We start from the raw sequence: 115,343 nt of genomic DNA on the forward strand, positions 1-115,343 counted from the left end.
AGAAATTATGGAAGCTTTTAATTTAAAACCTTGTAGAGAAATTGGACAAATTAAAGAAGCGATTAAAGAAGCTATTTTAGATGGTAAAATTCCTAATGAGCACAAAGCTTCTTACGATTTTATGATAGAAAAAGGGAAATCTTTAGGTTTAACAACCTTTCAATAAAAGCTTATGAAATTATTATCAGAACTTAGAACAGTAGTATTAGAATTGCGATTGCTGTTCTTTAAAAGTGAACAAGAGTTGGTAATTGTTACAGGTTCTGATAGTTCACATTTTAAAAGCTTATACCAACTTTTAGTTAGTTTAAATCGATACGAAAAAAACACTAAAGTTTTAATTTACGATTTGGGGATTACTGCTCAAGAAAGTGAAATTTTAAAAAACGACTTTTCTAATTTTGAACTAAGAAAATTTGACTATTCTAAATATCCTTCTTATTTTAATATTAAAATAAATGCAGGAGAATATGCTTGGAAACCTGTTATTATAAATGATGTTTTAAATGAATTTAAAACGTCTGTTTGTTGGTTAGATGGAGGTAATAAAGTAACAAAACCGTTAACTTTACTTAGAAAAGTGATTGAATTCTATGGATTTTATTCTCCTTTTTCTAAAGGAAAAATTTCTGATTGGACACACCCAAAATCATTAGAATATTTAGATGTTTTAAACAATAAGAATTTATTAAAACAGAAGAATTTAAATGGTGCTTGTGTTTCTGTTGATTATAATAATATAAAAGCAAGACAGGTAATTAAAAATTGGAGCGATTCTGCAAAAACAAAAGATTGTATTGCTCCACAAGGAAGCAACAGACAGAACCACAGACAAGATCAGGCAATTTTATCTGTTCTAATTTATAAACATATGTTTGATATTGGCAAAAAAATGACCTACAGAAAATTTGGTTTTAAAACACATCAAGATATAGATTAGTTATAATCTATATTTTAGCTCAAACTTTGCATAGATACCAACTTATAATACTCACCTTTTTTGGTTAACAAATCATCGTGTTTACCTTGCTCTACAATTTTACCTTTTTTCATAACCACAATTGTATCTGCTTTTTGAATGGTAGATAATCTGTGAGCAATAACCAAAGAAGTTCTGTTTTGCATCATTTTTTCTAAAGCAACTTGAACCAATTGTTCAGATTCAGTATCTAAAGCAGAAGTAGCTTCGTCTAAAATCATTATTGGCGGATTCTTTAAAACAGCTCTTGCAATAGATAAACGTTGTTTTTGTCCTCCAGAAAGTGAATTCCCACTATCACCAATGTTTGTTTTAAATTTTTCTGGTAAATCTTTTATAAATTCCATTGCATTTGCAATTTCTGCAGCTTCATTTATTTCGGATTCAGTGGCATTTTCTGTACCTAATTTTATATTATTTTCTATAGAATCATTAAACAAAATAGATTCTTGAGTAACAATACCCATTAAATTTCTTAAAGATTTTTTTGTAACGTCTTTAATGCTAATTCCATCTACTAAAACATCACCTTTATTTACATCGTAAAAACGAGTAATTAAATTGGCTAAAGTAGATTTACCACTACCAGACTGCCCAACTAAAGCCACGGTTTCTCCTTTTTTGATGGTTAAAGAAAAGTCTTTTAAAACATAGTCTTTTTTGTATTTAAAAGAGATGTTTTTAAACTCAATTTTACTCTCAAAATTTTGCTTGACTAAAGCATTTGGTTTGTCTTTAATACTGTTTTCAGTATTTAAAACTTGCATTATTCTTTCTGCAGAAGCTTCTCCTTTTTTTATTTTATAAAATGTAGTTGTGATTAGTTTTATCGGATTTAAAACCGTGTAAAATAACACAATATACCCCATAAACTTACCAGCTTCTAGAGGGCTTGTTTTTTCTAAAACATCTGTACCTCCATACCAAAGAATGGTAATTATGGTTGCAGATCCTAAAAACTCACTCATAGGCGATGCTAAAGTTTGTCTATGAAAAACACTAGTCATTAACTTTCTAAAAGTAGAAGTGGAGTTATTGAATTTTCTTTCAATAATTTTTTCTGAATTAAAACCTTTAATAACTCTCAATCCAGTTAATGTTTCTTCTATAAAAGATAAAAATGTACCTGTTTCTTTTTGAGCTTTAACAGATTGCGATTTTAATTTTTTACTAATTGATGAAATAATAAATCCAGATACGGGTAATAAAATAAATACAAAAAGCGTTAATTTTAAACTAATGAACAGCATAATTCCTATTGAAATTATTACTGTTAAAGGCTCTCTCACCAAAGTTTCAATTGATGTTAAAATAGAGTTTTCTACTTCTTGTACATCAGAAGTCATCCTTGCAATGATATCTCCTTTCCTTTTTTCTGTGAAATAAGAAATAGGTAGTTCTACAATTTTACGATATAAATTATCTCTTAAATCTTTTACAATTCCTGTACGTAAAAAAGTAATTACATAAGATGCTAAATACCTAAAAAGGTTTTTAAAAAAGAATAAAGATAAAGATAAGAGACATATAAATAATAAAACATTAACCTCACCTTCTTGAGCTATTTTATTAGATATAAAATAATTAAAATTACCTTCTAAATAAGAGCCTAAATTTGATAGACCTTCGTAATTAGGTTTTTTATAAACAGCTTTATCAACACCAAATAATATATTTAAAACTGGTATAAATGCTAAAACTGATAAAACATTAAATATTGCATAAAAAATATTAAAGAGAATATTTAAAAGCGTAAACTTTCTATATTCTCTTTCATATTTAAGAATGTCCTTAAAGTGGCTCATTAATTTAATTTCATCTCTTTTATAATACGTTGAATTTTTGCATCTAATTCTGCTTCAACTTGATCTGCATTTTCAGTTGCGTCTAATTCGCTATTTACACTAAAGTAAAATTTAATTTTTGGTTCTGTACCACTTGGTCTAGCAGCAATTCTTGTACCAGAAGCTGTTTGATAAATTAAAACATTAGATTTTGGTAAATCAATAGCTGTAACTTCTCCTGTAATTAAATTCTTTTTTGTAGAAGCGTCATAATCAGAAAGTGATTCTATTTTTTCTCCATCAATTTCAGTTAATGGGTTGTTACGCATATCACTTAAAATTTGCTGAATTTCTGCTGCACCATCCATCCCTTTTTTAACGATAGAAATTAAATGCTCTTTGTAGTATTTATTTTCTACATAAATATTTAATAATTCTTCGTAAAAAGAGCTTCCATTTTGTTTTGCATAAGCAGCAACTTCACAAGCTAAAAGAGTTGCTGTTACAGCATCTTTATCGCGTACAAAACCACCAACCATATAACCAAAACTTTCTTCTCCACCACCAATAAAGTCTAACTCTGGGAAATCTTTTACCATTTTGGCAATCCATTTAAAACCAGTTAAACCAACTTTAGTTTCTACTCCTTTTTTAGCAGCTACATCATTTACTAACTCTGTAGAAACAATAGTAGAACCTACAAATTGTTTACCATTTAATTTGCCTTCTTCTTTCCATTTACGTAATAAAAAATCTGTCATAACAACCATAGTTTGGTTACCATTCATTAACTTCATATTACCTTCTAAATCTCTAACAGCAACTCCTAAACGATCACAATCTGGGTCTGTACCAATTACAATATCCGCTCCAATTTTATCAGCTAAATCAGTAGCCATTTTTAATGCTTCTGGTTCTTCTGGATTTGGTGATTTTACTGTTGGGAAATCTCCATCAGGTTTTCTTTGTTCTTCAACAATATGTATATCATTATAACCAGCACCAGCCAAAGCATCTGGCACAGACATAATTGATGTTCCGTGTAAAGAAGTAAAAACAATTTTTAAATCGTCTCTTTTAATATTTTCTGATAAAGAACCATTTTTTACAGATGCTTTAATAAAAACATCATCTACATCTTTACCAATAACTTCAATTAAATCTTCGTTTGCATCAAACTTAATTTCAGAAAAATCTAAAGAATTTACTTCATTGATAATTCCTCCATCATTTGGCGGAACAATTTGACCACCATCTGCCCAATACACTTTATAGCCATTGTATTCTGGCGGATTGTGAGAAGCTGTTAATACAATACCTGCATCACAACCTAAATGACGAACTGCAAAAGATAATTCTGGAGTTGGTCTTAAATCTTCGAAAAGAAAAACTTTAATATTATTTGCTGATAAAACATCTGCAACAACCTTTGCGAATTTTTTACTGTTATGTCTACAATCATAAGCAATTACAACACTTAATTGCTCTTTTTCTACATTTTCTATTAAGTAATTAGATAAACCTTGTGTAGCTCTACCTAATGTATATTTATTAATTCTATTAGTACCAGCACCCATTAATCCTCTCATTCCTCCAGTTCCGAAAGCCATATCTTTATAGAATCTGTCTGCTAAATCATCAGGATTATTTGCAATTAATTCTTGAATTTCTGTCTGAGTTTCTACATCAAAAATTGGAGTTAACCATTGTTTAGCTTTGTCTAAAATTTCGTTCATTTTTATAGGTTTTTTTCTGAGTTGATGATATTTTTATTTATACAAATATACTATTTAGAAATTGAGTTTTTCTTTAATTGTGTAGTGTTTTTCGTCGGTTTTCGTTTTTATAATAAGCTCGCCAATAAAACCTGCTAAAAATAATAAAGTTCCTATTATCATAGAAGTTAATGCAATATAAAACCAAGGATTGTCTGTTACTAATATTGTTTTAATTCCGTTAAAAACTTTATAAAGTTTGTATGCGCCAATGTAAAATGCTGATGTTGTACCAAATATAAACATTAAAGTACCCCAAAGCCCAAAGAAATGCATTGGTCTTTTTCCGAATTTTGATAAAAAGGAAATGGTGATTAAATCAAGAAAACCATTAATAAAACGATCTATACCAAATTTGGTTTCGCCATATTTTCTAGCTTGATGTTGCACTACTTTTTCACCTATTTTATTAAAACCTTCGTTTTTTGCCAAAACAGGGATGTATCTGTGCATTTCTCCACTAACTTTTACGGTTTTTATTACTTCGTTTTTATAAGCTTTTAATCCGCAGTTAAAGTCGTTTAATTTTAATCCTGATGTTTTTCTGGCAGCAGCATTAAAGAGTTTAGAAGGTATATTTTTGGTGATGACATTATCGTATCTTTTCTTTTTCCATCCAGAAATTAAATCGAAATTTTCTTCAATAATTAAATTGTATAATTCTGGTATTTCTTCTGGATTGTCTTGCAAATCAGCATCCATAGTAATTACAACTTTACCTTTTGCCAATTCAAAACCAGCATCTAATGCTTGACTTTTTCCATAATTTTTTTGAAAACGAATTCCTTTTACCTCTTTAAATTTTTCTGATAATTGCTCAATTACGCTCCAAGAAGTATCTGTGCTACCATCATCAATAAAAATAATTTCATATAAATAACGATTGGATTGCATAACTTTTGCAATCCAATCGTGTAATTCTTGTAAGGATTCTTCTTCATTAAGAAGTGGTATTACTACCGAAATTTCCATATAGTGAGTTCAAAATATTAATTTCTAAAAATCAAAGTTACGATTTTATGAATTATTGAACGCTAAAGTTTAAGTTTTAGTAATCTTGCTCTTCCGATTTTTTCATAATTGCAGCAGTAATTGCAGAAATTACAAAACCAACAAATGCAGCAAAAACAAATATTATACCAGATATTATAAATGGGCTTTGAAATTTTTCTGTCATTTCTTTAGCAGAATCTATTTGATCTGAGCTTAATCCTTGGTCTATCCAAGCCTGTTCTTGAATTGCCATTCCTTCTGCTTGAAGATTAGGGTCAATAACATTTGTTAATAAAAGAGTATATATTACTGTAATTACAGCGCTAACCATAACAATACCCATTCCAATTTTTAATCCCTGACCCCAAGTCATAAACCCACCATTCTCACTTTTGAATTTTTTTATTCCAATGATTATAAAAAATACAGTAGCTAAAAATCCTGCAAGATTTCCAACCCATTGTAATTCAAAGTATTGTCCAGATGCCCATAAACATAGTCCAACAATTGCTCCAAGGACACCTAAATATAGTCCATTATTTAAAATAATACTTTTACTGTTTACTTGATTTTCCATTAGTTTATTAAGTTTAGTTAGTTATACAAATATATTAATTCGGTTTGATAGATTTTTTAAAAAATATTCAAAACATCTAATTAGTAGACAATACTTTACAAATGTTACAATAAATTTATATTAATTTTTAATTGCTAGTATAAAAATCTGTTGTAAATTTGCAGTGGCAAGTCCTACACAACTAGCTCCCTTTGAATCCCCCAGGGTGGGAACACAGCAAGGGTATTAGGTTGTAGCAGTGTGATGTAGATAGCTTGCCATTTTTTGTACCCTAAATTTACGTTTCTTACTTTATCTTTTTAGATATTTGCTTAATAATTTAATTTTTTTATAATTTATGTCTAAAGTTGTCTTAGTTACTGGTGCATCTTCTGGAATAGGAAAATCGATTGCTACTTTTTTAAAAGAAAAAGGCTATACAGTTTATGGTACAAGTAGAAACCCCAAAAACTTAGAAAATTTTTCTTTTCAATTAATTACTTTGGATGTTTTAAAAGTTGAAACCATTAATAAAGCAGTAGATTTAATTATAGAAAAAGAAGGTAAATTAGATGTTTTGGTAAATAATGCAGGAATGGGAATTACAGGGCCTGTAGAAGATACGCCAACAGATGAAATGCGTGCAGTTTTTAACACCAATCTTTTTGGTGCTATTGATGTAATGAAAGCAGTTTTACCACAAATGCGTAAACAAAAATCAGGAACAATTATTAATGTTACTTCTATTGCAGGTTATATGGGGTTGCCATTTAGAGCTGTATATTCTGCTTCTAAAGGTGCTTTAGAATTAGTTACAGAAGCCACAAGTATGGAGGTTAAAAACTTCGGGATTAAAGTTGTAAACGTTGCACCTGGAGATTTTGCAACCAATATTGCTGCTGGTAGATATCATACACCAGTTTTTGAAAATTCCGCTTATAAAGAGAATTACCAAGCAAGTTTAGATTTAATGGATGCTCATGTAGATCATGGAATGGATCCTATAGAAATGGCAAAAAAGGTTTATGAAATTATCAACTATAAGAATCCTAAAATTCATTATAAAGTTGGAGATTTTATGCAGAAATTCTCTATTGTTTTAAAACGTATTTTACCAGATAAAATGTATCAAAAATTATTAATGAACCACTATAAGCTTTAGTTTTCTATAGTAATGTGTTCTTCTGCATTCGGACTTAAATAAGTGTCTAAAATAGCTATTTCGCAATTTAAAGCGTCAAATTCTATTTTTATCCATCCGTAGAAGTTCTCATCATTTCTAATTAATCTTACTGCGTAATAATCATCAAGATTATTTGCGAATTCTTTTTTGTAAGTTAAATTATTTTGTAAAAAGAAGTTGTAGCTTTCGTAAGGTGCACTAAATTCGTAAAAAACATCTAATGAGTTTCTAATATCAACAGAATTGAACTTATTAGCATCATAACTTCTTGTGTTATCGGTAGAAAAAGGAGGTTCAAATATTACAGGAAAAGGTATACTTACACCTCTAGGAGACAAAATTTCATTAATACTTTCATCCGTAGAAACTAGTTTAATTTTATACGCTACAAAATTAGGACTGTTAGCAAAATCTACTACATCATCAGCCAATATGGTATAATCTGTAGTGCCATCGTTGTCTAAATCTAGGTCTATAGGTAGTTTATCTGCAAAACAATCTGCAAAAAGAATGTTATTAGTATTTTCTGCTACATAATCATCCGCAGTAAATTCTACCCAAAAGTTATGGGTCTTAATCAATTTATCATGATGATCTCTATAAATAATCTGTCCTGAAAATTTTTCGTCAACTTCCCAATCTTGAATGGTAACTTCTAAAACATAAACTTGAGTTATGGCACTAATATCTGCAGTGCTACCATCATAAAATTCGAAACCACGATCTATTTGTAAGCAATCTTCTATTTTGTTAAAAACAAAATTTAAGGTTTCTGTAGTGTTGTTATCATTTAAATCTTTTGTAAAACTAATATTTACAGTACTATCAGAATAATTACCTTGCCATAAAACGGATTCAGAATTATCAAGAAATACCACATTGTCTGATGCAGAAATACCAATTTCGGAAGTGTCACATAAAATGGTGCCTTCAATACCTTCTTCTGTATTTGGAGAATCGCAAGAATATAAAATTGATATAAAGAAAAGTACTGCTAGGTAATTATAAATTTTCATTTAAGATTTTAATTTTTTAAACTTTAAAAAATGTATTTCTTAAAGTTAGACACATAAAAATTGTTAAAGTTTAATTTAAAACTAAAAAAGATCATATTTGGTATATTTTTAACCAATTCTTTATAAAACTTATAATTATTTCTTCTGTTAAAGAAATGATTGTAACTATCTTTGCTACAAATTAATCATAAATTTTCAAAAAAAATGAAATTTTTTATAGATACTGCAAATTTAGAACAAATAAAAGAAGCACAAGCTTTAGGTATTTTAGATGGTGTAACTACAAATCCGTCTTTAATGGCTAAAGAAGGGATTACTGGTCAAGACAATATTATAAATCATTACAAAGAAATTTGTGATTTAGTTGATGGTGATGTTTCTGCAGAAGTTATCTCTACAGATTTTGATGGAATGGTAAAAGAAGGTGAAGCTTTAGCTGCCTTAAATCCGCAGATTGTGGTAAAATTACCAATGATAAAAGACGGTGTAAAAGCGTGTAAATATTTTTCTTCTAAAGGTATTAAAACGAATGTAACTTTAGTGTTTTCTGTAGGGCAAGCATTATTAGCTGCTAAAGCCGGTGCAACTTATGTTTCTCCGTTTTTAGGACGTTTAGACGATATTTCTACAGACGGAATGAACTTAATTTCTGAAATTAGATTGGTTTTTGATAACTATAATTTCGAAACTCAAATTCTAGCAGCATCTGTGCGTAATACAATGCACGTTGTTAATTGTGCAAAATTAGGTTCTGATGTAATGACAGGTCCATTAAGCGCAATCGAAGGTTTATTAAAACACCCTTTAACAGATAGTGGTTTGGCTAAATTTTTAGCAGATTACCAAAAAGGAAACTAATTCCGAAAAGTTAGTCGCAAAGTCGCAAAGTTTCAAAGTTAATCTTGAGAGTTTGCGACTTTGCTTTTAAAATTTACTCACTTAGATAGCTTAACTTTGCAACTTGTTAAGCTTTGTAACTTTGTTACTAATAAATGTACCCAAAAAAAGAACTCGCACAACTTGTAATTTCTGCTTGTCATCAATTTAATATTGATACAATTGTTATTTCTCCTGGTTCTAGGAATGCACCTTTAACTATAGGTTTTTCAAATCATACAGAAATAGAAACTTTAAGTGTTGTAGATGAAAGATGTGCAGCTTTTTTTGCACTAGGTATTGCACAACAAAAGCAAAAACCTGTAGCTATTTTATGTACTTCTGGTTCGGCATTATTAAATTATTATCCTGCAATTGCAGAGGCTTTTTACAGTAATATTCCACTTGTGGTAATCTCTGCAGACAGACCAAAACATTTAATAGATATTGGTGATGGACAAACCATTCGTCAAGAAAATGTGTTTGAAAATCATATACTGTTTTCTGCAAATTTGATAGAAAACCCAAAATTTATTGCTAGAAATTCGCAATTAATAGGTGAAGCTTTACAAATTGCAACATCACAAAAAGGACCTGTGCATATTAATGTTCCTTTTGATGAACCTTTGTATGAAACTGTTAGTGAATTAAAAACGTTTCATTTCCCTAATATTTCTATGAGTTCTCTAGATAATTCAAATATCAATTATCAAAATTTAGCAGAAATTTGGAATACGGCTGATAAAAAAATGTTGGTAATTGGCGTTAATTATCCAGATGAGGAATTGCACAGCTTAATGGATTTATATTCTGATGATGAATCTGTGATGATTTTTACAGAAACTACATCAAACTTATATTATAAAAAGGCAGTAAATGCTATAGATCAATTAATTTTTTCTTTAGATGATGCTCAGTTTCAAGAATTACAACCAGATATTCTTATCACTTTTGGTGGTATGATTGTTTCTAAGAGAATCAAAAAGTTTTTAAGAGAATATCAACCGAAACATCACTGGAATATTGATGAGCATAAAGCAACCAATACTTTTTTCTGTTTAACTGAATTTATACAAACAAAACCAGTTGATTTTTTCTCAAATTTCAACAAAATTATCACCAAGAAAAAAAGTGATTACCAATCGAATTGGTTAGAAATTAGAGATTATAGAAGAGAAAAACATACTGAATATTTATCGCAAATACAACATTCAGATTTTAAGGTTTTTGAGCAAGTTTTAGAGAGTATTCCCAACAATTCAGATTTGCAAATTAGCAATAGTGCAATTATTAGATATGCGCAGTTGTTTCAATTAAAAAACTCGTTACGTGTTTTCTGTAATAGAGGTACAAGCGGAATTGATGGAAGCACATCAACAGCAATTGGAGCTGCTTTTGCAAGTAAAAATCAAACGGTTTTTATTACAGGAGATTTAAGTTTTTTCTACGATTCGAATGCTTTATGGAATAAAAATATTCCTAATAATTTTAGAATTGTTTTGATTAATAATTCTGGTGGAGGAATTTTTAAAATTATTCCTGGCCCATCAACTACAAATGCTGCTAAGTATTTTGAAACACCACATTGTTTAACCGCAGAACATTTGTGCAAAATGTATGATTTCGATTATTTGCAAGCATCATCAACAGAAACAGTAACAGAAGCATTAAATGGTTTTTATGAGTCAGATACTGAAATAAATTCAGAAGAAATGAAAAAACCAAAAATTTTAGAAATTTTTACGCCAAGTGCAGAAAATGATTTAATTTTAAAAGAATATTTTAAATATATAAAATAATGGATTTACAAGACGAATATCAAGAAGGAGATATCAATTTAAAGGAAGGAGAAAAAGTTCAGTTAGTAATTGAAAAAGAAACTGGATTAGGATATTCTGTACTAATTAATGAAGAATACGAAGGTTTACTTTTTAGAAGTGAAGTTTTTCAGGATTTAGAAGTAGATATGGAAGTTGTTGGATACATCAAACAAATTCGAGAAGATGGTAAAATAGATGTTTCTCTTAGGCCACAAGGTTTTAGAAATGTAATTGATGCAGATGTAGAAAAAGTACTAGAAAAACTAAAAAATAGCAGAGAAGGGTTTTTGTTATTAACAGACAAAAGTTCACCAGATTCTATTCGTTTTCATATGAAAATGAGTAAAAAAGCCTTTAAAAAAGCAGTTGGTAATCTGTACAGAAACAAATTAATTGTAATTAAAGAAGATAGAATTGAGCTTTTAAATGAGTAAGCATTTTTAAGTCTACAGTCTACAGTTGGCAGTCATTGTTATTTAATAAATCTTGACTGCCAACTGCAAACTAAAATACTGCATACTGAACTACTGTCCTCCTAATCTTAAAATATTTTCATAATAAGCATCAGAATTTGGGTCTGCAGGATCCATTTTACCATAGCCAATTTTGTAATATTTTAATGCTTTTTTAGTCATTTTTGCAGATTCGTAATAACGACCAATATAATATTCTCCTAAAGGTGAAGTTGGAAATATCTTTAGAATCATATCACCAAAATCTCTTAATCTTTTTCCATTTTCTTTTTCAATGATGATGTTTTCTATTGCGTAAATATCTCTTTCTCTAATTCCTAAATTTGTACCGAATAAAAATTCAATTTCTAAATATTTATTTTCTAAATAATAAATAGCGTCTTTAGGCGCCAAGTCTTTAATTTTTTCATCATACTCTTCTTTCGAAATTGCAGAATACACTTCAAATATTTTTGTCATTGCTCTTGGTATTGCTTCGTGAATTGCAGAAACAGCACTAGAAGTAGTAATTACATCATTTATAACATTAAAATTTTTGATTTCTAATTCAGATAATGCTTGCTGTACTTTGCCAATTTTCTCTGATTTACTTTTAGAAAAAGAATCAGAATTGTTAGTGTAAAAATAAAATGTATTGTCTTCTTTTGCGAATTTCGGTAAATTATAAGTTTGTAATTCACCAATTATAAAATCAGAAAAACTAGGATTTATACAAATAAAAGAGTTTATAAAAGCTGTGTTTTCTTTTAAAAAATGAGAAACCATATTTGCAGAATAACCTTGCCCAATTAAAGAAATGTAAGGTGATGTTCTGTAATTACTTTCCATATGAAAAATGACTTCATCTCTAATAAAATCATAAAAATAACGAGCAGTAGTTGTAAAAGTTCCATTAGATCTATTAAAAGAAATATCTTCTTGTTTGGTTTCTTCCATAGAAATACCAACTACAATTTGTTTTGGTGCTTTATCTCTTTTTGCAAATAAAATTGAAGTACCAACATAAGAATCAAACATATATTCCTCATCTAAAACAATGGTTAAAGGATAATTTTTTATGCTGTCTCTTTCATATCCTTCAGGTAAATAAATTTTAATATTTCTAGTGGTTTCTAAAATATCAGATTTTAATGGGGTAACAATTGTTTTTTGAGAAAAACCTACAAAAGAAAAAAGAATAAATAATAATGTGAGTGTTTTCTTAATCATAAGTTAGATTGTTTATTTTTGCTGATGATGATTTTTGTTCTCTTTAAGAACGTACAAAATACAAAAATATGATACAACCTGAATGGGAAACTGCCAAAGTTTACGAAGATATAACTTATAAGAAATGCAATGGAGTAGCCAGAATAGCGTTTAACAGACCAAATGTTAGAAATGCTTTTAGACCAAAAACAACCAAAGAATTGTATGATGCTTTTTATGATGCAGGCGAAGATACTTCAATTGGTGTCGTTTTACTTTCTGCAGAAGGGCCAAGTACAAAAGATGGTGTGTATTCTTTTTGCTCTGGAGGAGATCAAAAAGCAAGAGGTCATCAAGGTTATGTAGGTGATGATGGTTATCATAGATTAAATATTTTAGAAGTACAAAGATTAATACGTTTTATGCCAAAAGCTGTAATTGCTGTTGTTCCTGGTTGGGCAGTTGGTGGTGGCCATAGTTTGCACGTAGTTTGCGATTTAACCTTAGCTTCTAAAGAGCACGCAATTTTTAAACAAACAGATGCAGATGTAACTTCTTTTGATGGTGGATATGGATCTGCATATTTGGCAAAAATGGTAGGTCAGAAAAAAGCAAGAGAAATTTTCTTTTTAGGTAGAAATTATTCTGCACAAGAAGCTTATGAAATGGGAATGGTAAATGCTGTAATTCCTCACGAAGAATTAGAAAGTACAGCTTATGAGTGGGCACAAGAAATTTTAGCAAAAAGTCCGACTTCTATTAAAATGTTAAAATTTGCAATGAATTTAACTGATGATGGAATGGTTGGTCAGCAAGTTTTTGCAGGTGAAGCTACACGTTTAGCTTATATGACAGACGAAGCAAAAGAAGGAAGAGACGCTTTTCTTGAAAAAAGAAAACCAAATTTCCCTAAAAAATGGATACCATAAATCAGTAGGCAGTTTACAGTAAGCAGTTGTCAGTTCGAGTGAATTTATGAAGGATGAATAAATTTGTATCGAGAACATTATTATAATCGATTAAAAAATGAAATCACAAATAGTAACTTTTTTAATAAAATGTCCAGATCAAAAAGGGTTAGTGGCAAAAATTACTAGTTTTTTTTATAAAAAAGGATTCAATATTTTAAGTTGTCAGCAATATGTAAACTCAGTAGAAGATATGTATTTTATGCGTATTCGTTTAAATGCTGAGGGTACAAATATTTCTAAAGAACAATTAGAAGAAAGTTTTTTAGAATTAGCCAAACCTTTGCAGTTTAAGTGGTCTGTAAATTACGGTGATGAAAAGAAGAATGTGGCAATTATGGTTTCGCATACAAGTCATAATTTATACGATTTATTAGAACGTTCTAATGAAGGTAGATTAAATTGTAATGTTAAAATGGTTATTAGTAATCATAATAAATTAAGACATATTGCAGAAATGTTTAATGTGCCTTATTATCATTTACCTGTAACTAAAGAAACGAAATCAGAACAAGAAGAACAAGTTAAACAATTGTTAGATGCTAATGAAATTGATTTAGTTGTTATGGCAAGATATATGCAAATTTTGTCATCAGATTTCATCAATTATTATAAAGATAGAATTATAAATATTCATCATTCATTTTTACCCGCTTTTCAAGGAGCAAATCCATACAAAAGAGCATACGAAAGAGGAGTGAAGTTAATTGGAGCAACAGCACATTATGCTACAGAAGATTTAGATGAAGGGCCAATTATTGAACAAGATGTTAAACCAGTAACTCACGAAAGTACCACTCAGACATTAAAAAGGATTGGTGCAGATATTGAAAAACTAGTTTTAGCAAGAGCCGTAAAATGTCATTTAAATAATCAAATAATTGTATCAGGAAATAGAGCAATTGTTTTTCCAGAATCTGGGGAATAATAGCCCCTTTTAATTTCCCAAAATTGGTGAGAAACATTCTGAAAATAAAATATTAACGTAACAATTTCTTCCCTTTGGGAAGATTAAGATGGGATGAAAATAATCTGTATTGGGCGCAATTACGCAAAACATATAGAAGAATTAGCAAATGAAAGACCAGAGAATCCTGTTGTTTTTCTAAAGCCAGACTCTGCAATTTTACCTAGAAAAAATCCTTTTTTTATTCCTCCTTTTTCTGAAGATGTTCATTATGAAGTTGAGGTTTTGGTAAAAATTAATAAAGTTGGTAAACATATAGATGCCAAGTTTGCACATAAATATTATGATGAAATAGGATTAGGTATCGATTTTACAGCAAGAGATGTACAAGCTAAATGCAAAGAAAAAGGTTTGCCATGGGAAAAAGCAAAAGCTTTTGATGGTAGTGCAGTTGTAGGTGAGTTTTATCCAAAAGAAGAATTCGATTTAGAGAATTTAAAATTCCAATTGTATAAAAATGAAGAAATTGTACAAGATGGAAACACAAATGCAATGTTGTGGAAAACAGACGAATTAATCGCCTACGTTTCTCAGTATTTTACTCTAAAAAAAGGAGATATTATTTTTACAGGAACTCCTGCAGGAGTAGGTAAAGTTGTAGAAAACGATACCTTAAAAGGTGTAATAGAAGGTAAAGAAGCTTTTAATATTAGAGTAAAGTAAATTAAAATTGGCAATAAAACTACTTAGTTATATTTTTTTATTTTATGTAGGTTTTTATTTCTATAGACTTGCAGAGAATCATAATAAATATAAATGGCTATGTGGTTTTTTAGGAATTGCTTCATTTTACTTAGGTAGTATTATGTATATATTATACATCAGGTTTTTTACTGAAACAATTATTAATGAGTTTGAAATAACCAATTTATCTTTTAAATCTTCTATTGCAGGTTTTGTTTTTGTTGTAATTTTATTTAAAACTTTAAATTTTATTTGGAGTAAGAAAAAGAAACTAAAAAACGAAGTTGATAAAATTGGTAAAGATTAAAGTTGGATAAATCTAGCTTTCAATTTAAAAAAAAAATAAAAATATGTTAGGATTAATTTTAATTTATTGGCTAGGAAAAAAGTTTTACAAATTAGCAGAAGAATATAATAAAAGTCAGTGGGGTTATGCAATTTTAGGAATTGTAGTTTACTACGCAGTTAGTATTGTGTTTGCAACAGTTACATTAATTATAATCGAAAGTTTTTCTAATACCTTAAACGATTATATTTTAGGGTTAGTTGCAATGCCATTTGGTCTTTTAGGATGTTATTTATTGTATAAATATTTAGAAAAAAATTGGGATTATAAAAATCCTAAAAATGATATTTTAATAGATCAAATAGGAAAAAGCGAAGAAGAACTTGAAACTAAATAAGTAGAATAGTAAAACTTTACTACTTTTTTACATTCATATATTACAACTATAAATCAATAATGAAAGCAGAAATCATAACTATAGGAGATGAGATTTTAATCGGTCAGATTGTAGATACAAACTCACAATGGATAGGAACTGAATTAAATAAAATCGGTGTTTCTGTATATCAAATCTCGTCAATTCAAGATGATAAACAACATATTCTAAATGCTTTAAAAGAAGCACAAGAAAGAGTAGATATTGTAATTATTACAGGAGGTTTAGGGCCAACAAAAGACGATATTACGAAACATACAATTGTAGAATATTTTAATGATACCTTAGCATTAAATGAAAAAGTTGTACATCATATTAAAGCTTTGTTTCAAAAATATAATATTCCCTTTGGCGAGTTAAATCGTTTACAAGGTTTAGTACCAACAAAAGCAACAGTTTTAGAAAATAAGTTAGGCACTGCACCTGGAATGTGGTTTTACGAAAATGAAACCGTTTTTGTGTCTTTACCAGGTGTACCTCACGAAATGAAAGGTCTAATGGAATTTGAAGTTTTACCAAAAATTCAAAAACAATTCAAATTACCTTATATTATACATAAAACAGTTATTACTTATGGTTTAGGAGAAAGTTCTTTGGCAGAAAGAATTGAAGATTTCGAAAATAACTTACCATTATATATAAAGTTAGCTTACTTACCCAATTATGGTAAAGTTCGTTTGCGATTATCAGCCAAAGGCGATGATAGCATTTTGTTAGAAGAAACTTTACATAAATTAATAGAAGAACTGTATCAATTAATACCAGATATTATTACAGGTATTGATGAAGATGGAGAAATAGAAAAAACAGTCGGAGATTTATTAAAGACTAAAGGTAAAACTGTAACTGTTGCAGAAAGTGTAACAGGAGGTAAAATTGCATCAACCTTAGTTTCAATAGCAGGTTCATCAGCCTATTTTAAAGGAGGTTTTGTAACTTATTCAGAAGACACTAAAATTAATTTATTAGGTGTATCAGCAGAAACTATAAAAAAACACACAGTAGTTAGTGCAGCAGTAGCCAAAGAAATGGCAAAATGTGCCAAAGAAAAGTTACAAAGTAATTATGCAATAGCTGTAACAGGTAATGCTGGGCCAACTTCAGATAAAACCGACAAAAGTGTAGGTGTAGTTTTTATAGCTTTAGCAACAGATTCAGAAATTTTTGTAGAAGAATTTAATTTTGGAAAACCAAGAGGTAGAGTTATCGATAAAACCGTAAATATGGCCTTACAAATGCTTCAAAAAGAAATATTAAAAAATTAGTAAATTTCTTTTGTTCAGATATATAATTATTTGTAGATTTGCACCTCGTTTAGAGATAACACTATAAAACTGTCGAGAAGATGTCTAGAGTTTGTGAATTAACAGGAAAAAAAGCAATGGTTGGGAACAATGTTTCTCACGCAATGAATAGAACCAAAAGAAAGTTTGACGCTAATTTAATGACGAAGCGTTTTTACATTCCAGAGGAAGATAAATGGATTACTTTAAAAGTATCTGCATCTGCTTTAAAAAATATTAACAAGAAAGGAATTTCTGCAGTTATAAAAGAAGCTAGAGCTAACGGTTTTTTAACTAAATAAGCTGAGGCTAACTAAAATTTTATATAGAGATGGCAAAAAAAGGAAACAGAGTTCAGGTAATTTTAGAGTGCACAGAGCACAAAGCAACTGGTAAACCAGGTACTTCTAGATACATTACAACTAAGAACAAGAAGAACACTCCAGATAGAATGGAAATTAAAAAATTCAATCCTATCTTAAAGAAAATGACTGTTCACAAAGAAATTAAATAATACAACTATCTAGAACTCAGAATAGAGCACATAGATTTAAAACATTTACAAAATGGCAAAAAAATCAGTAGCATCGTTACAAACAGGATCAAAAAGATTAAGTAAAGCAATCAAAATGGTTAAATCTCCAAAAACAGGAGCTTATATGTTTGTAGAAGCAATTATGGACCCATCTAAAGTAGACGCTTTTTTATCAAAAAAGTAATAAACTACTAAACAATATTTTAAAGCTACTTTCTTTTAGAGAGTAGCTTTTTTTATATCTTTACATTTGTGTCATTTAAAGCTTATTTTTTAATATGGGCGTTACCTAAAGGTCGGGCTTTACGCTAAATCTTTTTTTAATAAGAAACTGCTAACGCTGTTACTTATTAAAAAAAGGATATCGCTGCAATCCCTAACGCAACTTGTCTGCCATCATAAATAATAATCAGCCATTTTGACAAATATTTAATTTGGTATAATTTTAGACAACCAAATAGTAAGAACTAAAAACTAACAACTCAAAAATATGAGTTTTTTTAAAAAGATTTTTTCGAAAGAAAAAAAGGAAACACTAGACAAAGGTTTAGAGAAAACAAAAGAAAGTTTTTTTGGTAAACTATCTAAAGCAGTTGCAGGTAAATCTAAAGTAGATGATGATGTTTTAGATAATTTAGAAGAAGTTTTAGTAGCTTCTGATGTTGGTGTAAATACCACATTAAAAATTATCGAAAGAATAGAAGAACGTGTTGCCAAAGATAAATATGTAGGTACAGATGAGCTAAACAGAATTCTTAGAGAAGAAATAGCAGGTCTTTTATCAGAAACAAATATTGGTAACGAAAGCGAATTTATAATACCAGAAATACCAAAAAAGGATGGCAATAAAATGCCTTATGTTTTAATGGTAGTTGGTGTAAATGGAGTTGGTAAAACTACTACAATAGGTAAATTAGCAAGTCAATTTAAAAAACAAGGCTTAAAAGTGGTTTTAGGTGCAGCAGATACGTTTAGAGCAGCAGCCATAGATCAATTACAAGTTTGGGCAGATAGAACAGATGTGCCAATAATTCGTCAAGAAATGGGATCTGATCCTGCATCAGTAGCATTTGATACTTTAAAATCTGCAGTAAATCAAGATGCAGATGTTGTAATTATAGATACTGCTGGTCGTTTACATAATAAGGTAAATTTAATGAACGAGTTAACCAAAATAAAACGTGTAATGCAAAAAGTGGTAGATAATTCACCTCACGATGTTTTATTAGTTTTAGATGGTTCTACAGGTCAAAATGCATTTGAGCAAGCCAAACAATTTACAAAAGCAACAGAAGTAACCTCTTTAGCAGTAACAAAATTAGATGGTACAGCAAAAGGCGGAGTTGTAATTGGTATTTCTGATCAGTTTAAAATACCTGTAAAATACATTGGTGTAGGTGAAGGAATAGATGATTTACAAGTCTTTAATAAAGTAGAATTTGTAGATTCTTTTTTTAAGTAAAAATTAGTTGCTTAAAAATTATCAGATTTTTTTATGTTATTTAGTTAAGGGGTTGTTTTAACGTCTTCAAGTAATTCATTGTTCAGTTTACAATTTTCATCAGAAGAATGTAAAACAGAAATATCTCCTGTAGATTCTAAAACAACAGCTTTTACTTTACTCATATCAACAACATTTGCTTCTCTAAGTTTTGCAATTAATTGACTTTTTTGAATTCTGGCAGATTTAAGGTTTTCGTATAAAATTTCGCTACCATCCATTAATAATAAAGGTTTGTTAGAGATTAGTGCATCTAATTTTGGGAAAATTCTTTGTAAAAAAGAGAATATAAAAGTTAAGCTTAGTAAACTCGCAATTGCTACAGAACCGTGAACAACACTTGTACTAGATGTTAGAATAGAAGAAAGAATACTACCAATGGCAATTGTAAAAGCAAAATCGTAAGCTGTAAATTTCGCAAAACTTCTAAGACCAATAATTCTCGTCAATAAAATAATAACAAAGAAAATAAGTACACTTCCTATTATTGTTTCCCAAAGAGGGTCTTTAATATCATAAATCCATTCCATATTTTTATTTTTTTTGTATTTAATAATGTGTCTTAAAGATACAATCTTTTTAAATGTATAAAAAGCATAAATCCATTTAAACGTTCAATTAAAAAAGTAATTATTTAGAACTTATCACCTTATTAAATTTAGATAGAGTAACTCTTCAAATCCCAGTAGGTAGAAAAAATTAAATATTATATTTGAGTATCAAATCAAATACAATGAAAAACTTTTCTATTTTAATGGTTTTTATGCTCCTTATTTATGCGTGTAAAGAAAAACAACCAGATGTAATTTTTGCAAAATATGATGAAACTGATGCATTAATCTCACAACAAAATCATAAACGTAAAAGAATGCAGTTTAAACTTTTTCAATCTAAAGTTTTAGATATGAATGATGTATTTAAACCTTTTCAAGAAGATTTAGCGTATTTTTCTGAAGAAGATTATCAATCTTTAAAACCTTTAATTTTAGAACAAGATATTCCAACACTTCAAAAAAGCATAAAAGAAGGTAAATTGAGTTACGAAAAATTGACACTTTTTTATTTGTACAGAATAAGAAAATTTGAAAGTGATTCTACAAAATCTTTAAATTCAATTATCGCTCTAAATCCGAATGTAATAGAAGAAGCAAGAAAAAAAGATAAAGCGAAAAAACGTATTTCTGATTTTTCTATTTACGGAATGCCAATTTTATTAAAAGACAATATCAATACTAAAGAGATGCCAACTACAGCTGGGGCAATTGCTTTACAAAGAAATTATACCAAAAACGATGCTTTTATAGTAGAGAAACTCAAAGAAAAAGGTGCTTTAATTTTAGGAAAAGTAAACCTAAGTGAATGGGCTTATTACTTTTGTTCAGGTTGTCCTTTAGGATACTCAGCAATTGGTGGTCAAACTTTAAATCCTTATGGAAGAGGAAATTTTGAAACAGGAGGAAGTTCTTCTGGAAGTGGAGTAGCAGTTGCAACAAATTTTGCTGTGGCTGCAGTAGGTACAGAAACATCTGGGTCTATCACTTCTCCATCAAGTTTAAATTCTGTTGTAGGCTTAAAACCAACTATTGGTGTTTTAAGTAGAACAGGTATTGTACCAATTTCATCAACTTTAGATACTCCTGGCCCAATGACAAAATCTGTAATAGATAATGCTATTTTTCTGGAGGCAATGTTGGGTTATGATAAAAATGATACTGCATCAAAAGAAATAAAAGAATCATCGTTTAAAAATGAATTTAAAAGTGATTTTAAAGGTGTAAAATTGGGGGTTTTAAAAACACTTTTATCAGATTCAATTTATGCTTTAAATATAGAAAAATTAAGAAAGGCAGGAGCCGAAATTGTAGAAATAACACCTCCAGAAATTTCTTTTAACGGTTTTAGAACGTTATTAAATATTGATATGAAACACGATTTACCTAAATATTTGTCAGAACAAGCTGACAAATCTATTTTTGTAAAAAATGTGAACAGTGTAGTTGCGTTTAATAAAAAGGATTCTTTGCTAAGAGCTCCTTATGGGCAACAATTGTTTGATGGTATAGTAAATGATTCGACTACTTTAAAAGAGCTAGAAGTTATAAAAAATAATTTAAAACTAGAAGGAGAAAAATATTTACAAGCTTTAAAACAAAATAATTTAGATGCTATTTTATCTATCAATAATTATCATTCTGGTATTGCAGCTGTTGCTTTACATCCTACATTAACAGTGCCAATGGGTTACAAAGCATCTGGAGAGCCAATAAGTTTAACATTTGTAGGCAAACCTTTTTCCGAAAGAAAGTTATTAGAAATTGGTTATGCTTTCGAAGCGTTAACAAAAGCAAGAAAGATACCAGAAAACTATCAATAGAAAGATTACCAATCATTTAAAAAGTACTATTTTTGCCCTCGCTTTAATAAATTAATGATATGCGTACAAAATCCATCAAACAAAATAAGATAAACGTTGTTACTTTAGGTTGCTCTAAAAACATTTACGACAGTGAGGTTTTAATGGGACAGTTAAAAGCCAATGGTAAAAACGTGGTACACGAAGATGAAAACGATGATGGAAATATTGTGGTTATTAATACTTGCGGATTTATAGGAAAAGCTAAAGAAGAATCTATTGATACTATTTTGCACTATGCACAAAGAAAAGAAGCTGGTGAAATTGATAAAGTTTTTGTGTCTGGATGTTTAAGCGAGCGTTATAAACCAGATTTAGAAAAAGAAATTACGAATGTAGATCAGTATTTTGGTACACACGATTTACCAAATTTACTACAAGCTTTAGAAGCAGATTATAAGCACGAATTAATAGGAGAACGTTTAACAACAACTCCAAAACATTATGCTTATTTAAAAATTGCAGAAGGTTGTGATAGACCTTGTTCATTTTGTGCAATTCCTTTGATGCGTGGTAAACATAGATCTACGCCTATAGAAGATATTGTTATAGAAGCAACAAAATTAGCAGAAAAAGGAATTAAAGAAATTATGCTAATTGCGCAAGATTTAACTTATTATGGATTAGATATTTACAAAAAAAGAGCTCTAGCACAATTATTAGAAGCACTTACAAAAGTAGAGGGAATAGAATGGATTAGAATGCATTATGCTTTCCCTACAGGTTTTCCTATGGATGTTTTAGAGGTGATGAAACGTGAGCCAAAAGTGTGTAATTATTTAGATATTCCTTTACAACACATTAATTCTGAGTTGTTAAAATCGATGAAAAGAGGAACAACGCACGAAAAAACTACGGCTTTAATTCATAAATTTAGAGAAGTTGTACCAGAAATGGCAATAAGAACTACTTTAATTGTTGGTTATCCAGGAGAAACAGAAGAAATGTTTAAAGAATTAAAAGATTGGGTAGAAGAAATGCGTTTTGAAAGATTAGGTGCTTTTGAATATTCGCATGAAGAAAATACGGGTGCTTATGTTTTAGAAGATGATGTACCTGCTGATGTGAAGTTTAAAAGAGTTAACGAAATAATGGAAGTTCAGTCTCAGATTTCTTGGGAACTGAATCAACAAAAAATAGGTAAAACTTTTCGTTGTTTGTTTGATAGAAAAGATGGTGAGTATTTCTACGGACGTACAGAATTCGATTCGCCAGATGTAGATAATGATGTTTTAGTTGATGCTAGAGAACATTATATTAAAATCGGTGAATTTATCGATATAGAAATTCATGAAGCAGGAGATTACGATTTATATGGAACGCCTGTTAAGAAATTAGAAAAACCTACTTCTTTAAATCAGAAAAGAAAGTAAGAAATTTATACAATCAAAAAAAAATACCTCAGTAATATAAAATTGCTGAGGTATTTTTTTTGTCTTTTAATTTATTAAAAATGACTCGAATTTCTCAAGAAAATAGCATTCGCAAAAAATAGTTTACCATTTTCCCAAAATGCTCTAAATAAAGGGTTATCAACCATATAAATAATACTTCCTCTACCCATTTCATCTTCACCAAAAAGTAAAGATTCAGGTACATTTTGTAAAGCTTTTACACCAGCAAAACCAGCAACGTTTTTAGCATCTTTAGTAAAGTAAGCTACATTACCACCATTTTTTAAGTATTCGTAACTTCTGCTACTAGATTTTAAAGAAAAATAACTATCAGGATAACCAAAAGCTAAAGGATGAGTATTATCTACTTTACTATTAAAAATAGCACCAATAATAATGTTGTTTGTTCTTTCTCTTTCTAAGTCTTCGTAAGGAGTAAGATCAGCTTCATCCGATTTTTCTTTATCATCGCTCTTTTTTTCTTTCAAAGAAAATCCTTCTTTATCAGCAAAACTTCTTAATGCATTTTTAAGAGCAATTAATGTTCCTCCAGATCTAACCCAACCTTTTAATTTATCTAAAGTGCTTTTGTTTAAAACACTGTTGTAATATCCGTCAGGTAAAATAATTACATCATAATTAGAAAAATCTACTCTATTAAAATAATCAGTATCTAAAATAGAAACTGGGTATTTTAATTCAGTTTCAAAGAAATGCCAAATTTGTCCAAAAGAAAGAGAAGACGTTCCAGAACCAGAAAGTAATGCAACTCTTTGTTTAAAAATTGGTTTTACACTACCAGAACCAAAATCTTTACCAGAATCTACAAATCCTGTAGAAACAGGTGTAATTTTTCTACCCAATTTATTAGCAATATCAACTAGGTTTGTATCAAATTTTTGATTTTTTACATTATCGTGTCTTAAAATAATTAAAGAACCTTTGTCATAATTATTACCTTCTAAAGAAAAAGCTTGTTCAGAAAAACGAACTTTAATATCTGTGTTTAATAATTGTGCTAAAAATGTAGCATCATCTAAACTATTCCATTTAGAAATGTAAGCGTAAGAAGAAGTATTTACCGAGTTTAAAACGCTGTTGTTCATTTCTTTTTTTGATGAACTTATTTTACTTTCAGAAGCAACTGCACTAAAGCCATGAGCATAAGGTAAAGCCCAAGCAGTACTATCGTAAGTTAAAGAATCTAGAATTTTAGTTTGCGGTTCAAACAAAACTTTAACCATTTTTCCTTTTGGTTGGTTTGTATGAATTACCAAATCATTAGCAGAAACATTTATACTTTCTTCTTTTAAAGAACTATAATTAAAACCTTTTACTTTACCAGATTTTGCAAATTCATAAGCAATTTCATGTTTGTTTAGTAAATTAATTAAACGTTGTGTTTTATCAGAATTTTCATTCTTTAAAACATAACTTTTATATTTAAAATCTTTATTTTCAAAAAATTTTTTGAATTCAGTATTTAATTTTTCAGCATTTTTAGATGATATTTCTACAGTAGATAAACCAGTTGTCATATGATGTTGTGCTCTATCTATTAAAGTTAATTCAATACCTTCATCATTATCTATACCTAAACCAGCTCTTCCATGCCCTGCTTGTTCGTATGTCATACCAATAGCTCCCATAAAAGTTGGATAAGTATCACCATAACTTGGGTATAATAAATCGAAAGATTCTTTGGTAAAATACATCCAATTGTTTTTATCGAAATAAGAGGCGTGGTTTTTACCAATTTGTGTTTGAAAATCTCGTTGCCAATTGGTAATATCTTCGTGAAAAGGTTCTGCAGCAGGTGCAAAATAATAAGGACTATTTATACCTTGTTCATGGAAATCTACGTGAACGTGAGGCAACCATTTATTGTAAACTTTTAAACGTTGCTGAGTTTCTACTTGTGTAGCCCAAGCCCAATCTCTATTTAAATCGAATAAATAATGATTTGGTCTTCCTCCAGGCCAAGGTTCATGATGCTCTCTAGAATCTTGTGAGCTATTATAAGGTGTATTTTGAACTTGATTGTACCAGTTTACATATCGATCTCTTCCATCAGGATTTATACAAGGGTCTATAATAACCACTGTGTTTTCTAACCAAGATTTTTTAGTAGTAACTAATTCGTAAAGAGTTAACATAGAAGCTTCTGTGCTAGAGGCTTCATTTCCATGAACGTTATAACTTAACCAAACAATGGCTTTTTTGTTATCTGTTGTACCCGTTAAAATACCTGTTTGAGAAAGGTTTGCTTTTCTAATTGTTTCTAAATTATCTATATTTTCTTGAGATGAAATATAAGTAACATATAAAGGTCTGTGTTCGTTGGTTTCTCCATATTTTTCTAGTTGAACATTTTTTAAGGTGTTACTCACATATTTAAAATATTCAACAACTTTGTGATGTCTTGTAAAACGTGAGCCAATTTCATAACCTAAATACTCTTGTGGAGATTGAATTTCTTGAGAAAAAAGGGAACAAAATGAGAAAATGGAAATAATGAGAAGTGCTTTAATTTTCATTGATAAGAATTTGAATTTTATCAAAAGTAAGGAATAAAACCCACTATTTAAAGTGGTTTTCTTTTAGACACGTTAAAAATTTGTTAGTATGATTTTCTAAGCTTTACAGAATTTAAAATAGTTGTATTTTTATCGAAATTTAGTAAATTTTATGAATTCTACGTCAGATACTGATTGTTGTTTAAAACGTGTACTTTAATTATGAAAGTAACACAAATTCCTTTTAAAAAAACAGGTTTTTTCTCTAAAACAATGCTAGATTATTTAGAGCAAAAAGACACCATAAATCCATTTTATAACAATTTTCCAGATATAAATGGTTTTCAAAAGCAAATAGAAGAAAAGCAAAACTCTTTTGCTTTAAAAACAAGATTGGTTTTGGCTGATGCTTTAAAAAAGCAATATAGTTTTTTTGATATATCAGAAAAAACAGCAGCTAATATTGAGTTGTTAAAGCAAGAAAATACATTTACAATAACTACAGGTCATCAATTAAACCTATTTACAGGGCCTCTTTATTTTTTATATAAAATAATTTCTACGATTAATTTATCAGAAGAATTAATAGAGAAATTTCCAGATCAGAATTTTGTTCCAATTTATTGGATGGCAACAGAAGATCATGATTTTGATGAAATCAATTACTTTAATTTTGATGGTAAAAAAGTAACTTGGAACAGCAATGATGGTGGAGCAGTAGGTCGTTTTTCTACAGAAGGATTGGATGAGGTTTTCGAAGTTTTTTCTGAACATTTAGGGAATTCTAAGAATGCAGCCTACTTAAAAAAACTTTTTTCAGAAGGATATATTAAACATCATAATTTAGCAGATGCCACTCGTTTTATTGCCAATGAATTGTTTAAAGATTATGGTTTGGTAATTGTTGAAGGTGATGATAAAAGCTTAAAACAACTTTTTACACCATTTGTAAAAGATGAATTGGAAAATGAAACTTCTTTTCATGTTGTTTCTAAAACGATTGCTGAATTAGAGAAAAACTATAAAATTCAAGTTAATCCAAGAGAAATTAATCTTTTTTATTTGGGTGATGATTTTAGAGAACGCATCATTTTTGAAGATAATTGTTACAAAGTAAATAATACAGAGATTCGTTTTTCTAAGGATGAAATTCTGACTGAAGTTGATCATAATCCTTTGGCATTTTCACCAAACGTAATTATGAGACCTTTGTACCAAGAAGTAATTTTGCCAAATCTTTGTTATATTGGTGGAGGAGGAGAAATGGCTTATTGGTTGGAGTTACAAGATTATTTTAATAAAGTAAATGTTACTTTTCCTATTTTGTTATTGCGTAATTCTGTGCAAGTTATATCAGAAAAACAAGCAAAAAAATTATCGAAGTTACAGATTTCTTTAGAAGAAATATTTTTAAATCAGTTTGATTTAATTAGTAAAAAAGTAATCGAAAACACAGCCATTGAAACTGATTTTTCTGATAAAATTCAATTTTTAAAAATTCAATTTTTAGAATTAAAAGAAGTTGCTGTAAAAACGGATGTTTCTTTTTTAAATGCTGTAAATGCACAAGAAAGAAAACAAATTATGGGTTTAGAAAATTTAGAGAAACGTTTGTTAAAAGCAGAAAAAAAGAGACAAAAAGATTTAGTAGATCGAATTACTTTATTGCAAAATGAGATTTTACCAAATCAATCTTTAGAAGAGCGACATCGTAATTTTTCTGAGTATTATTTAGAGTACGGATCTGCTTTTATAACTGCTTTAAAACAAACATTAAAACCTTTAGCACTAGAATTTACAATACTAGAATTATAATGAAAGAGAAAGGTCTTCATCAGAAAAATAAATTCAATAAAGGGTATAATTTTGATGACTTAGTTCAGCAAAACCCAGAGTTAGCAAAATTTGTAACAAAAAATAGATTTGGTAAAATCACGATTGATTTTTCGAATCCGAAAGCAGTAAAAGAGCTTAATAAATCTTTGTTATTTACTTATGATAAAATTTCTGTTTGGGATTTTCCTGATGAAAATTTATGTCCGCCAATTCCTGGACGATTAGATTATATTCATCATTTATCAGACTTAAATTCATCCGAAGAAAATAGAACAGTTTTAGATATTGGTACAGGAGCAACTTGTATTTATCCGCTTTTGGGTGTTGCAGAATACAACTGGAATTTTGTTGCCACAGATATTGATTTAGATTCGTTGGATACTGCACAAGATATTATTGATGATAATAATTTAGATACTAAAATTGAGTTAAGACAACAATTTAACGAACAACATATTTTAAAGGATATTTTAGAAGAAGACGATTCTTTTTTTGCTACCATGTGCAATCCGCCATTTTATAAATCTGCAGAAGAGGCTAGAGGTGCAAATAGAAGAAAGTCTAGAAATTTAGGTAATAATGCAGTTCGTAATTTTTCTGGTAACAATAATGAATTATGGTATATAGGAGGAGAAAAAGCCTTTTTGCACAATTATTTATACGAAAGTTCGCTTTATAAAGAGAAAAGTGAATGGTTTACAAGTTTGGTTTCTAAAAAAGAAAATGTAGAAAGCTTGCAAAAATCATCAGAAAAACTAGGTGTAAAAGCGTTTAAAATTATTCCTTTAAGTCAAGGAAATAAAGTTACCAGAATTGTTTGTTGGCAATGGCCCCTTTAATTCCGCAAAGGGGAAAACTCTCTTGAAAATATCAATCTAATTTTAGTTGATTTAAGTTTCTTATGAAAAAGTTATTTTATTAAGATGTAACTATTTGTAAAGTTCACACCTCTTTTAAAAATTTAAAAATTCCTTTTTAATGATTTCTTTTAATTGTAGACAATATCATTAATTTTATATTTTTTACACGCATAATGTAAAATGGTATAGACTAACATATGTACAAACAGCAAACATAAAAAAGCATATAAAGGCACACCAAATAGTTGATAAGGCCAATAATAGGTCCAAACTCCTAAAAGAATTGTAATTACTTCACCAAAAGCCGGTAGAATTAATGCCAAAATAATTGCTAAAACAATCTTATTTTTTTGCGTTTGATTTTTTAAATATGGTATTATATTTCTTTCTAATTTGTAGAGGTAATGGAAAGCCAACATCCAAGCAAAAGGCACCCATAAAGGGATGTCTCTGCTAACTTCATGATATTCCCAATAACCATTAGCAACTCCCCAAGTTTCACCAACTACGCCTCCAAAACCAGTTAATAGCATTCCTGCTAGTAATAACCAGTTTTTATCGGTTTTTGGTTGTATAATTTCTTTATAAATATTATGTATAATCTTTAAAATTAAGAGTATAGCAATAATTAAATCGTATTGTTTTAAAACACCAATTAAAACACCTGCAATTATTAATTTTAGCAATGCTTTTAAAATTTCGGTGTAGAATTTCTTTTTATTTGTAATCAATTTTTTAAAGCTCTTTTTTTAATTTTTGATATTTTTTTTCGTGTAAATTGAACTCAATAAAATAAACGTAAAGTCCGTAAACTACAGAAATCATCAGAAAACAAATAGGAAAAACTTTTAGAGATTCTGTACTGAAACCATATTTTATAACACAATAAAGTGCACTAAAAATAAAACTAAAAACAGCGCTATTTTTAATGGTGTATTCTTTTTTGTTTTTTCTCTTTTCTTCCCAATATTTAAGAAATTTTTGATTTCTTTTATCGATAAAATTATTTGGCTCCATTCTTTTTTTTCAAATATAAAAAAACTGAATCAGTTAAAGATTAATCTATATGGTTTAATAAAAATTAAATTTGGAACTTAAATTTGTTCATAAGATTTAAGTTTATGAATAAGAAATTATATGTTAAAATTGCAATTATATTTGTATCGATTATACTACTCTACAAAGTTGCAGATATTTACGGAACAAATAAAATTGACAGCTTTTTAAAATCTAAAAATTTTGCTTACAAAGAGGTTTCTGTAAATTTTTTATGGGGTAATCTATCTCTCAAAGATGTAAATTACCAAAAAGATAGTTTGTATTTTAAAGCAGATAATATTGCTTTAGAAGGATTTTCTTATTTAAAATATTTCCAAAATAAGGAATTTATATTTTCTGATTTAGAAACAGATCAGTTAAAAATCTCTGGAAATTTTTTACATCAATCTAAAACAAAGGATACAATTTATGATGATAAAAATACAAAGACTAAAAATTTACCAAAAATTAAAATAAAGGAAATTGATTTAAATAATATCGAAATTGATGTTTTAAAAAAAGATAAGTTTCCTTTAACTGTAAAAAATGTGGCTATTGAAATTGATGATTTTGAACTAGATACTATTTTAAAGAATTCAATTCCTTTTAAATACTCAGCTATTAAAACTTCTATAATTGGTTTTGAATCTCAGTTTTCTAAAGTTCAGAAAATACAGTTTAAAAAACTACTTTTTGAAACTGATGAAATAACTGTAGATAGTTTAGAAATTGTTCCGCTAAAATCAAGAGACGAATATATTTATCATCTTAAAAAAGAAAAAGAATTATTAACGCTAGTTGCAAAAGAAATTAAAGTTGATAATATTCAGCTTGCTCAAAATGAAAAAATGAGTTTTTCTATAGATAATATTTTATTAGATGGTGTTTTCTTTAATTTATACTTAGATGCTACACACCTAAAAGAAAGAACCAAAATTAAAAATTTATACAGTAAAAGTTTAAGAGAACTACCTTTTGATATTGATGTAAAAAATATTGATATTATAAATTCTGAGATTGTTTATGAAGAATACACCAAAAAAGGAAATGATTCTGGTATTTTAGTGTTTGATGATTTGAAAGCACAAATCAAGAATATTAATAATAAAATAAATAAAATAGAAAAAATAACAACGGTTAATATTCAATCTAAATTTATGGAAACGTCTGCTTTAAATATTACTTGGACGTTTGATATCAATAATAAAAATGATGATTTTAGAATAACTGGAAGTTTAATGAATGTAAGTTCTAAAAATATGAGTGCGTTTATTCAGCCAACAACAAATGTAAAAGTTAAAGGACAAATTAATAAAATGTATTTTGATTTTGAAGGGAACAACAATTTTTCTAACGGAAAAATGGAAATGGATTTCAAAAATTTTGATATTCAAATTTTAGATGATAAAAAAAAGAAGAAAACAATTATAAGTTGGGTTGTTAACCTTTTTGTAAAAGATTCTTCAAAAAATGGAATGGTAAAAGTAGACGTAAAAGAAGTAGAAAGAAATAAAACAAAATCTTTTTGGAATTATTTATGGATAAGTATAGAGAGTGGTTTGCAAAAATCGCTGTTATAGTTTTTGATAGAAAAAAGTAAAGCCGAAGTTTTTAAACTTCGGCTTTTTTATTTTATTAGTTAAGGATTCTTACAAATTAGGTATTACTAATTCTTGACCAGGGTGTATTACATCTGGGTTATTTAAAATATCTTTATTTGCTTCAAAAATAGCAACATATTTCATTGGTTTTCCATAATAATGTTTTGCTATTTTTCCTAAAGTTTCACCTTTTTCTACAGTATGCGTTGCATAAATTGTTGTGTCAGCAACTTTAATATCTGCCATGATATCTGTTGGATTATCGCCACCAACCTTTTTAATTTCATCCCAAAGAAGATTTTTTTCATATTGGTTTTTGGCAGTTCCTTTAACAATTAATTTTCCATTTTCTTCTTTAACATCACCATCTTGAATGTTTAATTGTTGTCCTAAATCTAATACACTTTGATATTTTGCTTTCATTTTATTTTTGATTTTAATTGTTATTATTATCTAATTGTTCTTTCTTCATCTACATAATAACCTTGTTGTGTAAGGTCTCCATCTACTTCCCCAGCTAGTTTTTCTTTTCTTCTTTGTAAGTAAATCTCTTCATAATCTTGTGTGTAATGAGGAGAAGTTACAACATTTAAATCGAATTTAATGGTTGTAAAAATGTCTTTTTCTGTATTAGCAACTATTGTGATATAAAACTCTACATAGCCAATATTTTTAGCACTATCGTAATCTAAAGTAATAAAGCCAAAATCATCTTTACCAATCGATGTTGATGGGAAATCTATTTCTATACAACCACATGAAGCTTGTACATCATAAATAATTAAAGGTTCATTACCTCTATTGTAAAACTTGTATTCAGCAGATAATTCTGATCCTCTTAAAATAGGGTAGTAGTGTCTATCTGGATTTTCGATTTCCATCTTTGTTTTTCTAACATTAGCAATATCTGGCTTTCTAAAGTCGCAAGCACTTATTGTTATTGTTAAGATAAAAAGTAATACTAATTTTTTCATTGTTGTAAATTTAATCATTTTTAATTAAATATAATCTCATCACAAGCTAAAGCATTTTTACCACCAATATTACGTTTTTTAACTTTAACTATAAAACTATCAGGTAGTTGCTTATCGTCGAATTTTGTAGGAAGTTCTATAGAAACTTCTTTTGTATCTAAATTAGAATCGTCTGATTTTAATTTTATTTTTTTAATGATTTGTTTATTATTATCTAAAATTTCTATAGAACCTGGATAATAAATATGGTGTTTTACATCTTGTAAAAATGAAAAAGTAATTTTCTTTGATTCAGAAACTCCTGCTTTATCAATTTTTAATTCTAAATCATCTACAGAAGAAATGTGCCAATTTGTATTGTAATCATTTAAGCCAAAAGCACCGTCATTTAGTATTTTTGTGTTTGTGTAATCTTCATCTAATTTAGATAAAACCTCAAATTTCTTTTTATAAAAGTAATGTTTTCTTTTATGATATTTATAAATGGTTTTACGCCAGTTATTTATGTAGTCGCTAATCTTGTAATTTCTTTCGTTGTACGTTTTAAGATCTGCAGATCTGCTATAAGATGCTAAATTATCTAACAAAATACCTGCATCATTTTTTACAATTATTTCTCTTTTATTGTTTAAAGTACCAAAACCATAAATACCAAGTCCGTAATCTCTCATAATTTCTAATTTTAGAAAGGTTAGGGCTGTAGCGAGTTTTAAATATTCTTTATCGTATTTGTTGCTTTGAGTATGCGTATTAAACTCATCATAGAAATCAAAAAAGACTTTAGGATCTAAATACTTTTTTACAGTTTTATCAATACCGCTATATATGCTTAACTCTTTGTTACTAGTAAAAAAAGAATTGTCTATATGTGTGTAGTAGTTGGTTAAAATACTTGCTAGTCTTTTTGAGTATTTATCGTTAAAATAACGTTCTATTTCTTGATCTACATTAATATCTGTATTCCATAAAAGTTTTGCAAATACCGTAGATTTTAAATCTTGAAATGTGCTGTAATCATACTCGCTACCATGTAAGAAAACACCATTAATACCGAGTTTCTTATATAATTTTAGATTCTGTTGTGTTACTTTTAAAATAGGATAAATATCAAAATAATTGTCATAATTTACTGTATAATCCCAGATATAGACATTTTTTAGATAGTCGCTCCATTTCTTTATGCGCTTTTCAAAATCTTTAAATTTCTTGGTATTTTCTAAAGGAATTCCTTTTTGCTCATTAATGGTGCTGTAAAAAATACCTGTATTGTCTTCAGCCTTAAACTTAGGCACATTTTTAACAGTAATATAGGCTGTAGTAAAAAATGTAGCTCTTTTATTGTCTTTTGCCAATTTATTTAAAAATGTAAATACTGCAGGAGCTGCATCTTGAGATGTATTACCAACAGCTTTACATGTACTACAAGTACATACAATTTCATTATCGTTTGGTAAAATCATGTATTTATTAAATGTATGATCGCTATCAAAAATTCTTTTTACATTTTCATTTACATATTTGTATAAACTATCGCTTGTAAAACAGAATTGTTTTTTAGTTCTAACACTACCAAATTTTGCGTAAACGGATTCTGGTAAATTATAATTTTTAAAAAGTTTTGGTAAATTATGTCCCCAAATTCCCCATTCTAATTCAAGAGAACTTGTCTTGTTCCAAGCTCTAAATTCTGGATTATTATTTGGCTTATAGTAAGGTTCTCTATATATAAATTCTGGCGATGAACAAATACTAAACTGCTCAGGAATATCTATTTCTGACGTAAAAACTTCTTTTGATGTATTTAATTCTTGATATTTTAGATTGGTGTATCTTTTAAAAAAATCGCTAATTGCAAACATTAAATTTTGGGCATTAGAACCTTGTAATGTAATATTACCTCCCTTTCTGTAAATACAAAAATTATCTTTTTGAGTAGGATTTACTCTTAGTAAAATATAATTGTAATTTTTATTTAAACTATTACTTCGTTCTATTTTTAAAGTTGTGCCTGTAACAGTTTTAAATTTTTTATTAAAATCTTCTGCGGCATTACTCACTAAAATATCTGCTGTTAAAGGGATACTTATTTTTGGTGATATTTTATTTGCTTTAGAAAACAGTGTTACTTTATTTTGAGCACAAGATGTTAAGCTTAAAAAAAATATAGAAATTAATATGTATTTTTTAAACATAGTATTTGGGGAATAAAAGTTTTTTAGAATCTTGTTATTATAGATACCGATAAATTATATTGATTAATATATGCCAATGCAGTACTATCTGTTACCGGACTTTTAAAGTTAATCCAAGATCCGTTAACCAATAACATTGTTTTGGGTGATATATTATAACCATAACCCGCACCTACTAAAACATTAGAGAAATCTAGGAAAGCGGTTTCACCTTCTGCTAATTGATCGTTAAATGGTGCACTACCAAAAGAGACTATAAAACTAACATAATCTTTCCTTGTATTTACATTTATTCGTGTTTGTGCAGCAAAATTAAAATAATTGAATTGATCATCTCTCATTAATATTGCCTTGGCACTTACCCAAATGTCTTCCCAAGTTCTAGAAGCTCCTAGATTTAGGGTTAAAAAGTTGACATCGTTTTGCAATCTAGAAAAACGAAGACCAGCTTGTACATCATAACCATTATTAAGCCCTTTGTAGGCATTACCATATAAGATAAATTTCGGAAAGAATTTAGAACCAAATAATACACCAACATCAGCATATAAAGTAGGCGTAAAAATTCTAGAATAATTTAAACCTCCTTGTACACCAACTCCAGATCTTCTGGCTGCATAATTTAAATCTGCACCAAATGTGTTTTTTTCGTCATATCTATGGCTATAACCTAAACTTGCTAAAGAAGTACTAAACGCAGTAGAATCTGAAGAAGCTTGCGTATAAGTTGCCGCTAATTTATTTTTAAGCTTAGCTGCTTTTAAAACTTCTAAAGCATTATTCCATTCATTTCTTTCAAAAGGATCATCGATTTGTCTAAAACTTTGATAATAATATGCAGAATCATATTGTTCCATTAACTCATAAACAATACCTTTTTTATATTTTAAGAAATTATCATTAGGGTATTGTTCTAACTTTTCATTTACAATTTCTAATGCATCTTCATTTGGTTTTTCTTGAATGTATAAATTAATCATTCTTTGTAAAGCATAATCTTCTGTAGAATTTAAAGAATCTGATATTCTATAATCTTCTATAGCTTCATCGATTAAACCTTCTTCCTCTTTATTTTTACCTCTAAACCACAACACTTCAGCTAAAGAGTTCTTAATTTTTCTATCGTATTTATAGACTATTTTTAAAGAGTCTAAAACATTTATAGCATCATCATATTGCTTATTTTGAGCAAGTAAGTTAGATAGTTTTAATTTAAAGTTTTTGTTATTAGGATAAAAGCTTAAAGCACTTTTACTGTAATTTACACCTCTTTCATAATCAGGAATTGCAGAAGAAGCATTAATAGCAATTTCTAACAATCTTTTGTTATTATTTTCTCTTGTAAGTCCGTCTTCTATAACAGGTAAAACTGCACGAAACCTTTGCTCTCTCATTAAATAAGTAGCATAAGCTTCTGTTTGCGAAACGTAAATTCTTGGGTATTTATCCTCTAAGGGATATTGTTGTTCTAAACCTCTAGTAATTTCTAAAGCATCTTCAAATAACTCCATTTCTTGATATAAAGTAGATTTTTTTACTAAATAATCAGGATTATCTGGCTCTAAACCAATTAGTTTGTCAATTTGATCTGTAGCTTCGTCATACTTTTGTAAGGCTAAATAAATTCCGAAAATTTGTTGTTCAGCCTCTTTTTGAAAATCTGGTGATGATACCAAGTCTTCAAAAATTGGTAAAGCTGCATCAAACTGTCTATTTTCTACTAACGTTTTAGCTCTACCATACATTACTAAATTATAATCGTAAGTAATATCAGTATCATTTGGGAATTTTTCATGAAGTATTAATACTTCTCTTTCAAAACGATCTTTATCTTTTATAGGTCTGTATAATTCTTTTAATTGTACTTGAAGCTTTTTGTTATTCGGACTTCTTTTTATTCCTTTTTTAAGAAAGTATTCAGCATCTACATCATAACCTTTACCTAATGCATTATTAATTACATATGTTTGTGATTCTGAATTACCATTAAGGTCTAATAATTTTTTCTGTATTTCATAAGAATCATTATACTCATTAAAATTAGCAGATTGCTGCATTAAATAAGGTAATGTTTCAGAATGAATGGTTGGGAATTTACCTTTATCAACTTCTGTTTTTATGTAAACAATAGCTTCTTCGTGTCTTCCTAATTGTTCTAATAAACCAATTTTCTTTTCAATTAATTCTGAATCTTCTCTTAGTTCTAATAAAGCTCTGTTGGTATATTGTAAGGCAATTTCTGGATCTCCTTTTAATAATTCATTTCTAATAATACCTATATAAGCTTGCTTGTTTGATGGATCATTGTCAATAACAGTTTTATATACTTGATTTGCATCGTCATATCTTCTGTTTTCTACAGCACTATTACCATCATTAAGCATAATGTAGTTGTAGTCATCTTGAATTTCGGTATCATCAGGATAAATTTGGTATAACCTTTTTAAAGCTCTTTCAGCTTCTTCATAGTTACCCATTTCTTTGTAGATTAATATTTTTCTTCTCCACCAACCTCTACTATAAGGTGTAATTTCTAATAATTCATTTACAAAACAAATAGCATCAGAATATCTTTTTGTGGTGTGCTCTATAGTTACTAAAAATCCTAAAACATCTATATCTTTTCTTCTTCTTTCGTAAACTTGTTTTAATACATATCTTGCCGTATCGTATCTACCTAACTGTAAGTTCGCTTTACCTAGAAGTGTTTTTAAATCTAAATCTTCAGGAGCTAATTGTAACCCTCTCCAACTCATTTTAGCAGCTCTTGTAAAGTTTTGTTCTGCAATATCTCTTTTAGCTTCTTCAAAATATAAATCCGAAGAATCATATACATCTTGAGCGTATGTATTAAATTGTGATATAATTGTCACAATTAATATTAGAATATACTTATTAATTTTCATAATAATTATGTGGTAATTTATGTTTTTATAGGCTCAAAATCTGAGTCTGTGCTTTTTCCTTTCTTTAATTTGTCAAAAATACTTTGTTTTTTACCTCCAGAGTTACCAGAGTTATCTCCACTATCATTACCACCACTATTACTATCAGATTTTTTCTTTTTGTCGTCTTCATTATCAAACCCTTTTCTTGTCATAGTTCCCCATGCAAGTTCTCGAGAAGTAACGTAACTGAAATAACCCTTTAAAGAGAAAAACATAATCATTGGGTGATAAATAATTGGCTCAATGAAAGCTGTAAGAAATAGCGTTAGTACTTCTCTTGTGGTGTTATAATATTTAAACGTCATTTGATCCCAAATAATTACAATTGATGAAATCATTATGGCAAATGTGTAAGAATATAATAGAATTAATGGTGCAAAGTTCCAGTTTACATAACCATAGAATAATAAAAATATTGAAAATAGTATTCCAAATGCTTCTATTATTGGTGCTAAAAACTCAAAAATAAAAATATAAGGAAATGTAATTAAACCAAGTCTTTTATAATTCGGGTTAAAGAGAATTTTTCTATGTTCACTAAACATTTGAAATAATCCACTGGCCCATCTTGTACGTTGTCTTCCTAAAATTTGAAGGTTTGGTGGTCCTTCTGTCCAACAACAAGAAAGTGGTATATAACCAATTTTGTAATCAAGTCTATTGTTCATCATATGAGCAGCCATCCTTGTCATCATATCCATATCTTCTGCGTGAGAATCTGCTCCATAACCACCGGCTTTAATGGCAATATCTTTATCGAACATACCTAAACCACCAGAAACGTTAGGTACAGAGTTTATTAATTCCCAACCCATTTTACCTAATAAATAAGATCTAATATATTCTAGTTCTTGAAAACGAGGTATAAGTGCTTTTGGAGGTCTTACTCTTGTAATAATTCCTTCTTCAATTTCGCAATTGTTAGACATTCTTAAGGTAGCACCAACTGCAATTACAGTAGTTTTAGAACTTAAAATTGGCTTAATCATTTTTGTAAGTGTATTTCTTGCCAAAATACAATCGACATCAGTATTTAAATAATATGGAAAAACAGATGCATTTAAACCTGCGTTAAATGCATCTGCTTTTGTACCACCATTTTCTTTATCAATAATTGTTAAAATATCGTACTTAGGGTTTTGAGATTTAAAAGTTCTTTTGTAAGGTTTTGTTTTAATTTTTTCTACGTATGCAAAAGGAGCTTCAATTAAATCGAATTCTTCAATTAATAGTTTTAATGTATCATCTTTACTACCATCATTTACAATAATTACTTCGAAAAGTGGGTAGTTTAATGTAAGTAGAGATTTTACATTTACAATAATTGTTTTTTCTTCATTGTAGGCTGGTGCAATTACGGATATACCTGGTGCTAGATGAGAAGCTAATAATTCTTCATCATCAATATCAGTATTATAACTCTTATATTTATTAATAGCTATAAAAGAAAATATGGCTAGTACTATGTAACTTAAAATTAATGAAGTTGCATAGAAAAATATAAAGTACTCATATATTTTTACAAAAATTTCAAACATTTATTTGTATTTTATTAAGGGTGTTTCTACATGTTGTAAAATGATAAGATCAAACCCTTTTAATGTGTTTTTTAAATTTTGAAAAGCAATCTTTCCTTCGTAACTATAGTTTAGTATAGCTTCTGCGATAATCTTTTTAGTATCTGTATTGTTAGAGTCAGAAAAAATTTCTTGTAAAAATTTAAGTGATTTTCCAGTATTAAATTTTCTAATTGTTCTTACAATTGCCACCTGACAAATTTCTGGCTCTGTATAATATCGATCAATTAATTCTTGTTCAGTTTCAGAGATATTTAATTCTCCTAAAGTTTTAATTGCTTCTGCTCTTACTAATTCGTTATCGTCTTCTAATTTTTCTATTAAAATTTCGTTTATCCCTTTTTGTTTAAAGAAACCTACCATTTTAATTAAGAAAACTACTAAAGAATCATTTTTAGAATAGTTAATCCATTTACCTAATCCTTCTAGATTTCCTCTTTCTTTTTGAAGTTCTAAATATTGCATTAGTTCAATCTGATCCCATTTACTTAAATCACGATCAAATTCATCAAAAAATCGATAAGGATCATTGGTACTTAATGCTAGATAAGAATTTCTAGCTTCACTACGAATCAGTTTGTTTTTACTGTAGGCGTATCTTAATACCTTAGAGTCAAATTTATTTAAATCTAATACAAAAGCTTCTTGAAAAGCATCTATCTTTTCACTATTAGAACGAGAATCAAATTTAGATTCTAAATGCTCTACAATACCTAATGCACTAATTATTAAAGGGTATTTTTCAGAATCTCTATTATCATTTTTAAAATCTACTAAAACACCAACTCCAATATCTAGAGATTCTCTATTAACCTCTTCTACAATATCTTCAAATTTGGTGAAAATTTCTTGTTCATTAAAATTCTTTTCTGTGAATAAAATATCTTCAAATAACTTAACGATTTCAGGTACACTATTTTTTAGTGTTTTCTGTAATCTATTATGTCTTCTTCTAATTGTATAGATAGTTATCATAAGAGCTAACGTAGCAACTATAAATGCCATTGTTAATACAATAGTTATCTGTATAATTAGAGGAAAAGTTTTTATCTTATAGATAAAAGAAAGTAGCCACTCAACGAAACCCATTTTATGTTATATTTTATTAGTCGTATAAGTGGGGGATATTTATTTAATGTAACAGGTACAAAGGTAGCTAAAATTATACCTTTGTACTTTTTATTCTATGAATTAACATATTTTATAGGTGAATAACTTCATCATAAGCGTCTGCAACTGCTTCCATTACAGCTTCACTCATTGTTGGGTGTGGGTGTATGGTTTTTAATACTTCATGACCTGTTGTTTCTAGCTTACGTCCTAAAACTGCTTCTGCAATCATATCTGTAACTCCGGCACCAATCATATGGCAACCTAACCACTCACCATATTTAGCATCAAAAATAACTTTTACAAAACCATCTGGGTTACCAGCAGCTTTTGCTTTACCAGAGGCAGAGAAAGGGAATTTACCAACTTTTAATTCGTAACCAGCTTCTTTAGCTTTAGCTTCTGTTAAGCCAACAGAAGCAATTTCTGGTGTTGCATAAGTACAACCAGGTACATTACCATAGTCAATTTTTTCTGTGTGTAAACCAGCTAATTTTTCTACACAAGTAATACCTTCTGCAGAAGCAACGTGTGCTAAAGCTTGTCCAGGAACAACATCACCAATAGCATAATAACCAGGTATGTTTGTTTGGTAATAATCGTTTACTAAGATTTTATCTCTATCAACAATAATACCGACATCTTCTAAACCAATATTTTCGATATTAGATTTAATACCAACAGCAGATAATAAAATATCAGCTTTAAGAGTTTCTTCTCCTTTTTTAGTTTTTACAGTAGCTACAACACCATCTCCAGAAGTATCAACAGATTCTACAGAAGAATTTGTCATTACTTTAACTCCAGATTTTTTTACTGAACGTTCAAATTGTTTAGAAATATCGATATCTTCTACAGGAACTAAATTTGGCATATATTCTACAATAGTTACTTCTGTACCCATTGAGTTATAAAAGTGAGCAAACTCAACACCAATTGCACCAGAACCTACAACAATCATTGATTTAGGTTGTGAAGGTAAGTTCATAGCTTGTCTGTAGCCAATCACTTTTTTACCATCTTGTGGTAAATTTGGTAACTCTCTTGAACGAGCACCTGTAGCAATTATAATATTATCAGCAGAATATTCTGTAACTGTACCATCTTCTGCAGTAACATCTACTTTTTTACCAGTTTTAATTTTACCAAAACCGTTAATTACATCTATTTTATTTTTCTTCATTAAGAACTGAACACCTTTGCTCATTCCTTCTGCAACACCTCTACTACGTTTAACTACAGCATCAAAATCCTTATCAAAAGCTTCTACTTTTAAACCATATTGATCTACATGTTTTAAATAATCATATACTTGAGCAGATTTTAACAATGCTTTTGTAGGGATACATCCCCAGTTTAAACAAATACCACCTAAAGATTCTTTTTCTACGATTGCAACTTTAAAGCCTAATTGTGATGCTCTAATTCCTGCTACATATCCTCCAGGTCCACTTCCAATAATAATGATGTCGTATTTCATAAATGTATTTATTATAATTTTTTGATAAAAAATTAAATTTAATGCTAATATAAATTAAAAAACAGCCCAAATTTAATTATAATTCGAAATCTGTTCAAATATTTAGTTCATATATTTTAAAAATAATGAATTTAATTTATTTGACAGTTATTTTTAACATTTTACATTCTTTCAGGTACTTTTATTCCTAATAATGAAAATGCATGTTTTATAGTGTCTGCAACTTTATTTGCTAACTGTACTCTAAATATTTTTTTGTTCTGATCTTCTTCTCCTAAAATTGATACATTTTGATAAAAAGAATTAAACTCTTTTACCAAATCGTAAGTGTAATTTGCAATAATTGCGGGTGAATAATTTGCAGCAGCTTGCTGAACAGTTTCAGGAAATAACGCTAATTGTTTTAATAATTCTTTTTCTTTTTCGTGTAAATTAATACTTACAGGATTAGAATAATCAAAATTAGCTTTTCTGATGATAGATTGAATTCTAGCATACGTATATTGAATGAAAGGACCTGTATTCCCTTGGAAATCTACAGAAGATTTTGGGTCGAACAAAATTCTTTTTTTAGGATCAACTTTTAAAATAAAATATTTTAATGCACCTAAACCAATCGTTTTATAAAGTTCATTTTTTTCATCATTAGAATACCCATCTAATTTGCCTAATTCTTCTGAAATATCTTTGGCAGTTGTTGTCATTTCTACCATTAAATCATCTGCATCTACAACTGTACCTTCTCTAGATTTCATTTTTCCTGAAGGCAAATCTACCATTCCATAACTTAAATGATGCAATTGTTTAGCCCAATCAAAACCTAATTTTTTAAGAATTAAAAACAATACTTGAAAATGGTAATCTTGTTCATTACCAACTGTGTAAACCATACCACCAACATCTTCATAATCTTTTACACGTTGTATAGCTGTACCAATATCTTGGGTCATATAAACTGCTGTACCATCAGAACGTAAAACAATTTTTTCGTCTAAACCATCATCCGTTAAATCGCACCAAACAGAACCATCTTCTTTTTTATAAAAAACACCTTTTTCTAAGCCTTGTGCAACTACATCTTTACCTAATAGATAAGTGTCACTTTCATAATAAAGGTTATCAAAATTAACACCTAAGTTTTTATAAGTAATGTCAAAACCACTGTACACCCAAGCATTCATAGTTTCCCAAAGTTTTACAACTTCTTCATCACCAGCTTCCCATTTTAAAAGCATTTGTTGTGCTTCTAGTAAAAGCGGAGCTTGTTTTTTAGCATCATCTTCAGAAATACCAGTAGCTACTAAATTTGCAATTTCTTTTTTGTATTCTTGGTCAAATTTCACGTAATAATTACCTACTAATTTATCACCTTTTAAATCTGTAGATTCAGGAGTTTCTCCTTCTCCGAATTTTTGCCAAGCCAACATCGATTTACAAATATGTATTCCTCTATCGTTTATAATTTGAGTTTTATAAACTTTTTTACCTGCAGCTTTTATGATTTCTGCAACAGAATAACCTAATAAATTATTACGAATATGTCCTAAATGTAGTGGTTTGTTGGTGTTTGGTGATGAATATTCTACCATTACTGCTTTTTCATCCGCCTTTGGCGATAAAAAACCATAAGTTGAATTGTTGTAAATTGTATTGAAAAATTTTGTGTAATAAGCATCATCAATAACTAGGTTTAAAAAACCTTTTACCACATTGTAACTTGTAATTTCTGATACATTTTCTACTACATATTTTCCTAATTCTTCACCAATTTGAACAGGATTTCCTTTTTTGTATCTTAACATAGGAAAAACAACAACTGTAATATCGCCATCAAACTCTTTACGAGTGGCTTGGAATTCTACTGTTGGTATTTCTGTATTATATAAAGCTAAAAAACCTTCTTTTACTTTGGTTTCTATAGTGTTTTGTATGTTCATTTTGGTCGAAAAATTGAAATGCAAATTTACATAATTTTAGCGTATACTTTTGTAGAATTAATTGTATTTTTCGAGGATGCAAAAACGGTTAGAACAATTGCCTAAATTGGCTCAAGAAGCTTTAAAGGAAAACAAGAAATATTTTACAAATTTAAGAAAAAGAACACCTAGAAATTTAGATGTTGTAGTGCAAGATTTGCACAATAAAGAGTTTGAAAAAACAGATTGTTTAGACTGTGGAAATTGTTGTAAAACAACAAGTCCTATTTTTACTGATAAAGATATAGAGCGTATTTCTAAGCATTTAAAGATGAGGGTTGCTGATTTTATTAAGACCTATTTAGAAAGAGATTCTGATGATTTTATGGTGTTAAAAACAGCACCTTGTTCTTTTTTAGACGAGTCTGATAATACTTGTTTTATTTATGATGTTAGACCAAAAGCGTGTGCAGAATATCCGCATACAGATAGACGTAAATTTATACAAATTACAGATTTAACTATTGCAAACACTTTTATTTGTCCTGCAACTTATAATATTGTAGAAGCTTTAAAACAGCGTTTGCCTTATGAATATAATGAGAAAAAGAGAAGAAAATAGTTTGTAAAATGTTTTAATAAGTTAGCAATGTCTGATAAAATTAAAGAGTTAGAAAGAGAAAATTTAATCTTAAAAGAACGTTTAGCAACACTTGAAAATTCAACACCATCAAAAAAGAAAAGATGGCAATTTTTTATAAAGTTTACAGCTACTTTTATCGCTGGGAAAAAATTGAAAACGAGTATTTATAACTCTATACAAGAATTTAACGAGCAAAAAAGAATTTCTCTACAAACTACATCAGATTTAATTGCGAGTATTGTTAAAAGACTAACTAGAATAGGAGTAGTAGCGTTACTTTTTGCATTGTTGCCAACAACTTTAATGATTTACCAAAATAGCTTATTAAAAAAGCAAAACAAAAAAATTCAAGAGCAAACACATTTGGCAGAAGCTTCTAGAAGATCTGCCCAGATGTTTATTATGGGTGATATTTTAAGTGATATTAATACTGAACTCGAAACTAAAAAAGACAAAAAATTATCAAAAACTTTAGTGAGTAGAATTGTTGGTTTAAGTAGAGCAATGAAACCTTATAGATATTTGGTAGATGATAAATTAATTGAAAAATCCATTAGCCCAGAAAGAGGTCAGTTATTAATTACGTTGTTTAAAAGTGACTTAAATCCTGCTTTTTTTGAAGATCAAATATTACAAGAAAGTGATTTTACGCAAGCTGAATTAAAAGGAGCAAACTTGTATAAAGTTATTTTAAGAGCTATTAATTTAAAAAACGCTGATTTATCTGATGCAACTCTAGTAAATATTGATGCAAGAAGAGCAATTTTTGAAAATGCCAACTTAAAAAATGCAGATTTAGGTTATGCAAACCTAAGTGATGCTGTTTTAAGAAATGCAAATCTAACGAAAGCTATTTTATTAAAAACAAAATTAACCAAAGCCGATTTTACAAATGCAATTCTTGATAGTGCTGTAGTCGATAATTTAAATTGGATAAACTATATTAAAGACGACTTACATTTAAAAGGAGCTGAACAGCTTTATAAAAACTACAAAGTAGATAGCGTTTATTCTAAGGTTTTTGATAAAAAAGTGCCAACAGTTTTGAGGAGGTAAGTTTTATTGTAAGTTGATAAATTCCGTTCTAATTTTTTTAGGGTATTTAATCTTAATCTGAAAAACCTTTTCTTTCAAAGAAATGTATTCTTCTATACTCATTTCAGAATTAATTTGAATTAAATAGTTAGTAATTGTTTTAATATCAGATAATTTTTCAAAATCATTTTTGGAGTTTATTATGATGATTTTTGGATTATAATTTTGAATATATTTTTTTCTAGATAATTCATCAGAATATACTGGTTCAATTTTTTCTTTTAAAAATAAATTGATTTGACTTCTCCAAATTTCAAAATCATCTAAAAATCCATTATAATTGTTTTCTTTAAAGTTATGTCCAGTTAAAAGAAAAGCTTTCTTTATGTTAACTGTTGATAGTTTAACGTAACATTTTAAAATATCTTTTAGCTTAATTTTTTCGCCTATATAAATTACAACAACTTCATTAGGTTTATGTCTTTGAAATGCAAATCTTGGAATTAATTCAAAATCGTTCGTCTCTTTATCATTTAACTTTAATTTTAGAGAATCTTTAGAATCTTTAAATAAATGAAAACCACAATTATATTTTGATAGAGAATCTGATGAAATTATATTTTTTGTATAAATGTTTGCTAATTGGTAATCAATAAATTTAGAATCGTAAGAAAAACCATCTAAAAAAAAATATTCATTTGAATCAATTGTAATTGTTGAGTCTTTTGAACTGAAATTAAATTCATAATTAAGAGTGTCTTTTTTAAAATAATAAAATATTTTGCTTCTTGTAATTTTGAATTTTCCCAATGTAGTATAAGTAAACATATCTTCAAAAAAAACGGAATCATTTCTGAAAGTTATATAAGGTAGATTTGAAATGCTTTGATCTTTATCGAGAATAAACCAAGTTCCTTTAAACTCATTAGGATTGAATTTTTCTTTACAAGAAATTAACATAATAATGAAAGTGGAAAATAAAATGAACTTCTTCATAGAGAATAATTTCTAATCATATATCAAATATTGTTCCCTAATTAATTTAAAACCTTCCAAATCTTTTTTCCAAGTTTCTTGAATTTCTTTAGCAGATAATCCTTCTTCTATTTGTTGTTGTAATTTTGTGTTTCCTGCGTGAATGGTAAAAGTATTGCCAAAAAATTTTTCGGTTTTAGGTGTTTTTTGATAAGCATCAATTAGCCATTCTAAATTTATGGAACTTAGTTTTTTAGCATTACTTAAATCTACACCATAACATAATTTACCTTTTTCTTTCGGATATTTTGCTCCAAAGTTAGCTTTAGGAGTATAGTTAAAATCACTTTTTGGAAAAAATGATGCTCCATATCTCTGAAACTGAAACTCTGTTCCTCTACCAGCATTTATAATTGTGCCTTCAAAAAAACCTAAACTTGGGTAGAGGTTTATAGATTTATCATTAGGTAAATTAGGTGAAGGTCTAATAGCTAAACTATATTCGGAATTATGAGTATAATTTTTTAAAGGAATCACTTTTAAATCACATTGAATTCCGTTTTTTAACCATTTTTCGCCATTTATCATTTGTCCATATTCGCCAATTGTCATTCCATAAACTACAGGTACAGGATGTTTACCAACAAAACTAGAATGTTCCATTTCTAAAACAGGACCATCAACATACTGTCCATTTGGGTTGGGTCTGTCTAAAACAATTACAGGAATTCCGGCTTCAGCACAAGCTTCCATAACATAATGTAAAGTAGAAATATACGTGTAAAAACGAGCACCCACATCTTGAATATCAAAAACAACAATATCAATACCACTTAATTGTTGTTGACTCGGTTTTTTACTTTTTCCATGTAAAGAAAGTATTGGTAAACCTGTTTTGTTATCAATTCCGTCTTTTATATGTTCTGCAGCATCTGCTTTGCCACGAAAACCATGTTCAGGAGCAAATACTTTTTTTACATTAATATTATTGTAACTGAATAAATAATCTACTAAATGATGCGTAACTTTTTTAGAACCCATAATATCTGGGGCAACTTCTGTTCTTTGTAAAACAGATAAAACAGAGGTTTGATTGGCAACAATAGCCACATTTTTTCCTTTTAAAAGATCGAGATATAGCCCAGTGTTTTCTGCTCCTGTTTTAATTTCTAATTGTTGTTTTGATTCGGTTTTAATTGCTAATTCAGAATTTTGAACACGTTTAGCGCAAGAAATCAGCTGAAAATTCATCAACAAAAACAAAAATAAATAGGTACTTTTACGAAGTATAAAAAGAATCATCAGTTTGAATTACGAGTTATTTATTGCAAAACGCATTATTGCTGGCAAAAAGTATAAAAATAGTATATCATCACCAATAATAAAAATTGCAATTACAGCAATTGCATTGGGTATAATTATTATGTTGATTGCTGTTGCAACTGGTTTGGGCTTGCAATATAAAATTCGTGATAAAATGGCCGGTTTTAAAGGTCATATTCAAATCGTAAATTACGATAACAATAATTCTGAAGTTTCTACAACTCCTGTTAAAAAAGATGAAGAATTTTATCCAAAGTTTAAAAACATTTCGGGTATAAAAAATATTCAAGTATTTGCCAATAAAGGCGGTATTTTAAGAACTAAAACCGATTTTGAAGGCATTATTTTTAAAGGAGTTTCTACAGATTACGATTGGTCTTTTTTTAAAGAATATTTGGTAGAAGGTGTTGTGCCTAATTTTAATAAGTCAAGAACTAGAGAAGTTTTATTATCAGAAACTGTTGCAAATCGTTTACAATTAAAATTGAACGATACTATTTTAGCTACTTTTTTAAAAACATCAACCAGTAAATTACCAAGTAATAAAAAATATATTATTTCTGGAATTTATAATTCTGGCTTTGCACAATTTGATAAAAGTGTAATGATTGGTGATATTAGAGAGGTGCAAAAAATAAACAAATGGACAGAAAATGAAGTTGGTGGTTTTGAAGTTTTAATTGATGATTTTAATACTATTGATGCAATTGGTGAAGAAATTTACAGAGAAATAGGAGTAACTTTAAATAAGAAAACCATTGTAGAAACTTATCAAAATGTATTTGAATGGATTAAACTTTTTGATAATAATGTTTGGTTTATCATTGCAATTATGATTGTAATTGCAGGTATAAATATGATAACAGCCTTGTTAGTTTTAATTCTAGAACGTGTACAAATGATTGGTATTCTTAAAGCATTAGGTAGTTACGATACTAGTATTAGAAAAATATTTTTATACAATGCATCTTATTTAATTTTAAAAGGACTTTTTTGGGGTAATATTATTGGGTTGTCTATTATTTTTATTCAACATTATTTTAAGGTAATTACACTTAATCCTGAAACATACTATGTAACAACAATGCCAGTTTATATTTCTTTTTCTGCAATTATTTTGCTAAATATTGGTACGTTACTTTTGTGTTTTTTAATGTTGATAATTCCTTCTTTTATCATAACTAAAATTCAACCTTCAAAATCTATTAAATTTGCTTAATTCATAATTTAGGCAAATTTTAAGTTTTAATTTTAAAGAATTAATGTTAATCTCATCTTAAGGATACATAATTCATAAATATTTATTTTAATTTCGCTTTTAGAATTTTATCAAATGAAATACGCCAAAAATATATTAGAAACCATTGGTAATACACCTTTGGTTCAGTTAAATTCAGTTACAAAAGAAATAGATGCTTTGGTTTTAGCTAAAGTAGAAACCTTTAATCCTGGTAATTCTGTAAAAGACAGAATGGCCTTAAAAATGATTGAAGATGCAGAAGCTGATGGACGCTTAAAACCAGGAGGAACAATTATTGAAGGGACTTCTGGAAATACAGGAATGGGTTTAGCGCTAGCTGCAATTGTAAAAGGGTACAAGTGTATTTTTGTAATTTCTGATAAACAATCTAAAGAAAAAATGGATATTTTGCGTGCAGTTGGTGCAGAAGTAATTGTATGTCCAACAAATGTAGAGCCAGAAGACCCACGTTCTTATTACTCAGTTTCTAAACGTTTAGGAGCAGAAACACCTAATTCTTGGTATGTAAATCAATATGATAATCCAAGTAACGCAATTGCCCATTATGAACAAACAGGGCCAGAAATTTGGGAACAAACCGAAGGTAAAATTACTCATTTTGTTGTTGGTGTAGGTACAGGAGGTACAGTTTCTGGAACTGCAAAGTTTTTAAAAGAGCAAAATCCAGACATTAAAATTTGGGGTGTAGATACTTATGGTTCTGTGTTTAAAAAGTATCACGAAACTGGTGTTTTTGATGAAAATGAAATCTACCCATATATTACAGAAGGCATAGGAGAAGATATTTTACCAAAAAATGTAGATTTTTCTTTAATTGATGGTTTTACAAAAGTTACTGATAAAGATGCAGCAGTTTACACTAGAAAAATTGCCAAAGAAGAAGGAATTTTTGTTGGTAATTCTGCTGGTTCTGCTATAAAAGGATTATTACAATTAAAAGAACATTTTACAAAAGATGATGTTGTGGTGGTTTTATTTCACGATCATGGTAGTAGATATGTAGGTAAAATGTTTAATGATGATTGGATGCGTGATCGAGGTTTTTTAGAAGAAGAAATTAAAACTGCAGCAGATTTAATAAACAATCACAAAGAAAGAGTTCTAGTTAGTGCGCAGACAGAAGAGTTGATTTCTCACGCAATAGAAAGAATGAAAGAGTATAAAATATCTCAACTTCCTGTTAAAGATGTAAATGGTTTTGTAGGTTCTGTAGATGAAACAGATTTGCTACATCATTATATTTCTGATAAAAATATTGCAAATAAACCTATAAAAGAAATTATGGGGAAACCTTATCCTATTGTAAAAAAAACGGCTAAGATTGATGAAATATCAAAATTGATATCCAAAGAAAATGAGGCTGTTTTAGTTGATTTAGAAAACGGAAATCATCATATAATTACAAAGTATGATATTATAAGTGCTATATAACTTGGTCTAAAGCTTAAACAGGTGTTTTTTACCACTTGTCGTAATTTATTTGCAAATCGACGAAAAACGAATTTTTAAACTCAATAGCTTTTGTTTATTTGTAGCGGATTTATATAATAGTGCGTTATTAAAAGTTAAGGGGTTTGATAATGCGATTCAATAAAAATCGTTCAAGTTAATCTTGAACGATTTTTTTATTTAATTAACTTTTCTATTTCAGATGTAATATAAAACCTAATTACAACTATTTTAATTTTAGTAAAATTTAAAGAGGTTAAAACTACATTTCATCGAGCAAGTTTGTGTGCTTATCGAAAATGCTTATCTAATACAAATATCATTCGTTTCTTTATGCTGTATTTATTTAAATACAACTAATTATAAGTTGGGGAATTTATAATATGTAACTATCGGAAATCGTCTAAAATTTATTTTAGGCGATTCCTTTTTTAAAGAATTTTATTCAATTGCTGCTAAGTTTGTATATTTATAAGCAAAAAAATGAAACTTTTAAAACTACTACCAATTTTACTACTTGTTATTTCGTGTAAACAAGAAAAAACCAAAACAAATTTATTAGAAAAAGCGCAAGACATTCACAAGCGTGTAATGACTTTAGATACACACGTAGATATTAACGTGTCTAACTTCACAGACTCCATTAATTATACACAAAAATTAAAAAATCAAGTGAATCTTCCTAATATGGAAAAAGGAGGCTTAGATGTTGCTTTTTTTATTGTTTATACTGGTCAAGGAGAGTTAAACGAAGAAGGTTATGCAAAAGCTTATAACAATGCAATTAGTAAATTTACAGCGATTCATAAACTTACCAACGATATTGCTCCAGAAAGAATTTCTTTAGCAGTAAATTCTAATGAAGCTAAAAAGATTTATGCATCTGGTAAAAAAGTTGCTATGATTGGTGTAGAAAATGCATATCCTTTAGGTACAGATATAAAAAGGGTAAAAGAATTTTACGATTTAGGTGCCAGATATATGAGTCTTTCTCACAATGGTCATAGTCAATTATGCGATTCTAATACAGGAGAAGTAGATGATGTATGGCTGCATAATGGAGTTAGTGATTTTGGTAAAGAAGTAATTAAAGAAATGAACAAATGGGGTATTATGATTGATGTGTCTCATCCTTCTAAAAAATCGATGAAAGATATGATTGAATTATCAAAAGCTCCAATTATAGCTTCACATTCATCTGCAAGAGCATTGTGTAATCATAGTAGAAATTTAGATGATGAACAATTAGAATGGTTAAAAAATAATGGAGGAGTTGTGCAAGCTGTTGCCTTTAAGAGTTATGTAAATACCGAAAAAAATGATGCATATTCTGCTGCTATTAAAGATGTAATTACTGCTTTAGGAAAAGAAATTAATTTTGAAATGAAATCTTGGGGAGAGGTTCGAAAAATGGAGACAAAAGATAGACAAGAATATATTGAAAGTTATAGAGAATTATCAAAAAAAGCGAAATCAAAAATTGATATAGAAAATTTTCCACCTGTTGATGTAGCTGATTTTGTAGATCATATTGATTATTTAGTTGATAAAATTGGAATTAATCATGTAGGAATTAGTTCAGATTTTGATGGTGGAGGAGGAGTTGAGGGATGGAATGATGCATCTGAAACATTAAATGTAACCATAGAATTAGTAAAAAGAGGATATTCAGAAAGCCAAATAGAACAACTTTGGAATGGTAATTTGCTAAGAGTTTTAGATGAGGTTGCAGAAGTAGCTAAAAAAATACAAGCTGAAGAGTTGTAAAAATTCACAGATTATAAAACTAAAAACCATCTCTAAGACTAAGAGATGGTTTTTTTTATCAACTAATTCAAATAATTTACACAATGAAAACAATTAACTACTTTGCTTCCATTACCTGTTAATCAAGTTTTATGCCAAAAAATATTTATTGATTTTTTTTGTTAAAACTTTAACCCTTTTGTGTTAAAACTCTAATTAACGATTGTTAAAATTTAAAATCTTGGTTATTTTAATTTTGAATTGGTCTACTTTTAAAAAATGGATAAAAGAAATCTATTCATTTTTCTATTTATTTTGGCTTTACAAGCTAATACAAACAATGTCTTTGCTCAAATAGATATAGGTGCAAAAGACTATTATGTTTGGTTTGATGCTGCAATAGGAAATGGAAATTCAGGTATTTATAATGGAACTATATTTTCAGAAATATATAAGACCAAACCAGATAATCATCGTTTTTTTTTAGATAACACCTACCAATTGGGAAATTTGATTTATGATAATCAAACCTATTACAATATTTATTTAAAATATGATATTCACGATGACCAACTAATCGCAAAATTACCTTATTTAGATAACTTTCTGTTTTTAAGATTGATAAAAGAAAAAATTGATTTTTTCGAATTAAATATTGATGATAAAAATGCGACTTCTAAAAAATATTCATTTTTGAGTAGTAAAGCTAATCCTCTAGTTAATGATGAATCTTTTAAAGGGTTTTATCAAATTTTACTAAAAACAACAACATCAACATTATTAAAAAAGAATTTTAAAGAACGTTCAGAATTTATTGATGAAAATTTAGTGTATACTAAGTTTTCTGATAGAAGTTATTTTGTATTGTTAAAAGACTACAAATATTATTCTATAAATTCTAAGAAAGATATAATTAGAATTTTTCCAGAACAAAAAAGATATATTTCAATTTTTTATAGAAGAAACAGAAAGCTTTTCAAAAAAAATGAAAATGATTTTTACACAAATTTGTTTCAAGATATTCAATTATCAATACATAAAACAGAAATTAAATAAGATGAAAAAATATATATTCTTAATTTTATTTTTCTGGGTTTACCTACTTAATGCACAGCAAAAAAAACAAGAACTTACTTTAAGTTACAAAGATATAACTAGAATAGAAGTAATTAAAAAGATAGAAGAAAAAACATCGTATCGTTTTTATTTTGTAGATGATTGGCTTAAAGACAATACATTAGTTTCAGGAAATTATGTAAATGCTCAATTGTCCGAGATTTTAGATAATCTATTTACAAGCACCCTAATTAATTATTACATACATTCAGAAACTAAGGTAATTTTATCTCTAAACAGTGTTATTCACAATACATTTCCTAATCTTGTTTGGGAAAATAATGAGAAAGAAGAAATTAAAAACAACCCAAAAAGTACACCAATTTTTTACAGTGCAGTTGCAGAGGGTAATTCTTTAAAAACTCAAGTTATTAGAATTGGTAAAGAGTCTAAAAATGCAACTCAAAAAAGATATACATTAAAAGGTTTTGCTAAAAATGTTAGTACAGGTGAGGTTATTCCGAACTTAGTGTTAATGGTTCAAAACTCTAAAATATCTGCTGTTACAAATGATACTGGTTTTTATTCAATTCAATTACCTGTTGGCGTAAATGTTATAGAAGCAACATCTTTAGGATTTTCTAATTTAGAAAAAACGATTATTATTTATAATAATGGAAATTATAATTTTTTGATGAAAGAAAGTTCAGTTCTTTTAGATGAATTAATAATAGAGGCAGGTAGAGATAAAAATGTAAATCAAGCTGTAACTGGTGTTACAAGTATAAAAATACAAAATATAAAAAACATTCCTTTAATTTTAGGCGAAAGAGATATTTTAAAAGTTGCAACAGCTTTACCAGGTATTAAAAAAACAGGAGAAGGCTCTGCAGGTTTTAGTGTAAGAGGAGGTAAAGAAGATCAAAACTTAATTCTTTTAGACAATGCTGTATTATATAATCCATCACATTTTTTCGGAATTTTCTCAGGGATAAACCCTTTTACATCTGGTGATGTAGATATATATAAAGGTTCTATCCCCCCAGAATATGGTGGTAGATTATCTTCTGTGTTTGATATTAAAACAAAAGAAGCAAGTTTTGAAGAATTTAAAGGAGAAGCAGCAATTGGTCCAGTAACAAGTAATTTGGCATTACAAATACCAATTGTAAAAGAAAAATCAAATTTAATAATTGGTGGTAGAGGTACTTATTCTAATTGGCTTTTAAAATCGATAAAAGATGAAAACCTTAGTAAAAGTAGTGCCTCTTTTTTTGATACGAATTTAAAATACACTCATAAAATTAGTAAAAATGACAGATTAGATATTTCTGGTTATTATAGCAATGATTCTTTTAGTATAACTTCAGATTCTCTACAAACTTATTCAAATAGGCTATTCTCTGTTAAATGGAATCATAAATTTGATGAGAAAAATAGTGGTGATTTAATTTTAGCAAATAGTGATTATAAATTCAACTTAGAGTTCGATGAAAATTCTATAAATGATTTTGAACTTGATTATAGAATTAATGAAACTGAGTTAAAGCTTAAGATGAAATATTTGGCTAATGAACAGCATAAATTTGAGTATGGAATCTCTAATAAACTATTTAATGTTTCACCAGGAAATATAAAACCAAAAGGAAACCAATCTATAGTTGCAGTTTTTGATACTCCAAAAGAAAGAGGGGTAGAATCTGCTATTTTTATTTCTGATAATTATAAAATCAATAAAAAACTACAAGCAAACATTGGTTTTAGGTATTCTTTTTTTACAGCTTTAGGGCCATCTACCCAAAATGTATATGATTCAAATTCACCAAAAAATGAGAGTTCTATAATAGATGTTAAAACGTTTGGTAATAATGAGGTTGTAAAAACGTATGGTGGACCAGAAATAAGATCATCTATAAGGTATTCTTTAACACCAAGTTTTTCGGTAAAAGCAGGTTTTAATAATACATATCAATACATCCATACATTATCGAATAATACAACGGCTTCTCCGACTGATACTTGGAGGCTTTCGAATTATAATATAAAACCTCAACAAGCGAATCAATTTTCTTTTGGTTTGTTTAAAAACATCAACGGAAATGAGTATGAAATCAGTTTAGAAAGTTATTATAAAACCAGTAAAAATATTTTAGATTACAAAGTGGGTGCAAGCTTAATGTTGAATCAAAATATTGAATCAGATATTTTACAAGGTAAAGGTAAGGCCTATGGAATTGAGTTTTTGGCAAAGAAAAATAAAGGAAGGTTAAATGGTTGGTTTGGTTATAGTTATTCTAGATCTTATATACAGTTAGATAGCCAATTTAGAGAAGAAAGAGTAAATAATGGAAACTATTTTCCAGCGAATTTCGATAAACCACATGATTTAAATATCGTCGCAAATTATAAGATTACGAAAAGGTATAGTTTTTCTGCAAATTTTGCATATCAAACAGGTAGACCAGTAACGTATCCCATAGGTAGTTTTATGTTAAATGGAGAAGAAAGAGTTTTATATAGTGATAGAAACAAATTTAGAATTCCAGATTATTTTAGATTAGATATTGGTTTTAATGTAGAAGGAAATCATAAAATTAAAAAACCAGGTCATGGTTTCTGGAACGTTTCTGTATATAATGTATTAGGAAGAAATAATCCTTATTCAGTATTTTTTGTAACTGAAGCAGGAGAAATTAAAGCTTATAAGAGTTCGATATTTGCGTTTCCTATTCCAACAATTACGTATAATATTAGTTTCTAAATTAGTGTTAATTATGAAGAAAATAGTTTATTTTATTTCCATAGGTATTCTTCTTGCTATTACAAATAGTTGTATTGAAGAATTTGATGCTGCTACTGAAGAATTTGAAGATGCTTTAGTGGTTGAAGCTACAATTACAAACGAGTTAAAATACCATGAAATATTACTTAGCAGAACTTATAAATTTGAAGATTATGAACCAAATTTAGAGCCTGGAGCAGTAATTAAAATTGAAACCAGCAATAACGAAACTTATAGTTTTAGAGAATCTGGCCTTGGTGTTTATACATCTACACAAATGTTTAAAGCAGAGCCAAATGTTGAGTATACTTTATCTATAAATACTAAGGATGGTAATGAGTATGTTTCTCAAAGTACACAACTTACAAATGTAACTTCTATAGATAATGTTTATGCTTCTAAAACTATTGATGAAGATGGTGTAGAAGGAGTTGGTTTGTATGTAGATAGTTATGATCCATCTAATAACTCTAAATATTATGGTTATGCATTTGAAGAAACTTACAAAGTTGTTGTACCTTATTGGTCTCCAGATGATTTAATTTTAAATTCATCAGGAGGATTTTCTGTGGTGCCAAGATCTCAAGAAGAGCAAACTTGTTATAACACCATAGCATCTAAAGGTAGAATGTTAGTCAATACAAATCTTTTAGAAGAAGATAGAATTTCTGAATTTTTATTAAAATTTATTCCAAGTGATAATATTAGATTAAATACTAGGTATAGTATTTTAGTAAAGCAATACACACAATCGAGAGAATCTTATAATTATCTTAAGGTTTTAGATGAGTTTTCTAGCTCACAAAGTTTGTTATCACAAATTCAACCAGGTTTTTTATCAAGTAATATTTATGAAGTAAATAATTCAAATGAAAAAGTTTTAGGTTTTTTCGAAGTTTCTTCTATTTCAGAAAAAAGAATATTTTTTAATAGAGAAGATGTCTTAGATTCTTTTTATGCTTGGCCATGCACAATTATAGATCCACCAGCTAATGAATTAACAACTATGGTTAGGTTAGATAGAGTAACTCTTGTTTATGAAAAACCAATGGGAGAAGATGGTGGCCCATATGATGTTGTTGCAAGAATTTGCGGAGATTGTACAATGTCAGGCTCTAATATAAAACCAGATTTTTGGGAAGATTAAATTTATAAAATGAAAAAAATAGCACTCTTATTATTCTTAACTTGCTTTTTTTCTAAGAGCTATGCACAACAAAAACCGAAGACTTTTGATATGTTTAAAAACATACCACAAGAAAACATTTTTGTGCATTATAATACTACTTTTTTGCTTTCAGGAGAGCAATTGTTGTATAAAGTATATTGTTTAAATGCCAAAACTAATCAACTGACTAACCTAAGTAAAGTTGCTTATGTAGCTTTAATTGACCAAAATTATAAAATACATTTTAAGCATAAAATTTTATTAAACTCAGGCATAGGGCAAGGAGATTTTTTTATACCAGCTTCTATAAATTCTGGTAATTATAAAATTATAGCTTACACCAAATGGATGAAAAATGGAGGAGAAGATAATTTTTTTCAAGGAGATATTGCTATTCTAAATCCATTTGCAGACAATTCTAAATTTTTAAATAAAGAAAAAGAAGTAGCACAAACTGTAGATAAAAATGAAATAATTAATAATAAGACAAATGCTATAAATCTTAAGATAAATAAAACCATATTTACAAACAGAGAAAAAGTTACATTAAATGTAAATGCAGATAATCTAAATCAAATTGCAGGTAATTACTCAATTTCTGTACGCAAAGTAAATCAATTTAATGTTCCTAAAAAAAAGAGTAGTAGTACTTATTTATCTTTATATCAAAAGAAAAAATTAGGTAATAAAACAGCACAACTAGTACAATTTCCAGAATTTAGAGGAGAGTTAATATCTGGTAAAGTAATTCACAAAGATTCAAAAAAAGCAATACCTTCTGTAAATGTTTCTATTGCAATACCTGGAAAAGAATATGTTTTTAAAGTTTCTAAAACAGACGATAAAGGGATTTTTTATTTCATTATTGATAAAACTTACAACTCATCAAAAGCTACAATAGAAATTGATGATGAAAACCGAGAAGATTATCAAATTATAATGAATAAAGATGATGTTGTAAACTTTAAAACTTTAAAATTTAAAGATTTTAGCTTATCAGAAGAAGTAAAGAAAAATATAGAACAAAGAAGTATTTATAATCAAATTGAAAATGCTTACAACGTAAAAAAACAAGATTCAATAAAGAAGTATGTAAATAAAGAAAAGTTTTTTGGTTCAAATGTGTACACTTATTATTTAGATGATTATACTAGATTCCCTACTTTAAAAGAAACTTTAACTGAAATTACAGAGCATCTATATTATTCAAAAAAAGGAGATCAATATTCTATAAAAGTATTGGGTGTAGATTTTTTCTATAGAAATAACAAGCCATTATTACTTATAGAAGGTTTACAAATTTTAAATCATAATGATATTATTGATTTAAAAACCAGGCAAGTAGAGAAAATAATTGTTTTAAAAGACAATTATGTTTATGGTACTAAACTTTATAATGGTGTAATTATTCTTGAAACCTTTAAAGGAGATTATACAAATTTAGTGAGTAAAGACTATCAAAAAAATATAGAATTATTTAAGCCTTTGGTGCCTAAAAAGTATTTTACTCAAAAATATGATACTAATAAACAAGAAAGAATTCCAGATTTTAGAGCACAATTATTTTGGCAACTAGATTGTAAATTATCAAAAGAATCAAATACTTTTGATTTTTATACCTCTGATAATTTAGGCGTTTACGAAATTAATTTAGAAGGTTTTACCAATGACGGCAAACCTATATCAATTAAGACAACTTTTGAGGTTAAATAGCGTGTTTGTGTGCTTTATAAGAAGATCTTACTAAAGCACCACTTTCTACATACATAAAACCCATTTCTAAACCAATAGTTTCGTATTTTTTAAACTGTTCTGGAGTAATAAAATTATTTACAGGTAAATGTTTTTTTGTAGGTTGTAAATATTGACCAATGGTTATAATATCACAATTTACATCACGTAAATCTTTCATTGTTTGTATTACTTCTTCTTCAGTTTCACCTAAACCTAACATTAAGCCAGTTTTGGTACGCATTCCGTTTTCTTTTAAGTATTTTAAAACACCTAAACTTCTATCGTATTTTGCCTGAATTCTAACTTCACGAGTTAATCTTCTAACAGTTTCCATGTTATGAGAAACTACTTCAGGAGCAACTTCTATAATTCTATCTATTTGTTTAGTGTTACCTTGAAAATCAGGAATTAAAGTTTCTAAAGTTGTGTTAGGGTTTGCTCTACGAATTGCATCTACAGTTTCTGCCCAAATAATAGAACCACCATCTTTTAAATCGTCTCTATCTACAGATGTAATTACCGCGTGTTTAATGCTCATAATTTTTATAGAACGAGCCACTTTTTCTGGTTCATCCCATTCTACAGTTTCTGGTCTACCTGTTTTTACACCACAAAAACCACAAGAACGTGTACAAATATTACCTAAAATCATAAATGTAGCAGTACCTTCTCCCCAACATTCACCCATATTTGGGCAACTACCACTTGTACAAATTGTATTTAATTTATACTTATCAACTAAACCTCTTAATTCAGTATATTTTTTACCCACAGGTAATTTTACACGTAACCATTTTGGTTTTTTAGGTCTTTCAGGAAGTACTACAGATTCTACAGCCATTATCAATCTTATTTAAAGTGCAAATTTACGAAGAAAAGATTAAGAAGGTAATACAACTCTTAAGAATTAATTAAGGCGTTTTTTTCTTTTTGATAAAATGCTTAAAATGAATGACAAAAAAAGAATAGGAAATAATACTAATGGTATTTTTTTAAGAATAGTGTTTGTTTTATTCGGATATTGTTTTAATCCGTTTGTATCATCAAAATGAATATTATTAAAGAATTCGTCTTTATCTACTTCTTTTAATCCACTAATATCAGTATAAGAAAAAATATAAAAATTTTTATTTACATAAATTAAGATCATTTGCTGAACCAGAACATTATTCTTATCAGTAAAATTAACTTTATAGCCAGTAAGATTTTGAAGTTTAAAAGCATTAAAATCATCCATTTTGTATTCAGAAACTTCTTCAAAAGTCCAAATGAGATCTAAATAAAAAGTTTTTAGACTTTCGTAATTATAAGGTAAAGTTGGCATTTCTTCATCAGCATAAGTTGCATCAAAATAAAATTTTTGAGCTACAAAACTTGATGAATCATTACTTGAATATATTTCATAATATCGTTTATTATCAATAATGGAATCAATTTCATAAACATCAAAAGGTAAGTCTAAATAAACAATAGAATCTAAATCATAGGTCTGCCACTCTTTAGTTTGAGAGTTAGATTTTAGGAATAAAAAAAGTAGAAAAAAAGTAAGTAATATAACTTTCATAAACTTTGAAGCAATTAAATACTTGTTAAAAACCAAATGCTAAATCCGATTAAAAAAACAATACCAACAATACTTAAAATTCTAATAAATATTTTTGGTTGATGTTCTTTAGGAGTGTGTTTTCCTGTAATCAATAAAAAATTCATAATTGCATAAAAGGGAGCTGTTAAAAACGATAAAATTGTGGCTATTTTTATCAAGCTTCCCATATTTGCTAAAAAGTATTGTAAGATGATTATAGTACCAATAAAAAGAAAGAAAATCCAAAACCAATACCCAAATTTAAATTTTTTATCAAACAATAATTTAGAGCTTCTGTTCATTGCTCTTGGTGATGCATCTAAAGTAGTTAATGTTGTGCTAAACATTGTTGTAAATGCAGCTAAAGCAATAAAAACATAAGAAAAATCACCTAAATTTTTAGTGTATAAATTTATTAACTGACTTGCAAATTCTACACCTTTGTTAGAAAAAGTTTCGCCAGATTTATACATAACAAGTGTTCCTAAAAGTACAAAGCAAACCCCTAAAATAAGTGTGCCAATATAACCTACATTAAAATCGAAAATGGCGTCTTTAGGTTTTATTTTGGTTAGGGTGTTTTTACTTTTTTCTACAGACCAAATGGAGTGCCAGATAGAAATATCTAAAGAAGTTGGCATCCAACCTAAAAAAGCAATCATAAAAGTAATTTCTACAGATCCAGAGGGTAAAATTTGAATAACATCAAAAGCTTCTGTAGAGCTAAATAATGCCACAGCAACTGCAGCAACAGTACTTATGGTTAGCGTAATAATAATGTATTTCATTAAATTATCTAACAACTTATACTTTCCAATTAGTAAAATTACAATGCTAATAGCCATTAAAATTGCAGACCAAATGACTAAGTTATTGGTAAAACCGAAAATTTTAGAAGCCAAACCTGCTGTAACAATTGTAACTGCTGCTTGAATGGTAAACATAGTAGCAAAATTCAAAATATAATAGATGGCTAAAACACCTTTACCTAATTTACGGTAACCATCTAATAAAGTTTCACCAGTTGCTGCTGCATAACGTGGACCAAATTGAAAAAATGGATATTTTATAATATGAATTAATAATAAAGCCCAAAGTAAACCAAAACCAAATTCTGCACCTGCTTTAGTAGATTGTACCAAATGAGATACTCCAATTGCTGCACCAGCAAATAATAAACCTGGTCCTAAAGATTGTAAGAATGATTTTTTCATTTTTATTTTCTTTCAATAATCTCTGCCAATAATTTTTTTGCACGTAATAATTTTACTTTTACGTTGTTCATTGGTTCGTTAATTTGAGTAGATATTTCTTTATAACTCAGCTCTTGAAAATAACGTAACTGTATTACTTGTTGGTATTTTGGCTTTAGTTGTTTTATATCTCTTAAAAGCTTTGCTAAATTCTGTTCTCTTATTATTTTGTCTTCTGGAGTAGGATTTTCATCAACCACCAAATACACTTTTTCTTCTTGTTCTATAGTAGTTTCTGTATAGATAGATGATTTTTTCTTACGAAGTAAATCAATATGAACATTTTTAGAAATGGCAATTAACCAAGTTTTAAAAACATATTTGTCATCAAAAGTATGTATTTTATCGAAAGCTTTAGAAAAAGTTTGTATGGCAATATCTTCTGCATCATTTTCGCTTTTTGTTCTTTTTAGTTGATAACTATATACATCTCCCCAAAAAGAATCTAGCAAAAAACGAAATGCAGATTGATTTCCTTCTTTTGCTTTTAAAATATTTAATGAAATTTTATTGTCGTTTATTTCCAATGATTTGGTTTTGAAATCAAATTAGCACTAAATATACTAATTTGAATCAATAATAAACCGATTTCTAAAAATGGTAATAGAAAAATGATGTAAGGTTCTTTTAATTTTTTAGCTGATACACCAATTACAATAAATTGTACTATAAAATAAGTAAGTACAATTGGTAACATTATTTGCCAAGAATAGTAGAAAAATAAGATTGTTCCTAAAACATAAAATATAAGCTTAGAAAAATTAAAAAAGTTCAATAAAAAACGATTTTTAAATTTATACTGTTTTTGAATTGTATTTTTAATTCTTAATTTTTGAAACCATTTACCAAACGAATAAGTAACATTAGATTCTATAAAACAATTTTGAGAAATCGTAAAAGCAGTATTATTTGGTGTAGATGCATCCTTTATAAATAGATCGCCATTATCATTTTTTATTTTTAAGTGATTTATAAAACCTTTTACTTTAAAGAACTCACTTTTTTTGTAGGCTAAATTATCACCAAAAGCCATAAAAGGAGCACCTAATTTGGTAAAAGAAAAACACTGAATAGCACTTAATAAGTTTTCGAAACGGATAAAGAAATTTAGTAAAGAACTTTTATTGGCGTATTTACTGTATCCTAAAACTATAGATTTCTTAGGCGTAAATTCTTTACTCATTTCTGCAATCCAAGTATCAGAAGTTGGTTTACAATTGGCTTCAGAAAATAATAAATGCTCGTATTTGGCAGCTTTAATACCTAAAGTTAAGGCATATTTTTTGTTGCCCCAAAACGCCTCATTATTTTCAATATCTAAAATTTTAATGTTTTCATTTTCTTTTTTAAAAGTTTCAATTACTTCAGCAGTATTGTCTGATGATGCATTATTTAATAAAAGAATTTCTAACTTCGAATATTTTTGAGAAAGAATAAAAGGTAAATTTTCTTGTAACTCTTTGGCACAATTTTTTGCAAAAATAATTACAGAAACAGGATCTTGTTCCGTAAGTTTTTTTCTATTTTTTTTAGCAGAAAGAAAGTTAGAAAAAACGAGGTAGTAAATGACTTGTATAGCTGTAAAAACTACAAATGTGTAGAAAACTACAGATATAATCATTGTAATATTAGTAATTAATTATGCTGTGGTTCTGCACAAGAATCAAACTGGTCTGGTGTTTTACCACAAAACCCACAAGCTTCACCACTTTCATTTAACATAGGGTTTTGACTAGCACAAGTACCAGCAAATTCACCATCTTTTTTTGCCCAAATTTTAATAGCAATTCCTGCAACACCAAGAGCCAATAATCCTAAAGTAAGCAATAGTAATTTCATAAATAATAATTCTTATGCAAAGATACATATTCTAATTTTTATGCTAAAAATTCTATTGCAAAAATATTACGTTCGTGACTTTTTAAATTTTATAGTGTCGAAAAAGTATAACTAATTAAAATCAAAAAAAATGGAAACATTCACAGAATCATTAAAAAACTTTTACAATACAATTTCGGCAGGTTTAGGAAACTGGGGTTTACAATTAATTGGTGCAGTTGCAGCTTTAATAATTGGACTTTGGGTTATTAGAATGATAATGAATGGAATTTCCAAAATTTTTGAAAAAAGAACAATAGACGAAACTTTACAACCATTTTTATTAACCACTTTAGGTTTTATTTTAAAATTATTATTAATTATTTCAATAGCAGGTATTGTAGGTTTACCAATGGCTTCTTTTGCAGCATTATTGGCAGGTGTAGGTTTAGCAATTGGAGCTGCATTTAATGGTTCTTTAGGTCATATTGCATCTGGTGTAATGCTTTTAATTTTTAGACCTTTTAAAGTAGGCGATTTAATAAAAACCAATGGTGCTTTTGGTTTTGTAAAAGAAATATCAGTTTTTGTAACTGTAATAGAAACCTTTCAGAACGAAACAGAAATAATTCCGAATTCAGCAATTACAGCAAATAAAATTACAAACCTTACTAAAATTGGTAATTTAAGAATAGATATGCCTTTTGCAATTCGTTATGGTGCAGATATTTCAAAAGCCAAAGAAATTGTAATGAATATTCTTAAAAACGATGCTAATGTTTTAAACGATGGCAATGTAGCACCAAGAGTTGCCGTTAATAATTTAGGAGAAAACAGTGTAGAACTTTTGGCTTTACCTTATGTAGATTGTAATAATTATTGGGATGTTTTTTGGGACACAAGACAAAAAATTGTTGAGGCTTTAAGTAATGCAGGCTATGAGGCTCCTTTACCACAAAGAGTTGTTACAATGACTAAATAATTCGAAACAAAAATAAATTTAAAAAGACTGTTCTATTGAGCAGTCTTTTTTTGTATGTTTACTTTTTTTGACAATAAAATTTGAACGAACAAAACTTTATAAATAATTTAAAACAAGGAAAACAATCTGCTTTTAGTCAGCTTTTAGATGATTATCAACAGAAAGTTTTTAGCACTTGTATTTCTTTTATACCTAATAAAGAAGATGCAGAAGATGTTGCACAAGAAGTCTTTTTAGAAGTTTTTAAATCGATAAATAAGTTTAAAGGCGATTCTAAACTCTCTACTTGGATTTATAGAATTGCAACCAATAAATGTCTGGAATTCATCAGAAAAAAAAATACCAAAAAACGATTTGCTTTTATGCAATCTATTATGGGTAATGAAATGCCATTAGATAAAACAAGTTATTTTACTGAGTTTAATCACCCAGGAATTTTATTAGAAAATAAAGAAAAATCTGCCACAATTTTTAAGGCGATAAATACCTTGCCAGATTCGCAAAAAGTGGTATTTACTTTAGCTAAGATTGATGGTAAAAGTTATCAAGAAATAGTAGAAATTACAGGTAAAAGTTTATCATCTGTAGAATCTATAATGTTTAGAGCAAAAAAAGCATTAAAAGAAAAATTAGCAATTGTTTATAAAAATGAATCATATTAAGTTGTTAAAAATTAAATAAATAGAATATTTTTATAAAGAGCGCAAGTTTTTATAAGATAAAGCATCTAAATAATTGTAAAATTATTTTATCAAAAAGAATAAAGATGAAATCTAAGAAAGAAATAGAAAATAATATTGATGATACTTTTAAGATATTAGACAATATAGAAGAGGTGAAAGTAAATCACTTTTTTAAACATAAGGTTTTGCAACAATTAGAAAACATAAAAGAAGAAAAATCAAAAATATTGGGTTGGTTTTCTCCTCAGTTACAAATGGCAACTTTAGGTTTGGTTTTATTATTAAATGTTGGTGCATTATTTTATGCATATTCATCTCAAGAAGTAAGTAATACTGTAACTTTAGAGAGTTTTGCACAAGAATATTCTTTGCAATCTGAAACGAATTCCATTTTAAATTAAGACAAAAATGAAATCAAAATTACTTCCAATATTATTAGTGGTACTCATTCTTTTAAATGGTGTTTTAATTTTTATGTTGATAAAAAAGCCACATTTAAACAGAAAAAATAATGCAGAAAGAGGTTTTTTAATAGAACAATTACAGTTTTCTGAAGAGCAACAAGAAAAGTTTAAAAGCCTAGATAACATCCACAGAAAAAAAATGTTAAATTTTGATCAAAGAATTAGAAAACAAAAAGATATTTTATTCAATTCTTTTGCTGATGAAACTAAAAATATTGATTCTCTAGCGACTGTTGCAGGTAATCTAGAAATAAAAAAAGAGTTAGAAGTATTTCATTTCTTTAAATCTGTCAGAAAAATTTGTACATCAGAACAACAAAAAAAGTTTGACGTAATTATAAATAATGCCATAAAAGGAAATAATTCTAGACCACCTGTAAACGGTGAAAATCATCTACCAAGAAGAGAAGGTATGCCTCCAAGAGGAGAAGGAATGCCTCCTCCTCCAGGATAATTAGTTTGTGATCTGTTATAAATTTAGTTTCATATAAAATTTTATAATCATATAAACTCATTTCTTTCTATAAACTCATTTAACCTATATCATTTTAAATATGATGTAGGTTTTTTTTTTTTTTTTTGTTTCAAACAATTGTCAATTAGTGTTTTGTGTTGTTTTTGTGGGTGTTTTTATCATTCTATAAATCATCATTAATTTTTTATTTTGTTAAACTTAAGTTAATGACAACAAGTTTTATAAAGCAACAGCATCTTAATACACATAACATTTAAAAATATAAAAATGAAAAAATCAATTTTAACAGTAGCAGTAATTTTATTAAGTTTTACAGCAGTATCTGCACAAGAAAATAATGATGAAAAAAGAAGAGAAGGACCACCATCTGTAGAACAATTAATTAAAGAATTAGATAAAGATGAAGATGGAAAAATTTCTAAAAAAGAAGCAAAGGGACCAATAAAAAAAGATTTTAAAAAGATCGATACAGACGAAGATGGTTTTTTAACTAAAGAAGAGTTAGAAAAAGCACCAAAACCAAAAAGAAGAGAAAGACCAGAAAATAAATAATTTTAGCACAAGTTTTTTAGAATTAACGCATCTAATTATTTAAATACTAATTAAATCAATCAAAATGAAAACCAAAATTATTAAAACCACTTTACTTTTAGCAATGTATTTTACAGCTTTTGTTTCTTGTAATTCTAGCGAAGATGCAGAAGTAGAAACAGAACCAGAAGTAACAGATGATGTTGTAACAGAATTGCACCCAGCCTTTGCAGCTTTTAACACAGATGCTACAGATATTTATTTATCTGGTAATGGAACAACAGTTACTATAGAAACAACAGGTTTACCAAATCACGAAACCATTTACTGGGGAGAAGGTAATACTTTGTACAGAGATGAGCCAGGTGTAGCAACTACCCCATCTATTATGTCTAGTAATAACAATTCAGCAACAATTACTGTAGATGCAACACCAGAATTAACAGGTAATAGTAGATCTACAGATTTTGATACAATTGGTATAGCAGTTAGTGGAGCATCTATTTTTAACGATCAAGAAGGTGGTGGAGCTTTAGATGCAGCAGCAGCAAGTTTAGATTGGACTGGTGCTCATATTGGTCCTGGGGTTTACCACTATCATTTAGAACCAAAAGCTTTTTCTGATGATGATGAAAACTTAGTTGGTGTACTTTTAGATGGTGTTTTTCTTTATGGTAGAAAATGTAACTCAACTGGTACATATCCTGTAGATTTAGATACTTCTGGTGGACATACATCAGCAACTCAATATACTGCTGGCGAGCAAGAATATCATTATCATATTATTAATGAATTATATTCTACAACAGGCTCTTATATAGCCTTTGCAGGTCCTTATCAAGGTTATTAAAATGAAAAATATCATCTTATCTTTATGTGTAGTAACTTTTTATTGTCTGGGATGCAATTCTGTATCTGATACTAAAAAAGAAGAATTAAAACCTATAGAAAAAGTAGTAATTAATTCTTTTACTATTCATAAAGATAGTTTAGTTTTAAATGGTAATCAGGGCAATTGGTATTATAAAAACAAACTTTTTTCTGGTTATGCTGTAAAATATTATCCAAATAATTCTTTAAAAGAAAAAATAGGATTTTTTAACGGAAAAAAGCAAAACGAATACAGACAATGGTTTGCAAATGGAGTTTTAAAATTAGAATCACATTATAATCAGAATGTGTTAGTTGGTAGTTATAAAACTTGGTGGAATAATGATGTTTTAGCCTCTGAAGTCAATTACTTAAAAGGTAAAAAGCAAGGTGTTGAACTAAAATGGTTTAAAGACGGAACATTATCAAGAAAAAGAAATTTGGTAGATGGTAGAGAAGAAGGTTTGCAAAAAGCTTGGCTAGAAAACGGAAAGTTGTATGTAAATTATGAAGCTAAAAACGGAAGAGTTTTCGGAATGAAAAGAGCAAACTCTTGTTATCAACTTAAAAACGAAAAGATTGAAGAAAGTAAAAAAATATAGTTTTTTAATGATTGCTTTTCTTTTTTTTATAGGATGTAAAAAGCAAAATAACAAAACATTTACAAGTAGAGTTAGTGAGTTACCTTATTATAATGAAGCTTCATTTACACCAAAATGGATTGCTTCAAATTCTGATGAATTAAAGAAATTTCATAAAATTCCTGATTTTGAATTTATCAACCAAAATGGAGAAACTATCACCCAAAAAATTTTCGAAAATAAGATTTATGTCACAGATTTTTTCTTTACAACTTGCCCTGGCATTTGCCCAATGATGACAAAAAATATGCATCTAGTTCAAGAAGCTTTTAAAAATGATGATACAGTTTTAATGCTTTCTCATTCAGTTACACCAACAATAGATTCTGTGCCACAATTAAAAAAATATGCAATAGATAAAAATATTGGTAAGAATTGGCATTTAGTTACAGGTAATAAAAAAGAAATTTACGATTTAGGTAGAACTGCTTATTTTGTAGAAAATGATTTAGGAGAGCCAAAAGGAATAAACGATTTTTTGCACACCGAAAATTTTATTTTAGTTGATAAAAATAAACACATAAGAGGTATTTACAACGGATTAAATAAAAACTCAGTAAAACAATTAATTGCAGATATAAAAGCATTAAAAAAAGAATAAACATTTAAATTTGGTTGATTTGAATAAAAGGCTTCTAACTTCGGTTTGAAGCCTTTTTTTATTTTTTATTAAAGAAGAACAAGTTTTTAAAATGGATTGCATCTAAAAAACAAAACAATATAAAATTAAAACTAAGAATACAGTTTAAAACTATTTTACATTAAAGCTGTACTCTATAAAAACATTTAAAAATGATAAAAAAAGTAGTTTTAGCAATAACTTCAGTAATCACCTTAGCAAGTTGTAAAAGTCAGCATTCACATTCGCATTCACATGCAGATCAAGAGCACACACATCAGCAGCAAGATTATTTTAAATCGTACAGTTTAGAAGATGAGAATTACGGAACTAAAACTGTAGTTACCGTAAAAAATGGTAAAAGAATTATGACCACAAATGCATTACCAAATCACAAAACTGGTAATTTTCCAAGAAAAGGAAATCCGAATACAATTTCTGCACAAAACAGAATATATACATTTTCTACAAATCCTAAATTTATAGGAAAGCCAACTTGGGTTAGAGAACCAGGTGTTGCTTTAAATGGAGTAAAATTTGAGCCAGGTACAGCAGAAGTTGTAGAATGTGAAACCGGAGAAAACTATAGAGTAGAAGCACTGCAAGATGTTATTAATTTAGGTTTAGATTTTAATCACGCACATGTGCAACCTACAGGCGCTTATCATTATCACGGAACTCCAACTTCTGTAATCGAAAAATTTGATACAGGTAATGATTTAGTTCATGTAGGTTTTGCTCAAGATGGTTTTGCTATGTATTATTCAAAAAGTGGTAAATACAAACCAAGTTACAAATTGTTAGATGGCAAAAGAGAAGGCGAAGATTGTGTATATGAAAATCCGAAGCAAAAAATAGATATTTCTGTTGGAGGTCATCATGACGGAACTTACGGTTCTGATTTTGAATATGTAGCTGGTTCTGGTGATTTAGATGAATGCAATGGAATTACAATTAATGGTGAATATATCTATTTAGTTACCAACGAGTTTCCTTATGTAAGTCGTTGTTTAATGGGGCAAGTAGAACAGCAAGAAATAAGAGGTTCAGAAAATAGGCAACAACCAGAATCAAGACCCAGAAATAACCAACGTTTAAGTCCGGCAGAATTGTTTTCGAGAATGGATAAAAATAGAGATAATAAACTCTCTAAACAAGAATTTAAAGGATCTTTAGCGAGTCAATTTACAAAATTAGATACAAATAAGGATCGTTTTTTATCTAAAGAAGAATTAGAAAAAGGTATTCAGAAAATAGAGCAAAGAAAGTAACAAATTCAATTCAGTAATTTTTTAAGAACTTTTTTCTCCTACGAAAAATATTTGTTTTTTGTTAAAATTAAGTTAATGAGCACAAGTAATTAAAAAAACAATCATCTAAAATTCTATAAATAAAACTAAAAATTAGTCAGAGATTAAATTTATAAATTATGAAAATTATGAAAACAAAATTGTTATCAGCATTAATAATACTTGTCATTTTTTCTTGTTCTAGTGATGAGGTTACAGATGTAAATGGTGATACAACAACAGAAGATACTCTAGAAGTTGAGGTAGATGATACAGATTTTGAACCAATTGATTGGACAACAGAAACACACAGTAAAGATGTTGATCCCAATATAGAAGAAGTATTTGAAGATAATACTGTAAAAAGATTAGACTTTGTAATATCTGAAAACAATTGGCAAAGTATGTTAGCAGATATGACTTCTTTATATGGAACTTTTGGTACAGGAAGAGGTTCTTTTTCTGATGATGATGATGATCCAATTTTTGTACCAGGTCAAGTGTTTTACGAAGGTATAGAATGGTATAAAGTTGGTTTACGTTTTAAAGGAAATTCAAGTTTAGCATCTTCATGGTCTAATGGAATTTTAAAATTATCTTTTAAACTAGATTTTGATGAATTTGAAGATGATTATCCTCAAATTAAAAATCAACGTTTCTACGGATTTAAAAAATTAAGCCTTAAAAATAATTATGATGATGAATCTTTAGTAAGAGAAAAAGTTGCAACAGATGTATTTAGAAATGCAGGTTTAGCAGCTTCACATACTGCTTTTTATACGCTTTATGTAGATTATGGTGATGGACCCCAATATTTTGGATTATACACTTTGGTAGAAGAAGTAGACGATACTGTTTTAGAAACACAATTTACATCTGATGAAGAAGGGAACCTATACAAACCAGATGGAGATGCAGCAACTTTTGCTAGTGGAACTTATGATGAAGATGAGTATGTTAAGAAAAATAACGAAGACGAAGCAGACTTTACAGATGTAACTAATCTATTAACAGTTTTACATGATGAATCAAGAACAACAGACCCAGAAACTTGGAGAACAAGTTTAGATGCAGTTTTTGATACAGATGTTTTTCTTAAATATTTAGCTGTAAATACTGTAATTCAGAATTGGGATACTTATGGTAGAATGACGCATAATTATTATTTATACAATTACCCAGAAACCAGTAAATTAACTTGGATTCCTTGGGATAATAATGAAGCATTAAAAACGGGTAATCAACAAGGGGCTTTACCATTAAATTTTTCAGGCCTAAGTTCTACCAGTTGGCCATTAATTGGCTATTTATATCAAGATGAAGTATATAAAGCAAAATATGATGATTATGTACAAGAAACTATAGATGGCCCATTTAATGAAACTACAATGCAAGATTTATACACAAATTATCAAACTTTATTAGAAGAATATGCAACATCAGAAGTTTCTGGCTATTCATTTTTAAATAGTAGCTCAAGTTTTTACTCTGCAATAAGTACATTAAAAGCACACGTAACTTCAAGAAAATCTGCAGTAGAAGCTTATTTAAATTAAAATTCTAAATACTTATAAAAAAAACTAATTAGAGTTTATAATTTTGTGAAAAAGGTATTACAAATATTTTAAATTTTAAAAGTTGTACTATAATGTTTTGGGGAATATTATAATACAAATACAATGTCTTATCATTAATGATGAGGCATTTTTTTTGATTTTTTAACAAATTAAGTAGAAGTTTAATTCGATGTTGGCATCTAAATATTTGTAACAATTGTATAACTCAAATCTAATTTTAAAGCGATTTATTATGTTGAAAGATGTCGAAAAAATAATTGAAAATTTTAAGCCAATTACTTTAAAAGAAATGAATAGTGTTGTTTTAATGAAAAGAACAGATACAAAGTTTGTGGTGAATAAAAGTCAATTAATTTCCATTTTAGATTTCAGTTTGATGCAAAGTACAAACATGAAATAAATAACTTTACAATAGGGTATAGGTTACGCTATCAAAATAAAAATGAATTAGGTGTTTCTTATGATGAAGGAGATTATAGCAAAACAAACATTCGTTTTAAAACTTCTTTAGCCTATAATTTTTCTAATTGGAAACTAGATCCAAAATTTTCTGCAGAAATATTTAATAAATTTCAAGAAGATGAAGAAAACGGATTTAGTAAGTACAGACTAACTTTAGGCACAGATTATAAAATTAAAAATTTCGGAGAATTATGCATATTTTATAGATATGAAAGGGAATTAAACGAAGATTATCCTGATTTGAAAAATATTCTTGGTTTAAAATATACGTATAGTTTTAAACGCAAAAAGAAATAAAAATTTGAATTTGGTTGATTTGATTAAAAGGTTTCTTACTTCGGTTTGAGGTCATATTTTTATTTAATAATATTTACCTCTATTTCTAAACTAATTTTAAATTGTTCTAAAATTGTTTGCTGAATTTTTTTAGCAAGCTGATAAATTTCTTTCCCAGAAGCATTACCATAATTTACCAAAACCAAAGCTTGTTTTTCGTGAACTCCAAAATTACCAAAACGTTTTCCTTTAAAACCAGCTTTTTCTATTAACCAACCTGCAGGAACTTTTATTTCATTTTCAGAAATTGTATAACTAGGTATTTTTGGATATTTTTTTTGAAGTTCTAAAAAAGCACTTTTATCTATTACTGGATTTTTAAAAAAACTACCACTATTTCCTATTTCTTTTGGATCAGGAAGTTTCGATTTTCTGATAGCAATAACAGCATCAGAAATATTTTTTAAACTAGGTTTTTCTATTTTTTTTGATGCCAATTCAGTTTCAATAGCACCATAAGAAGTATTAAGTTGATGCTCGTTTTTCGTTAATTTAAAACTTACAGAAGTAATAATATATTTCCCTTTTACTTCATTTTTAAAAATTGAATTTCGATAACCAAAATTGCATTCATCATTTGCAAAAGAAACTAGTTTTTGAGTTTCTATTTCTAAGGCTTCAACTTTGGTAATTGTATCTTTAACTTCAACACCATAAGCGCCAATATTTTGAATTGGACAAGTACCTACATTACCTGGAATTAAAGATAAATTCTCAATTCCGCCATAATTTTGGCCCACACACCATAAAACAAATTCGTGCCAATTTTCGCCAGCATTTACAGTAATGTACGCATTATTATCATCTTCATTATCAATAGAAATTCCATTAATATCTATATGTATAACTAATTTTTCAATGTCTTTGGTTAACAACATATTAGAACCACCAGAAATTAAAAAAATGTCTTTTTCTGTTTTTAACAATTGCTGTAATTGATACACAGAATCTACAGAAATAAAACGTTTTGCAGTAACATCAATACCAAAAGTATTGTAGTTTTTTAAAGATATATTATGTTGAATTTTCATAAATAATAGAGAATAAAAAATTGAGTGTAGTTAAAAAACAGCAACTACACTGAACATAAATATTTATGAATTATATTGTTTTAAAGCTTCGCCTAAAATTTTTACAGATGTAATTAAATCTTCATTTTTTAAAACATAAGCCATTCTAATTTGATTTTTTCCTTCGCCTTCAGTAGAATAAAATCCACTTGCAGGTGCAACCATTACAGTTTCGTTATTCAAATTAAATTTTTCTAACAACCATTGTGCAAAATCATCAGTATCTGTAACAGGTAATTCTGCAACACAATAAAATGCACCTTTTGGATTGGCAACTTTTACACCATCAATTTTTTTAAGTTCAGTAACTAAAGTATTTCTTCTTTCTACATATTCTGCTTTTACATCATCAAAATATTGCTGAGGTGTATCTAAAGCAGCTTCACTTGCAATTAAAGCATAAGTTGGCGGACTCAATCTTGCTTGTGCAAACTTAATGGCAGTTTTTATAAAGGCATCATTTTTAGAAACAATACAACCAATTCTTGCACCACACATACTATAACGTTTAGAAACAGAGTCTATTACAATAGCGTTTTGTTCTATGCCATCTAAAGATAAAACTGATGTATGTTGTAAGCCATCATAAGCAAACTCTCTATAAACTTCATCAGCAATTAAAAATAAATCGTGTTTTAATACAATTTTTTTTAGTTTTTCAATTTCTTCTTGAGAGTATAAATAACCTGTTGGGTTCCCAGGATTACAAATTAAAATAGCTTTGGTTTTTTTAGTAATTAGCTTTTCAAAATCTTCAATTTTTGGCAAAGCAAAATTATCTTCAATTTTAGAAATTACAGGTACAACTGTAACTCCAGAAGCTTTAGAAAAACCATTATAATTAGCATAAAAAGGCTCAGGAATTATAATTTCATCACCAGGATCTGTAATGCTCCCCATTGTAAATAATAACGCTTCAGAACCACCAGTAGTAACCACAATATTATTTTCTGTTACATTTATTTGATGTTGTGCATAGTAATTTGCAAGTTTAGTTCTATAGATTTCTGAACCTTCAGAACGTGCATAAGATAATGTTTCTATATCGTTATTTTTAACAGCATCTAAAGCTACTTGAGGTGTTTTAATATCTGGCTGTCCAATATTTAAATGATAAACTTTTGTTCCTCTTTTTTTTGCATCTTCAGCATAAGGTACCAATTTACGAATTGGCGATTCTGGCATTTGTAAACCTTTTTCAGAAATTAATGGCATAATAAGTGTTACTTTAATTTAGATACAAAGTTGCAAAATATATTTTATATCTCCATTTTAATTTAAGATTCTTTAATTGAATAAATAATTATTAAATATTATTTAAAATTTGATCATAAAATTGTATATTCATTATTATTCTAATTTGTTTTTTTTGAAAAAAATATTCTTCATTTTATTTATTCTATTTCAATGCTTTTCTTCGGATATTAATGCGCAAGATGAATTTCGTTTTATAAATAATTACCAAAAAAAACAGCAAATATCTTTTAAATTAATCAATAATTTAATTGTGATTCCTTTAGAAATTAATGGTAAAAAGTTGTCTTTTATTTTAGATTCAGGTGTAAGTAAAACCATACTTTTTAACATTACTAAAAATGATAGTATTGGTTTAAATAATGTAGAAAAAGTTGAATTACTTGGTCTTGGAAATGGTGAATCTGTAAATGCGTTATTGTCTAAAAATAACAAAGTAAGTGTTAAGAATTTGGTGAATTATAATGAAACATTATACGTAATTTTAAAAGATTATTTTGATTTATCGAGTAAAATGGGAATTACAATTCACGGAATTTTAGGTTATGATTTATTGAAAAATTTTATTGTAAAAATTAATTACAAGCATAAAAAAATTGAGTTTTATAATCCGAAGAAATACAAGTATAGGAAATGTAAAAAGTGCGAAGTTTTTCCGCTTCAATTTTATCGAAAAAAACCATACATAAATGTACAGCTTCAATTAGATACTGATAACAAAGAGCTTGTTGATGTTAAACTTTTAATTGATTCTGGTGGTAGTGATGCCATTTGGTTATTTGAAGATACAAATGAGAAAATTAAAACACCCAAACTTTTTTTTAATGATATTTTAGGTGAAGGTTTAAGCGGACCTATTTTGGGTAAACGAAGTAGAATTTCTAAAATAAAATTAAAATCTTTTGAATTAGAAAACCCAACAGTATCTTTCTTAGATTCTCTTTCTACAAGCAATGCAAGGAAATTTAAAGGTAGAAATGGTAGTATAGGTGCAGGTATACTAAAAAGGTTTGTTGTTTGGTTCGATTATCCTAATAAACAAATAACTCTCAAAAAAAATGGTTCGTTTACTAAAGACTTTAACTATAATATGAGCGGATTAGATATAGTTTATAGTGGCAAACAATTAGTAAGGCAAGAAAAGTTAACGCGTAATATAGATGGTTATAATCAAAATGTGAGAACAAATAATTCTGTAAGCTTTATTACAAGTTTTTCTTACAGATTTAGGCCATCATTTAAAATAAAGCACGTGGTTCCAGAATCTCCTGCAGCAAAAGCAGGTTTATTAAAAGATGATGTTATTTTAAAAATTAATGGTATACCATCACATAGTTTTACATTAAGTAAAATTAATCAAATCTTTCAAGAAAGAGATCAGAAAAAAATAAGAATTCTGGTAGATAGAAATGGTCAAAAAATAAAATTTGAATTTCGATTAGAAAAGAAAGTTTAGCTATCAGAAAGTAAACTTTTCTCTTTTTCTAAAGAAATTTCTTTATTTACACTTCCTTTAATTCGAATTATTTTTCTTGGGTTTTTAGCGTTAGAAAAAATAGTAATAGATTTAGAGAAACCACCAACTCTTCTAGTATCATAAGAAACTTTAATTTCTCCTTTTTCACCAGGCATAATAGGCTTTTCTGGCTTTTTCGGTACTGTACAACCACAAGAAGATTTAATATCTTTAATAATTAATGGTTTATTACCAACGTTCGTAAATTCAAAAACTCTTTCTCCATTAGAACCTTTATCAATTTTACCATAATTAATACTTTCTGTCTCAAATTTAAACTCTTGAGCAGATGTTGCAAAACTGATAAATCCTATAAATAATAATGTAAAAAATGCTTTCATAATATTTTTATTTACTGATGAAACCTTTTATTTTAATTCGTTTTATTGCTTCTTTTGCATTAGAAAAAATAATAATTTCTTTAGAAAAACCTCCCAATTTAGAAGTGTCATATTCTACTGTTAAGGTCATTTTTTCTCCAGGCATAATTGGTTTTTCTGGTTTTTTAGGAACTGCGCAATCACAAGATGTTTTAATATCTTTTATAATTAAAGGAGCATCACCAATATTGGTGAACTCAAAAATGCGTTTTCCATCATCACCTTTTTTAATTTTTCCGTAATTAATAATCTCTTTTTTAAACTCAAATTCCTGTGCAGAAACTTTTAAGCTTAAGAAGAATATCAATAAAAAAAATAAACCTTTATGCATATTACAAATTTACAATTTTTAAAAACATAAAATAATCAATCACTAATTTTCTCTAGAAAAAAGAGAATTGTATTTTTGCCAACTATATATCAAAAAGGATACCAAAGTATGACAATTCCATCTAAATATGATGCAAGTAAAGTAGAAGATAAATGGTATGATTACTGGATGAAAAATAACTATTTTCATTCAACACCAGATGAAAGAGAGCCTTACACAATTGTAATTCCACCACCAAATGTAACAGGGGTTTTACACATGGGGCATATGCTAAATAATACCATACAAGATGTCTTAATAAGACGTGCACGTTTGTTGGGTAAAAATGCTTGTTGGGTTCCTGGAACAGATCACGCATCTATTGCAACAGAAGCAAAAGTTGTTGCCAAATTAAAAGAACAAGGAATTAGCAAAAGCGATTTAACTCGTGAAGAATTTTTGCAACACGCTTTCGATTGGAAAGATGAATATGGAGGAATTATTCTAGAACAATTAAAAAAGTTAGGTGCTTCTTGTGATTGGGAAAGAACAGCGTTTACAATGGATCCAGAAATGTCTGAATCTGTAATTAAAGTTTTTGTTGATTTATATAACAAAGGTTTAATTTACAGAGGTTTTAGAATGGTAAACTGGGATCCTGAAGCAAAAACTACACTTTCTGATGAAGAAGTAATTCACGAAGAAAGACAAGGAAACTTATACTATTTAGAATATAAAATAGAAGGTTCTGATGATACTTTAACCATTGCAACAACAAGACCAGAAACTATTTTTGGTGATACTGCAATTTGTATCAACCCAAATGATGAACGTTTCACGCATTTAAAAGGGAAGAAAGCAATAGTGCCTTTATGTGGAAGAATTATTCCTATTATAGAAGATGAATATGTAGATCTTGAATTTGGTACGGGTTGTTTAAAAGTAACTCCTGCTCACGATGAAAATGATAAAAATTTAGGAGACAAACACAATTTAGAAGTTATCGATATTTTTAATGATGATGCTTCTTTAAATGCTTTCGGATTACATTATCAAGGAAAAGACAGATTTGTAGTTCGTGCAGAAATTGCCAAAGAACTAGAAGAAAAAGGAATTTTAGTAAAAACTGAAGTTCACACCAACAAAGTGGGTACTTCAGAAAGAACAAAAGCAGTTATAGAACCAAGATTATCTGATCAATGGTTTTTAAAAATGACAGATTTGGCTAAACCTGCAATTAAAGCGGTTTTAGGTGATGATACTGACATTAATTTATATCCAAAGAAATTCGAAAATACCTATCGTCATTGGATGGAAAATGTGCGTGATTGGAACATTTCTCGTCAACTTTGGTGGGGGCAGCAAATTCCTGCTTACTACTATATTTCTGCCAATTCTAATGGTCAGAAAGAATTTGTAGTTGCAGAAAGTAAAGAAAAAGCATTAAAATTGGCTTGGAAACAATCTAATGATTATGAGTTAACTGTAGATGATTTAACGCAAGATGAAGATGCTTTAGATACTTGGTTTTCTTCTTGGTTATGGCCAATGTCTGTTTTTGATGGAATTAGAAATCCAGAAAACGAAGAAATTAAATATTATTACCCAACAAACGACTTAGTTACTGGGCCAGATATTTTATTTTTCTGGGTAGCTAGAATGATTGTTGCTGGTTACGAATATAAAGGAGAAAGACCTTTTAATAATGTTTATTTAACGGGTTTAGTTAGAGATAAACAAAGACGTAAAATGTCTAAATCTTTAGGGAATTCGCCAGATGCATTAAAATTAATTGATGATTATGGAGCAGATGGAGTAAGAGTTGGTCTTTTGTTAAGTTCTGCTGCTGGTAACGATTTAATGTTCGATGAAGATCTTTGTCAGCAAGGAAAAGGTTTTGCCAATAAAATTTGGAATGCTTTTCGTTTGATAAAAGGATGGGAAGTTGCTGCTAGTTTACCACAACCAGAAACCGCTAAAATTGGATTGGCTTGGTACGAAGCGAAGTTTCAAAAAACGTTGACAGAGATAGAAGATCATTTTTCTAAATATCGTTTATCTGATGCTTTAATGGCAATTTATAAATTAATAAATGACGATTTTTCGTCTTGGTTATTAGAGATTGTAAAACCTGCATATCAACAACCAATAGATAAAATTACTTATGATGCAATTATAAAAGTTTTAGAAGATAATCTAAAAGTTTTACATCCTTTTATGCCATTTTTAACGGAAGAAATCTGGCAATTTATTTCAAAAAGAACATCAGAAGAAGCTTTAATTATTGCTAAATATCCAGAACAAAAAGAATTCAATTCAGCAATTATTACTGATTTTGAATTTGCAACAGGTGTAGTTTCTGGAATTAGAACCATCAGAAAAGAAAAAAATATTTCTTTTAAAGATGCAATTGAATTATTTGTGGTTGATGCAGAAAAGAATTCAAAAGAGTTTGATGTAGTTATCCAAAAATTAACAAATACAGCAACAATTAATTATGCTTCAGAAAAAGTAGCAGGAGCATCTTTTAGAGTAAAATCTAATGAATATTTTGTGCCAATTTCTGCTGCTAATATTGATGTTGAAGCTGAAATTAAAAAATTAGAAGCCGAATTGAAAAGGGCAGAAGGTTTCTTATTTGGTATTTCTAAAAAATTATCAAACGAACGTTTTGTAGCTAATGCACCAGAAAAGGTTATTGCTTTAGAACGTAAAAAAGAAGCTGATACTTTAGCTAAAATTGAAACAATAAAAAGTAGTTTAGGTTCGCTTAAATAAATTTTTATCAAATTTATATAAATTATAAGTCTATGAAAACTAGTTTTTTATAGGCTTTTTTTTGTGCTTTTAAAATATATTAAATTTTTTAGGTAGGGTAAATTAAAAGTGGGTTGTTATACCTATAGAGAACTATTAAATAACCCAATAGCCTTTTTGGCTATATAACTTAAATTAATAAATTATGAGAAAATTAATTATTCCTGTTGTAGCAATTTCTTTATTAGCAACATCTTGTGTATCTAAAAAAAAGTATGTTGAATTAGAGAATCAGTTGATAGATACAAAAGGGAATCTTCAAAAAACAACGATTGAAAAAGAGGCATTAGAAAATAAATTTGCTACTATAGAAAAAAGAGTAGCAAAATATAATGAGAAAATTAATTCTTTAACAAGCGATAATGCTTCATTACAAAACGAAAATGATGTAAAATTAGATATGGTTGGTAATACAGCTGTAATTTCTAATAATACAAAAGAATTAATGATGAAAACTTTAGCAAAAGTAGATCCATCAGAATTAGCAAAAGCAAAAACATTAAAAGATTCTTTAAATTTAGCTATTTCTTATAATTTAAAAAATAAGATTAATACTGCAGATTTATATGGTTCTAATGATGTAAATATAGATATAGATCAAACTGTGGTTATGATTTCTGTTTCTGATAAATTATTATTTAATACTGCAAGTTATAGAGTTAAAAATCAGGCTTATGATTTAATCGAAAAATTAGCAACCATTATTAAATCTGAGCCAAGTATGGATGTAATGATAGAAGGCCACACAGATTCTAGAACAATTAGCAACGCAACTGTCCAAGATAATTGGGATTTAAGTGTAAAAAGAGCAACTTCTATTGTTAGGCTTTTAGAAAATAAATACAACATTGATGGTAGTAGACTAATTGCAGCAGGTAGAGGTTCTACAATGCCTTTAGTAGAAAATAATAGTAATGAAAATAGAGCAAAAAACAGAAGAACTAGAATTGTAATTTTACCAAATCTAGACAAATTCTTTGCTTTACTTGCAGAAGAAGAGGTTTTAGATTAGAAAGCGAAAATTTTATGTACAAAAAAAGAGAAGCAATCGCTTCTCTTTTTTTGTTTTTTTTAATTTATGCTTTTTTTTTAAGTGAACTATCATTTTTTATATTGTTGATGTTTGAGCTGTTGCAATAACTTTATCGTGATTTTTATAAAACATCATTACAACAAAAGAACCTACAAATGTTGATGCCATACCTTCTATTAATAAAGTGATAAAAATTTCTGGTACAGATAAATTACCACCTATTAAAAATGAATTTTCCATTACTAATAAAAATTCTGGATTTATAAATTCGATATAAGTAACAACACCTATAACTGAAAATATTACAGCTAAAGCAGAGGTTTGTAAACCCAAACCTAAATTGGTAATATAGTTTGTTTCTTTATTCACCTCAATGTTGGTTTTTACGGCTTGTCTAATTCCGTAAACTACAAACAATAAATTTAAAAATCTCAAATAAGGATTTTCTTGAAGGCCAAAGAGTTTAGATAAAAAGAATAAACCAGCAATAAGCGCTGTAATTAAAATTGCGTTTCTTAAAATAATATTTGTTTGTTTCATTTTGTTTATCTTTTTTAATTAAATATTAAACAAATATAAGAAAAAATATATTAACTTTTATTATAATTGTCTTAAAATTAGTTAATTATGTTTATGATTTAATTAAGATTAAAAAATAACATATAACTTCTTTAGTCAGTATCTTTTCTAAAGCTTAAATTTTTATTTTAATTGATCTGATATTTGGAATTAGATTTGTACATCAGTAATTAGAAATTCATTTTATAAAACAGCATTAATCTTAGTTAGTTCTTCATCAGAAAAAGTGGTGTTTTCAGTGGCTTTTAAACTATCTAATATTTGTGATGTTTTACTAGCACCAATTAAAACAGAAGTAATTCTATCATCTTTTAAAATCCAAGAAATTGCCATTTGTGCCAAATTTTGCTTTCTACTTTCTGCAATTTCATTTAATGCTTTAATTTTTGGCAACATTTCTAAAACTTTATCCGTTTTTAGATAACGACCATCTTTTACAGCTCTAGAATCTTTTGGCAAACCGTTAATGTATTTATTGGTTAACATACCCTGTGCTAATGGCGAAAAACAAATGGTACCAACTCCAGAATTGCCTAATAAATCTAACAAACCATCTTCTATCCATCTATCAAATAAACTATATCTAGGTTGATGTATTAAACAAGGTGTACCTAAATCTTCTAAAATTGTAAACGCTTCTGCAGCTCTGTCTGGTCTGTAATTGGATAAGCCAATATACAAAGCTTTACCTTGTCTTACAATTAAGTCTAGAGCGCCCATAGTTTCTTCTAAAGGTGTATTTTCATCTGGTCTATGATGATAAAAAATATCTACATAATCCAATTTCATTCTTTTTAAACTTTGATCTAAACTAGAGATTAAGTATTTTTTTGAACCGTAATTTCCATAAGGACCAGGCCACATATCATAACCTGCTTTAGATGATATTATTAATTCATCTCTATAACCACTAAAATCTTTCTTTAAAATTTTACCAAAAGTAGTTTCTGCAGAACCATAAGGTGGACCGTAATTATTTGCCAAATCAAAATGTGTAATTCCATTATCGAAAGCACATTTTAAAAGGTTTCTGGCATTTTTAAAATCGTCATTTTCTCCGAAATTATGCCATAATCCTAAAGAGAGTTCAGGCAATAACAATCCACTATTTCCTGTTCTTCTGTAATTCATTTTTTTATAGCGATTTTCATCAGCTACATATTTACTTTTTTTACTCATTTTTTATATATTTTTTTAATCGTAAAACAGCTAATAAGCTAATTATAGATTTAATTGTAAGTAAAATTTAGATTTTAACATTTGAGTTTTTTTAGCTACACTTGCCAAACTAAAATAGTTACTAAATAGACAATAAAAGTAATGTTATCAATATTATATTGTAAAGTTTTACTTTATCATCGGTAACGATTTTTACTAATTTTTTATGTAAAAAAATCGATTTCAAATCCTAACTTAACTTGTTTAGGTTAAATCTAAAAAGGATTAAAGTTTAAAAATACAAAACAAAAATTAATAGATTACGATACAATCTAAATTGCCAAAATTCACCAATCAATTTTTTTTTCATAATATAAGAATAGCAAAAAAAACTGAATAATTTTTTGTATTTATAGAAGTGCTTCTTTTAATAAGGTAATTGGGTGTTTTGCTATACGTTTTGTTCCATCAAAAATTTGATGTCTACAACTTGTACCAGCAGCAGCAATTTCTGTGTCTTCGCTACAATTTCTAACTTTAGGAAATAAAGTATCTTCACCTACTTGCATAGAAACTTTGTAGTGCTCTTTTTCGTAACCAAAAGAACCAGCCATTCCACAACAACCTGTATTTAAAACAGTAACTGAATAATTTTCTGGTAAACTCAGCATTTTAAAACTAGAAAAAGTACCAGACAATGCTTTTTGATGACAATGACCGTGAATTTTTAATGTCTTTTTTTCTGATGTAAAAAGGCTTTTATCAATATTTTCTTTTTCAATTTCTTTGGCTAAAAACTCTTCGAAAGTAAATGCGTTTTTTGCAATTTTTTCTGCGGATGTTTTATCGTCAGCTAACCTTAAATATTCGTCTCTAAAACTTAAAATTGCAGAAGGTTCAATACCAACCAGAGGAATATCATCAGAAATTAAATCTTTAAAAATGGCTACATTATTGTTGCAAATTGCTTTGGCCTCTCTTAAAAATCCTTTAGAAATATGGCTTCTTCCACTTTCATTGTGAGCAACAGTTTTTACTTCATAACCTAATTTTTCTAACAAGATTACAGCATCTTTCCCTATTTCTGCATCGTAATAATTAGTGAATTCATCATTGAATAAATACACCGCTTTTTTAGCAGATTTTGGTTGATATTTCTTTAACCAACTTTCTAAAGTCTGATTTGCTAATTTAGGCACAGAACGTTCTACTGCAACACCTAATACTTTTTTAGCAATTGTAGTATTAGTAAAAAAGTTAGTAATAGCAGGGAATTTGCTGCCTAATTTATTGTATTTTACATTATTCGCAAACATTTTACTTCGAAAAGAATAACCATTTGTTTCTTGGTATTGGTAAAGAAATTCGGCTTTCATACTAGCAATATCTACATTACTTGGGCATTCTGTAGCACAAGCTTTGCAACTTAAACAAAGATCTAAAACTTGTTTTAACTCTTTAGAATCGAATTTATTTATGGCTGTATTATTTGTTAAAACTTCTCGCAAAGTATTTGCTCTTGCTCTTGTAGTATCTTTTTCGTTTTTTGTAGCTCTATAACTTGGGCATAATGTTCCACCAGCTTCTACTGGTTTTCTACAATCTCCAGAACCATTACACTTTTCAGCTAATTTTAAAATACCTTCATCTTTAGAAAAATCTTGTAGCGTTTTAATTACAGGTTCTTCTCTGTCAATTTCATAACGTAGACTTTCATCCATTGCAAATGCGTCTGTAATTTTTCCTTGGTTAAAAACATTATTGGGGTCAAAAGCTTTTTTTATTCTTCTTAAAAGTTGATAATTATTATCGCCAATCATTAACGGAATAAATTCTGCTCTAACAATTCCATCTCCATGTTCGCCAGAAAAAGAACCCTTATATTTTTTTACTAATTCTGCGGTTTCTGTTGTAATTTTTCTGAAAAGAACAACATCTTCTGACTTTTTTAAATTTAAAATAGGACGTAAATGTAATTCTCCTGCACCTGCATGCGCATAATACACAGCATTTTGCTGGTATTTATCCATTATTTTGGTAAATTCTTCAATATAATTTGGCAAATCTTCTAAAGCAACAGCAGTATCTTCAATACAAGCAACCGCTTTTTTGTCGCCAACAATATTTGCCAAAGCACCTAAACCGGCTTTACGTAAATAATGCACTTTTGCAATATCTTTTCCATATACTTTTGGATGATGATAACCAAAGTTATTTTTCTTGAAATCTGCAATTAAATTATCAGCATAAATTTCTGCTTGTTCTATGGTATTTGCAGAAACTTCTAGCATTAAAACTGCTTCAGGATCTCCTTGTAAAAAGAAGCGATTTTCGGCTAATTTTCGGTTATCTTTTGTACAATCTAAAATGGTTTTATCCATTAATTCACAATTGTACAAGTTATGATTCATAGAAATTAAAGTAGCTTTTAAACTTTCGTTTATACTTGTAAAATGGCTACAAACCATAATGCTTTCTTTAGGAGCAATAGCATCTAGTTGTAGTGTAATTGATGTTGAAAAAGCCAATGTACCTTCGCTACCTGTTAAGAATTTGGCAACATTTATGGTAGCTTCATTACCACCAAATAAATCTGATTTTAAAAATTCATCTACAGCATAACCCGTACATCTTCTATGTATTTCTGGTTTCGGAAATTCGTTTTTAATTTCTTGCTGATTTTCTAAGGCTGATAACTCATCAAAAATAGCTTTGTATATTTTGCCTTCTTGAGTGTTTTCTTTTGTTTTTTTAATGAATTCTGCTGATGAAATTTCGTTAAAAGTAGCTGTGCTACCATCGCTTAAAATGGCATCAATAGATAAAACTTTGTCACGAGTTACTCCATATTTTATAGAAGTACTTCCAGAGGAATTGTTACCAACCATACCACCAATCATACATCTATTAGATGTTGAGGTGTTTGGTCCAAAAAATAATCCAAAAGGTTTTAAATATACATTTAAAGAATCTCTAACAACACCTGGTTGTAACGTAATGGTTTTTGCTTTTTCATCAAAAGAAATAATTTTTGTAAAATGTTTAGACACATCTACAACAATACCTTCTCCAACACATTGACCAGCAAGAGAGGTTCCTGCAGTTCTTGGTATTAATGTGATATTGTTTTTAGTAGCAAAATCGATTAAGATTTTAATGTCTTTTTCATTTTTAGGAAAAGCAACAGCTAACGGAATTTTTCTGTACACAGAAGCATCAGTTGCATATAAGGTTTTGTGTAAATTATCGAAAAGAACATCACCAGAAAGTGCGTTGTGTAAATCTTTTAAAACAGTATTATTAATCATCAAAAAAATAGTAAAAGAATCTAATTTACAAATATCAGCATAATAAATCTTTTAAAATAAAAATAAGAAAAACGATTCATTAATTTTATCAATTTGCTAAAAAACACTTTCATTTAATAACGATATTTATAAAGTTTTTGTATTTAGCTTAACTCAGATGTTTTTTATGAAAAGATACTTTAAGAAAATATGTAATTTTTATAGAATTAGATTGAAAAAATAACCAGATATGATAATACAAAGAGTTACCACACCAAAAAAGATGGCAATTAGTTTTAAAGACATTACTTTTTTTAATAGCATAGCTTCTGGCAAAGACAAGCCAACAACACCCATCATAAAAGCAATTGCTGTACCAATTGGTATTCCCTTTGCGACTAATACTTGTACAACTGGTAAAATTCCTGATGCGTTAGCATACATTGGCACAGCTAAAATAGTTGCAATGGGTACAGCAAACAGATTATCTTTGGCCATATATTGTTCAAAAAATCCTTCAGGAATATAGCCGTGCATTAATCCGCCAATGGCAATACCAATAATTACAAAAGGAATAATTCCTTTAAGAATTTTAATTACTTCTGCCCAGATTATTGGTAATCTTTGCGAAAAGCTTAATTGTTCTGCTTCGAATTTATCTTGTTCTCTTTGTGCATTTGCTAAAACTTCTTTGACCCAAGGAGTTAAAAAAGGTTCTAGTTTTAATTTTTGAAGAATTACACCAGAAATTGTACCCAGTAAAATTCCACTTAAAACATAAATAATTGTCATTTTAAATCCGAATAAACCTACAAACAAACCAATGGCAACCTCATTAACTAAAGGAGATGTAATTAAAAAAGCAAAGGTTACGCCTAATGGAATTCCTCCTCTTACAAAACCAATAAATAATGGAACTGAGGAACAAGAACAAAAAGGTGTTACCACACCAAAAAGACTTGCCATTAAATACTCTAAACCATACAATTTATTTCTAGAAAGATAATTTTTAACTTTGTCTATAGGGAAATAGCTATTTACAATTCCCATAAAAAAGATAACCACAAAAAGTAGTATTAAAATCTTTACTGTGTCGTAAATAAAGAAATTTAAAGCCTCTACTAAATGTTGTTCTTTTTCTAAATTTAGAACATCATAAACAAACCAATCTGCTATGTTTTGTATCCAATTAAACATAATTTAATCTGAGGTTGCTATTTTAAAAGTTCTAAAACCTCTGTTTTAGAAGGTATTCTACCTTTAATTGTAATTACATCATCAATTACTAAAGCAGGTGTACTCATTACGTTGTATTTCATAATCTCCATAATATCTTCTACTTTTTCAATGTTTGCATCAATATTGTTTTCAGAAACGACATCTTTAACAACTCCTGTCATAGTTTGACATTTAAGACAACCTGTTCCTAGAATTTTAATTATTTTACTCATAATATTTAAATTTGTTTATCGTAAATAGGCGATAATGTTTATAAAAAATATCAATCAAAAAATTGTTGAAATAATGATTTTGCTTTTTTCCAATTTTCTTGATGAATACAGTATTTTATTTTTGGTGGTTTTAATTCTCCTTGAATTAATCCCGCATTTTTTAATTCTTTTAAGTGCTGCGAAACTGTAGATTGTGCTAATGGAAAAATAGTAACCAAATCGCCTGTAAAACAACAAGATTGATTTTCTAAATGTTTTAAAATTGCAATGCGTGTAGGGTGTGCCAATGCTTTTGCAAATTTTGCTAAATCTGCTGTGTTTTGCTGATATTCTATTTGTTCTAAAGTTCGTTTCATATTTCTTATCGCAAATTTACGATGGGTGATTTAGCAGAAATCTGACTTTTATCAGTTATTATAGATTTTTTACGAGGATTGTTTTTTATTAGAATTCAAATCAAAATTCCCGAAATTATATTAAAAGCAAACTCTTAATATATTCTTAATACTTTGTTAAAGCAACGTTTATAAATTTAATGAATTCCTATATTTGGTTACTTATCAATTCAAATTCTAATCAACATGAAAAAATTTTTGCTTTTATTTTTCTTGAGTTCGCTTTCTATAGCTGCTCAAAAAGTAGATTTATCTTACTATTTACCCAAAAACACAACTTACAATACCAATATTCCTACTCCAGAATCTGTAATTGGTCATGAAGTAGGTGAGTGGCATATTACCCATGATAAATTAGTGGAGTATATGAAAGTTTTAGCTGCATCATCAGATCGAATTTCTATAGAAAATAGAGGTGAAACTTATGAAGACAGACCTTTGTTGTTACTTACAATTACATCCGCAGAAAATCATAAAAACTTAGAAAGTATTAGAGAAAAACATATTGAAGCTACCAATTCTAATGCTGTTGATGTTTCTAAAAATCCAATTGTAGTTTACCAAGGTTTTTCTATTCATGGTAATGAAGCAAGTGGTTCTAATGCAGCTTTAGCAGTGGCTTATTATTTGGCAGCAGCAGAAAATATTGATGATTTATTAAACAATGTTGTAATTCTTTTTGATCCTTCTTTAAATCCTGATGGGTTGCAACGTTTTGCATATTGGGCAAATACAAACAGAAGCGAAAATATTAACCCTGATCCTAATGACAGAGAATATTTTGAGATTTGGCCAAGAGGAAGAACCAATCATTATCAGTTTGATATGAATAGAGATTGGTTGCCAGTTCAATTGCCAGAAAGTACTGCAAGAATTGCAAGTTTTCATAAATGGTTACCAAATATCTTAACAGATCATCATGAAATGGGGAGCAATTCTAGCTTCTTTTTTCAACCAGGAATTCCAAGTAGAACAAATCCGTTAACACCACAAATGAATCAAGATTTAACTAGAGAAATTGCCACTTACCATGCAAAAGCTTTAGATGAAATAGGTTCTTTATATTATTCAGAAGAAGGTTTCGATGATTTCTATTATGGTAAAGGTTCTACTTTTCCAGACATAAATGGTAGTATAGGAATTTTGTTTGAGCAAGGTAGTTCTAGAGGGCACGCACAAGAAACTGTAAACGGAATTTTAACCTTTCCTTTTACCATCAGAAATCAATTTACTGCGGCATTATCTACTTTAGAAGCTGCAAAAAGTATGCGTGTTAAGATTTTAGAATATCAGCAAAGTTTTTATAAAGAATCTAGAAATACAGGTTTAAATAAAGCTGTTGTTTTTGGTGATGAAAAAGATGCTGCAAAAAGTTTTCATTTGGCAGAGGTAATGAAAAAACATAAAATTAAAATCCACGAATTAAAGGCTGATTTTACAGAAAATGGTAAAACCTTTAAAAAAGGATATAGTTATGTGGTGCCAATGAATCAGAAAAACCATCGTTTGGTAAAAGCAATGTTCGATGTTAGAACCAAGTTTAAAGATAGTTTGTTTTACGATGTTTCTGCTTGGACATTTAATCACGCATTTGGAGTTGATTATGCAGAGGATGTAGCAATTTCTAAAGCAGGAGCAGAAATTACAGATTTAAAAATGAAATCTGGTAATGTTTCATCTAAAAGTAATTATGGTTACTTATTACCTTGGAATGAGTTTTACACGCCAAAAGCCTTAAATACAATTTTACAAAAAGGAATAAGAGCAAAAGTTTCGATGAGAAATTTTAAAAATGGAGGTAATTCTTACGATTATGGAACTATTTTTATTCCGGTTCAAAATCAAAAATTGAATGCAACAGATTTATATAATTTTTTAAATAAAGTTGCTGATGAGAGCCATACAACAATAACAGGTGTTGCTACAGGTTTAAATGACGGAATTGATATGGGATCTAATAACTTTAGAAACATTACAAAGCCTAAAGTTGCAATGATTGTTGGTGATGGAGTTACAGGTAATGATACTGGAGAAATTTGGCATTTGTTTGACCAACGTTTTGATATGCATATTACACGTTTAGATACTAGAAATTTATCTAGAATGGATATTACAAAATACACACATATTGTAATACCAAGTAGTCGTTTAGAAAAATCGGCAATAGAAAAAATTAAAACTTGGGTTAAAAATGGTGGAGTAGTTGTTGGTTACAAAAACACTGCAAGTTGGTTAGCGAGTAATAAAATGATTAATTTAAGTTTTGATAAAACTAAAAGAGATTCAGTTAAGAACATTACTTTCGAAAACAAATCGTTGTTTTCTGGTGCACAAGTAATTGGTGGAGCTATTTTTGAAGCAAATATAGACAGATCTCATCCAATTAATTTTGGATATAAGAATGATAAAATAGCTTTATTTAGAAACTCTACAATGTTTTTAAAAGCGGATAAAAATAGTTATAATAATCCTATACAGTATACTGCAAAGCCTTTATTAAGTGGTTATATTTCTAAAGAAAATGCAAAAGTAATACCAAATACTGTACCTTTTAAAGTACAACGTTTTGGTAGAGGTAGAGTTATTGTTTTTACTGATAACACCAACTTTAGAGCATTTTGGTTTGGTACAAACAAATTATTAATGAACACTATTTTCTTTGGAAATATGATGTAGAATTTTAGTTAAGATGTCTTTTTTTATTGAGTTTGATAATATCAGTAAATCTTAATCGAGAAATAACACTTCAATAGAAAAGATAAAAAGTCGCAAAGTTTATAATTAAGCTTTGCGACTTTTTACTTTTTATAGTTTTGGCTTTAAATTATTGTAACAAAACGAATACTTAAACGTCTTATTTGTGTAACCAACTAAAATATAAATGAGTTTTTTTAGAGTATTATTTGCTATTATTTTTCCTCCATTATCAGTAATTGACAAAGGATGTGGATCTTTCTTTATCATTTTTTTACTTACCCTTTGTGGCTGGATTCCTGGAGTTATAGGCGCTTTGGTAATTTTGAATAATCCTAAAAATTAATTTCAAGAATTTTCATTTTTGCTAACTGCTAACTGCTAACTGCTAACTGCTAACTGCTAACTGCTAACTGCTAACTGCTAACTGCTAACTGCTAACTGCTAACTGCTAACTGCTAACTGTTTAACTAACCTGTTCTCCGTTTTTAATCGTTTTAGAAGCTTGTAATAGAACTACGTTTTCATCAGAATTATATACACCTAAAACTAAAACTTCGCTTTTAAAATTAGCAATTTGTCTAGGTTTAAAATTTACGATTGCAGAAATCTGTTTATTTAATAGTTCTTCTTTAGTATATAAATCTGTGATTTGTGCACTCGATTTTTTAATACCTAAAGCACCAAAATCAATTTTAAGTTGATAAGCAGGTTTTCTTGCTTTCGGAAAATCGTTCACTTCTATGATTGTGCCTATTCTAACATCAACTTTTAAAAAGTCTTCGAAGGTAATTTCGTTTTTCATATCATTTTTTATTCTGTTGCTTTTTTAGATTTCTTGCCCAATTTCTGAATTACCCATAATGGTCCAATCAATAAAAATTCTAAATCTTTTAAAAAAGATGGTTTTGCGCCTTCTACTTTATGTCCATAAAACTGGCCAATCCAAGCTAAAACAAAAATGACAATAGACACATAAAATAAATTAAAGTTATTGCTAATCCAGAAGTTACCAATAATAGATAATAGAATTACAAAAAGCATTTCTGCAAAATACCAAAAACCTAGTCGTAAATAAAAGATAGAAATAACAACTGTAACCACCACAGCCCAATTTTCTATAAACGGATTGTATAAACCTAACGTATTCTCTAAAAAAGTACTAGGAATACTCATCAGCAAACCAATAACACTAAAAAATATTAATGGCACACAAATATAGTGTATGGCTTGGTTGGTTTCGTTTTGATGACTTATTGCATATTCATCAAAATATTCTTGTGCAGTTTTCATTATCTCTAAATTAAGTTCTTAAAGATAGGTAATTTTACAAAAATGTAAACACTTTATTTCCAGCCTTCACGAATCATTAATTGCTCTATATGTGCATAATGATGTTGGCAATGCCAAGCGTAATTTGCAATATTTTCTTTTAAACTTACACGTTTATTTCCTTCAGGATGTATAAAAACTCTTTGCAATTCTGCATCTGTTAAACCTTGTAATAAATACACCCATTTTGCGTGTAAACCTTTTAAAGCATCTAAAGTTAGTAAAATTGGTGCAGATTTAGAATCACTTAATTCTGCCCAAAGTTTTTCGTCATAAGCTTTTATAAGGGGTTCATCTTCAGTTAATGCCCATTTAAAACGCATATATGCATTATGATGACTATCGTAAGAATGATGGATTACTTGTCTTATAGACCAACCATTTTCTCTGTAAGGAATTTCTAACTGATTATCAGATAATTCTCTAACTAAAAACTCTAATTCGTGAGGAAAACGTTCTATATCAGAAATCCAGTTTTCTATATGTTTTTTGGTAATTTGTTCAGGAATATCAACTTTACCTATTGGGTATTTTAATTCTTCTAATGTCATTCTTATTTTGTTAATTTCTTTAAAAATTGCTCCGAATTTCTGTTTTCAGGATTAATTGCTAGCGATTTTTTAAAGCTAATCATTGCATTAACAGTATCCTTTTTTAAGAAATAAGCTTCACCTAAACTATTAAAAACATTTGAACTATTAGGATATAATTCAGAATTTATTTTAAAAATTTCTAAAGCATCATCATAATTCTTTTCTCTAACAAAACGATACCCCCAACTATTTAAACTTCTTTCTCTAATAAGATAATTAGCAGAATCATTGGTTTGTATAGCTTTAAAAGCTAATAATGCTTTGTTATATTCTTTGGCTTTAAAATATTCGCCTGCAGTTTTTTCATCAGCATTCAACTTTTTAAAGTGATATAAAGTGCCTTTATGTTCTGTTTTTGGATCTAATTCAATGTGCATTTTTGGTTGACTCACAAAAAGCATTTTTTCATTCAGTTCTTTCATATAAAAAGAACTATCGTTTACTTTTAGTAATTCTGCATCAGTTCCACGCCATTTTGCGTGCATAATTGCATCTTTAAAATAAATTTCTAAAACTTCATTGGCATTAAATAAATAACGACCAGAAGTAGCATTCATAAAGTCTTCAGTGTTTTTTTGAGAAGTACAACTTGCTAATATTAATAGCGATAAAAGGAGGTAACTTAATTTTTTCATTGGTTGACTGATTGATTAGGTTCACTAATTTAGACGATGAACTTACTACTTTTGTTACAAAATTTCAAATCAAATTAATCTTTTATCTTAAGTTATACTTTTTAAAAATAGACTATTTACGATTTATGATTAAAGCATTAATAATCCAATGATCTGCAAAAGTAAATTCTACCAATTCATCTTCTAAAACTTCGAGAGTTACAGTATCAATTTTTTGAACGCCAGAAAATGTTTTGTGTTTCTTTAAAATTGTTTTTCCATTGATTTTAAAAGTAACCTCAAAATTTTTTCCTTTGCTGTAAATCCATTCTTCTTTAATTCGAGAATCGCCCATATAATATTTAATATCATAAGTGCCTTTTTTAAGTTTTACATAAAATTTAGCCTCTTTTTTACCAATTAATCCATCTCTTTGCCAAAAATCGATTCTTGCTGATGCTTCATTATGATGAAACCCAATTTGTTTTACATCAGAAGCACGCCAACCAAATAAATTTTTATTCGGATTATAAGTGTGTCTTTGATTTACTGCTGTAAAACCTTTGGCATCTAACATAGAATAAATTCCGAAATTTAGCTTGATATCTGTTAAAGGTTCAAGTTTTTTATAGGGGTCAACTTTAGAAATTTCATCAGTAATTTCTGGTGATGCAACAGGTTCAATTTTTGTATAATTGATGGTATTAAAACTTTCTGGAGCACCAATTAAACTTCTTTTCTGCGCAGTTTTAGTTTGTTCATCAGTACAAATTACCAAACGATCTACACCAATATTAGTATCTACTTGATATAATGTTAATGTATGGTAACCAGGTTTATCAACCGTAATTTCAAAAGGAATTTTTTCCATTAAAGCCAGTACATTTTTATGCCAACTTAAGCTTTCTTTAGTTCCATCAGACATTTTTAAAGATAATTTTTCTCCTTTTTTTCTGATTCCAGTTAGTACTTTAGGAGACTCATCATCTAAACCAATACCAATTTCACAAGTTTTTCCTTTTCCTTCATTTAAGGTTGGTAATCGATATAATTCACCATAAAAAGTTCCTGAATTCGTAAAATATACTGAATACTCTAATTTGGCTGCTTCCTCTTTTATGTCTTGTTTAATTTTAGAGCCTCCTTTTAAAAACATAGACGATTTTTTATAACCATAATGTTTAAATTCTTCCCATTTATCACCTAATTTTCCATCAGTTTTTTTCTGATAATGTTCAGCTTCTATCGTTAAAAATCCATTGCCTTCTATGTAAGATTTTTCTTTTAACTGAATATTGTGTTGGGTTGCTTTTACAGGAAATGATTTAGAAAAACCATTTGTATCTCTTACAATAATTGTAGTTGTATTTATACCATTTTTGGTTTTAGACCAATCAACAGAAACAAGAATGCGTTCTTCAATTTTTACGCTTCCAGAAGATTTTGTGAAATTGATCCAATCTGCATTAGTTTCAATAGTCCAAGAATTTGCATTTACTTCTTTATTAAAAATATCGATAAATCTTTGATTATCTTCAAAAGAAGAAAAACGCAGTTCAATATCTTCATCACCCAAAACCTGACCTTCGCAAACTGCTCCAATTCCTGTTTTTCCTTCCTCTTTAAAAAGTTGGTTATACACTAAATTGTTAGGAATATTAGCAACATCAAAAACACGTTCTACGCTATTGTATTCTGCATAAGGATCCATAATTCCATCCCATTTTCCATTTATAATTTCTTTGTAATATTTTAAATCCTTTTGAATTTTAGCTTCTGCTTTTTCCGATAAAACCTTGTAAGCATTTACACTTGCTAGTCTTCCTTGTTTGGTGTATGCGATGTTTTTACGATAATACACCGCTTTTTGCAGCATATAATGTGTAGATTTTATAGGATAATATGCCAAATGCCAAAAGGGTATTTTCGCAGATTCATCTAAATCATCATAAATTGCTTTTGCTTTTTGTTCTAAAACTTTTGCTTTTTCTATATGTCTTTGGGCTTCATCACCAAAATCATACAAACTGTAATATTGATACATCCAGTTTTTTTCGAATTCCCAAACCCAAAAAGGCACCATTGGTTCTGGCTTTTTAGACCAAGTTAGCGTATGGAAATCTGTTATTAAATCAGCAATTTCTTTCCCTTTTTCAGCATTTACATTAAAATGTTGTTGTGCTGTTTTTTCTATAAAAGTTTTTGTGGTGTTTTTCGGATATGCATCAATATCATAAGCCAAAGACATAAAAAACTGAAGACCTAATTCTGCAGGTTTAATATCACCTACATTTACAATCCAGAATTTTCGAGCATTATTATCGTAAACTTTTCTCAATTCCTCTTGCACTAAAGGCAGTGGAGTAGTGTACAACCAATCGTAAGTTGTTGGGTAACCTTGGTAAGCCAAATGATAATAAATTCCATTTCCTCCAGGGTGTTTTTGCTCTTCTTTGTTGGGTAATTGACGTGCATGCCCAAAATTATCTTCTGTCCAAACCATTATCACATCATCAGGTATTTTTAAGCCTTCTGCTTTTTCTTTACCATCTTTACTTTCTCCATTATACAATTCTCCAGTTTCTTCATAAGGAATAAAAACTTGAGGAACTGCATCTTCAGAACCAAAAGTCGTTTTAATCATTGCTCTTTGGCGATCAATAACTGTCTGTAATAATTTTACTTTATTTTCTAAAGTTGGGTTTTTTAAATTTTCATAACGAAAAGGAGAATCGTGTACACCTCTAATTCCTAAAGTGTAAATCATATTAAAATCTTTAGATTCGTCTAATCTCTCTTGCCAATAAGCTTCAATTGTTTTTGGGTTTACAGTATAATCCCAAACAGGTACACCTTTTGCATCAAACATATCTTTATGTGCTTCTGCCCAAGGATACCATTCATCGTAATTATTTCGTCCCATTTGTTCACAATGAGATGCACCTACATAAATACCATATTCTTTGGCGTTTTTTGGGTTGATGGGAATTCCATTTTTGTCTTTCGCCTCAAAAAAATAACTACTTCTAAGCATCATTCCTGGCCAGATGGTATTTGCTTTTAAACGCAATAAAAGTTCAAAAACTCTTTTATAAACCTCAGGACTTGGGTGTGTATTAGTTTCGTTTTTTGATGTTTTTTCGCTCCAAGTAGTAAGAGCCTCTTCATCATTTATAAAAATTCCACGATATTCTACAGAAGGTTCTTTAGGTAAAACCAAACAATCTTTTAAAATCACTTTATTCTTTTTCTGAGGTACAACATCTGCCCACCAATATAAAGGAGAAACTCCTATTTTTTCTGATATTTCATAAATACCATAAACAGTTCCTAATGCATCACTACCTGCAACAACTAGAGCATTTTTAATATTTTCTGACGGATTTTCTAAGCTTTTTAATAAGAACGATTGCTTCAAATTATCAATTCCTTTGGCTTCGTTTAATAAACCTTTTTGGTCTAATTGTTGGATAAAAGGATTATGAATAGTTCCAATAATTATGGTGTTTTCACTAACTTGATCTACTGAATGTATTATAGTTGGCATAGAACCTGTAACTATTTTAATGTCTTTTTGCAGATCATTTACAGCTCTAATTATCTGCGGACTTTCTTCTTGTGATACATAAATTGTAGCTACTTTTCCACTATTAAAAACTGGGAATCCTTGTTCTTTTGTACAAGAGATAAATACTAAAAATGATAAACTAATCAGTAATTTTAAACTATTTGACATTTGATAATTTATTAATGAATTGACGATGATCAAATTTATAGTAAGTTATTTGCTCTTGAATGATTTTTAGATTAAAATCACGTTTTTTAACCGTTTAAAATTTAATTTAAATGTTTGTTATTTAATTGTTTAAGTGTATTTTGATTTTTAGTGGCTAATTGATAATGTTTGTGTATTTAAGTTTTCTTAACTACTTTAGAAGACTCTAAAGTCGCAAATGGAATTTGAAAAAAGTGAAATATTAGCACAACTAAACAGAATTATTTCTGATAAAGCTTTTTCTAGATCTAAAATTAATGTTCGGCTTTTAACTTTTTTGGTAACTTCTACTTTAGAAGAAAAAGAACTTAAAGAAACTACTATTGGAATTGAGTTTTTTGGCACCAAATACGATCCTATAAAACTAGATAATAAAGTGCGTGTTTATGTGTATCATTTGCGTAAAAAATTAGAAGCATATTACAAAGAGGCAGATGTTAACGAAATTCAGTTTCAAATTAAAAAAGGACAATACAAAGTTCAGTTTTCAAAACATCAGCTAGTAAAATCAAAACCAAATCGATTCTATTTTTTTGGTAGAATTATTTTGGTTGCATCAATATTAGCTGCTATCATCATATTTAGTTTTCAAAAAACAGCAAATGTATTTTGGAAAAGTTTAATGCAAAACGATTTTAAAACTACAGTTATTTTTGGTGATTATTTTACCATAGAAGGACCAACTTTAACCAGTAAAAAAGGAATTATTCGTGATTATGAAATTAATTCTGAAACAGAATTAGAAACTTATTTAGAAAAGAATCCAGAGAAATCTGGGCAATTAAGTTCAAGTGCACATCATTATTTTAATTGGATGGCACCTTACATCAGCAAAGATATTACCGAGTTTTGGGGCAAGTATAATTACGATTTTGATATTATTCAAATTTCAGAATGGAATGTAGCACAACTCGAAAAAGCCAATCTCGTTTATTTTGGGCAGTCTAAATCTATGGGGGTTTTAAAGAATATTTTAGTTGAAAATTTCCCTCAGTTTTCTTATCAAAGTCAGAAGCTTTTGTATACAGATACTAAAACAAAAAAAACAAAAGTTTATAACGATGTTGTAACTCAAAATGATAAAATTATAGATTATACAGTTGTTGCAAAAGTATCAATTCCTTCTGGTAACGAATTGCGTTTTTTCTTATCAGATCAAGATTGTGGAGCCATAAGTGCATTGCAATATTTTACGCAAAAAGATTCTGTAAATGCATTTTACAAACGCCATCAATTAGATAAAAATCAAGATTTTATTGCCTTGTTTAAAGTTACAGGTTGGAAACGTAAATCTTATGATATGGAGTTTGTTTTGTTAGATAAAAAGTAATTTTGATTGCTGATACCTAACGTAACTAAAAATTGTATCGAGAACTAATTTTGAAATTAAAACTCTTATTCTCGATACAAATTTTCTTCATTTCAATCGTAAACTTCTGTTGAAGTGATAGAATTTTATCAAAATGAATAATAGGTTATTTTTAAATACTTTCTACAAACTTTAAAAACACTTTCTTGTGCATTTCTAAATCTAAATCAGGAGACATAGAAGTTCGTACTATATAATCTTTATCGCCTTCTTTTGTAGTACCTTGTGTAGAAGTTGCAGGAATCGTCCAATAACAGCCTTTTAATTGTCCATAACTCACACAAAACTTACTTTCATCAGGGATTTCTGTAATCATTAAATTAATTAACTTTAAATTCAATGCTCTTTTATAGGATTCTTTTTCTTCAAGAGAATTTCCTTTTGTTGGCAAATCCAAAGAAAAAACAGAAGGTGTAAACCCTTGTGAAGCTAATTCTGAAGAAACAAAGTTAATTTTTGCAGCAGGTAAAACCTCTTTAATAAAGTTTACAAACTCCAAGGTGTTTTTATATGCATCTTCAATTCTTTGCTTCATAGAAGGTAATTGTGTTGCTAATATTTGATATTGTTGAGGTGTAGCTTCATTCTCACAAAGCGACAAATGCAGGTCAATTTTTTCTGAAATCGAGCTGTTTTTTTCATTTACTATACAATATCCAGCCGTACATTTTCCTCCACTAGGAAATTTAGAACCACTTGCATAAGAAATAGCTCTAATGGAAGATAGAATTGCATCTCTCCCTAAAAAATGTACATTAGGACAAAAAGTTTGATCTAAAATAAAAACAGGATCAATAGCTGTTTTTCCAGTTTTTGTGGTACGTTTTTTACTTAAAACCGCTTCTAATTTTGTTAAATCAGGTACTTCAACTCTTGGGTTAGTAGGTATTTCTGCAATAATATAAGGTACAGCATCTTCATCAGCAAGTGTGGTTAAAATGCGTTCAATACTTTGTACCATATCATTTTCACCATCAACAGGTAAATCAACAATTTCTACATTTTCTATACAAGCAGCAACACGTCTGGCTTGGTCATTTGTGCCTCCATAACAATTTGGGGGAACAATAAATTTAATGGTTTTTTTAGGATGATTTAAATTCGCATCATCAATTAAACCCATCATTATTGCATATTGCATAGATAATCCACTAGAAGCGACTAGTGGTTTTGAAGTAGTATTTGTAACTTTTTGAATCGAGTTTAAAACACTTCTTTTATCAGTTTCTAAATTATTATCAGCAATCTTTAAAGAAGTTTCGCCAACATAATTTTGCAAAGCAACCAAACAATTTTCAGGAGTCATTGCAATAGTTTCTCTTCTTCTTACGTGTTGAATTTCGGAAATATAAGATTCGTTTTTTGTTCCATTTACTAATAAAATACTTCCTAAAATTGTATTAATATTGATAAAAAAATCAATGTTTGGTATAATATTGAAATCAGAAATATGTTCTTTTTGCTGAATAAAAATTGTACTTCCATCAAATTCATCAACTTTAGTACCTTGCTCAATTTTATGTAACTCAAATTCATAACCGTAAACGGATTTTAGAACAGTAACATCAAAAGAAGTTGGTAATACATCAGTATAAAGAATTCGAGTTTTTTTATTTTCTAATAAGTTTTTTCTTAAAATCGCTAAAATAGGCATCGTTTTAGAATCGAAACTGATGATGTTTTCTGAGGATAATTGTTGTGCGTTAGCAACTACCCATTCTAAAACACAAGATAAAGGATGTCCTAATCTAATATAATCGTAAGCAGTTGGTAATTCAGCTAATGCAGATATATCAGAAATATCGTTATTGTACAAATTGATAAACTCCTCTAAAAACTGAGTTTTAGCCAATTTTTCTTCGTAAATATCAAGTCTATGAGTAGTTAAATTTAGCCAATCTTTTGGCATATTTTTAATTACTTCTTTTATATAATTTTGCATTTATTTTTCAGCTTTTAAAAGAGGTAAAGATACGTTAATTCGATTTTTTTAAATGTTTTTGAAAGCATTTTAACGAAGTTTTAGAACATCAAATAAATAAGATTTCTTTATAACTTAGATAATTTTGATTGTCTTTGCGAGGATGATTGTTGTGGTAACCTTTGAGTTTTAAATTTAGTATATCATTAGTTTTTATAGAAAAATCTTAATGATAGTTTTTAAAGACTTTTCAACTTCTTTATTTTCTGATTAAAACAATAAATGGAGCTTATTTTTAGGAAATCCTAAACTTCCAAAAAATATTAGACATCGTATTTTAAAACAAGTTAAAAATCTAATTTTCAATAAAATAAGTATTCATTTAACAGTTGGGTATAATGTTTTTATTGATTTATCTTCTAAAATAATTTTAGTAAAATTGTATTTTTGGTAGCTGATTATTAACAAAATCATAAAAACCACTAAAAATGGCAAAAACATTATTTGACAAAGTATGGGATTCGCACGTTGTTCGTCAGGTTAAAGACGGACCAGATGTGTTTTTTATAGATCGTCATTTTATTCACGAAGTTACAAGTCCTGTAGCTTTTTTAGGATTAGAAAGTAGAGGGAATTCTGTTGTGTATCCTGCACGTACATTTGCAACTGCAGATCATAATACACCAACTATAAATCAACATTTACCTGTTGCAGATCCTTTATCTGCAAATCAGTTAGATGCTTTAGAAAAAAATGCGGCTAAACACGGTATTTCTCACTGGGGTTTAGGCGATATTAATAACGGAATTGTTCACGTTGTTGGCCCAGAAAACGGAATTACCTTACCTGGAGCAACAATTGTTTGTGGAGATTCTCATACATCTACTCACGGAGCTTTTGGTGCTATTGCCTTTGGTATTGGTACCTCTGAGGTAGAAATGGTATTGTCTACACAATGTATTATGCAGCCAAAACCTAAAAAAATGCGTATTAACGTAAATGGTAAATTAGGTTTAGGAGTTACACCTAAAGATGTTGCTTTATACATTATTTCAAAACAAACTACTTCTGGTGCAACTGGATTTTTTGTAGAATATGCAGGTGATGTTTTTGAAGATATGACAATGGAAGGACGTATGACTGTGTGTAATTTATCTATTGAGATGGGTGCACGTGGTGGAATGATTGCTCCTGATGAAAAAACATTTGAATATATAAAAGGTCGTTCTCAAACTCCTAAAGGAGCAGATTGGGACAAAGCAATGAAATATTGGGAAACTTTATCTACGGATGAAGGTGCAGAGTTTGATGTAGAATTTAACTATGAAGCATCAGATATTGAGCCAATGATTACTTATGGTACAAACCCAGGAATGGGAATGGGCGTAACAAAATCAATTCCTTTAGCAGAAAATGTAGAAGGTGGAGTTGATACCTATAAAAAATCATTAGGTTACATGTCTTTTAGCGAAGGTGATGCTATGATTGGTAAAGAAATCGACTTTGTATTCTTAGGTTCTTGTACAAATGGTAGAATTGAAGATTTTAGAGCATTTTGTTCTATTGTAGAAGGTAGACAAAAAGCAGACAATGTTACTGCTTGGTTAGTACCAGGTTCTCATAAAGTTGTAGATCAAATTAAAGCAGAAGGTTTAGATAAAATTATAGACGCTGCAGGTTTTGTATTAAGAGAACCAGGTTGTTCTGCTTGTTTGGCAATGAATGATGATAAAATTCCTTCAGGAAAATTATCAGTTTCAACATCAAACAGAAACTTTGAAGGAAGACAAGGGCCAGGATCTAGAACATTATTAGCTTCTCCATTAGTTGCAGCAGCATCTGCAGTAGAAGGTAAAGTTACAGATCCAAGAACGTTATTAACAGCATAAAAAGCTATTAGCTTTTGGCTTTTGGCCATTAGCTTAAAATTATAAATTATTTGCCTACAGTTAAGAACTAAAGGCTAAAAGCATAAAAATATGGCTTACGATAAATTTAATGTATTAACAAGTACAGCATATCCATTACCAACAGAAAATGTAGATACAGATCAAATAATTCCTGCTCGTTTTTTAAAAGCAACTGAGCGTAAAGATTTTGATATTAACTTTTTTCGTGATTGGAGATTTGAGCAAGATGGAACACCAAAAGCAGATTTTCCTTTAAATAAAGAAATTTATGCAGGTTCTAAAATTTTAGTAGGAGGTAGAAACTTTGGTTCTGGTTCTTCTAGAGAGCACGCAGCTTGGTCTGTGTACGATTTTGGTTTACGTTGTGTAATTTCATCAGCATTTGCAGATATTTTTAAAAATAACTGTTTAAACGTTGGAGTTCTACCTGTACAAGTATCTCCTGAATTTGCAGATACCTTATTTGCAGCGATTATGGCAGATCCGAAAACAGAAATCAAAGTAGATTTACCTAACCAAACCGTTACTTTAGTAGCAACTGGTGAGTCTGAATCTTTTGATATTAATACTTACAAAAAAGAAAATATGTTAAATGGTTTTGATGATATCGATTATTTAAAAAACATCGAAAACGAAATTTCTGCTTTTGCAGAAACAAGACCATTTTAAGATAAATATGTCATTCCTTTAAAACAGGAAACTAAATAAAAAAGAATCTTTTTTTTAAGTTGATATTAATGACGAAGAGAACAATAGAAATAATGGATACGACACTGCGTGATGGAGAACAAACATCAGGCGTGTCGTTTTCAGTTTCAGAAAAATTAACAATTGCTAAATTACTTTTAGAAGAATTAAAAGTAGATCGAATAGAAATTGCATCTGCAAGAGTTTCTGAAGGCGAATTAGAAGCGGTTAAAAAAGTAACTTCTTGGGCAGATTCAGAAAATCTATTAGATAAAATAGAGGTTTTAACTTTTGTTGATGGAGGGAAATCTATTGATTGGATGATAGCTTCTGGATCAAAAGTTCAGAATTTATTAACCAAAGGTTCTTTAAATCATTTAACACATCAACTAAAAAAAACACCAGAACAACACTTTGCAGATATTAAAGCAACTATTGAGTTAGCTGCTAAAAATAATATTAAAACCAATGTTTATTTAGAAGATTGGTCTAATGGAATGCGTAATTCTAAAGAATATGTTTTTGAGTATTTAGATTTTTTAACTACTCAAAAAATAGAACGTGTTTTATTGCCAGATACTTTAGGAGTTTTAACACCAGTAGAAACTTTTAAATTTATTGCAGAGGTTAAAGAAAAGTATCCAAAATTACATATCGATTTTCACGGTCATAATGATTATGATTTAGGTGTTGCCAATGTTATGGAAGCTGTAAAAGCAGGTACAAATGGTTTGCATTTAACCATAAATGGGATGGGAGAACGTGCTGGAAATGCACCTATGGCTAGTGTAATTGCAGTCATTAATGATTTTCTAGAGGATGTAAAAATCAATACCAACGAAAAAGCATTAAATAAAGTAAGTAAGTTAGTAGAAAACTTTTCTGGGTTTCGTATTCCAGTAAATAAACCAGTTGTTGGCGCAAATGTATTTACCCAAACTGCAGGAATTCACGCAGATGGAGATAATAAAAACAATCTTTATTTTAACGATTTAATGCCAGAGCGTTTTGGTAGAAAACGTAAATATGCTTTAGGTAAAACATCTGGTAAAGCCAATATTCAAAAGAATTTACAAGATTTAGGTTTAAGTTTAAATGACGAAGAACTTAAAAAAGTTACACAAAGAATTATAGAGTTAGGAGATAAAAAGGAAGTCGTTTCTCAAGATGATTTACCATATATTATTTCTGATGTTTTAGATTCTGATACTATAGAAAAAAGAATTGTTGTAGAAAATTATGTTTTAGGTCACGCAAAAGGTATGAAACCATCTACAACGTTACAATTAAAAGTAGAAGGAATTCAGTACGAAGCCCACGCACAAGGAGATGGACAGTTTGATGCTTTTATGAACGCGTTGCGTAAATTGTACAAAACACACAGTAAAAAAGATTTACCAGGTTTAATAGATTATGCAGTAAGAATTCCTCCAGGAAGTCATTCTGATGCTTTATGTGAAACTATTATTACTTGGAAAGGAGAAAAGAAAGAATTTATAACTCGTGGTTTAGATTCAGATCAAACAGTATCTGCAATTAAAGCGACAGAGAAAATGTTGAATATTATATAATAGCTTTTTGCTTTTAGCAATTAGCATTTAGCTAAGAGCCAAAAGCCAAGAGCCAAAAGCCAAAATAGAAAATGAAATTAAACATCGCATTATTAGCAGGAGATGGAATTGGTCCAGAAGTAATTGACCAAGCAGTAAAAGTATCTGATGCAATTGCAAAGAAATTTAATCACGAAATTAATTGGAGACCAGCATTAACTGGTGCTGCTGCTATTGATGCAGTAGGTGAACCTTATCCTGATGAAACTCACGAAATTTGTGCGTCTTCTGATGCTGTTTTATTTGGTGCAATTGGGCATCCAAGATTCGATAATGATCCATCAGCAAAAGTTCGTCCAGAACAAGGATTATTAAAAATGCGTAAAAAATTAGGTTTATTTGCTAATGTAAGACCAACGTTTACGTTTCCTTCTTTGTTAGATAAATCACCTTTAAAAAGAGAAAGAATCGAAGGAACTGATTTGGTTTTTTTACGTGAATTGACTGGAGGAATTTACTTTGGTGAAAAAGGTAGAAGAGATGAAGGAGAAACTGCTTTTGATAATTGTGTTTATACAAGAGATGAGGTTAAAAGATTAGCTGTTAAAGGTTTTGAATTAGCAATGACTCGTGGTAAAAAATTATGTTGTGTAGATAAAGCGAACGTTTTAGAAACATCTAGATTATGGAGAGAAACTGTACAAGCTATGGAAAAAGATTATCCAGAAGTTGAGGTTTCTTATGAGTTTGTAGATGCAGTTGCTATGCGTTTAGTACAATGGCCAAATAGTTATGATGTTTTAATTACAGAGAACTTATTTGGAGACATTTTAACAGATGAAGCTTCTGTTATTTCTGGTTCTATGGGTTTAATGCCAAGTGCTTCTTTAGGTTCTGAAATTGGTTTATTCGAGCCAATTCACGGTTCTTATCCGCAGGCAACAGGTTTAAACATTGCAAACCCAATGGCTACAGTTTTATCTGCAGCAATGATGTTCGAAAACTTTGGTTTACAAGAAGAAGGTAAAGCAATTAGAGATGCTGTAAACAGTGCTTTAGATAAAGGTATGGTTACAGAAGATTTAGCAGATGGAGGAAAAGCTTATGGAACTTCGGAAGTAGGAGATTGGTTAGCTGATAATATCTAAATAAATAAGTTCTAAATTTAATTTTAAGAACTTTTAAATACGGAAAAAACCAAGCAATTTAAATTGCTTGGTTTTTTATTTTCTATAATTTAAATACAAATTATTTCGTTTTTTCTTCTTTTTTAACTTCGGCTTTATCAGCTATAATTCTAGTTTCTTTATTAGCAACTTCCCAAGCAGTATGAAAAACCAAACGTGTTCTGTTTTCTAACAATTCGTAGTTAATTTTGTCTGGTGTATCAGATGGTTTGTGGTAATCTGCATGCGTTCCATTAAAATAAAATATAATTGGCACATTGTGTTTTGCAAAATTGTAATGATCAGATCTATAGTAAAAACGATTCGGATCATTTTCATCATTATATTTGTAATCAAAGTTAATGTTTGTGTACTTTTTATTGATTTCTTCTGATAAATTATGAAGCTCAGTACTCAATTTATCAGAACCAATTAAATATAAATAATTAGGATCTTCTTTATGTCTTTCATCAATTCTACCAATCATATCAATATTTAAATCGCAAACTGTATTGGCTATCGGAAAAATTGGGTTTTCGGTGTAATATTTAGAACCTAATAAACCTTTTTCTTCACCTGTAACGTGTAAAAATAAAATTGAACGTTTTGGGCCTTTACCAGCATCTGCAGCCATTTTAAAAGCTTCAGCAATTTCTAATACAGCAACCGTTCCAGAACCATCATCATCTGCACCATTATAAACAACTCCATCTTTAACACCTTCGTGATCTAAGTGTGCTGAGATAACCACAATTTCATCTGGTTTTTCTGTACCTTTAATAAAGGCCAATACATTCTCAGAATCTTTAAATTTTCCACGACGTGTATTTTTGTTAATCCATGCTGCAGGTACTTCTTGAAAATAATCATCACCTCCAATTGGTGAAACAATTCCTTTATTTACATAAAAATTCTTTAAATATTCAACCGCTTTTTTCTGTCCTGGCTCACCAGTTTCTCTACCTTCAAACTCGTCAGAAGCATAAGTAAAAAGATGCGTTCCTAAATCTTTTGCAGTAATAGTTGCTGCGTATTTTGCAGCCTGATCTACATTTGCATCTTCATTAGATGCTTCTTTGCTAGAACTACAAGCCATAAAAGCGATTGCACTAGCAACGTACAGTATTTTTTTCATTGATTAAAAATGTAATTAATTTGAATTTATTTGTTACCAAATGTAACAAAAAGTAATAGTGAAATCAAAATTAAGGCTTGTTTATAATAAATTGCTCTAATTTTCTGTTAAAATTAACAATGTCACTAGGAAATAAATTATCGAAAGCTCCTGTTTCCATTAGGTATAAAGGTGTTCCTGTATGTATTTTCTCATCAGTAAATAATATAATTTCATCAGCAAATTTAATAGATAAATTTACTTCATGAGACGATAAAATTATGGTTTTAGAAGTTTTATTGATCAACTTTTGTAATAAATCAAAAATTTTGATAGTATGATGTAAATCTAAATGAGCAGTGGGTTCATCTAAAATAATAAGATCTGTGTCTTGTGCTAAAGCTCTTGCAATAAGTACTCTTTGCAACTGTCCATCACTCAACTCATAAAAAAACTTTTCTTTTAGGTGATAAATTTCTGTTTGGTCTATAGCCCAGTTTATTTTTTCTAAGTCATTTTCCGAAAGTTTATCAATCCAATTGGTGTATGGTTGTCTGCCTAAAGCAATGAGTTCAAAAACAGTAATTTGACTTTCGGGTAAACGTTCAGTTAATACTAAACTTAAAACTGTAGAAAGTTCTTTATTTGTAAAGTTTTCAATATTTTTTTGGTTGATAAAAACCTCGCCTTTTAATGCTTTTTGAACTTTAGAAACTGTTCTTAATAAAGTCGATTTTCCTATTCCGTTTTTACCTAAAACAGTAACCAATTTTCCTTTTTCAATTGTAATATCAATATTAGAAGCTACAATATTTTGTGCTTTTTTATCTTGATAACCTATGCTAAGGTTTTCAGTTTTTAAAATGATGTTTTTATGATGTTTCAAAGTTTAACTTTTCTATTTTATAACGAATCTTGTTTTATTGCTAAGTTAAACATAAATCTTCTTTTTTCTCACCAACAGCCAAATTACAACAGGCGCACCAAAAAGTGAAGTAATTGCATTAATTGGTAGCGTAAATTCGCTTGTGGGTAATTGTGCAATACTATCGCAAATCAATAAAATTATTGCGCCTAAAATAGCTACAGCAGGTATTAATATTTTATGATTTGACGTTGTAAAAAACATTCTAGCAATATGAGGAACAGCTAAACCTACAAAAGCAATTGGGCCTGAAAAAGCTGTAATTACTCCTGTTAAAATACTGGTTATTAATAAAATTATATTTCTACTTTTTTTAATATTGATACCTAAGCTTTTTGCATAATTTTCGCCCAATAAAAAACTGTTTAAAGGTTTTATGATAGATAAAGTTCCTAGAATTCCAATACTATAAATAATAGAAAAAACTAAAATTTCATTCCAACTTAAATTGCCTAAACTACCAAAACTCCAGAATAAATATTGCTGAATTTGGTCTGCCTCAGAAAAGTAAGCTAATACACTAATTACTGCAGAAGTTAAAGAACCAAACATCAACCCAATAATTAAAATAGACATCGTGTTTCTTACTTTATTTGCAGCAATTATTACAGCAGATAATACAAGAAAAGCACCTAAACTTGCAGCAATTGGCAAAGACCAAATAGACAGAGAATTGGTTAATAAAAAGCCACCAAAAACAGACGAACCTAAAATTAAAATGGCAACTCCTAAGCTTGCGCCAGATGAAATTCCTAATACAAAAGGCCCAGCTAAAGGATTTCTAAATAAGGTCTGCATTAACAAACCACAAATAGACAAACCAGAACCTACTAAAATTGCTGTAATTGCTTTTGGTAATCTAAAATTTAAAATAATAGTTGCCCAACTTTCTTTGGCAGGAACATTTCCTGTAATAATTTTAAAAATATCCTCTAAAGGTATAGATACTGAGCCTAAACTAACATTCACAAAAAACAAAATCATCAGTAAAACTGATAATAAAATAAAGTGTTTTGTGTACGATTTGTTTTTCATTTGTAAATGTCTGTCTAAGACAAGTAGGGTTTTAATATTGAGGACTAGAATGCGCTCTAGGAAACAAATTTAAGATTTATAGTCATTTAAAAAAGCGACTAATTTTTGGATGGCAATTCCTCTATGAGAAATTTTATTTTTTTCTTCAGAACTCATTTCAGCAAAAGACAAATTGTATCCTTTAGGTTTAAAAATTGGGTCGTAACCAAAACCTTTTTCACCTTGTTTTTCGGTTAAAATATCACCTTTACAAATGCCTTCAAAAAGAAATTTTTCATCATTTAAATTTAAAGCAACAGCAGTTCTAAATTGTGCTTTTTTATTCTCTTTTTCTTTTAATTCTGATAATAATTTTTGCATATTATTATCAGAATTGGCAGGTTCACCAGCAAAACGTGCTGAATAAACTCCTGGTTTTCCTCCTAAACTTTCAACTTCTAAACCTGTATCATCAGCAAAACAATTATAACCAAATTTTTGAGTAATATAATCTGCTTTTAATTTGGCATTACCTTCTAAAGTTGTTTCAGTTTCGTCAATTTCATCAAAACAATTAATGTCTTTTAAGCTCAATAATTCTATTGATTTTGGCATCATTTTTTGAACTTCAGCCAATTTGTTTAAGTTATTTGTTGCAAAAACTAATTTCATAAAGCGAAAATAATCATTTTAATGTGGTTATAGAAAAATACTTAGACCAGTTATTTGATTGCTTTTCGTAATAAGGTTTTAACTTTTTTTATGGTAAAATTTGTGTAGTGTTATTTAAAATAAAACCTGCCAGTAGTTTTGTTTTATTTAGGTGATAGAGTAAATTATTTAAAATCCCCCAATAATAAATAATTACTCTTCTCCATATTTTATAAACATCTTTGCACTGACAGGTATATTTATGAGTATTGTGCAGATATTTTGTTATTACCAAACTTATAATAAATAAATAGATTATGCCTAACTAAAAATAATGACCTGTTCATTTTTTAGCTAAATCAGTAAGAATTTTAAACAATCAGTAAGATATTTTTAAATAGAAGAATCAATTTTACTACATTTGATTTATAAAATCCCTATTTATTTTGATTGAATCTTTTTTGTTTTTATTTACAGGAATTATTGGTATTGTAACCCTTACTTTAATGTTAAGATTTTATCGTTCTAATCCTTTTTGTAACTTTTTTTTAATACTTGCTCTGGGTATTGTTTCTATTCGTTTTTTTATTCATGGTAGTTACCATTTTGGTTTACAAACAGTAATAAAACCAGATAGAGGTTTGTTTTCTATTTTGTTTTTATTAATTGTTCCTAGTTCTTATTTGTATTATAAAAACTTAACTTTTCAAATTAATAAATTTAATTACAAAGATTTAAAACATTTATTTTTTATTATCTTCTTATTTCTAATTAACTCAATTGATGTTTTGAGACATAGTTTCATTTTTTATTTTGGACCCTATACAAACCTCTTTTTAATAACATTCTTTTTAGTTTTTTATCTCTTATCGATTTTTAAACTATTAAGTAAAAATATTTGGTTTCAAAAAACAATGCTTTTAAATAATGAGCATTTTAAATTAGTTAAAAATTGGACTATATATTTTTATGTAATTCATATTCTTTCTAGCCTTACAGTTTTAATTTCTTTATATATAGAAATTAAAAACGGATCTCTACCTTCAGGAAAATCAATGGCAATTTTTTTACTACTTTTTTGGTTATTCATATTTTTTAAAATTTTAATTTCTCCAGAAATTTTATATGGCCTTCCAATACTAAATAAAACGTTATTAAGATTTAATAATTCTTTGTTAGAAAATACTGAAATTTTAAAACCAAGAACAGATAATTGGCTTTTAGTAACAAAAGATAAAAAAAGCAACCAAGATCAAAAATTACAAGAAAAAATCACAAAAAATATAAGTAGTTATATTTTAGAGGTTGATAAATTAAGTACTGAAGAATTGATTTTTAGAAATCAAAAAGCTTCTCAAAATACTATTGCAGAAAAATTAGGTGTACCAACAAGTCATATAGTGTATTTATTTAAATATCATTCTAAGATTTCTTTTTCAGAATATAGAATGAACAGTAGAATACAAGATGCAATTCATTTGATAAATCAAAATTTTTTAAATAATGAAACTTTCGAATCTTTAGCTTACACAACAGGATTTTCATCTTACAATCCTTTTTTTAGTGCATTTAAAAAAATTACGACTTATTCTCCTCAAGACTATATTAAAGTAAATAAAATATAGCGTTTTTATTCATGATGATAAGGCTCATTCTTTAAGATGGTAAAACCTCTATAGAGTTGTTCTACTATAAAAAGACGAATCATTTGATGAGAAAATGTCATTTTAGATAACGATATTTTTCCTTGTGCTTTTTTGTAAATAGCATCAGAAAAACCATATGGCCCTCCAATTACCAAAACCAATTGTTTTAAACCTGAATTCATTTTCTTTTGCAAGTATTTAGAAAACTCGATAGATGTAAAATGTTTCCCTTTATCATCTAACAAAATCAATTGATCTGTATTTTGGAGCTTAGACAGAATTAAATCGCCTTCTTTTTCTTTTTGTTGAACTTCGCTTAAATTCTTTACATTTTTAATATCAGGAATAATTTCGAGTTCAAACTTTATATAATGTTTTAGTCGATTTTGATATTCATCAATCAACTGAATTAAATGTTTATTGTCGGTTTTACCTATGACTAGGAGTTTAATTTTCATATTTCAAAATTACGAATTATGAATTTATAATTACAGATGATTTGACGTAATTCATCATCTGTAATTTATAATTAAAATACTATTTTTACATCAGAAATACGAAAAAATGATATCAGAAGAACAATTTCAGAACGAATTAGACCTCATTATAAAAAATGCCATAAGAGAAGATATAGGAGATGGTGATCATACTTCACTTTCTTGCATACCTGCAGATGCTCAAGGAAAAGCAAAATTACTAGTTAAAGACGATGGAATTATTGCTGGTGTTGACTTTGCAAAGCTTGTTTTTAGCTATGTTGATGAAGATTTAAAGGTTGAAACTTTTATAAAAGATGGTGAAAAAGTAAAATATGGAGATATTGTTTTTCACGTTTCTGGTAAATCGCAATCCATTTTAATGGCAGAACGTTTGGTGTTAAATGCAATGCAAAGAATGAGTGCAATTGCTACTAAAACAGCCTTTTTTGCGAATCTTTTAGAGGGTACAAAAACCAAAGTTTTAGATACAAGAAAAACAACACCAGGTATTAGAGCTTTAGAAAAATGGGCGGTTAAAATCGGTGGTGGAGAAAACCATAGATTTGCCTTATATGATATGGTTATGATTAAAGATAATCATATTGATTTTGCTGGCGGAATTACAGCTGCAATTACAAAAACGAAGAATTATTTAGCTGAAAAAGGCTTAGATATTAAAATAATTGTAGAAGCTAGAAGCTTAGAAGAAATTAAAGAAATTTTGTCTGTTCCTGGAGTTTACAGAATTTTAATTGATAACTTTAATTATGAAGACACTAAAAAAGCGGTTGCTTTAATTGGTGATACTTGCCTAACAGAATCTTCTGGTGGAATTAATGAAGATACCATTAGAAAATATGCAGAATGTGGTGTAGATTATATTTCTTCTGGTGCATTAACACACTCTGTTTACAATATGGATTTAAGTTTAAAAGCTATAGATTAATTCAATTAACAATCGAATGTAGTAGAAACTTATAATATGATGTATAATTATTTTGATAGTGAAGAATATGCTAAAATAGATTTTACAAAAAGTGAAATAATTAAAGGCGAATATGATAACTGTACCTTTACCAATTGTAATTTTGAGAACATTCACGCATCAAATATTCAGTTTGTAGAATGCGATTTTATCGATTGTAATTTTAGCAATACTATTGTAAAAGATACTGCTTTTAAAGATGTTAACTTTTTGAATTGTAAAATGATAGGCGTAAAGTTTTATAGTTGCGATTCTTTTTTACTACAACTTTCGTTTAAAGAATGTCAATTGCAATATGCTTCTTTTTATCAGTTAAAAATTCCGAAAACAAAATTTTTAAATTGTAATTTAGAAGAAGTCGATTTTACAGAAGCTAATTTAAATGGCTCGTTATTTAATGATTGTAATTTAAAAAGCACAATTTTTGATAGAACAAATTTAGAAAAAGCAGACTTTAGCACCGCTTTTAATTTTAGAATAAATCCAGATGAAAATGCTTTGAAAGGAGCAAAGTTTAGTAAAGAAAACATTGAAGGATTGTTGTTTGGATATAAGATTATTATAGAGTAAATTTTCTATGAAACGAGTGTTGAGTAAATGTGAAATAAGAAAATGTCTGAAAGATAAAAGAGTTAATGAGTAGAGAAATAGAAGACAAACTAAATAAAATTCCAATAGTAAATTTGTTGGTTAAATTCGGGAAACAAATAAAAATTCCGGGTTTAATAGGTATGTCTTTATATGATGTTTTAGAACTCTACATTATTGGTATTATTGAAGGTGCTTTAACCACAAGAGCAGGAGGGATTGCCTTCAGTTTTTTTATGGCAGTTTTTCCATTTATGCTGTTTATTTTAACGCTAATTCCATACATTCCAATAGAAGGTTTTCAAGAAGGTTTATTCTCATTTATCAAAGATGTTTTACCTCCACAAACTTTTGATGCTGTAAATTTGGTAATTGGCGATATTATTAACAATCAATATGGAGGTTTACTTTCCTTTGGATTTTTACTTTCTATTTTTTTAATGACCAATGGAATTAACGCTATTTTTGGAGGCTTCGAATATTCGTATCATATCACAGAATTCAGAAATGTTTTTAGGTCTTATTTTGTGGCTTTAGGTGTTTCTCTATTAATCTCGGTTTTCTTAATATCAACAGTAATTTTAGTAATATTATACCAGTTTGCATTAACTAAAATTGATGAAATTGGTTGGCTAAATACCACAGACCTAAATCTATTTTATTATGGTAGAGGTTTACTGTTTGTTTTGATGATTTTTATTATTGTTTCACTACTATTTAGGTATGGAACAAAACAAGGAAAAGAAATACGATTTTTCTCTGCAGGAGCTGTTTTAACTACAGTTGTTTCAATTTTTACTTTCTATTTATTCGGAATTTACGTACTAAAATTTGCGCAATACAATCAGTTATATGGTTCTATTGGTACACTTTTAATTTTGATGCTTTTTGTTTGGTTAAATTCCATTATTTTATTGTTAGGGTTTGAATTAAATGCCTCTTTGCATAAGCTAAAAAGGATAAATAAAACCTTTATTTCACGTAATAAATTATAAGTTTTTCACGATATTTGCGCTCTTAAATTTACAATTACAAAATCATAATTACGAATTTTTAGTTTTGTGTGATTCGCATTATAATAAAAAATTCTTAATTCATAATTATTTATATGAAACCAAGCATCCCAAAAGGAACTAGAGATTTTTCGCCAACAGAAGTTGCCAATCGTACATATATAATGAATACGATTAAAACTGCTTTTGAAACTTTCGGATTTCAACCAATTGAAACTCCGAGTTTTGAAAATTCATCAACATTAATGGGGAAATATGGTGAAGAAGGTGATCGGTTGATTTTTAAAATTTTAAATTCTGGTGATTATTTTAAAGATGTAAGAGAGGATATTAATAAGACTAGTTATATCTATTTACATTTCTTTGAGGTTTTTGATTTAATTAGAAAGAAAAGACCAAAAGAAGAAGAATATCAAGAATTTTTAAAAACCATCTTTAATAAGATTTATAACAAACAAAATTTAAACGACAACGAGAAGAATTACTTAAAATCTTTCTTTTCTTTAAATCAAAGTGATATAATTGATTTTTATACTGAGTTTGAATTAAAAGGAAAACCAGCAGATGAGTTTGTAGAACTTTTGCAGTTTAAAAGAAAAATGTATTCTCAATTTAGATTTGGTTACCTAAATCATTTTCAACTATTAAACTCAAAAAAATCTACACTTTTAATCTCTGAAAAAGCATTAAGATACGATCTTACTGTACCTTTTGCAAGATACGTTGTACAACATCAAAACGAAATTACATTTCCTTTTAAAAGATATCAAGTACAGCCAGTTTGGAGAGCAGATCGTCCTCAAAAAGGTCGTTTTAGAGAATTTTATCAATGTGATGCAGATGTTGTTGGTAGCAAATCTTTATGGCAAGAAGTTGAGTTTATAAAACTTTACGATACTGTTTTTACTCAATTAGGTTTAGAAAAAACGACGATTAAAATCAACAATAGAAAAATACTTTCTGGTATTGCAGAAGTTATTGGTGCACAAGATAAATTAATTGATTTTACTGTAGCTTTAGATAAGTTAGATAAAATTGGTCAAGAAAAAGTAGAAGCAGAAATGTTAAGTAAAGGCATTTCTGAACAAGCGATTCGAAAAGTACAACCTTTATTTTCTTTTAATGGTACTAATGAAGAGAATTTAGATGCTTTAGCAACAATGTTACAATCATCTGAAGAAGGAATTAAAGGAGTAGAAGAGTTACGTTTTGTAATTAATTCAATTTCTGAACTAGGTTTAACATCAGCAAATTTAGAAGTTGATGTAACTTTAGCAAGAGGATTAAATTATTATACAGGAGCCATTTTTGAAGTGTCTGCTCCAGAAGGCGTAAAAATGGGTTCTATTGGTGGTGGTGGAAGATATGATGATTTAACAGGAATCTTTGGTTTAAAAGATGTTTCTGGAGTTGGTATATCTTTTGGATTGGATAGAATTTACCTAGTTTTAGAAGAATTAGGTTTGTTTAAATCTGTAGATTTACCAAAACCAAAAGTGTTATTTATCAATTTTGGAGATGCAGAAGCTTTGTATGCTATGAAAGCAATTGCAGAGTTAAGAAAGCAGCATATAAAATCAGAATTATATCCTGATGCTGCCAAAATGAAAAAACAAATGAATTACGCCAACAAACGCGAAATTGAATTTGTTGTTTTGGTAGGTTCTCAAGAAGTAGAAAAACAAGAATACACATTAAAGAATATGGTTTCTGGTGAGCAAACAAAATGTTCTTTATCAGAATTAATAGACAAAATAAAATAGTTTTTATAAGCTAAAAGAGAGGTTTATAGCAATAATTTAACTTCTAATTTTTAAACTAAGTTTGTTTCGGTTTAAGTTATAGTTATCAAGAATTATTATGTTATAACGATAATTGATGTAAAATTGATTAAAATACGTTGCAAACACGTAAATTTGCACTCTAATATAGATTGAAATGTTTGAATTAAGCAGCAAAATGAATGACGAAAGAATAAAAGAAATTGGTGAAAATCACATTGGTACATCAGCAAAAACGCCTTTAAGAGACGATGCTTTTGATATTACGAATGAAGAAAAAATCAATAGAATTCAAGAAAGTGTTAAGGATATTTTAAACACTTTAGGTATGGATTTAACAGACGATAGTTTACAAGGTACACCAAAGAGAG

General features: G+C 28.6%; 105 protein-coding genes and 1 other RNA gene (2 of these 106 running past the window's edge). 59 read left to right on the top strand and 47 right to left on the bottom strand.

From position 1 onward, the window contains the following. Nucleotides 1–166 carry the final stretch of a CCA tRNA nucleotidyltransferase gene (locus tag BW723_RS10975; RefSeq protein ID WP_068364951.1) on the top strand. The gene continues 1,250 nt to the left of window position 1, outside the view, so only the last 166 of its 1,416 coding nucleotides appear in the window; the start codon falls outside the window, past its left edge; the stop codon is at nt 164–166. Nucleotides 167–172: 6 nt separating this feature from the next. Further along, nucleotides 173–940 (top strand): DUF1647 domain-containing protein, encoded by a 768-nt coding sequence (locus BW723_RS10980; protein WP_068364949.1) that lies wholly within the window; start codon nt 173–175, stop codon nt 938–940. Nucleotides 941–954: 14 nt separating this feature from the next. Here BW723_RS10980 and BW723_RS10985 read toward each other — a convergent pair whose 3' ends face one another. The 4 genes from BW723_RS10985 to BW723_RS11000 form a co-directional block, all read right to left on the bottom strand. Then, entirely contained in the window at nt 955–2,784 is a 1,830-nt protein-coding gene (locus BW723_RS10985) for an ABC transporter ATP-binding protein (protein ID WP_068364946.1), read from the bottom strand. After that, nucleotides 2,784–4,499 carry a phospho-sugar mutase gene (locus BW723_RS10990; RefSeq protein ID WP_068364942.1) on the bottom strand — a complete coding sequence of 572 codons (1,716 nt, stop codon included), beginning with the start codon at nt 4,497–4,499 and terminating at the stop codon, nt 2,784–2,786. Before BW723_RS10990 ends, BW723_RS10985 begins: the two co-directional genes overlap by 1 nt. A gap of 54 nt (nt 4,500–4,553) precedes the next feature. Next, nucleotides 4,554–5,510 carry a glycosyltransferase family 2 protein gene (locus tag BW723_RS10995; RefSeq protein ID WP_068364938.1) on the bottom strand — a complete coding sequence of 319 codons (957 nt, stop codon included), beginning with the start codon at nt 5,508–5,510 and terminating at the stop codon, nt 4,554–4,556. 76 nt (nt 5,511–5,586) lie between these two features. Next, nucleotides 5,587–6,108, bottom strand: a complete 522-nt coding sequence (locus BW723_RS11000) for a DUF4199 domain-containing protein (RefSeq protein WP_068364935.1) — start codon at nt 6,106–6,108, stop codon at nt 5,587–5,589. 164 nt (nt 6,109–6,272) lie between these two features. Here BW723_RS11000 and ffs point away from each other — a divergent pair. After that, nucleotides 6,273–6,371: signal recognition particle sRNA small type (gene ffs / locus BW723_RS11005), an RNA gene on the top strand. Nucleotides 6,372–6,445: 74 nt separating this feature from the next. Further along, a complete protein-coding gene (locus BW723_RS11010; RefSeq protein WP_068364931.1) occupies nt 6,446–7,249 on the top strand; it encodes an SDR family oxidoreductase in 804 nt (267 codons plus the stop codon). Here BW723_RS11010 and BW723_RS11015 read toward each other — a convergent pair. Beyond that, a complete protein-coding gene (locus BW723_RS11015; protein WP_068364928.1) occupies nt 7,246–8,286 on the bottom strand; it encodes a hypothetical protein in 1,041 nt (346 codons plus the stop codon). The two genes, BW723_RS11010 and BW723_RS11015, sit on opposite strands and share 4 nt — an antisense overlap. A 204-nt stretch (nt 8,287–8,490) precedes the next feature. Between BW723_RS11015 and fsa the strand changes: the two genes are divergently transcribed. From fsa to BW723_RS11030, 3 genes are all read left to right on the top strand, one after another. After that, a complete protein-coding gene (fsa, locus tag BW723_RS11020) occupies nt 8,491–9,144 on the top strand; it encodes a fructose-6-phosphate aldolase (protein ID WP_068364925.1) in 654 nt (217 codons plus the stop codon). 134 nt (nt 9,145–9,278) lie between these two features. Next, nucleotides 9,279–10,961: a 2-succinyl-5-enolpyruvyl-6-hydroxy-3-cyclohexene-1-carboxylic-acid synthase gene (gene menD, locus BW723_RS11025; RefSeq protein ID WP_068364922.1), complete on the top strand. Its 1,683-nt coding sequence runs from the start codon at nt 9,279–9,281 to the stop codon at nt 10,959–10,961. After that, complete coding sequence (locus BW723_RS11030) at nt 10,961–11,416, top strand: S1 RNA-binding domain-containing protein (protein ID WP_068364919.1); 456 nt, start codon at nt 10,961–10,963, stop codon at nt 11,414–11,416. The genes menD and BW723_RS11030 overlap by 1 nt, the downstream gene beginning before the upstream one ends. A gap of 90 nt (nt 11,417–11,506) precedes the next feature. Here BW723_RS11030 and BW723_RS11035 read toward each other — a convergent pair whose 3' ends face one another. Further along, a complete protein-coding gene (locus BW723_RS11035; protein ID WP_068364917.1) occupies nt 11,507–12,664 on the bottom strand; it encodes an alpha/beta hydrolase-fold protein in 1,158 nt (385 codons plus the stop codon). A 68-nt stretch (nt 12,665–12,732) separates the two neighbouring features. On the opposite strand from BW723_RS11035, the gene BW723_RS11040 reads away from it, so the two are divergent. The 10 genes from BW723_RS11040 to ftsY all read left to right on the top strand — a co-directional run bounded on the left by BW723_RS11040 (nt 12,733) and on the right by ftsY (nt 19,264). Beyond that, nucleotides 12,733–13,572, top strand: coding sequence for a 1,4-dihydroxy-2-naphthoyl-CoA synthase (locus BW723_RS11040; protein ID WP_068364914.1), 840 nt, complete (start codon nt 12,733–12,735; stop codon nt 13,570–13,572). Nucleotides 13,573–13,669: 97 nt separating this feature from the next. Beyond that, nucleotides 13,670–14,539, top strand: a complete 870-nt coding sequence (gene purU / locus BW723_RS11045; RefSeq protein ID WP_068364911.1) for a formyltetrahydrofolate deformylase — start codon at nt 13,670–13,672, stop codon at nt 14,537–14,539. Nucleotides 14,540–14,632: 93 nt separating this feature from the next. Then, nucleotides 14,633–15,241, top strand: a complete 609-nt coding sequence (locus BW723_RS11050; protein ID WP_068364908.1) for a fumarylacetoacetate hydrolase family protein — start codon at nt 14,633–14,635, stop codon at nt 15,239–15,241. A 7-nt stretch (nt 15,242–15,248) separates the two neighbouring features. Then, complete coding sequence (locus BW723_RS11055; RefSeq protein ID WP_068364905.1) at nt 15,249–15,569, top strand: hypothetical protein; 321 nt, start codon at nt 15,249–15,251, stop codon at nt 15,567–15,569. A 43-nt stretch (nt 15,570–15,612) separates the two neighbouring features. Continuing rightward, nucleotides 15,613–15,945: a hypothetical protein gene (locus BW723_RS11060; RefSeq protein WP_068364902.1), complete on the top strand. Its 333-nt coding sequence runs from the start codon at nt 15,613–15,615 to the stop codon at nt 15,943–15,945. A gap of 59 nt (nt 15,946–16,004) precedes the next feature. Then, entirely contained in the window at nt 16,005–17,249 is a 1,245-nt protein-coding gene (locus BW723_RS11065; RefSeq protein WP_068364899.1) for a competence/damage-inducible protein A, read from the top strand. A gap of 80 nt (nt 17,250–17,329) precedes the next feature. Next, a complete protein-coding gene (rpmB, locus tag BW723_RS11070; protein WP_068364895.1) occupies nt 17,330–17,569 on the top strand; it encodes a 50S ribosomal protein L28 in 240 nt (79 codons plus the stop codon). Nucleotides 17,570–17,598: 29 nt separating this feature from the next. Beyond that, on the top strand, nt 17,599–17,781 hold the full coding sequence (gene rpmG, locus BW723_RS11075; protein ID WP_068364892.1) for a 50S ribosomal protein L33: 183 nt from the start codon (nt 17,599–17,601) through the stop codon (nt 17,779–17,781). 52 nt (nt 17,782–17,833) lie between these two features. Next, the gene (locus BW723_RS11080; RefSeq protein ID WP_068364889.1) at nt 17,834–17,986 is read left to right on the top strand and encodes a DUF4295 domain-containing protein; all 153 of its coding nucleotides are present in this window, start codon (nt 17,834–17,836) and stop codon (nt 17,984–17,986) included. A gap of 306 nt (nt 17,987–18,292) precedes the next feature. Continuing rightward, entirely contained in the window at nt 18,293–19,264 is a 972-nt protein-coding gene (gene ftsY, locus BW723_RS11085) for a signal recognition particle-docking protein FtsY (protein ID WP_068364885.1), read from the top strand. A gap of 44 nt (nt 19,265–19,308) precedes the next feature. Here the strand turns inward: ftsY and BW723_RS11090 are convergent, their stop codons facing one another. Then, on the bottom strand, nt 19,309–19,833 hold the full coding sequence (locus BW723_RS11090) for a DUF421 domain-containing protein (protein ID WP_068364882.1): 525 nt from the start codon (nt 19,831–19,833) through the stop codon (nt 19,309–19,311). A gap of 203 nt (nt 19,834–20,036) precedes the next feature. On the opposite strand from BW723_RS11090, the gene BW723_RS11095 reads away from it, so the two are divergent. Further along, nucleotides 20,037–21,677, top strand: a complete 1,641-nt coding sequence (locus BW723_RS11095; RefSeq protein WP_068364879.1) for an amidase family protein — start codon at nt 20,037–20,039, stop codon at nt 21,675–21,677. Nucleotides 21,678–21,736: 59 nt separating this feature from the next. Then, nucleotides 21,737–23,089 carry a 30S ribosomal protein S12 methylthiotransferase RimO gene (gene rimO / locus BW723_RS11100; protein WP_068364876.1) on the top strand — a complete coding sequence of 451 codons (1,353 nt, stop codon included), beginning with the start codon at nt 21,737–21,739 and terminating at the stop codon, nt 23,087–23,089. A 74-nt stretch (nt 23,090–23,163) separates the two neighbouring features. Here rimO and BW723_RS11105 read toward each other — a convergent pair whose 3' ends face one another. Continuing rightward, nucleotides 23,164–25,647: a M14 family metallopeptidase gene (locus BW723_RS11105; protein WP_068364873.1), complete on the bottom strand. Its 2,484-nt coding sequence runs from the start codon at nt 25,645–25,647 to the stop codon at nt 23,164–23,166. 201 nt (nt 25,648–25,848) lie between these two features. Here BW723_RS11105 and bshC point away from each other — a divergent pair, with 201 nt between their 5' ends. Both bshC and rlmF read left to right on the top strand, forming a co-directional pair. Further along, entirely contained in the window at nt 25,849–27,441 is a 1,593-nt protein-coding gene (gene bshC, locus BW723_RS11110; RefSeq protein ID WP_068364870.1) for a bacillithiol biosynthesis cysteine-adding enzyme BshC, read from the top strand. Next, on the top strand, nt 27,441–28,301 hold the full coding sequence (rlmF, locus tag BW723_RS11115; RefSeq protein WP_068364867.1) for a 23S rRNA (adenine(1618)-N(6))-methyltransferase RlmF: 861 nt from the start codon (nt 27,441–27,443) through the stop codon (nt 28,299–28,301). Before bshC ends, rlmF begins: the two co-directional genes overlap by 1 nt. Nucleotides 28,302–28,450: 149 nt before the next feature. Here rlmF and BW723_RS11120 read toward each other — a convergent pair whose 3' ends face one another. Both BW723_RS11120 and BW723_RS11125 read right to left on the bottom strand, forming a co-directional pair. After that, the gene (locus BW723_RS11120; RefSeq protein WP_068364865.1) at nt 28,451–29,053 is read right to left on the bottom strand and encodes a hypothetical protein; all 603 of its coding nucleotides are present in this window, start codon (nt 29,051–29,053) and stop codon (nt 28,451–28,453) included. A 4-nt stretch (nt 29,054–29,057) separates the two neighbouring features. Then, nucleotides 29,058–29,339 carry a hypothetical protein gene (locus BW723_RS11125; protein ID WP_068364862.1) on the bottom strand — a complete coding sequence of 94 codons (282 nt, stop codon included), beginning with the start codon at nt 29,337–29,339 and terminating at the stop codon, nt 29,058–29,060. Nucleotides 29,340–29,443: 104 nt separating this feature from the next. On the opposite strand from BW723_RS11125, the gene BW723_RS11130 reads away from it, so the two are divergent. Further along, the gene (locus tag BW723_RS11130; protein ID WP_068364860.1) at nt 29,444–30,940 is read left to right on the top strand and encodes a hypothetical protein; all 1,497 of its coding nucleotides are present in this window, start codon (nt 29,444–29,446) and stop codon (nt 30,938–30,940) included. A gap of 69 nt (nt 30,941–31,009) precedes the next feature. Here the strand turns inward: BW723_RS11130 and BW723_RS11135 are convergent, their stop codons facing one another. The 8 genes from BW723_RS11135 to argS all read right to left on the bottom strand — a co-directional run bounded on the left by BW723_RS11135 (nt 31,010) and on the right by argS (nt 43,179). After that, nucleotides 31,010–31,384, bottom strand: coding sequence for a LysM peptidoglycan-binding domain-containing protein (locus BW723_RS11135; RefSeq protein WP_068364857.1), 375 nt, complete (start codon nt 31,382–31,384; stop codon nt 31,010–31,012). A gap of 26 nt (nt 31,385–31,410) precedes the next feature. Continuing rightward, on the bottom strand, nt 31,411–31,935 hold the full coding sequence (locus tag BW723_RS11140; RefSeq protein WP_068365249.1) for a DUF1573 domain-containing protein: 525 nt from the start codon (nt 31,933–31,935) through the stop codon (nt 31,411–31,413). 20 nt (nt 31,936–31,955) lie between these two features. After that, nucleotides 31,956–34,127, bottom strand: a complete 2,172-nt coding sequence (locus tag BW723_RS11145; RefSeq protein WP_068364854.1) for a DUF4838 domain-containing protein — start codon at nt 34,125–34,127, stop codon at nt 31,956–31,958. Nucleotides 34,128–34,150: 23 nt separating this feature from the next. Continuing rightward, the gene (locus tag BW723_RS11150) at nt 34,151–37,000 is read right to left on the bottom strand and encodes a tetratricopeptide repeat protein (RefSeq protein ID WP_162274034.1); all 2,850 of its coding nucleotides are present in this window, start codon (nt 36,998–37,000) and stop codon (nt 34,151–34,153) included. 50 nt (nt 37,001–37,050) lie between these two features. Further along, entirely contained in the window at nt 37,051–38,613 is a 1,563-nt protein-coding gene (locus BW723_RS11155) for a glycosyltransferase family 2 protein (protein ID WP_226789175.1), read from the bottom strand. Continuing rightward, complete coding sequence (locus tag BW723_RS11160) at nt 38,614–39,657, bottom strand: HEAT repeat domain-containing protein (protein ID WP_068364848.1); 1,044 nt, start codon at nt 39,655–39,657, stop codon at nt 38,614–38,616. A gap of 196 nt (nt 39,658–39,853) precedes the next feature. Continuing rightward, nucleotides 39,854–41,242: a dihydrolipoyl dehydrogenase gene (lpdA, locus tag BW723_RS11165; protein WP_068364845.1), complete on the bottom strand. Its 1,389-nt coding sequence runs from the start codon at nt 41,240–41,242 to the stop codon at nt 39,854–39,856. 161 nt (nt 41,243–41,403) lie between these two features. Continuing rightward, entirely contained in the window at nt 41,404–43,179 is a 1,776-nt protein-coding gene (gene argS, locus BW723_RS11170) for an arginine--tRNA ligase (protein ID WP_068364842.1), read from the bottom strand. A 76-nt stretch (nt 43,180–43,255) separates the two neighbouring features. Between argS and BW723_RS11175 the strand changes: the two genes are divergently transcribed. After that, entirely contained in the window at nt 43,256–43,780 is a 525-nt protein-coding gene (locus BW723_RS11175) for a YkgJ family cysteine cluster protein (protein WP_068364840.1), read from the top strand. Nucleotides 43,781–43,807: 27 nt separating this feature from the next. Beyond that, nucleotides 43,808–44,857 carry a pentapeptide repeat-containing protein gene (locus BW723_RS11180; protein ID WP_068364837.1) on the top strand — a complete coding sequence of 350 codons (1,050 nt, stop codon included), beginning with the start codon at nt 43,808–43,810 and terminating at the stop codon, nt 44,855–44,857. Nucleotides 44,858–44,860: 3 nt separating this feature from the next. On the opposite strand, the gene BW723_RS11185 is transcribed toward BW723_RS11180, so the two are convergent. Beyond that, the gene (locus BW723_RS11185; protein ID WP_139059147.1) at nt 44,861–45,832 is read right to left on the bottom strand and encodes a hypothetical protein; all 972 of its coding nucleotides are present in this window, start codon (nt 45,830–45,832) and stop codon (nt 44,861–44,863) included. 12 nt (nt 45,833–45,844) lie between these two features. After that, complete coding sequence (locus BW723_RS11190; RefSeq protein WP_068364831.1) at nt 45,845–47,113, bottom strand: exo-beta-N-acetylmuramidase NamZ family protein; 1,269 nt, start codon at nt 47,111–47,113, stop codon at nt 45,845–45,847. 4 nt (nt 47,114–47,117) lie between these two features. Between BW723_RS11190 and BW723_RS11195 the strand changes: the two genes are divergently transcribed. The 7 genes from BW723_RS11195 (at nt 47,118) to BW723_RS11225 (ending at nt 58,309) form a co-directional block, all read left to right on the top strand. Then, nucleotides 47,118–48,353, top strand: coding sequence for an ABC transporter permease (locus tag BW723_RS11195; RefSeq protein ID WP_068364829.1), 1,236 nt, complete (start codon nt 47,118–47,120; stop codon nt 48,351–48,353). Nucleotides 48,354–48,467: 114 nt separating this feature from the next. After that, the gene (locus tag BW723_RS11200) at nt 48,468–49,826 is read left to right on the top strand and encodes a pyridoxal-phosphate dependent enzyme (RefSeq protein WP_068364826.1); all 1,359 of its coding nucleotides are present in this window, start codon (nt 48,468–48,470) and stop codon (nt 49,824–49,826) included. Between the two features lie 501 nt (nt 49,827–50,327). Further along, nucleotides 50,328–51,611, top strand: a complete 1,284-nt coding sequence (locus tag BW723_RS11205) for a dipeptidase (protein ID WP_068364822.1) — start codon at nt 50,328–50,330, stop codon at nt 51,609–51,611. Between the two features lie 258 nt (nt 51,612–51,869). Further along, nucleotides 51,870–52,646, top strand: a complete 777-nt coding sequence (locus BW723_RS11210; protein WP_068364820.1) for a hypothetical protein — start codon at nt 51,870–51,872, stop codon at nt 52,644–52,646. Between the two features lies 1 nt (nt 52,647). Then, nucleotides 52,648–55,407 carry a TonB-dependent receptor gene (locus BW723_RS11215; RefSeq protein WP_068365246.1) on the top strand — a complete coding sequence of 920 codons (2,760 nt, stop codon included), beginning with the start codon at nt 52,648–52,650 and terminating at the stop codon, nt 55,405–55,407. Between the two features lie 13 nt (nt 55,408–55,420). Continuing rightward, entirely contained in the window at nt 55,421–56,575 is a 1,155-nt protein-coding gene (locus tag BW723_RS11220; RefSeq protein ID WP_068364817.1) for a DUF4249 domain-containing protein, read from the top strand. A gap of 9 nt (nt 56,576–56,584) precedes the next feature. Continuing rightward, entirely contained in the window at nt 56,585–58,309 is a 1,725-nt protein-coding gene (locus BW723_RS11225; RefSeq protein ID WP_083139915.1) for a hypothetical protein, read from the top strand. Here BW723_RS11225 and lipA read toward each other — a convergent pair. The 6 genes from lipA to BW723_RS11255 all read right to left on the bottom strand — a co-directional run bounded on the left by lipA (nt 58,302) and on the right by BW723_RS11255 (nt 63,007). Continuing rightward, on the bottom strand, nt 58,302–59,171 hold the full coding sequence (gene lipA / locus BW723_RS11230) for a lipoyl synthase (RefSeq protein WP_068364815.1): 870 nt from the start codon (nt 59,169–59,171) through the stop codon (nt 58,302–58,304). The two genes, BW723_RS11225 and lipA, sit on opposite strands and share 8 nt — an antisense overlap. A gap of 66 nt (nt 59,172–59,237) precedes the next feature. Further along, nucleotides 59,238–59,894 (bottom strand): hypothetical protein, encoded by a 657-nt coding sequence (locus tag BW723_RS11235; protein ID WP_139059146.1) that lies wholly within the window; start codon nt 59,892–59,894, stop codon nt 59,238–59,240. Between the two features lie 14 nt (nt 59,895–59,908). Then, entirely contained in the window at nt 59,909–61,129 is a 1,221-nt protein-coding gene (locus tag BW723_RS11240; RefSeq protein ID WP_068364808.1) for an Nramp family divalent metal transporter, read from the bottom strand. Nucleotides 61,130–61,131: 2 nt separating this feature from the next. Beyond that, nucleotides 61,132–61,695, bottom strand: coding sequence for an RNA polymerase sigma factor (locus BW723_RS11245; RefSeq protein WP_068364805.1), 564 nt, complete (start codon nt 61,693–61,695; stop codon nt 61,132–61,134). Next, the gene (locus BW723_RS11250) at nt 61,686–62,789 is read right to left on the bottom strand and encodes a glycosyltransferase (protein ID WP_068364802.1); all 1,104 of its coding nucleotides are present in this window, start codon (nt 62,787–62,789) and stop codon (nt 61,686–61,688) included. Before BW723_RS11250 ends, BW723_RS11245 begins: the two co-directional genes overlap by 10 nt. Before the next feature lie 14 nt (nt 62,790–62,803). Further along, the gene (locus BW723_RS11255; RefSeq protein WP_068364799.1) at nt 62,804–63,007 is read right to left on the bottom strand and encodes a membrane or secreted protein; all 204 of its coding nucleotides are present in this window, start codon (nt 63,005–63,007) and stop codon (nt 62,804–62,806) included. 130 nt (nt 63,008–63,137) lie between these two features. On the opposite strand from BW723_RS11255, the gene BW723_RS11260 reads away from it, so the two are divergent. The 12 genes from BW723_RS11260 to BW723_RS18165 all read left to right on the top strand — a co-directional run bounded on the left by BW723_RS11260 (nt 63,138) and on the right by BW723_RS18165 (nt 71,876). Then, complete coding sequence (locus BW723_RS11260; protein WP_068364796.1) at nt 63,138–63,968, top strand: mechanosensitive ion channel family protein; 831 nt, start codon at nt 63,138–63,140, stop codon at nt 63,966–63,968. A gap of 80 nt (nt 63,969–64,048) precedes the next feature. Further along, a complete protein-coding gene (locus BW723_RS11265; protein ID WP_068364793.1) occupies nt 64,049–64,630 on the top strand; it encodes an RNA polymerase sigma factor in 582 nt (193 codons plus the stop codon). A 104-nt stretch (nt 64,631–64,734) separates the two neighbouring features. Continuing rightward, nucleotides 64,735–65,052, top strand: coding sequence for a hypothetical protein (locus BW723_RS11270; protein ID WP_068364790.1), 318 nt, complete (start codon nt 64,735–64,737; stop codon nt 65,050–65,052). A 7-nt stretch (nt 65,053–65,059) separates the two neighbouring features. Further along, entirely contained in the window at nt 65,060–65,569 is a 510-nt protein-coding gene (locus tag BW723_RS11275) for a Spy/CpxP family protein refolding chaperone (protein ID WP_068364787.1), read from the top strand. 288 nt (nt 65,570–65,857) lie between these two features. Further along, a complete protein-coding gene (locus tag BW723_RS11280; RefSeq protein WP_068364784.1) occupies nt 65,858–66,142 on the top strand; it encodes an EF-hand domain-containing protein in 285 nt (94 codons plus the stop codon). Nucleotides 66,143–66,206: 64 nt separating this feature from the next. After that, nucleotides 66,207–66,971 carry a YHYH protein gene (locus tag BW723_RS11285; protein WP_068364781.1) on the top strand — a complete coding sequence of 255 codons (765 nt, stop codon included), beginning with the start codon at nt 66,207–66,209 and terminating at the stop codon, nt 66,969–66,971. A gap of 1 nt (nt 66,972) precedes the next feature. Next, nucleotides 66,973–67,593 (top strand): toxin-antitoxin system YwqK family antitoxin, encoded by a 621-nt coding sequence (locus BW723_RS11290; protein WP_068364778.1) that lies wholly within the window; start codon nt 66,973–66,975, stop codon nt 67,591–67,593. Then, entirely contained in the window at nt 67,571–68,233 is a 663-nt protein-coding gene (locus BW723_RS11295; RefSeq protein ID WP_394372174.1) for an SCO family protein, read from the top strand. Before BW723_RS11290 ends, BW723_RS11295 begins: the two co-directional genes overlap by 23 nt. Nucleotides 68,234–68,424: 191 nt before the next feature. Beyond that, nucleotides 68,425–69,522, top strand: coding sequence for a YHYH protein (locus BW723_RS11300; protein ID WP_068364775.1), 1,098 nt, complete (start codon nt 68,425–68,427; stop codon nt 69,520–69,522). 167 nt (nt 69,523–69,689) lie between these two features. Next, nucleotides 69,690–71,096, top strand: a complete 1,407-nt coding sequence (locus BW723_RS11305; RefSeq protein WP_226789178.1) for a CotH kinase family protein — start codon at nt 69,690–69,692, stop codon at nt 71,094–71,096. A 253-nt stretch (nt 71,097–71,349) separates the two neighbouring features. Beyond that, a complete protein-coding gene (locus BW723_RS17750) occupies nt 71,350–71,517 on the top strand; it encodes a hypothetical protein (protein WP_157578337.1) in 168 nt (55 codons plus the stop codon). Nucleotides 71,518–71,528: 11 nt separating this feature from the next. Then, nucleotides 71,529–71,876, top strand: coding sequence for a DUF481 domain-containing protein (locus BW723_RS18165; RefSeq protein ID WP_367889222.1), 348 nt, complete (start codon nt 71,529–71,531; stop codon nt 71,874–71,876). Between the two features lie 59 nt (nt 71,877–71,935). On the opposite strand, the gene murB is transcribed toward BW723_RS18165, so the two are convergent. Further along, nucleotides 71,936–72,946 carry a UDP-N-acetylmuramate dehydrogenase gene (gene murB, locus BW723_RS11315; protein ID WP_068364770.1) on the bottom strand — a complete coding sequence of 337 codons (1,011 nt, stop codon included), beginning with the start codon at nt 72,944–72,946 and terminating at the stop codon, nt 71,936–71,938. A gap of 63 nt (nt 72,947–73,009) precedes the next feature. Next, nucleotides 73,010–74,200 (bottom strand): pyridoxal phosphate-dependent aminotransferase, encoded by a 1,191-nt coding sequence (locus tag BW723_RS11320; RefSeq protein WP_068364767.1) that lies wholly within the window; start codon nt 74,198–74,200, stop codon nt 73,010–73,012. Nucleotides 74,201–74,354: 154 nt separating this feature from the next. Between BW723_RS11320 and BW723_RS11325 the strand changes: the two genes are divergently transcribed. Then, on the top strand, nt 74,355–75,695 hold the full coding sequence (locus BW723_RS11325) for an aspartyl protease family protein (RefSeq protein ID WP_175335433.1): 1,341 nt from the start codon (nt 74,355–74,357) through the stop codon (nt 75,693–75,695). Here the strand turns inward: BW723_RS11325 and BW723_RS11330 are convergent. Both BW723_RS11330 and BW723_RS11335 read right to left on the bottom strand, forming a co-directional pair. Continuing rightward, nucleotides 75,692–76,096 (bottom strand): DUF1573 domain-containing protein, encoded by a 405-nt coding sequence (locus tag BW723_RS11330; protein ID WP_068364762.1) that lies wholly within the window; start codon nt 76,094–76,096, stop codon nt 75,692–75,694. The two genes, BW723_RS11325 and BW723_RS11330, sit on opposite strands and share 4 nt — an antisense overlap. Nucleotides 76,097–76,103: 7 nt before the next feature. After that, nucleotides 76,104–76,466, bottom strand: coding sequence for a DUF1573 domain-containing protein (locus tag BW723_RS11335; RefSeq protein WP_068364759.1), 363 nt, complete (start codon nt 76,464–76,466; stop codon nt 76,104–76,106). A 108-nt stretch (nt 76,467–76,574) separates the two neighbouring features. Between BW723_RS11335 and BW723_RS11340 the strand changes: the two genes are divergently transcribed. Together BW723_RS11340 and BW723_RS11345 are read left to right on the top strand one after the other, a co-directional pair. After that, nucleotides 76,575–79,223: a valine--tRNA ligase gene (locus BW723_RS11340; protein ID WP_068364756.1), complete on the top strand. Its 2,649-nt coding sequence runs from the start codon at nt 76,575–76,577 to the stop codon at nt 79,221–79,223. A gap of 184 nt (nt 79,224–79,407) precedes the next feature. Continuing rightward, on the top strand, nt 79,408–80,274 hold the full coding sequence (locus BW723_RS11345; protein ID WP_068364753.1) for an OmpA/MotB family protein: 867 nt from the start codon (nt 79,408–79,410) through the stop codon (nt 80,272–80,274). 96 nt (nt 80,275–80,370) lie between these two features. Here BW723_RS11345 and BW723_RS11350 read toward each other — a convergent pair whose 3' ends face one another. The 6 genes from BW723_RS11350 to BW723_RS11375 all read right to left on the bottom strand — a co-directional run bounded on the left by BW723_RS11350 (nt 80,371) and on the right by BW723_RS11375 (nt 87,126). After that, nucleotides 80,371–80,835: a hypothetical protein gene (locus BW723_RS11350; protein ID WP_068364750.1), complete on the bottom strand. Its 465-nt coding sequence runs from the start codon at nt 80,833–80,835 to the stop codon at nt 80,371–80,373. Nucleotides 80,836–81,057: 222 nt separating this feature from the next. Further along, nucleotides 81,058–82,053, bottom strand: a complete 996-nt coding sequence (locus BW723_RS11355) for an aldo/keto reductase (RefSeq protein ID WP_068364747.1) — start codon at nt 82,051–82,053, stop codon at nt 81,058–81,060. Between the two features lie 389 nt (nt 82,054–82,442). Then, the gene (locus tag BW723_RS11360; RefSeq protein WP_068364745.1) at nt 82,443–85,340 is read right to left on the bottom strand and encodes an FAD-binding and (Fe-S)-binding domain-containing protein; all 2,898 of its coding nucleotides are present in this window, start codon (nt 85,338–85,340) and stop codon (nt 82,443–82,445) included. Between the two features lie 198 nt (nt 85,341–85,538). Beyond that, the gene (locus BW723_RS11365) at nt 85,539–86,516 is read right to left on the bottom strand and encodes a permease (RefSeq protein ID WP_068364742.1); all 978 of its coding nucleotides are present in this window, start codon (nt 86,514–86,516) and stop codon (nt 85,539–85,541) included. A gap of 17 nt (nt 86,517–86,533) precedes the next feature. Next, nucleotides 86,534–86,770, bottom strand: coding sequence for a thioredoxin family protein (locus tag BW723_RS11370; protein WP_068364740.1), 237 nt, complete (start codon nt 86,768–86,770; stop codon nt 86,534–86,536). 50 nt (nt 86,771–86,820) lie between these two features. Further along, a complete protein-coding gene (locus BW723_RS11375) occupies nt 86,821–87,126 on the bottom strand; it encodes an ArsR/SmtB family transcription factor (RefSeq protein WP_068364738.1) in 306 nt (101 codons plus the stop codon). Nucleotides 87,127–87,351: 225 nt separating this feature from the next. On the opposite strand from BW723_RS11375, the gene BW723_RS11380 reads away from it, so the two are divergent. Together BW723_RS11380 and BW723_RS11385 are read left to right on the top strand one after the other, a co-directional pair. Further along, the gene (locus BW723_RS11380) at nt 87,352–89,841 is read left to right on the top strand and encodes a M14 family zinc carboxypeptidase (protein WP_175335432.1); all 2,490 of its coding nucleotides are present in this window, start codon (nt 87,352–87,354) and stop codon (nt 89,839–89,841) included. Nucleotides 89,842–90,046: 205 nt separating this feature from the next. Next, nucleotides 90,047–90,205 carry a YqaE/Pmp3 family membrane protein gene (locus BW723_RS11385; RefSeq protein WP_076686390.1) on the top strand — a complete coding sequence of 53 codons (159 nt, stop codon included), beginning with the start codon at nt 90,047–90,049 and terminating at the stop codon, nt 90,203–90,205. 120 nt (nt 90,206–90,325) lie between these two features. On the opposite strand, the gene BW723_RS11390 is transcribed toward BW723_RS11385, so the two are convergent. The 5 genes from BW723_RS11390 to BW723_RS11410 form a co-directional block, all read right to left on the bottom strand. Next, a complete protein-coding gene (locus tag BW723_RS11390) occupies nt 90,326–90,664 on the bottom strand; it encodes a tRNA-binding protein (RefSeq protein WP_068364735.1) in 339 nt (112 codons plus the stop codon). An 8-nt stretch (nt 90,665–90,672) separates the two neighbouring features. Then, the gene (locus BW723_RS11395) at nt 90,673–91,152 is read right to left on the bottom strand and encodes an Mpo1 family 2-hydroxy fatty acid dioxygenase (protein ID WP_068364732.1); all 480 of its coding nucleotides are present in this window, start codon (nt 91,150–91,152) and stop codon (nt 90,673–90,675) included. A 53-nt stretch (nt 91,153–91,205) separates the two neighbouring features. Continuing rightward, entirely contained in the window at nt 91,206–91,742 is a 537-nt protein-coding gene (locus BW723_RS11400) for a YfiT family bacillithiol transferase (RefSeq protein WP_068364729.1), read from the bottom strand. A 2-nt stretch (nt 91,743–91,744) separates the two neighbouring features. After that, nucleotides 91,745–92,419, bottom strand: a complete 675-nt coding sequence (locus BW723_RS11405) for a tetratricopeptide repeat protein (protein WP_068364726.1) — start codon at nt 92,417–92,419, stop codon at nt 91,745–91,747. Nucleotides 92,420–92,531: 112 nt separating this feature from the next. Continuing rightward, on the bottom strand, nt 92,532–96,134 hold the full coding sequence (locus BW723_RS11410) for a glycosyl hydrolase 115 family protein (RefSeq protein WP_068364723.1): 3,603 nt from the start codon (nt 96,132–96,134) through the stop codon (nt 92,532–92,534). A 217-nt stretch (nt 96,135–96,351) separates the two neighbouring features. Between BW723_RS11410 and BW723_RS11415 the strand changes: the two genes are divergently transcribed. Continuing rightward, nucleotides 96,352–97,503 (top strand): hypothetical protein, encoded by a 1,152-nt coding sequence (locus BW723_RS11415; RefSeq protein ID WP_068364720.1) that lies wholly within the window; start codon nt 96,352–96,354, stop codon nt 97,501–97,503. A gap of 151 nt (nt 97,504–97,654) precedes the next feature. Here BW723_RS11415 and BW723_RS11420 read toward each other — a convergent pair whose 3' ends face one another. After that, nucleotides 97,655–99,484, bottom strand: coding sequence for a PLP-dependent transferase (locus BW723_RS11420; RefSeq protein ID WP_068364716.1), 1,830 nt, complete (start codon nt 99,482–99,484; stop codon nt 97,655–97,657). A 467-nt stretch (nt 99,485–99,951) separates the two neighbouring features. On the opposite strand from BW723_RS11420, the gene leuC reads away from it, so the two are divergent. The 4 genes from leuC to leuB all read left to right on the top strand — a co-directional run bounded on the left by leuC (nt 99,952) and on the right by leuB (nt 104,758). Then, nucleotides 99,952–101,352 (top strand): 3-isopropylmalate dehydratase large subunit, encoded by a 1,401-nt coding sequence (gene leuC, locus BW723_RS11425; RefSeq protein WP_068364713.1) that lies wholly within the window; start codon nt 99,952–99,954, stop codon nt 101,350–101,352. Between the two features lie 90 nt (nt 101,353–101,442). Next, nucleotides 101,443–102,042 carry a 3-isopropylmalate dehydratase small subunit gene (gene leuD, locus BW723_RS11430; protein WP_068364710.1) on the top strand — a complete coding sequence of 200 codons (600 nt, stop codon included), beginning with the start codon at nt 101,443–101,445 and terminating at the stop codon, nt 102,040–102,042. Between the two features lie 68 nt (nt 102,043–102,110). Continuing rightward, nucleotides 102,111–103,631: an alpha-isopropylmalate synthase regulatory domain-containing protein gene (locus BW723_RS11435; protein ID WP_068364707.1), complete on the top strand. Its 1,521-nt coding sequence runs from the start codon at nt 102,111–102,113 to the stop codon at nt 103,629–103,631. A gap of 71 nt (nt 103,632–103,702) precedes the next feature. Then, nucleotides 103,703–104,758, top strand: a complete 1,056-nt coding sequence (gene leuB / locus BW723_RS11440) for a 3-isopropylmalate dehydrogenase (protein WP_068364704.1) — start codon at nt 103,703–103,705, stop codon at nt 104,756–104,758. A 100-nt stretch (nt 104,759–104,858) separates the two neighbouring features. Here the strand turns inward: leuB and BW723_RS11445 are convergent, their stop codons facing one another. The 4 genes from BW723_RS11445 to BW723_RS11460 all read right to left on the bottom strand — a co-directional run bounded on the left by BW723_RS11445 (nt 104,859) and on the right by BW723_RS11460 (nt 108,501). After that, nucleotides 104,859–105,911 carry a M28 family metallopeptidase gene (locus tag BW723_RS11445; RefSeq protein WP_068364702.1) on the bottom strand — a complete coding sequence of 351 codons (1,053 nt, stop codon included), beginning with the start codon at nt 105,909–105,911 and terminating at the stop codon, nt 104,859–104,861. Between the two features lie 70 nt (nt 105,912–105,981). Continuing rightward, entirely contained in the window at nt 105,982–106,776 is a 795-nt protein-coding gene (locus BW723_RS11450; protein WP_068364699.1) for an ABC transporter ATP-binding protein, read from the bottom strand. 45 nt (nt 106,777–106,821) lie between these two features. Beyond that, entirely contained in the window at nt 106,822–107,850 is a 1,029-nt protein-coding gene (locus BW723_RS11455; protein WP_068364696.1) for a FecCD family ABC transporter permease, read from the bottom strand. A 69-nt stretch (nt 107,851–107,919) separates the two neighbouring features. Beyond that, the gene (locus BW723_RS11460) at nt 107,920–108,501 is read right to left on the bottom strand and encodes a non-canonical purine NTP diphosphatase (RefSeq protein ID WP_068364693.1); all 582 of its coding nucleotides are present in this window, start codon (nt 108,499–108,501) and stop codon (nt 107,920–107,922) included. A gap of 425 nt (nt 108,502–108,926) precedes the next feature. Here BW723_RS11460 and BW723_RS11465 point away from each other — a divergent pair, with 425 nt between their 5' ends. Then, a complete protein-coding gene (locus BW723_RS11465; protein WP_139059145.1) occupies nt 108,927–110,105 on the top strand; it encodes a helix-turn-helix domain-containing protein in 1,179 nt (392 codons plus the stop codon). Nucleotides 110,106–110,110: 5 nt separating this feature from the next. Here BW723_RS11465 and rlmH read toward each other — a convergent pair whose 3' ends face one another. Continuing rightward, on the bottom strand, nt 110,111–110,584 hold the full coding sequence (gene rlmH, locus BW723_RS11470; protein ID WP_068364691.1) for a 23S rRNA (pseudouridine(1915)-N(3))-methyltransferase RlmH: 474 nt from the start codon (nt 110,582–110,584) through the stop codon (nt 110,111–110,113). 106 nt (nt 110,585–110,690) lie between these two features. Here rlmH and nadC point away from each other — a divergent pair, with 106 nt between their 5' ends. From nadC to folE, 5 genes are all read left to right on the top strand, one after another. Next, on the top strand, nt 110,691–111,551 hold the full coding sequence (gene nadC, locus BW723_RS11475) for a carboxylating nicotinate-nucleotide diphosphorylase (RefSeq protein ID WP_068364688.1): 861 nt from the start codon (nt 110,691–110,693) through the stop codon (nt 111,549–111,551). 36 nt (nt 111,552–111,587) lie between these two features. Then, complete coding sequence (locus BW723_RS11480; RefSeq protein WP_068364685.1) at nt 111,588–112,160, top strand: pentapeptide repeat-containing protein; 573 nt, start codon at nt 111,588–111,590, stop codon at nt 112,158–112,160. Nucleotides 112,161–112,225: 65 nt separating this feature from the next. After that, nucleotides 112,226–113,173: a YihY/virulence factor BrkB family protein gene (locus BW723_RS11485; RefSeq protein WP_068364682.1), complete on the top strand. Its 948-nt coding sequence runs from the start codon at nt 112,226–112,228 to the stop codon at nt 113,171–113,173. 113 nt (nt 113,174–113,286) lie between these two features. Beyond that, nucleotides 113,287–114,954: a histidine--tRNA ligase gene (hisS, locus tag BW723_RS11490; RefSeq protein WP_068364679.1), complete on the top strand. Its 1,668-nt coding sequence runs from the start codon at nt 113,287–113,289 to the stop codon at nt 114,952–114,954. A 175-nt stretch (nt 114,955–115,129) separates the two neighbouring features. Further along, on the top strand, nt 115,130–115,343 hold the 5' portion of the coding sequence (folE, locus tag BW723_RS11495) for a GTP cyclohydrolase I FolE (protein WP_068364676.1). The gene runs 476 nt beyond the window's last position; only the first 214 of its 690 coding nucleotides appear in the window; its start codon is at nt 115,130–115,132; the stop codon falls past the right edge of the window.

Source organism: Polaribacter reichenbachii, assembly GCF_001975665.1.
Classification (GTDB): Bacteria; Bacteroidota; Bacteroidia; order Flavobacteriales; family Flavobacteriaceae; genus Polaribacter; species Polaribacter reichenbachii.

What these genes read in the sequence shown, in the direction of transcription:
- BW723_RS10980 (WP_068364949.1), top strand. Translation starts at nt 173, where the DNA reads ATGAAATTATTATCAGAACTTAGAACAGTAGTATTAGAATTGCGATTG.
- BW723_RS10985 (WP_068364946.1), bottom strand. Translation starts at nt 2,784, where the DNA reads ATGAGCCACTTTAAGGACATTCTTAAATATGAAAGAGAATATAGAAAG.
- BW723_RS10990 (WP_068364942.1), bottom strand. Translation starts at nt 4,499, where the DNA reads ATGAACGAAATTTTAGACAAAGCTAAACAATGGTTAACTCCAATTTTT.
- BW723_RS10995 (WP_068364938.1), bottom strand. Translation starts at nt 5,510, where the DNA reads ATGGAAATTTCGGTAGTAATACCACTTCTTAATGAAGAAGAATCCTTA.
- BW723_RS11000 (WP_068364935.1), bottom strand. Translation starts at nt 6,108, where the DNA reads ATGGAAAATCAAGTAAACAGTAAAAGTATTATTTTAAATAATGGACTA.
- BW723_RS11010 (WP_068364931.1), top strand. Translation starts at nt 6,446, where the DNA reads ATGTCTAAAGTTGTCTTAGTTACTGGTGCATCTTCTGGAATAGGAAAA.
- BW723_RS11015 (WP_068364928.1), bottom strand. Translation starts at nt 8,286, where the DNA reads ATGAAAATTTATAATTACCTAGCAGTACTTTTCTTTATATCAATTTTA.
- fsa (WP_068364925.1), top strand. Translation starts at nt 8,491, where the DNA reads ATGAAATTTTTTATAGATACTGCAAATTTAGAACAAATAAAAGAAGCA.
- menD (WP_068364922.1), top strand. Translation starts at nt 9,279, where the DNA reads ATGTACCCAAAAAAAGAACTCGCACAACTTGTAATTTCTGCTTGTCAT.
- BW723_RS11030 (WP_068364919.1), top strand. Translation starts at nt 10,961, where the DNA reads ATGGATTTACAAGACGAATATCAAGAAGGAGATATCAATTTAAAGGAA.
- BW723_RS11035 (WP_068364917.1), bottom strand. Translation starts at nt 12,664, where the DNA reads ATGATTAAGAAAACACTCACATTATTATTTATTCTTTTTTCTTTTGTA.
- BW723_RS11040 (WP_068364914.1), top strand. Translation starts at nt 12,733, where the DNA reads ATGATACAACCTGAATGGGAAACTGCCAAAGTTTACGAAGATATAACT.
- purU (WP_068364911.1), top strand. Translation starts at nt 13,670, where the DNA reads ATGAAATCACAAATAGTAACTTTTTTAATAAAATGTCCAGATCAAAAA.
- BW723_RS11050 (WP_068364908.1), top strand. Translation starts at nt 14,633, where the DNA reads ATGAAAATAATCTGTATTGGGCGCAATTACGCAAAACATATAGAAGAA.
- BW723_RS11060 (WP_068364902.1), top strand. Translation starts at nt 15,613, where the DNA reads ATGTTAGGATTAATTTTAATTTATTGGCTAGGAAAAAAGTTTTACAAA.
- BW723_RS11065 (WP_068364899.1), top strand. Translation starts at nt 16,005, where the DNA reads ATGAAAGCAGAAATCATAACTATAGGAGATGAGATTTTAATCGGTCAG.
- rpmB (WP_068364895.1), top strand. Translation starts at nt 17,330, where the DNA reads ATGTCTAGAGTTTGTGAATTAACAGGAAAAAAAGCAATGGTTGGGAAC.
- rpmG (WP_068364892.1), top strand. Translation starts at nt 17,599, where the DNA reads ATGGCAAAAAAAGGAAACAGAGTTCAGGTAATTTTAGAGTGCACAGAG.
- BW723_RS11080 (WP_068364889.1), top strand. Translation starts at nt 17,834, where the DNA reads ATGGCAAAAAAATCAGTAGCATCGTTACAAACAGGATCAAAAAGATTA.
- ftsY (WP_068364885.1), top strand. Translation starts at nt 18,293, where the DNA reads ATGAGTTTTTTTAAAAAGATTTTTTCGAAAGAAAAAAAGGAAACACTA.
- BW723_RS11090 (WP_068364882.1), bottom strand. Translation starts at nt 19,833, where the DNA reads ATGGAATGGATTTATGATATTAAAGACCCTCTTTGGGAAACAATAATA.
- BW723_RS11095 (WP_068364879.1), top strand. Translation starts at nt 20,037, where the DNA reads ATGAAAAACTTTTCTATTTTAATGGTTTTTATGCTCCTTATTTATGCG.
- rimO (WP_068364876.1), top strand. Translation starts at nt 21,737, where the DNA reads ATGCGTACAAAATCCATCAAACAAAATAAGATAAACGTTGTTACTTTA.
- BW723_RS11105 (WP_068364873.1), bottom strand. Translation starts at nt 25,647, where the DNA reads ATGAAAATTAAAGCACTTCTCATTATTTCCATTTTCTCATTTTGTTCC.
- bshC (WP_068364870.1), top strand. Translation starts at nt 25,849, where the DNA reads ATGAAAGTAACACAAATTCCTTTTAAAAAAACAGGTTTTTTCTCTAAA.
- rlmF (WP_068364867.1), top strand. Translation starts at nt 27,441, where the DNA reads ATGAAAGAGAAAGGTCTTCATCAGAAAAATAAATTCAATAAAGGGTAT.
- BW723_RS11125 (WP_068364862.1), bottom strand. Translation starts at nt 29,339, where the DNA reads ATGGAGCCAAATAATTTTATCGATAAAAGAAATCAAAAATTTCTTAAA.
- BW723_RS11130 (WP_068364860.1), top strand. Translation starts at nt 29,444, where the DNA reads ATGAATAAGAAATTATATGTTAAAATTGCAATTATATTTGTATCGATT.
- BW723_RS11135 (WP_068364857.1), bottom strand. Translation starts at nt 31,384, where the DNA reads ATGAAAGCAAAATATCAAAGTGTATTAGATTTAGGACAACAATTAAAC.
- BW723_RS11140 (WP_068365249.1), bottom strand. Translation starts at nt 31,935, where the DNA reads ATGAAAAAATTAGTATTACTTTTTATCTTAACAATAACAATAAGTGCT.
- BW723_RS11145 (WP_068364854.1), bottom strand. Translation starts at nt 34,127, where the DNA reads ATGTTTAAAAAATACATATTAATTTCTATATTTTTTTTAAGCTTAACA.
- BW723_RS11155 (WP_226789175.1), bottom strand. Translation starts at nt 38,613, where the DNA reads ATGTTTGAAATTTTTGTAAAAATATATGAGTACTTTATATTTTTCTAT.
- BW723_RS11160 (WP_068364848.1), bottom strand. Translation starts at nt 39,657, where the DNA reads ATGGCATTTATAGTTGCTACGTTAGCTCTTATGATAACTATCTATACA.
- lpdA (WP_068364845.1), bottom strand. Translation starts at nt 41,242, where the DNA reads ATGAAATACGACATCATTATTATTGGAAGTGGACCTGGAGGATATGTA.
- argS (WP_068364842.1), bottom strand. Translation starts at nt 43,179, where the DNA reads ATGAACATACAAAACACTATAGAAACCAAAGTAAAAGAAGGTTTTTTA.
- BW723_RS11175 (WP_068364840.1), top strand. Translation starts at nt 43,256, where the DNA reads ATGCAAAAACGGTTAGAACAATTGCCTAAATTGGCTCAAGAAGCTTTA.
- BW723_RS11180 (WP_068364837.1), top strand. Translation starts at nt 43,808, where the DNA reads ATGTCTGATAAAATTAAAGAGTTAGAAAGAGAAAATTTAATCTTAAAA.
- BW723_RS11185 (WP_139059147.1), bottom strand. Translation starts at nt 45,832, where the DNA reads ATGAAGAAGTTCATTTTATTTTCCACTTTCATTATTATGTTAATTTCT.
- BW723_RS11190 (WP_068364831.1), bottom strand. Translation starts at nt 47,113, where the DNA reads ATGATTCTTTTTATACTTCGTAAAAGTACCTATTTATTTTTGTTTTTG.
- BW723_RS11200 (WP_068364826.1), top strand. Translation starts at nt 48,468, where the DNA reads ATGAAATACGCCAAAAATATATTAGAAACCATTGGTAATACACCTTTG.
- BW723_RS11205 (WP_068364822.1), top strand. Translation starts at nt 50,328, where the DNA reads ATGAAACTTTTAAAACTACTACCAATTTTACTACTTGTTATTTCGTGT.
- BW723_RS11210 (WP_068364820.1), top strand. Translation starts at nt 51,870, where the DNA reads ATGGATAAAAGAAATCTATTCATTTTTCTATTTATTTTGGCTTTACAA.
- BW723_RS11215 (WP_068365246.1), top strand. Translation starts at nt 52,648, where the DNA reads ATGAAAAAATATATATTCTTAATTTTATTTTTCTGGGTTTACCTACTT.
- BW723_RS11220 (WP_068364817.1), top strand. Translation starts at nt 55,421, where the DNA reads ATGAAGAAAATAGTTTATTTTATTTCCATAGGTATTCTTCTTGCTATT.
- BW723_RS11225 (WP_083139915.1), top strand. Translation starts at nt 56,585, where the DNA reads ATGAAAAAAATAGCACTCTTATTATTCTTAACTTGCTTTTTTTCTAAG.
- lipA (WP_068364815.1), bottom strand. Translation starts at nt 59,171, where the DNA reads ATGGCTGTAGAATCTGTAGTACTTCCTGAAAGACCTAAAAAACCAAAA.
- BW723_RS11235 (WP_139059146.1), bottom strand. Translation starts at nt 59,894, where the DNA reads ATGAAAGTTATATTACTTACTTTTTTTCTACTTTTTTTATTCCTAAAA.
- BW723_RS11240 (WP_068364808.1), bottom strand. Translation starts at nt 61,129, where the DNA reads ATGAAAAAATCATTCTTACAATCTTTAGGACCAGGTTTATTATTTGCT.
- BW723_RS11250 (WP_068364802.1), bottom strand. Translation starts at nt 62,789, where the DNA reads ATGATTATATCTGTAGTTTTCTACACATTTGTAGTTTTTACAGCTATA.
- BW723_RS11255 (WP_068364799.1), bottom strand. Translation starts at nt 63,007, where the DNA reads ATGAAATTACTATTGCTTACTTTAGGATTATTGGCTCTTGGTGTTGCA.
- BW723_RS11260 (WP_068364796.1), top strand. Translation starts at nt 63,138, where the DNA reads ATGGAAACATTCACAGAATCATTAAAAAACTTTTACAATACAATTTCG.
- BW723_RS11270 (WP_068364790.1), top strand. Translation starts at nt 64,735, where the DNA reads ATGAAATCTAAGAAAGAAATAGAAAATAATATTGATGATACTTTTAAG.
- BW723_RS11275 (WP_068364787.1), top strand. Translation starts at nt 65,060, where the DNA reads ATGAAATCAAAATTACTTCCAATATTATTAGTGGTACTCATTCTTTTA.
- BW723_RS11280 (WP_068364784.1), top strand. Translation starts at nt 65,858, where the DNA reads ATGAAAAAATCAATTTTAACAGTAGCAGTAATTTTATTAAGTTTTACA.
- BW723_RS11285 (WP_068364781.1), top strand. Translation starts at nt 66,207, where the DNA reads ATGAAAACCAAAATTATTAAAACCACTTTACTTTTAGCAATGTATTTT.
- BW723_RS11290 (WP_068364778.1), top strand. Translation starts at nt 66,973, where the DNA reads ATGAAAAATATCATCTTATCTTTATGTGTAGTAACTTTTTATTGTCTG.
- BW723_RS11300 (WP_068364775.1), top strand. Translation starts at nt 68,425, where the DNA reads ATGATAAAAAAAGTAGTTTTAGCAATAACTTCAGTAATCACCTTAGCA.
- BW723_RS11305 (WP_226789178.1), top strand. Translation starts at nt 69,690, where the DNA reads ATGAAAACAAAATTGTTATCAGCATTAATAATACTTGTCATTTTTTCT.
- BW723_RS17750 (WP_157578337.1), top strand. Translation starts at nt 71,350, where the DNA reads ATGTTGAAAGATGTCGAAAAAATAATTGAAAATTTTAAGCCAATTACT.
- murB (WP_068364770.1), bottom strand. Translation starts at nt 72,946, where the DNA reads ATGAAAATTCAACATAATATATCTTTAAAAAACTACAATACTTTTGGT.
- BW723_RS11320 (WP_068364767.1), bottom strand. Translation starts at nt 74,200, where the DNA reads ATGCCATTAATTTCTGAAAAAGGTTTACAAATGCCAGAATCGCCAATT.
- BW723_RS11330 (WP_068364762.1), bottom strand. Translation starts at nt 76,096, where the DNA reads ATGAAAGCATTTTTTACATTATTATTTATAGGATTTATCAGTTTTGCA.
- BW723_RS11335 (WP_068364759.1), bottom strand. Translation starts at nt 76,466, where the DNA reads ATGCATAAAGGTTTATTTTTTTTATTGATATTCTTCTTAAGCTTAAAA.
- BW723_RS11340 (WP_068364756.1), top strand. Translation starts at nt 76,575, where the DNA reads ATGACAATTCCATCTAAATATGATGCAAGTAAAGTAGAAGATAAATGG.
- BW723_RS11345 (WP_068364753.1), top strand. Translation starts at nt 79,408, where the DNA reads ATGAGAAAATTAATTATTCCTGTTGTAGCAATTTCTTTATTAGCAACA.
- BW723_RS11350 (WP_068364750.1), bottom strand. Translation starts at nt 80,835, where the DNA reads ATGAAACAAACAAATATTATTTTAAGAAACGCAATTTTAATTACAGCG.
- BW723_RS11355 (WP_068364747.1), bottom strand. Translation starts at nt 82,053, where the DNA reads ATGAGTAAAAAAAGTAAATATGTAGCTGATGAAAATCGCTATAAAAAA.
- BW723_RS11360 (WP_068364745.1), bottom strand. Translation starts at nt 85,340, where the DNA reads ATGATTAATAATACTGTTTTAAAAGATTTACACAACGCACTTTCTGGT.
- BW723_RS11365 (WP_068364742.1), bottom strand. Translation starts at nt 86,516, where the DNA reads ATGTTTAATTGGATACAAAACATAGCAGATTGGTTTGTTTATGATGTT.
- BW723_RS11370 (WP_068364740.1), bottom strand. Translation starts at nt 86,770, where the DNA reads ATGAGTAAAATAATTAAAATTCTAGGAACAGGTTGTCTTAAATGTCAA.
- BW723_RS11375 (WP_068364738.1), bottom strand. Translation starts at nt 87,126, where the DNA reads ATGAAACGAACTTTAGAACAAATAGAATATCAGCAAAACACAGCAGAT.
- BW723_RS11380 (WP_175335432.1), top strand. Translation starts at nt 87,352, where the DNA reads ATGAAAAAATTTTTGCTTTTATTTTTCTTGAGTTCGCTTTCTATAGCT.
- BW723_RS11385 (WP_076686390.1), top strand. Translation starts at nt 90,047, where the DNA reads ATGAGTTTTTTTAGAGTATTATTTGCTATTATTTTTCCTCCATTATCA.
- BW723_RS11390 (WP_068364735.1), bottom strand. Translation starts at nt 90,664, where the DNA reads ATGAAAAACGAAATTACCTTCGAAGACTTTTTAAAAGTTGATGTTAGA.
- BW723_RS11395 (WP_068364732.1), bottom strand. Translation starts at nt 91,152, where the DNA reads ATGAAAACTGCACAAGAATATTTTGATGAATATGCAATAAGTCATCAA.
- BW723_RS11400 (WP_068364729.1), bottom strand. Translation starts at nt 91,742, where the DNA reads ATGACATTAGAAGAATTAAAATACCCAATAGGTAAAGTTGATATTCCT.
- BW723_RS11405 (WP_068364726.1), bottom strand. Translation starts at nt 92,419, where the DNA reads ATGAAAAAATTAAGTTACCTCCTTTTATCGCTATTAATATTAGCAAGT.
- BW723_RS11410 (WP_068364723.1), bottom strand. Translation starts at nt 96,134, where the DNA reads ATGTCAAATAGTTTAAAATTACTGATTAGTTTATCATTTTTAGTATTT.
- BW723_RS11415 (WP_068364720.1), top strand. Translation starts at nt 96,352, where the DNA reads ATGGAATTTGAAAAAAGTGAAATATTAGCACAACTAAACAGAATTATT.
- BW723_RS11420 (WP_068364716.1), bottom strand. Translation starts at nt 99,484, where the DNA reads ATGCAAAATTATATAAAAGAAGTAATTAAAAATATGCCAAAAGATTGG.
- leuC (WP_068364713.1), top strand. Translation starts at nt 99,952, where the DNA reads ATGGCAAAAACATTATTTGACAAAGTATGGGATTCGCACGTTGTTCGT.
- leuD (WP_068364710.1), top strand. Translation starts at nt 101,443, where the DNA reads ATGGCTTACGATAAATTTAATGTATTAACAAGTACAGCATATCCATTA.
- BW723_RS11435 (WP_068364707.1), top strand. Translation starts at nt 102,111, where the DNA reads ATGACGAAGAGAACAATAGAAATAATGGATACGACACTGCGTGATGGA.
- leuB (WP_068364704.1), top strand. Translation starts at nt 103,703, where the DNA reads ATGAAATTAAACATCGCATTATTAGCAGGAGATGGAATTGGTCCAGAA.
- BW723_RS11445 (WP_068364702.1), bottom strand. Translation starts at nt 105,911, where the DNA reads ATGAAAAAAATACTGTACGTTGCTAGTGCAATCGCTTTTATGGCTTGT.
- BW723_RS11455 (WP_068364696.1), bottom strand. Translation starts at nt 107,850, where the DNA reads ATGAAAAACAAATCGTACACAAAACACTTTATTTTATTATCAGTTTTA.
- BW723_RS11460 (WP_068364693.1), bottom strand. Translation starts at nt 108,501, where the DNA reads ATGAAATTAGTTTTTGCAACAAATAACTTAAACAAATTGGCTGAAGTT.
- rlmH (WP_068364691.1), bottom strand. Translation starts at nt 110,584, where the DNA reads ATGAAAATTAAACTCCTAGTCATAGGTAAAACCGACAATAAACATTTA.
- nadC (WP_068364688.1), top strand. Translation starts at nt 110,691, where the DNA reads ATGATATCAGAAGAACAATTTCAGAACGAATTAGACCTCATTATAAAA.
- BW723_RS11480 (WP_068364685.1), top strand. Translation starts at nt 111,588, where the DNA reads ATGATGTATAATTATTTTGATAGTGAAGAATATGCTAAAATAGATTTT.
- BW723_RS11485 (WP_068364682.1), top strand. Translation starts at nt 112,226, where the DNA reads ATGAGTAGAGAAATAGAAGACAAACTAAATAAAATTCCAATAGTAAAT.
- hisS (WP_068364679.1), top strand. Translation starts at nt 113,287, where the DNA reads ATGAAACCAAGCATCCCAAAAGGAACTAGAGATTTTTCGCCAACAGAA.